Raw genomic sequence first — 114,408 nt, forward strand, 5'->3', positions numbered from 1 at the left:
TCAGCGACGGTAGGTCGCGGCCTGCTTGATGCGGTTGGTGATCTCGGTGACCTGGTTGTAGATGGTTCGCCGCTCGGCCATGAGCTGGCGGATCTTCTTGTTGGCGTGCATCACCGTGGTGTGGTCGCGGCCGCCGAAGAGGCGTCCGATGGCGGGCAGGCTCGAGTCGGTGAGCTCCCGGCACAGGTACATCGCGATCTGGCGTGCCGTGACCAGCACGTGCGTGCGGGCGGGGCCGCACAGCTCCTCCACCGTGACGTTGTAGTAGCTGGCCGTCTCGCTCATGATGAGCTGCGGGGTGATCTGGGTCTCGACGCCGGCGGGGATGAGATCCTTCAGCACCTCCTCGGCCAGGTGCAGGTCGACCGCCTGGTGGTTGAGGCTCGCGAACGCCGTCACGCGGATCAACGCGCCCTCGAGCTCGCGGATGTTGGTGGCGATCTTGCCGGCGATGAACTCCAGCACCTCGGGGGAGGCCATCAGGTGCTCGGCGATGGCCTTCTTGCGGAGGATCGCGATGCGCGTCTCGAGGTCGGGCGGCTGGATGTCGGTGAGCAGCCCCCATTCGAACCGGCTGCGCAGCCGGGGTTCCAGCGCCTCCAGGGCCTTCGGGGGCCGGTCGGACGTCAGCACGATCTGCTTCTGGGCGTTGTGGAGGGTGTTGAAGGTGTGGAAGAACTCCTCCTGTGTTTGGATCTTGCTCTCCAGGAACTGGATGTCGTCGATCAGCAGGACGTCGATCTCGCGGTAGTTGCGGCGGAACTCCGCCGTCCGGTTCTCCGAGATGGCGTTGATGAAGTCGTTCGTCAGCTCCTCGGTCGAGACGTACTTCACCCGCAGGTGCGGGGTGTACTGCCGCACGTAGTGACCGATGCCGTGGAGCAGGTGGGTCTTCCCGAGCCCCGACTCCCCGTAGATCATCAGCGGGTTGTACGACTTGCCGGGTGTCTCCGCCACTGCGACGGCCGCCGCGTGCGCGAAGCGGTTCGAGGAGCCGATCACGAAGTTGTCGAAGGTGTACTTCGGGTTCAGCCGATCCCCGTTCGCGCCATTCACCAGCGGCGCTCCGGCTCCGGACGCCGCGGCCGGGCCCCGGCCCCCGTTCACCGCGCCGGCGGACGGCGAACCACCGCTGGTGGGTTCCCGCAGCGGCAGCTCGGGGGCGAGGACGGTCGGGTCGTCCTCCAGGTTGGGCTCCAGGGAGGGGTCGACGCTCACAGCGAGGTGGATCGGGCGACCGTGGTGGGCGGAGAGCTGCTGCTCGATCGCGCCGCGACTCCGGGTCTCGATGCGCTCGCGGGCCGTCTCGTTGGGCACGGCGAGCAGGTAGCTCGACTCGTGGAGGGCCAGGGGGCGGGCGTTGGCGAGGCGGGCCCGGGTGGGGGTGTCGGCCTGGGCCAACACGGACTCCCACGCCGCTGTCAGGGCGTTCGAGGTGGCGTCCGCGGCCATCGGTCTCCCCTCGTCAGGTGGGCGTCCACAATGTTGTCCACACCATGTGGAAATGTCCAACGACCGCGAGCCGCAGCGCCCGCGGGGTGCGACGAGGGTGGCCGTTGGGCCGCTACGCTAGCCCGTGCCGGGGTCACCCGCAAATGCCTGGCGCACATTCGTTCCTCCCACCGGCGTGTCGGCTCGACGGCACCGGTGGACACCCTTCGGTTTGCCCGGGCTGGCCCGTGCCGCGTAGAGTTGGACAGTCGCCCGCACGGCGACGCCTGTGTCCGCGTGGGCACAGTTCGTCCGACGAAATCGAATGGTGGGAGCTCACGTGAGCAAGCGCACTTTCCAGCCGAGCAACCGGCGCCGCAGCCGCACCCACGGCTTCCGTCTCCGCATGCGGACCCGCGCGGGTCGCTCCATCCTGGCGGCTCGCCGCCGCAAGGGTCGCGAGCGCCTCGCCGGCTGACGGCGGCCCTCCGGTGCTGCCTGTCGCCGCGCGCCTCCGCACGGCCGACGACTTCCGGGTCGTCGCACGGCGGGGCGTGAGGGTGGCGCGGGAGACGCTCGTCGTCCATGCCCTCGCCAAGCCCGGCCCGCCGTCGCGGGCCGGTTTTGTCGTGTCCAAGGCGGTCGGCAATGCCGTGACCCGCAACCGCGTCAAGCGGCAGTTGCGTCACCTCGTGGCCGCCGAGCTGGGCGGCGGCGTCCGCCCCGTGGCTTCGTCGGTGGACGTCGTGGTGCGCGCCCTGCCGAGCGCCGCGTCCGGACGCCTGCGTGAGGACTTCGCGTCCGCGTGGGCCGGGGCGATGCGCAAGCTGGCCGCGGCATGAGACACGTCCTGGCGCTGGTGCTGCGGGCGTACCGCGCCGTGATCAGCCCGCTGTACGGCGACGTCTGCAAGTTCCACCCCACGTGCTCGGCCTACGCGCTGGACGCCGTGCTCACCCACGGCTCGATCCGTGGGACGTGGCTCACCGTGAAGCGCCTCGCGCGCTGCCATCCCTGGTCCCTGGGCGGCTACGACCCCGTGCCGACCGTGAACGCAAAGGTTCAACGTGTTTGAAGCCATCGGCGGGTTCTTCAACCTGCTCATGCAGCCCATCTACTGGGCGATCTCCGGCATCATCGTCGGGTTCCACAACCTCTACAGCATGGTGCTGGACGCGAACTCGGGTTGGACCTGGGTGCTGTCGATCGTCTCGCTGACGATCGTGATCCGGTCGCTGATGATCCCGTTGTTCGTGCGCCAGATCAACAGCTCGCGCAAGATGCAGCTCGTCGCCCCCAAGGCCCGCGCCCTGCAGGAGAAGTACGGCCAGGACCGGGAGCGCTATGGCCAGGAGGTCATGAAGCTCTACCAGGAGGAGGGCGTCAACCCCGCCGCGTCCTGCCTGCCGCTGCTGCTGCAGATGCCGATCTTCATCGGCCTGTTCTGGGTGCTGAACGACGCCGCCCGCGGCAGCGCGCGCGGCTACTGGTTCGAGCAGAACTCCCAGCTGGTGGACTCCCTGCAGCACTCCCGGATCTTCGGTGCCGAGATCTCCGGCACGTTCCTGCCCATGGCGGCCGGCTTCGGGCCGACGCAGTGGGTCGCGCTCTTCCTCATCATCACCATGACCGGCACGCTGTTCTGGACGCAGCTGCAGCTGATGCGCAAGAACATGCCGCCGGAGGCCCTCGAGGGCCCGCTGGCCCAGCAGCAGAAGATGATGCTGTACCTCTTCCCGGCCATCTACCTGTTCACCGGCGTGAGCTTCCCCATCGGCGTGATGATCTACTGGCTCGCCTCCAACCTGTGGACGCTCGGGCAGCAGTTCATCCTCATTCGCAACAACCCGACGCCCAACACCCCTGCCTTCGTCGACTGGCAGGATCGCATGCGGGCGAAGGGCAAGGACCCCGACGAGATCATCCGGCAGCGCACGGCCAAGATGCGCCGCGGCGCCCGGCCCACGCCGGCGGCGTCCGACCCCACGAAGGTGACCCGGCAGGGCACGTCGCGGCAGACGTCCGCCCCCGCCGGTGAGAGCGGTGGCGCGACCGCCGTGGACGCCACCCAGCCGCAGGTTGTCCGCCGCCAGCAGCCCACACGACAGACCCGGGCCACGCGCAAGCAGGCACGCCCCCGCCCGTCCGGCGGATCGAAGGAGTGAGAAGGACATGACTGCAGACCAGCAGGAGAACGAGACGATCGACGCCCCCGAGGTGGCCCCCACCACGGACGAGCCGGCTGCGCCCGAGGTGGCGGAGGTGGCCGAGGTGTCCGACGAGGTCGTCGAAGCCCCAGTGGACGCCGAGGACGACGCCGCCGAGGAGTCGGACGACGATGACGATGACGAGAACGACGCCGAGCCCGGTGACGGCGAGACCGAGCCCGATGACGGCGATGCCGGGGGTGATTCCGGTGAGGAGCGGCCCCGGCGCAGCAAGCGCGAGGAGTCGCTGACCAACGAGGGCGAGATCGCTGCGGACTACCTCGAGGAGCTGCTCGACATCGCCGACCTCGACGGCGACATCGACACCTACAACGAGGGCGGCCGGGCGCACGTCTCGATCCTGACCGACTCCGACGTGCTCGTCGGCAAGAAGGGTGAGGTGCTGGACGCGCTGCAGGAGCTCGCCCGGCTGGCCGTCATGACCGAGACCGGGCACCGCAGCCGGCTGATGCTCGACATCGCGGGGCACCGCGACAAGCAGCGGGCCTCGCTGCAGGACATGGCGGCCGACGCCATCGCCGAGGTGAAGTCGACCGGCGAGTCGGTGCGGCTCACCCCGATGAACCCGTACCAGCGCAAGATCGTGCACGACGCGATCGCGGCGGCCGGTCTGGTCAGCGAGTCCGAGGGCGAGGAGCCCCACCGCCGCGTGGTGGTTCTGCCGAAGGGCTGACCCGTGGAGCAGCATCCGGGCGCCGAACAGCTGTTCGGCACCCGTGCCGACCTCGCCGTCCGGTACGCCGACATCCTGGCGACACGGGGCGTCGAGTGGGGCCTGATCGGCCCGCGCGAGATGGACCGGATCTGGGACCGCCACGTGGTGAACAGCCTGGCGGTCGCCGCGGCGATCCCCGGTGGTGGTGCGTCGGCGGGGTCGGCCTCCGTGGTGGATGTGGGCTCCGGTGCCGGCCTGCCGGGCATTCCCCTGGCGCTGGCCCGCCCCGAACTGCGCGTCACCCTGCTGCGGCGAGCGAACTTCCTGTCCGAGGTGGTCGGCGAGCTCGGCCTGGACGACCGGGTGGCCGTCGTCCGCGGCCGGGCCGAGGAGCACCAGGACACCTACGACGTCGTCACCTGCCGCGCCGTGGCCCGGTTGCCGAAGCTGCTCGGCTGGTGTGCCCCCCTGATCGGACGCCGCGGGCGCCTGGTGGCGCTGAAGGGCGCGTCGGCGTCCGAGGAGATCGCGGACGCGGGGCGCGAGCTGAAGCGCTTCCGACTCACGGCGCAGGTCGAGACCGTCGTCGTGGTCGAGGGCGCCGAACCCACCCACCTGGTGGTCTGCACGCGTTGACGGCGCCCCCCGGGCGGCGCGAAGGCGTCCGGGCATGACAAGCTGTCGGGGTGGCAGCGGGAGGTGGACTGGGACGCGCGAGCGCGCTGATGGCGTCCGGGTCGATGGTCTCCCGGGTGCTCGGGATCGTGCGCAACGCCTTGCTGGTCGCCTGCGTCGGGTCGATGGGCGGCACGTCGGACGCCTTCCAGACCGCCAACACGCTCCCCAACACCATCTTCATCCTGCTCTCCGGCGGGGTGCTGAGCGCCGTCCTCATCCCCGAGATCACTCGGGCCATGGCCCGCGAGGACGGCGGCCAGGACATCATCGACCGGCTCCTCACCGCCGCGTTCGGCCTCGTCACGATCGTTGCCGTGGCGGCCACGCTGCTCGCCGCGCCGCTCATCACGCTGTTCCAGCTGCAGGGCCCCGCCCGCGACCTCGGCATCTTCTTCGCCTACCTCTGCCTGCCGCAGATCTTCTTCTACGGGGTCTCGGCGATCCTCGGGCAGGTGCTGAACGCCCACGATCGCTTCGCGGCGGTGATGTGGACGCCGGTGCTCGCGAACGTCGTCCAGATCGCCGGGATGGGGATCTTCCTCAGCCAGTACCTCGGCGCCCAGCCCCCCGAGCGGTGGACGTCGCCGATGATCTGGCTGCTCGCCGGCACGGCGACCCTGGGCGTGGCGGTGCAGGCGGTGGCGCTGATCCCGGCACTGCGGGGGACGGGGTTCCGCTTCACCCCGCGCTGGGGCTGGCGCGGCTACGGGTTCCGGCGGGCGTTCCGGGTCGCGGTCTGGACGATCAGCGCGCTGCTCATCGGCCAGGCCGGCGGCGTGGTCGTGACCATGGTGGCGAATGCGGTCGCGTCCGCGGCCCGCGAGGCCGGGGTCGTCGTGGCCGGCTACATGGTGTACACGCTGGCGTTCCAGATCTTCATGGTGCCGCACGGCATCATCACCACCTCGATCCTCACCGCCCTCTACCCGCGCATGGCCCGCTCTGCCCACGCCGGGGACGTGGCCGGCCTCCGCTCCGACGTGACCCGGGCCCTCACCGTGCCCGCGCTCATCATGGTGCCGATCAGCGCCGCCGCCGTCGCGCTGGCCGCCCCCGGTGTCAAGGTGCTGACGCCCTCGCTCGAGCCGCCCGGCGTGACCAGCCTCGCGTGGGCGTTCTCGCTCATGGCGGTGGGACTGTTCCCCTACGGCGTCGTCGCGCTGCAGCAGCGGTACGCCCTGGCCCGCGGCGACGGCCGGATGAACGTGCGCTTCCAACTGGTGGTCACCGGCGTCCAGCTGCTGTCCTGCGGAGCGGCCCTGCTCGTGCCGCCGGCCTGGGCGGTTGCGGTGATCTGCGCCGGCCAGACCCTCGGCAACGGCCTCGCCGCGCTCGCGTTCGTGGCGGTGGCGCAACGCCAGGTCGGCGGCCTGCCGCTGCGGCGTCTGGGCGTCCTGCTGTTGCGGCTGGTCGTGGTGTCGGTGCCCGCCGCGCTGCTGGCCTGGGGGGCGGTGGCCTGGGTGACCGGTGCTCTCCCCTTCGCGTGGACGACCTCCCTGCTCGCCCTCACCGCCGGCACGGCCGCGTTCCTGGTGGCGTTCGCCCTCGGCACCCGGCTGATCCGCATCCCCGAGCTGGACGCCACCCTCCCCCGCCGCTTCCGCCCCGCCGGGGTCGCCGGGACCGCCGACACGCACACTCCGGGCTCAAACTCCGGTACCGGAGACGGAGTTTGAGCACGTTTCCGGAGTGTGAACCTCGGGCGTGGCCCCTCACCCATGTCCGACCCCTTCCCGAGTGAAACCTCGCACCCCCCGCCGGCCCGACCGTGGAGCCGATCCAGCGACTACGGTGGTCTCGCGCAGGCCCGACCGGGGCACGTGACGCCCACCCCATCCGGCCCGTGCCCAACCAGCGACGTGAAGGGATCCACCGTGTTCGCGATGTCCGACGGAAAGCCCGCCCCCGCCCACCCCGATGCGGTGATCAGCGGAGACACCTGGCGCTTCACGGTGCTCTCCGAACGGCTCATCCGCCTGGAGTGGGACGCCGAGGGCCGTTTCGTCGACGAGCGCACGCAGCTGGTGCTCAACCGGGAGTTCGAGGTGCCGGAGTTCACCGTCACCGAAGTCGGCGACGGCGACGGCGTGGAGATCACCACGAGCCACCTGCGCCTGCGCTACTCCGGGGGGCCGTTCTCCGGGTCGTCGCTCTCGGTGACGCTCGTCCGCGGCGGCACCGACCCGCACTACACCACGTGGCGCTTCGGCGATTCCTACCCCCAGCACCTGCCCCTGCGCGGCAACCTGTTCGGCACAGCCCGCACGCTCGACGAGGTGGACGGCGCCTGCCCGCTCGAGCCGGGCATCCTCGCCACCTACGGTTTCGCCACGCTCGACGATTCCACCTCGGTGATCCTCACCCCGGACGGCTGGGTGGCGCCCCGGCCGAGCCTGGGGGCGTCCGAACCCGCCCGCGACCTCTACCTCTTCGGCCACGGCCGCGACTACGCCGCCGCCCTCGCCGACTACCACCACCTGACCGGCCCGACGCCGCTCGTCCCCCGCTTCGTGCTCGGCAACTGGTGGTCGCGCTACTGGGCCTACTCCGACACCGAGTACCTCGCCCTCATGGACACCTTCGCCGAGCACCGCCTGCCCTTCTCGGTCGCGGTCATCGACATGGACTGGCACCTCGTCGACATCGACCCCGAGATCGGAACGGGGTGGACCGGCTACACCTGGAACCCCGACCTCTTCCCCCATCCCGAGCGTTTCCTCGGTGAGCTCCACCGCCGCGGCCTCGCAGCCACGCTCAACGTCCACCCCGCCGACGGCGTCCGCCGCCACGAGGAGCGGTACCCGGAGATGGCACGCGCCCTCGGCATGGACCCTGCCGATGGCGTCCGTGTTGAATTCGACGTCACCGACCGCGCCTTCGTGGACGCCTACCTCACCCACCTCCATCACCCCCGGGAGGCCGAGGGCGTCGACTTCTGGTGGCTCGACTGGCAGTCCGGCGGCACCACGCGCATCCCCGGTTTGGACCCGCTGTGGATGCTCAACCACATTCACTACACGGACGCCGCGCGCGCGGGCCGGCGTCCGCTCACGTTCTCCCGCTACGCGGGGCCGGGCAGCCACCGTTACCCCGTGGGGTTCTCCGGCGACACGATCACCACGTGGGAGTCCCTCGACTTCCAGCCCTACTTCACCGCCACGGCCGCCAACATCGGCTACCCGTGGTGGAGCCACGACATTGGCGGCCACATGTTCGGCGACCGCGACGTCGAGATGGCCGTCCGGTGGTTCCAGCTCGGCGCGTTCTCGCCGATCAACCGGCTCCATTCGGCGAACAGCCCGTTCGCCACCAAGGAGCCGTGGTCCTACGGCCCGCAGGCGGCCGCCGTCATGGGCGCGTTCCTGCGGCTGCGGCACAAGATGGTGCCCTTCTGGTACACCGCCGCCTGGGCCGCCCACACCGACCACACCGCCCTCGTCCGGCCGGTGTACCACGAGCACCCGATGGTCCGCGACGCCTACCTCGTGCCCAACCAGGCCCTCATCGGCGAGCATCTGCTGCTGGCCCCGATCACTGCCCCCGGCGACGCGCGCACGCACGTCGCGTCCGTCGCCGCGTGGCTGCCGCCCGGCGCGTGGGTCGACCTGTTCACCGGGCTGCGCTACGACGGCGGACGCCGCCTCGTCCTCCACCGCCCCCTCGGCCAGTACCCGGTGTTCGCCCGGGCCGGTGCCGTCCTCCCCCTGCAGGCGGACGCGCTGGCCGACATCGCCGCCAATCCCGACGCCCTCGAGCTGCGCGTGATTCCCGGCGACGGGCGCTCCACCCTTGCTGAGGACGACGTGCCCGGCGTCCCCACCCTGGCCGATCGCCGCCAGACCGTCTTCACCCAGCGCCTCGTGGTGGACGCCGACGACGAGGCCGAGCTCGTGCTCACCGCCGATCCGCCCACCGGACCCGCGTACGGTGCGCCCCGCTCCGTCGTGGTCGACGTGGCCGGTGTCGCGTCGGTGGCGGCGGCCGAGCTCCGGGTGGGCGGCAGTGTGGTCGAGCTGACCCGCGCAGCGCAGGGAAGCCCGCATGGTGATGAATTGTTGGCACCGGCGCTGCGGTGCGAGCTGGGCCACGTGGACCTCGACGCCGGCTTCGAGCTCACCCTGCGTGGCGCGCGCCCGATCGCGCGCGACACCACCGCGGACGCCCACGCGCTGCTCGCCGCCGCGGAGATCGCGTTCGTCGCCAAGGAACAGGCCTGGCAGGCGGTGAAGCACCACGCCGGCCTCGCCCTGGCCGAGGAGCTGGCGACCATCGACCTGCCCGACGACCTCCGCGGTGCGCTGGTCGAGATCGCCTCGGGCGGCGCGGTCTGGTGAGGCCGGCGCAGCCCCAGCGATGGGCCGGTGGTGGCGTCCCCTCACCAGGCGAGGGCGACGGCGAGCAGCACGAGGGCCTGGGTAATCTCGATCAGGGAGCCGAAGGTGTCCCCGGTCAGGCCGCCGAGCCGCCGGAGCAGGTGACGGATCCAGCCGGCCGCCACCAGCCAGGCCAGCAGACTGCCCACGCCGAGCACCACCAGTCCCCGGACGCCCCCCGCCAGCCAACCCGCGCCCCCGGCGACGGCCAGCGCCGCCGCGGCCGTCACCAGGAATGTGACCGGCGCCGTCACCTGCGCGAACAGCTGCCCGAACCCGCCGTCGCGGGCCGGGGCGAACCACCGCGTCGTGCCCAGCAGCGCCGACACCCGGCCCACCAGCGGCGCGGCCACGAGGGCCGCGACCACGCCCGCGGCGTCCAACCGCGGTGACGCCAGCGCCGCGACGTCCAGCAGCAACACGAACACGAGTGTCGCCACACCCATCGGCCCGATGTCGGACTGCCGCATGATGACGAGCGCGTCGGTGGCCGGCTTGCGCGAGCCGAGGGCGTCCGCCGTGTCGGCGACGCCGTCGAGGTGGAGGGCGCCGGTGAGGCCGGCCAGCGCGGCGACCCCCACGGCGGCGGCGAGCAGCGTGCCCGCCCCGGCGGCGAGCACCACCCAGGCCGCGGCACCCGCCAGCGCGCCCAGCAGCAGCCCGACCCACGGCAGCGCCGCGATGGCCCGCCGCGGCGTGTGGGGGCCGACGGTCACGGGCGGCACCGGGAGCCACGTGAAGAAGCTGACGCCGGCGTGCACTCCCTCCGCCACCGCCGCGAAGAGCCCGCGGCTCACGGCTTCAACCTCGTCGGCAGGCCGGCCACCAGCCACCACACCTCGTCGGTCACGGCCGCCACGCGGGCGTTGACGATGCCCATCTGGTCGCGGAACAGGCGGCCGGACGCCGTGGCCGGCACCACGCCCTGGCCCACCTCGTTCGTCACGAGCACCACGTCGCGCCCCGTGCGCTCCAGCGCGGCCACCAGCTCATCGACCCGGTCACCCAGGCAGCGCAGTCCCTCGGCGGCGTCGGCCTCCCAGCAGCCGCACGCGTCCATCACGCGGGTGAGCCACACGGTCAGGCAGTCGATCAGGATGACGGCGCCGGGCTCGGCCGACCCGCCCCCCGGGCCCTCCCCCAGCACGGCCGCCAGGTCGACGGTCTCCACCGTGCGCCACGAGGCCGGCCGCCGCGCGACGTGCGCCGCGATGCGCTCGGCCCACTCCGGGTCATCGACGCGCGGCTCGGAGGTCGCGACGTAGTCGACGGACGCGGCGTCCGCCACGAGCTGTTCGGCGAACCGGGATTTGCCCGACCGCGCCCCGCCGATCACCAGCCGCCGCACGTCAGGCCCCAGGCGCGATGCCGGCGGACGCGAACGTCGCCATCTCGGCCATGAGCGTCGCCGACGCCGCCACCACCGGCAGCGCCGTCACCGCCCCGGAGCCCTCCCCGAGCCGCAACCCCAAACGCAGCACCGGCCGCAACCCCAACGCGGCGAGCGCGGCGGCGCACCCCGGCTCGGCCCCCTCGTGACCGGCGATCCAGAAGTCGGACGCCGCCGGCGCCAGCGCCGCGGCCACCAGCGCGGCCGACAAGACGTTCACGCCGTCGAGCACCACCGGCACCCGCGCCGCCGCCGCCCCCAGCAGCACCCCGACGATGGCCGCGTGCTCCAACCCACCCACGGCCGCCAGCGCCGCGAGCGGATCGGCGGCAGTGGCGCCGTTGACGTCGATCGCCCGCGCCACGAGCGCCTTCTTGCGCGCCAGCCGCTCCCCGGCTGCGCCGGCGCCGGCGCCGGTGCTCTCCGCGGGCGGCAAGCCCGTGAACACCGACACCAACGCCGCGGCCGCCGTCGTGTTGCCGATGCCGACCTCGCCGGGCACCAGGCAGCGGTGGCCGCGGGCCACGGCGTCGGCGGCGACGGTGAGCCCCACCTCGATCGCGGCCGTGCACTGCGCGGGCGTCAGGGCGGGCCCGACCGTCATGTCGGCGGTGCCCGCCGCGATGCGCCGGTCGTGGACGCCGGCGTCCTCGGGCAGGGCCGTGACCATGCCGACGTCGTACACCGCCACGTCCGCCCCCGCGTGCCGGGCCAGGACCGAGACAGCGGCTCCCCCGCCCGCGACCCCGGCCGCCATCTGCGCGGTGACCTCCTGCGGCCAGGGTGAGGGGCCGTGGGTCTGGACGCCGTGGTCGCCGGCGAAGACCGTCACCAGCGCGGGGGCGGGCACCGGCGGCGGGCACGTGCCGGCGATGGCGGCCAGCCTGCACCCCAGCGTCTCGAGCTCGCCGAGCGAACCCGGCGGTTTCAGCATGGCCAGCTGGTGGGCCTCGGCTGCGGCGCGCGCGTCGGCGTCCGCGCCGGTGATGGCGGCCAGCGTGCGGCCGAGCGGGCTGTCGGGATGGGTCATGGGCTTCTCTCCGGTGGGTGTCGTTACGGTGAGGGGGTGAGGTGGATCCTGGTGCGGCACGGGCAGTCGACGTGGAACGTCGAGGGTCGGGTGCAGGGCCAAGCGCCCGGCGTCGGCCTGACCGAGCTGGGCCGGCAGCAGGCGGCGGACGCCGGCGCCGCGGTCGCGGCGGTGCTGGGCCCCGAGGTGGACGGAGCGGTCGTGCGCGTCCTCACCTCCGACCTCGAGCGGGCCGCCGCGACGGCCGCGGTGGTGGCGGACGCGGTCGGCGCGCCGGTGGCGGCCGACCCGGACCTCCGCGAGCAGGACGCCGGCACCCTGACCGGACGCCTCACGCGCGAGCTCACCGCCCTGCCGACGCCTCCCGACAGCCACGTGCACGCGGTGCGGTGGGGCGGCGGGGAGTCGATCGCGGACGTCTGGGAGCGCGTCGCCCGGTTCGTGGGCCGGACGCCACCGTCCGCGGCGGTGGTCGTCGTCTCCCACGGCGCGACCTTGCAGGTGCTGCGCGCGGTGCTGGGGGGACGGTCCGGTGCCGAGGTGAGCTGGCGTGACGTGACCTGGCACGATGCGCTACCCACGGGCGGAGTCCTGGTGGTGGACGTGCCCGAAACCTGAGGACGACGCCTCGACCGCCTCCCGACGGAGGGCCCCGAGCACCCGGGCGAACTGCTGCGAGGTGGCGGCGTCGCGCACCGCGACGCGGATCCACTCCGGGCCGAGCCCCGGGAACGTCTCCCCACGCCGCACCGCGAACCCCCGATCGGCGAGCCGCTCCCGCACGCGCGGCCCGGCGGCGGTGGCGTCCAGCAGCACGAACGGGGCCCCGGGTGTCATCGCGTGGGGCACCGGGAATCCCGCCCCGGCCAGGGCGGACAGCAGGGCGGCGCGGTCGGCGTCCGTCCGGGTGGCGATGGCGGACGCCTCGGCCCTGGCCCGCGGCGTGGCGGACGCGCTCAGGGCGCGCAGCCCCGGAGTCGACACCTCCCACGGCACCTGCTGCGCGGCGAGGAGCGCGATGAGATCGGGGTCGCCCACGACGTAGCCGGCCCGCACACCGGCCAGGCCCCACATCTTCGTGACCGAGCGCACCACCAGCAGGCCGGTGAGGTCCGGCGTCCCGCCACCCACCTCGCGCGGGCCCAGCAGGGAGGCGGACTCGTGGGCGAAGTCCATGAACGCCTCGTCGACGACCAGCACGCGCCCGGGGCGGCGCAGCGCGCGGACCCGTTCGGCCGGGTGCAGCACGCCCGTCGGGTTGGTCGGGTTGCCCAGCACCACCAGGTCGGCATCGGCCGGCACGAGGGCCGCGTCCAGCGTGAACGGCGGCGGCAGCAGGACGCGGCGCACCTGGGCCCCGGCGCGCAGCAGGGCGGCCTCGGGTTCGGTGAACTGGGGGTGCACGACGGTCGGTCTGCGCGCGCGCACACCGCGGGCCACCAGCGTGAACGCGGCCGCCGCGCCCGGGGTGGGCAGCACGCACGCGGCCGGGACGCCGTGCCGGGCGGCCAGGGCTGCCTTGGCCGCGGTGGGGTCGGGGTAGGCCACCCAGTCGGGGGGCGTCCCCAGCGCCGCCGCCAGCCAGGGCGGCGGGCCGGGGCGGAGGTTCACGGCCAGATCCACCAACCCGGGCGAGGCATCGGCGTCGCCGTGGTGGTCGAGATCGAACGAGGGCGCTGTGCTCACGACGCCCTCCCCGCCAGCGCGAGCAGCGCGTCGAGGTCCACGTGGGTCGCCACCGCGTCTGCCAGGCGCTCGATCATGGCCTCGCGCAGGGCCGCATGACCGGGGGCGTCGGCATCGGGCGTCCAGGCCGACCCACTCAGCGCCGCGACCTCCGCCAGGAACGCCACGCGGAACGCGTCGTCCTCCAGCGCCCCGTGCACCAGGGTGCCGAAGGTGGCGCCGACGCGCACCCCGTCGAGAAAGGGCTCGTCCACCTCGCCGATCAGAGCGCAGTGCCCGTGGTGAATTTCATAACCGGCGACGTCACGCCCGCGCCACGGCCACGACGTCCGTGCCGTCACCTTCGCGCCGAAGGTCACCGCCACGGGCAGGATCCCCAGGCCCGGCACCTCACCCACGCCGGACTCGAGCCCGTCGTCGATCGTGGCGGCGAGCATCTCGTACCCGCCGCACACCCCGAGGGTCGGACGTCGGGCCGCGTGCCGCTCCCCCACCACCGCGTCGATCCCCCGGGCGCGCAGCCACGCCAGGTCGGCCACCGTGGCGCGCGTGCCGGGCAGCACGAGCAGGTCGGCGGCCGCGCAGACGGCGGGATCCGCCGTCACGACCACTCGCACGCCGGGAGTGTGGGCGAGCGCGTCCACATCGGTGGCGTTGCTGATCCGCGGGAACCGGACGACGGCCACCACGAGATCGGCCCCGTCAGCGCTCGGTCGCCAAGGACCCACGGTCAGGGCGTCCTCGGAGTCGAGCCACACGTCGTCCAGCCAGGGCAGGACGCCGAGGCACGGCAGACCGGTGCGACGGCTGATCTCGTCCAACCCCGGGGCGAGCACCGACGGGTCGCCGCGGAACTTGTTGATGACATAAGCCGCGAGCAGCGCCCGGTCGTCGTCGTCTACGAGCGCCCACGTGCCGTACAGCGAGGCCAAGACGCCGCCGCGGTCGATGTCGCCCACCAGCACGACCGGGAGGTCGAACCGGCGTGCCAGGCCGAGGTTCACATAGTCGCGGGCCCGCAGATTGATCTCGGCGGGCGATCCCGCGCCCTCCACCACCACCAGGTCGTGTGCGGCGGCCAACCGCTCGTACGCGGCGAAGGCGGCCTCCGCGAGGTGGGCGCGTCCGGTGGCGTACTCCCCCGCCTCGAGCGTGCCGGCGGGGCGTCCGTCGAGCACGACGAACGCCCGCCGGTCCGACCCGGGCTTGAGCAGCACCGGGTTGTGGCTGGCCGAGGGCTCCACCCGCGCCGCTTGCGCCTGGAGGTACTGGGCGCGGCCGATCTCGGCGCCGTCCGCGCACACGGCGGCGTTGTTCGACATGTTCTGCGCCTTGAACGGAGCCACGTCGATCCCCCGACGCACGAACGCGCGGCACAACCCCGTGACCACGAGCGACTTGCCGGCGTCCGAGGAGGTGCCGGCGATGAGTAGGCCGCTCATCGCGGACGGGGCGCGGTCGGGTGCACAGACATGGATCCTCACTGTCGAGATGGCGCGTCTCGAATCGTCGGGACCGACGCCCGTGAGTTCCTGACTGCCACCCTGCGGCGATCCGCAGGATGTCCACAGTGGCGCGACCGTGCCGGCTCTCCCCGGCTTCCTCACGTGGGCAACGGTGGTTCGTGCGTCAGTCTGGCACACGCCGCCGGAGCGCGGGGGCGTCGGCGGGCCTCGGCCGATCGGGTGGGTCGGACGCCGGGCGGCTCGGTAGGCTTGGGCGCATGGCCCAGCAGCACCACAGGCGCCGGTTCCGCGCCGGTGATGCCGATCGCGACGCCATCCTGCAGGTGCTGAACGAGGCCCACGTGGCCGGACGCCTCGGGCTCGCCGACCTGCGCTCCCGGCAGGAATCAGCGCTGCACGCCGTGTACGTCGACGAACTGCCGCCGCTCGTGGACGACCTGCCGGAGGGCTCCGCCTGGGCCAGCGACCACGGCTCCCACGCCCTGGCCGCGTCCCGGGTCGGAGGCTCGGTGGACGTCAGCCCGGCCGGCCAGTCCTGGACCTACACCGTCATGACCGGACGCCGCATCGACGTTGCCCCCGGAGAGACGGTGCGCAACCTCGCGGTGCTGGGCGGCGACTCCATTCACCTCGGCGCGGCGTTGGGCCCCGGGGTCACGCTGATCCTCGAGGTGCCCACCTTCTTGGGCGGGCACACCCTGTTCGTCCCCGCCGGCGTCCGCGTGGTGGAGGAGACCCAGGGCGTGCTCGGCGGCAACACGGTGCGCCGCAAGGCCCAGGGCGACGGCTCGCAGGGCACGTTGGTGCTGCGCGGGCGCCAGATCATGGGCGGGCACACGGTTCGGCTCGAACGGCCCTGACCGTGGGGCCGACGCGGGTCAGCGCTCGGTGAGGTCCCAGGACTCCACGGCGGCCACGGCCACATCGCGCGCGGCGGCCGATCGTCGGGGGTTGCGATGCCCCACCACACCGATGGTCAGGCCTCCGGCGGTGCCGGACGCCGGCGTCCAGGCCGTGCCGCCGGAGGCGTCGTCCCCGCGCACGCAGAAGATGCCCTGTGCCTCCGCCCAGGCGGCCACCCGGGCGTTGACCTGGGGCTCGTCAGTCAGCGCCTGGACGTAGCGCGCCCCCTGAAGATCCTCCATGGTGAATTCCTTCTGCCGCCAGGTGAGGGCCCCGGCGGCGGCCAACTGGGCCAGCTCCGGGGTCACCCGTGGCGCGACCACCACCACGGCGGCGTCATCGGCGAGCAGGCGCGGGACGCGGCGGGAGGCGACGGCGCCGCCGCCCACCACCACGACGCGGCGGCCGGCCAGGGCCAGGCCCACGAGGTGGACCGGGGCACCCGGCGCCCCTCCGAAGCGTGCTGCGCTGCGGTACCGATCGGCCACGATGGCGGCCAGCGCGGTGGGAGTCAGGGGTGGGGCCAGACGAACGTCGACGTCGGTGTGCGCGGCCCGCCAGGAGTCCAGGGCGGCACGCGTCTCGGCGTAGAGCCCGCCGGTGCCCAGGCCGAGGACACCCACCACGATCTCACGAAATCCGAGAGCAACGGCGCTGGTCAGGGCGTCAATCAGGTCGGGGCGTGCCGTCCCCCCGAGGAAGGCGGTCAGCCCCAACCCCCACAGGCCCTGCTCCACGACGAGGCGCGCCGCCCGCGCCTGCGCCGCCCGCCCCTCGGGTGTGCCGACCCCCGGCCCGAGCACCACCGAGGCGACGCGGGACGGGTCGGCCCCGGTGACGGACCGCAGGCGGCTGCCCAGGTCGTCCGACAGCCGGGGGTCCCCCGCCGGTGACGTGGTGTAGGCGACCTCGCCGACCAGGTCATCGGCGACGCCCCGGCGTGCCCTGCCGCGCACCGGGCGGGCCGGTTCCACCCGGGCGATGATCGCGTCGAGGCCGTGGCGGTCACCCTCGGTCAGGAGGGGGACGACCACCATGCTCTTCGCGCTCCCCAGCGCTTCCCGGACTGCGTCGGCGAGGGACGAAACAGAGCCATTGATGAATCCGACCATGACCCTGACGTCGGGGAGCGTCTGGGCGAGGACGCCCTGCAGCGGTTCGACCTCCGCCGCGTGCTCGGGGCCATCGCAGGCGCCCGGAACGGCCAGGACGAGGGCGGGCTTCACCGGTCGGCCCCCCGCCCTCGGCGAACGGGACGCTGCGCGCGGGCTCGGGCGAGCCAGCCCAGGCACACGGCGCTCACCAATCCGGCCGACCACGTGACGGCCGTCACCAAGAAGGCCGCGCGGCCGACGGCGACGGCGTCCGGGCGGGGGTGGCTGGCCGAACCCAGCAGGCCGCGTACCTCCACTCGCTCGCCGTAGACGTTGGCCCCGCCCAGCTGAACTCCGAGCGCACCGGCCCACGCGGCCTCGCACCACCCGCCATTGGGGCTAGGGTGGTCATGGGCATCGCGCAGCACCGTCCGCGCAGTGTTCCACGTGGAACCACCCACCGCCGGCGCCCAGCCACAGGCCAACGCGGCCGTGACCCGGGCGGGAACCCAGTCCAGCACATCGTCGAGGCGTGCGGCCGCCGTGCCGAAGTGCCGATACCGGGGAGTGCGGTGGCCCACCATGGCGTCGAGGGTGTTGGCACCGCGGTGCACCAGGAGGCCGGTCACGCCGCCCACGCTTCCCCAGAACAGCGAGGCGACAGCCGCATCGGCGGTGTTCTCGGCCAGGGACTCCACCGTCGCGCGGCCCAGCTCTCCCCCGTCGAGCCCTGCCGGGTCCCGGCCGCACAGGTGCGGCAGGCGTTGCCGGGCTGCCATCATGTCATCGGACGCCAACGCTGCGGCCAGCAACCGCCCTTCCCGGGAGAGGCTACGGGCTCCGACGCACACCCACGTGGTCAGAGCGGTGGCTGCCATGGCCAGGAGGGGGTGACGACGCGTCCCGGTGTCCACGAGAAGTCCGAGCACCGCGACCGGGGCCAGGCTGAGAGCGGTGTGCGCCACGCCACGCGCGCTGGAGTCGCTGTACAGCCAGCGTTCGACCGTGCTTGACCAGGCGCCGAACCAGGCGACGGGATGGTGGCGTTCGGGATCGCCCCAGGCGGCATCGACAGCAAGGCCGAGCAGCAGTCCCAGACCGCGCGCCGTCAGGAGCGAGCGGCGCCTGGAACGGTGAACACCGCGTCGCTCGGCGTCCATGCCACTCCTCCCCCGATTCCCGCCGCGAGGCCGCAGCTGGCCTTGGTGGTGCGGTCTGCTCACCTTAACAGGGCGTCGATGGGGACACCCGGCAGGTAGGCTATATATCGATAAACCGATATGACAAAGGGGTTTGTCGACACGCAGCGCCAGTGGTGCTGCCCGAGAGTGGGAATGTGCCACTGTTGTCGTTCAGTTGCGGGTCTCACGGCGAGGACAGCTGACCAAGGTCCGCGAGATGGGTAGTGTTCACGCAGTATCGCGGTCGAGGACGGTCACGCGGCTCGGCGTTCCGGGCCGATGGACGCCGTTGCTGAGGGGGAATCCACACATGACAGAAGGTGCAGCGCGTCGCGCCGCCTACGACGAGCCGGAGTTCGGGGCCAACGTGCCCGACGCCCCCGATGACCTGGCTATTGACGTTCCACGTGAAACCCCGACACTCCCCCAGCCCGACGCGCCCCGTGTCATGGTGGTGGCCAATCAGAAGGGCGGGGTCGGCAAGACCACGACCGCGGTCAACATCGCCGCAGGATTGGCCATGGGGGGCCTACGCGTCTTGGTCGTCGACATGGACCCCCAAGGCAACGCCTCAACGGCGCTGGGCGTGGACCACGAGGAAGGCACCACCGGTGCCTACGAGGTGTTGGTGGACGGGCATCCGTTGGTGGATGCTCTCCAGCGGTGCGCCGACATCCCCGGGCTGTGGGTGCTGCCCGCCACCATCGATCTCGCCGGAGCTGAAGTCGGCCTGGTTGCCACGGTTTCACGTGAAACGCGGCTCCGCAGCGCGCTCGACGTGTTCTTTCGCGATTTCTACGTCGATTACGTCATCATCGACTGCCCACCCTCACTGGGCCTCCTTACCCTCAATGCGCTCGTGGCAGCCAAGGAGATCATGATCCCGATTCAGTGCGAGTACTACGCGCTGGAAGGTGTCACGCAACTGCTGCGCACCATCAACCTCGTCAAGGGCCGCTTGAACGACGAACTCACCCTCACCACCGTGGTGCTGACGATGTTCGACGGGCGGACGAACTTGTCGTCCCAAGTCGCCGACGAGGTACGCACGCATTTCGCACGTGAGGTGCTTGATACCGTCATTCCTCGGTCCGTCCGTGTTGCCGAGGCCCCCAGTTACGGCCAGACCGTGCTGACCTATCAACTCGCGTCCGTTGGGGCGCAGGCCTATCACAAGGCTGCCGTCGAGATCGCTGAGCGAGGCGTCGGTGTCCACTGACAGCGCTGGCACGCCCTGCGCCGTCCACCCAGCGAGGCGCACCTGCGCCCAGAAGAGGAGAGAGCACCATGGCAAACAAGCCGCGTAGTGGCCTGGGACGGGGCCTGGGCGACCTGATCCGGCCCACGAGCGCTCCGTCGGAGCCCTCCCAGGCAAGCCCGGGCCGAATCACGGACGCCGCCTCGACCGGACACTCGGATGGCACAGCGGCGGCTGGCCAGGGCCGCGCGACGACGGGGACGAACAGGGGTAACGAGGCTGAGGCCCTCGACCTCGTTCCGGCACCCAGCGGGGCAGCGTTCGCCGAGATCGAGATCGAGCGGGTGACGCCCAACCCGAAGCAGCCACGCCAGGTGTTCGACGAGGACGATCTGGCCGAGCTGAGCGCGTCCATCGCCGAGGTGGGTCTGCTTCAACCCATCGTCGTCCGTCGTGCGGGAGGTGACTACGAGCTGGTGATGGGGGAGCGTCGCCTGCGCGCCAGCAAGCTGGCCGGCCTCGCCACGATCCCAGCCATCATTCGGGACACCGACGAGCACGATCTTCTCCGTGACGCCCTGCTGGAGAACCTGCACCGGGCGCAGCTCAATCCGCTGGAGGAGGCTGCCGCCTACCAGCAGATGTTGGACGACTTCGGGTGCACGCAGGAGGAGCTGGCGGCGCGGATCAAGCGGTCCCGGCCCCAGATCTCCAACACCATCCGCCTCCTGCGTCTCCCGGCGCCCGTGCAGCGTCGCGTCGCAGCCGGGGTGCTCTCCGCCGGGCACGCGCGGGCCCTGCTGAGCCTGGAGGATCCGATGGCGCAGGAGCGGCTCGCGCAGCGGATCGTGGCCGAGGGGCTCAGCGTCCGAGCGGTGGAGGAGCTGGTGGCGCTGGGGGAGCGGGAACGCGTCGGCCGGCGCCCGCGGGCCGTGCGGGCCCCGTCCCCGCGGGCCGAGACCCTGGCGTCCACCCTCACCGACAGTCTCGACACGCGGGTGGCCGTGCAGATCGGCAAGAACAAGGGCAAGATCACCATCGAGTTCGCGGGGGAGGACGACCTGGAGCGCATCCTCACCGTGCTCAGGCAGGGCGTGCCCACAAACTAACAAGTCGATAAATGTACTGAACCGGGAACCCCGGGATAGTGGCCCCGGGGCGAAGGTCACCCGGGACGACCGCTCAGGCGGGGGGAGTCGTCTCGACGGGGCTCTCGACGGCGGCGAGGCGCTGCCGGACATCGCGGGTGGCGTTGTGCTCGGCCCAGAACGAGAGGAACGGCACGGTCCCGGCCGCCGCGATGATCAAAAGCCGTAGCCAGGGCCACTTCACGCGGTGCCCGAGATCGTAGGCCGTGATCAACAAGAGCATGTAGAGCCAACCGTGGGGCATACCGGTCAGGGTCACGACCAGGTCGTTGCCCGCCAGGTACTTCAGGGGCATCCCGACCAGCACGAGCACCGCGAGCAGCACACCGACCACCCAGGCCATCACGCGGTACCGCATGAGGGCGCCGGTGACGCCCGGCACATCCTGGGGCTGCAGCGGGTGGGTGTCCAACGACATGCTCACGGGGTGGGCGTCCTCTCCTGGTCGTTCGGTGGGGTCACGTCCCTCAGCTCGGTGCGGGCGGCCGCCTCGGCGTCCAGTCGATCGCGGCGCCCCATGCCGTGCGCGATGCGCACGCTCATGCCGAGCGCGAAGGCGGCGAACACCCACCACTGGAGAGCGTAGCCACTGTTCCGCGCGGCGCCCTCACCCTCGGGCAGGGCGACCGGAGCCACGGCCAAACCCTGGTCGGCCGATTCGTCGGCCGTCAGCGTGATGAAGCCGGCGGCGAGTTGCTGGGGCCACACCTGGGCGAGCGCCGGCATGCGCACGGAGGCGATCGTGCCGGGCGGGGTGCCGTCGACGTCCCCCTCACCGGGGAGGAGCAGGCCGGTCTCGGTCTGGGGCCCGGTGGGCGGCTCCGGCACCGCCCCGCCGTCCGCCACGAGGCCCCGCACCACCGGCAGGACGCGGCCGTCGGGCAGTTCCAGGGCGGTCAGGACGCGAAACTGCCCGTCGGTGGGCAGCAGCAGCTCCTGGCCCGGCAGATACGTACCGGACGCGATCACCTGCTTGCCGTACACGTCACCGGTGACCTCACCATCGGTCATGTTGTCCGCGAGCTGCACCGGTGGCTGGGCGGCCCGGTCGGCGATGCCGCGGTTGCCGGAATCCACGAAGACCTGCATCTGCCACAGCCCGAGCAGCACCATGACGAACGCCACCACCGCACCGGCGGTCACGAGCAAGATCTGCTTCAGGCGGGTGCTCATGCCGAGGCGCTCTCATCCCGGCCCCGCGCGGCGGCCACGAGCGAGGAGCAGATCTCCTCGAACGACACCCCGCTCGCCTCGATGGCGAGGGGGAGCAGGCTGGTGTCGGTCATGCCGGGGGCAACGTTCACCTCGAGGAAGTACGGGGTGTCGTCGCGGATGATGAGGTCGGTGCGGGAGACGTCCCGCAGCCCGAGGATCCGGTGCGCCTGCACGGCCAGGTCGGCGCAGGCGTCCGCGACGGCCGCGGGCAGGTCGGCCGGGGCGCTGAACCGGGTCTGCCCGGCGGTGTAGCGGGCCGCGTAGTCATAGGGCCCGCTGACGGGCTCGATCTCGACCGCCGGCAGGGCGGTGGGTCCGTCGCCCAGATCCACGACGGAGACGGCCACCTCGCGGCCCTCGATGAACTCCTCGACGATGGCGACCTCGCCGTAGCCGAACGCCGTCACGATGGCGGCGGGCAGGGCGTCCGCGCTCTCGACCCGGGTGCAGCCCAGCGAGGATCCGCTCTGCGCGGGCTTGACCATCATCGGGAACCCGATGCCGGACGCCAGCGCCTCGACCAGGGCGTGGGCCCCGAGCTCGCGGAACATGTCCTGGGGGAGCGCGGCCTGCCGCGGCGTGGCGAAACCGGCGGCGGCCACCAGCGGCGTCGCGACCGCCTTGTCGAACGCGATGTGCGAGGCCCGGCCGGTGGAGCCGATGTAGGACACGCCCAGCACGTCGAGCACCTCGCGCAGGGCCCCGTCCTCCCCGGCCCCGCCGTGCAGCACCGGAAAGACCAGCGGGTCATCCGCGTCCGCCAACACCGACAGCAACTGACCGTTCACGTCCGCCTCGAGGACGGTGTGGCCCGTCTCGCGGAGCGCCGTGGCAACCCGCCGACCTGAGCGCAGCGACACCTCGCGTTCGTGGGAGAGCCCTCCGGCGAGGACGACGACGGTTCCAGTGGGATCGGCCACGGTGTGCTCCTTGGCTGGTGGTGAGGGGGTCAACTCAGGTCGGGCGCCGGGCCGAGGCCGGGCCGGTGCAGCGGTGTCTCCGCGCCCAGCCCGAAGGTGGCGCGCATCTCGAGCTCGGCGGCGATGACGCGGCCGAGTCGCCGCGTGCCCTCGTAGATGCGCTCGGCGGTCGGGAAGCAGTAGGACGCCCGCAGGTTGCGGCCGCCGAAACCGTCGGCGTAGAACGCCGAGCCGGGCACGTAGGCCACCCGCTCGTTGACGGCGCGGGCGAGCAGCGCCTGGGAGTCCAGACCCTCCGGCAAGGTGACCCACACGAAGAAGCCACCCGTCGGACGCGTCCACGTGGTGCCGGCCGGCATGTGGTCCTCCAGACCGCGGAGCATGGCGTCGCGCCGCTCGCGGTACATGTCCCGGAACGCCACGATCTGGCCGCGCCAGTCGAACCGGTCGAGGTAGGCCGCGATCGCGAACTGGCTGAACACCGGCGGGGACAGCACGGCCGCCTCCTGGGCGATGACCAGGCGTTCACGCACGGCGTGCGGCGCGAGCACCCATCCGATGCGGAACCCCGGCGCGAAGGTCTTCGAGAACGACCCGAGGTAGATCACCTGGTCGTCCATCGCCCGCAGCGCCGGCACCGGGTCGCCGTCGAACGTCAACAGGCCGTACGGGTTGTCCTCCACCACCAGTAGATCGACCTCGTGGGCCACGTCGAGCAGGGCCCGGCGCCGCTCCAGCGTCTGGGTGATGCCGGTGGGGTTGTTGTAGTTGGGGATGGTGTAGAGGAACTTCACGCGCGCCCCCTCGGCGCGCAGGGCCAGCACGGCGGTGCGCAGCGCGTCCGGGAGCAGCCCGTGCTCGTCCATCGCGACATGGTGGATCCGCGCCTGCGAGGCGTTGAACGTCCCCAACGCCCCGACGTAGCTCGGCGCCTCACACAAGATGACGTCGCCCGGGTCGATGAAGATGCGCGTGACCAGGTCGAGCGCCTGCTGGCTGCCGCAGGTGACGACGACGTCGTCGGGGTTGGCGTGGATCTGCTCCTCCGCCATCACCTCCACGATCTTCTCGCGCATGAACAGCTCGCCCTGCCCGGAGCCGTACTGCATGGCCTGGACGCCGGCACTGCGCACGAGGTCGTTGAACGCGTCCCCGATCGTGCCCAGCGGTAGGTCGGTGATGTTCGGCATGCCGCCGGCCAGGGAGACCACCTCGGGGCGGTTGGCGACGGCGAAGAGAGCTCGGACCGCGGAGACCGTCATGGACGACGTCCGTTCTGCATACTGGTCGACGTAGGGGTCCAGCCGCGTGCTGCGGCGGGGCATCTCAAGCGAGCTCACCGGTCCATCCTCCCACTCGGGCCGGTGTCGGCCAAAGGAGGTGCGGCGGTGCGATCGCTCGTTCGGCTCGACAGTGTCGATCTGCGCGCCCTCGCCTGCCCATGGTGCGGGCGGACGCCGCGGGGCGCCCTGTTCGGGTGGAAGGCGGTGCGGGACGGTGCCGTCGTGGGCGCCGTGGCCTGCGCCCCCGCGTCGCAGGTGGGCGACGTCCACCCGCCCGGTTCGGTGGTGATCGTGCAGATGTGGGTGCGTCAACCCGATCTCGGCGAGCTGATCGGAACGCAACTGATCCAACGGCTGGCGGCGGCGGAGGGGGCGCGCCGCGTCCGACGCATCATCGCCCCGGGCACGCTCGGAACGCCCGACTGCGCGCACCTCCCCGGCGTGTGGTTGGAGGGCCGTGGGTTCGTGGAGTGCGTCCGCGGCAAGCAGTGGAAGCTCGATCTGCGCAGCACCGTGCGGGTGCAGGACGCCGTGCGCGGCGTGGTGGACGCCTTCGTGCGGGCCACGCGCGCCGAACGCCCGGCGTCCGCACGAGGGACGCCGAGCGTTCGGGAGGAGTTATCCACAGGGTTGTCCCCAACTGTGCACAGAATCACACGGTTGTAAGTCGACCTGGCGGACGAGGGGTTCAGCGCTCCGCAACCGCCGCGCCGAGGGGGCTCACCTCGGGATAGTGGTTGTCGTAGCGGTAGAGGAAGGCGGCCATCGCGTCGCGGTTGATCGGCGTGGTCGGACGGAACTCGTTGCCGTTGGCCGTTGGCCAGCCGGTGGTGATGCCCGTCGTGGCCAGCCAGTCGATCTCCGTGTGGAACGGCATGCTGGGCGGGACGTCCACGAAGCGCTGGCCGAACGGCACGTGCCGCGGCGAACCGGCGAAACGGTAGAGGAAGGCCGCCATGGCGTCGCGGTTGATGGCCGTCGTGGGCCGGAACTCGCGGCCCGCGTCGGTCTCCCAGCCGGTGGTGATGCCCTGGGACGCCAACCATTCGATCTCGGTGTAGAACTGGTTGTCCTCACCCACGTCGACGAACGTCTGGCCATCCGGCGTGAAGTCCGGCGAACCCGCGAAGCGGTAGAGGAAGGCCGCCATGGCGTCACGGTTGATCGGGGTGGTCGGGCGGAACGTGCCGTCCGGATAGCCTGTCGTGATCCGCTCCCCGGCGAGCCACATGATCTCGTCGTGGAACTGCAGCCCCTCCGGGACGTCGGAGAAGGTCGGCACGAGGTTGCGGTCGGCCGGGATGTCGGCGTACCCGCCGAGGCCCACATCGCCGTAGTCACGGTCCACCATCGCGGTGGTGCCCGAGATGATCAGCCGCACCGTCGGCCCGAGCGTCCCGCCGCGGCGGAAGTTGTCCGTCGTCCCGATCGTGTCGATGAACGACTGCACCAGGCCATTCGGCATCACGTAGTGCGAGTACGCCTGGAAGGCACCCGGGTGCTGGTTGAAATCGGGGTCGAACGGGTTGCCCTGCAGGTAGTTGAGGTTCGTCGGGTTGCCCAGGGCGAGACCGGAGCCCCGGTTGAGCGGCTGGAAGTCGCTGCGGATGCCGTCGCCGACGAAGCCGTAGACGCCCTCGGGCCCGTCCATCCCCCACGCGAAGGTGGAGCGGTGGCTGATCGTGAACAGGTAGTACTTCCCGTCCTTGATGTAGATCTGCGGGCGCTCGGTCTGGTCGGTGACACAGTTGGCCGACAGGATCGGCGGCAGGAAGCGCCACGCGGTCAGGTCGTCGTTCTCGGCGACGGCCAGGCCGACGTTGGCCATCTGGTACACCGCGCCGTTGTCCATGACCTCGGTGAGATCCTCCGCATGCGGGTCGTCCGCGGCGTAGCCCAGGTCCTCCACCGTGCAGGAGCGCGAGCCGCGCTCGACGGCGCTGTTGCCCTCGAACACCATGAAGGTCTCACCCGGGTGCGCCGGATCCTCGAACGTGAACGGGTCGCGGAAGTTGAAGTACGGGTTCTGGTCCCCGTCCTGGTACCACCGGCCGTCGGCCTGGAGCAGGTCGGTGACCGCATCGAAGCCGGTGAAGGACACCCCGTCGTCGTCGGCGTGGATCGTGCCGATGCTCAACGCGATGCGCGGGTCGTAGGGCTTGATGTCGGCGCCGGAGGCGTCCCGGTAGAACGCCACGTCGGTGAAGAACAGCTTGACCGTGCCGTCGGGGAAGACGCGAGCCGAACCGGACCACTCCGTCTGGTGGCTGAAGCTCTGGTCGTCGAAGATGACGCCGGTCACGCCGTCCTCGAACAGCAGGCCACCGTAGGTCCAGCCACCGTTCTCGGGACGCTCGTCAGCCGGGATGCCCGCCTCGCGGTAGAAGTAGCCGATCCGGGCGAACTGGTGCCGCTCGTCGAAGCCGAGGCTCCGGTCGGCCACCAGGGAGAAGACGACCTCCCAGCCGAGCACGCTGTACTGGTGGGAGCGCTCGTCGGTGAGCGGCCAGGTGTCCCACACCCACACCTGGTCGTTGCTCATGTCCGGGAAGTCCTGCGACACCGTGGGCATCGTGTACTCCGTGGGCATCGAGTTCTCACGCGAGCCGGCGGTCGGGTCGGACATGGCCTGGAGCTGCATCGCATCCGCACGCGTCCAGCGCGCGGTGAAGTCGGAGTTGATGGGGTGATGCGCCTCCTGGGTGTGCACCGTGGGGGCGGCGAAGCCCGGCACGGCATCGGGAACGGCGGCACGGGCGGTGGGGAGACCCACCAAGGAGGAGAGCATCGCGGCCACGAGCACCATGGCTGCGAGGACACGGTTGACTGGTCTGGTTTTCACGTCGGGCACCTCTTGTCGTGTGGTGATGGTGATGTCCCGCGTGGTACCCGTTGCTACCCTGTGAAGAGCCCCCCACCATGGATCGAACCAGACACCGATTGCCGGTGTCAACGGGCTTCGGCGTTGATGTGACAAGTTGAGGACGCCTTTGTGGGGGATTTCTGTGAACGCACTCCCCGGGGCTCGTCGCAGGCTTAGACTGATGCCGATCTGACCGGCCGGTACCTGTTCCCCCCAACGGACCACCCCCCGCCAAGGAAGGATCACGATGCACCGACGTGTCTCGCGCCGCGGGACGTGGAGTGTGAAGGCCGCCACCGGGGTGGTGGCCTTCACACTCGCCACTCTCGGCCTCAGCGCGTGCGCGCCCAGGCCCACCCCGAGCCCGTCGCCCACAGCGGTGGCGCCGACCCCGACGGCCGTCACGCCCAGCCCGCAGCCCGGGCGTCCGGCGCTGCACATCACCCCGCCCGACCGCTGGATCAACGATCCACAACGACCGTTCTTCCGGGACGGTCAGTGGCACCTCTACCACCTCTACAACGCCGACTACCCCGACGGGAACGGCACCTCCTGGTACCACCTCACCTCGACCGATCTCGTGCACTGGCGCGACGAGGGCGTCGCGATCGAGAAGTATCGCAACGGTCTCGGTGACATCTGGACCGGGAGCGCCGTCGTCGACACCGAGAACACCGCCGGTTACGGTGCCGGGGCCGTCCTCGCGCTGGCGACCCAGCAGCATGACGGCGTCCAGGTGCAGTCACTGTTCCACTCCGCCGACGGCGGGTTCACGTTCGCCTCGGCCGACGGCAACCCCGTGATGCCCAACCCGGGCGTGCCGGATTTCCGGGACCCCAAGGTGTTCTGGGACGCCGCGCACTCCCGCTGGGTCATGGCCCTGGCCGAGGGGGACGCGATCGGCTTCTACACCTCACCGGACCTGCGGGCCTGGACCTACCGCTCCCGGTTCACCACCACCGGCCTCGGCGTCCTGGAGTGCCCCGACCTGTTCCCGCTCGCCGTGGACGACGATCCGGGCGAGGTCGTCTGGGTGCTGATGACCGGCGCCAACGGCGCGGCCGAGGGCTTCACCACCGGGACGGCTGCCTGGCTGGGGGAGTGGGACGGCGAGGCCTTCACGAGCGACGGTGACCACCAGTGGGTGGACGCCGGCCCGGACTTCTACGCCGCCACCACGTGGGAGGACCCCCGGGTGTCGGACGCCGAGCAGCTCCAGAGCCGCTACCTGATCGGCTGGATGAACAACTGGAACTACGCCACCGACCTGCCCGCCCCCGACTGGGCCGGGGGCACTCTCTCCCTCGTGCGCGAGCTGGCCCTGCGCACGGTGGACGGCCAGCCGCGCCTGGTGGTCCAGCCCCTGGGCGGGCTGGACGCGCTCGCCCCGGCGGACGAGGGGCCGGGCGCGGACGTCACCGTGACCGAGAGCTGGGAGGCGTCCGACCCGCTGCCCGACGGGGCCTACCGGCTGCGTGTGACCGTGGCCCGCGACGACGCCCACCCGGCCCGGGAGACCCGCCTGTTGCTGGATGCGGGCGACGGGTCCTTCATCACGGTGGGGTACGACTTCGCCGGCCAGCGGGTGTTCGTGGCGCGCGACACCGACGCCATCGCCGCAACCATGCCGGAGGACTACCGTGCGATCCGCTCGGCCCCGCTCGCGCCCGACGACGGGGCGGTCGACCTCGACATCATCGTGGACGACACCACGGTCGAGGTGTTCGCCGGTGGGGGAGAGGCGACGTTGAGCTCCGTCGTGCACACCGCACCCGGCGCGCGCGGGTGGGGTGCGACGTCCGTGGCCGGCGTCACTCGGCTGCTGGACCTGCGGGTGGAGCCGCTGGCGGCCGCCCCCGTCCAACAACCGTGACGCGAGCCGGGCCGGCGGGCTGGGTCAGCGCCGGTCCATCGGCACGTAGGCGCGCTCGGTCTCACCGACGTAGATCTGCCGCGGACGGCCGATCTTGTTGGTCGGGTCGTTGACCATCTCGCGCCACTGGGCGATCCAGCCCGGGAGCCGGCCGAGCGCGAACAGGACGGTGAACATGTCCACCGGGAACCCCATGGCCTGGTAGATCAGGCCGGTGTAGAAGTCCACGTTCGGGTAGAGCTTGCGCTCGACGAAGTAGTCGTCGTTCAGCGCGGCCTCTTCGAGCTCCAGCGCGATGTCGAGCAGCTGGTCGGAGCCCTCGCGCTTGCCGAGGATCGAATCGGCGTGCTTCTTGATGATCGCGGCGCGCGGATCGTAGTTCTTGTAGATCCGGTGACCGAAGCCCATGAGCTTCGTGGTGTCCTTCTTGTCCTTCACCCGGCCCATGTAGTCCGCCACCGAGATGCCGTCGTCGCGAATGGACGCCAGCATCTCCAGCACGGCCTGGTTGGCGCCGCCGTGGAGCGGGCCCGACAGGGCGTGGACGCCGGCGCTCACCGAGGCGTACAGGTTGGCCTGCGACGAGCCGACCAGGCGGACGGTCGACGTCGAGCAGTTCTGCTCGTGGTCGGCGTGGAGGATCAGCAGGACGTCGAGCGCTCGCGTCACCTCGTCGTCGAACTCGTACTGCTCCGTCACGGTGCCGAACGACATGCGCAGGAAGTTCTCGATGTAGCTCAACGAGTAGTCCGGCCACAACGTCGGGCTGCCGAGGGAGTTCTTGAACGAGTAGGCCGCCAGGGTGGGCAGCTTGGCCATGAGGCGGTGCGTCGCGGCGTCCACCCGCTCGGCGTCGAAGCCGATCGTGTCGGTGGAGAACGTGCTCAGCGCGGTGATGGCTGCGGACAGCACGGGCATGGGGTGCGAGCGGCGCGGGAAGATGCGGAACAGCTCGCGCAGCCGCTCGTCGATCACCATGTGCCGGCTGATCTTCTGGGTGAACTCGTCGAGCTCGGTCTGGGTGGGCAGCTCACCGTAGAGCACCAGGTAGGACGTTTCGAGAAACGTCGACTTCTCGGCGAGCTGCTCGATCGGGTAACCGCGATACTGCAGGACGCCGGCATCCCCGTCGATGTAAGTGATGGCCGACTTGCAGACCGCCGTGTTGGCGAAGCCGTTGTCGTAGGTCGTGTCCCCCGTCGTGGCCAGCAGCTTGCCGATGTCGTAGCCGTTGTTGCCCTGGGTCGCCCCCACGAAGGGCAGTTCGAGCTCGTGCTCGCCAGCGGTGAAGGTGGCCGGGTTCGTCATCGAACATCTCCTTGGGTGTGCAGACAGGTGAACGGGAGCAGCCTAGCGTGCTGGTCCGGCAGAGCTGCCAACCGATGAGGACGATAGTTGATATTTCAACCACACGGTGCTAGGGTGGTGCCCACAACCGAGAACGACAGCTCCACCGAACAGAAGAGGAACCATCATGACGCAGCTCACCGAACTCCAGGGCACCTACACGCTCGACCCGGCGCACAGCGAGGTCGGCTTCGTGACCCGCCATGCCATGGTCACCAAGGTGCGTGGCCGCTTCAACGACTACTCCGGCACCGCGACGATCGACGGCGCCAACCCCAGCAACTCCTCGCTCGAGGTGACGGTGCAGGCCGCCAGCCTCGACACGAACAACGCCGACCGTGACACCCACGTCCGCAGCGCCGACTTCTTCGACGTCGAGCAGTACCCGACGATCACGTTCCGTAGCACCGACTTCGCGGTCTCCAGCGACACCGTCGACGTGACCGGCGACCTCACCATCAAGGACGTCACGAAGTCCGTCACGATCCCGTTCGACTTCAACGGCGCCGCCACCGATCCCTTCGGCAACGAGCGCATCGGCTTCGAGGGCAAGGTTGACGTCTCCCGCGCCGACTACGGCCTCACCTGGAACGCCGCCCTCGAGACCGGTGGCTTCCTCGTGGCCGACAAGGTGACCCTCGAGTTCGAGGTGTCCGCCGTCAAGCAGGCCTGAGCCCGCTCCGCACGGGCCGCCGGCGCGGGGGGATCAGCCGATCCCCGCGGCGTCGGCGGCTTCGGCACAGGCGGCTTCGGCACAGGCGGCGGTGACGCCGTCGATGATCTCGTCCACCTGCTCGGCCGTGACGACCAGCGGCGGGGAGAGCCGGATCGTGGTGCCGTGGGTGTCCTTGGCCAGCAGGCCACGCCGGAGCAGGCGCTCACAGATCTGCTTGCCGGTGCCGAGGTCGGGGTGGACGTCGAGCCCCAGCCACAACCCCACCTGACGCAGGTCGGTGAGCCAGCCGCGCTCCACCAGCGGCGCGAGCCCGGCCCGCAGCTGGGCACCCCGGGCGCGGGCGGCGTCCTGCATCTCGCCCGTGCCCAGGAGTTCGACGACCTCGCGCCCGATCGCGCAGGCGAGCGGGTTGCCGCCGAACGTCGAGCCGTGGCTGCCCGGGGTGAACACGCCGAGCACCGCCCGGTCGGCCACCACGGCCGAGACCGGCATGATGCCGCCGCCCAGCGCCTTGCCGAGCACGTAGACGTCCGGCACCACGCCCTCGAGGTCGCAGGCGAACGTGGTGCCCGTGCGGCCGAGGCCCGACTGGATTTCGTCGGCCACCATCAGCACGTCGTGCGCGGTGCAGAGCTCCCGGACGGCGCGCAGGTAGCCTGCCGGCGGGATGATGACGCCGGCCTCGCCCTGGACGGGCTCCACCAGCACGGCGACCGTGCGGTCGTCGATGGCGGACGCCAGCGCGTCGGCGTCCCCGAACGGCACCTGGACGAACCCGCCCATGTAGGGCGCGTACTCGGCGCGCGCCTCGGTGTCGTTGCTGAACGAGATGATCGTGGACGTCCGGCCGTGGAAGTTGCCCGTCATCACGATGATGCGTGCCTCGCCCTCCGGCACCCCCTTGACGCGGTAACCCCACTTGCGGGCCGTCTTGATCGCGGTCTCGACCGCCTCAGCGCCGCTGTTCATGGGCAGCACGACCTCCTTGCCGCACAGCCGCGCAAGGGCCTCGACGAACGGGCCGTACGGCTCGGCGTGGAAGGCGCGCGAGACCAGCGTCACCCGGTTCAACTGCGCCGTGGCGGCGGCGACCAGGCGCGGGTGGCCGTGGCCGAAGTTGACCGCGGAGTAGCCGGCCAGGCAGTCGAGGTAGCGGTGGCCGTCGATGTCGTGGACGACCGCTCCCTCGCCACGGGCCAGCACGACGGGGAGCGGGGCGTAGGTGTGGGCACCCCAGGCGTCCGCCTGGTCGATGGCGGCCTGCTGGCGGGGGGATGGGGCATCGAGAGCCATGGCGCCTCCTGACGTGGGGCCGGCGGGCGCCGGTCGCGGACGTCCCGATTCTATCGGTTGCGGCCAAAGCGCAGCTAGGCCGCAGGATTCGTCGCCTTGGAGCGCGTTGCCCGAACAATGTCCTTCCAACTCAGCCGTTGGTCGTAGGCGATCGACCCCTCGCGGAACAACCGCACGCCGAGGGAGAGGGCGAGCACCGCGCAGAGCACGATCACGGCCAGCACCAGACCGGCTTGCCACAGCTCGATGGAGCCCACCGCATTGCGCGTGAGCATGGTGACCGGGGCGGTGAGGGGAAAGTAGGTCAGCACGCGGGAGAACACCGACTCGGGCGTCTGCAGCACCAGCGGCAGCGCGTAGAGCGGCAGGAACATCGCGATGATCACGGAGCCGAAGGCGGAGCCGGCGTCCTTGGCCGACGGCATCACGGCACCGATGGCCACCAGGATGCCGGCGAACAGCACGAAGCTCGCCAGGAACAGGGCGGCGCCCATGAGCACCCGCGGGAGGTCGACGGCCGCCTGACCGGCGGCGGCGGCGTCCGCCATCTCGGCCGCCGGGGCACCCACCAGCGAGGTCAGGCCGGGCACCAGTGCCATCGCCAGGAGCGGCACCAGCAGCACGAGCCCCTGGACGATGCCGACGAGCACGACGCCGATGACCTTGCCGATGATGAGCGTGCTCGGGTGCACGGTGGTCAGGATCATCTCGGTGACCCGGTTCTCCTTCTCCTCCACCGTGATGTTCAACATCTGCTGGCCCAGCATGACGACCGCCATGAAGAGCAGGACGAGGAAGAGCGCCGGTGCGATCGCCGCCCCCCAGCCGGGCGCCGGTGCGCCCCCCGCCCAGAGCTCGCTGGTGACGGTGAACCCGTCGAGCACGGACGTCAACCGGGGCTCGTCGATGCGGGCGACGGCCGACTGGGTGAGCAGGGCGCGCGCCACGGACGTCCAGCGCCCCGATTCCATCAGGCCCAGGTCCTCGCCCACGACGTGGACGCCCTCGGCAACCGGATCGGCGGGGATGTCGATGTGCAGCGCCGAGCGACCCTCCCGGACGGCGGCCGCGGCCGCCTCGGGATCCGCTGCCGCGGTGCCGCCCAGCCCGGCGGCGACGCTCGGGTCGACGATGCCGGAGGCGTCGGTGTAGGTGAACGTGACGGGCTCGGCGTCGCTCTCGAGGCTGGACTGGGCGGCGGAGGCGCCGCTGAAGAAGCTCAACCCGAACAGGAGTGCCATCAGCAGGGGCACCGAGAGCGTGGCGATCCAGAACGACGGCTTGGCGAGCGTGCGGCGCACCTCGAACGCGATGACCGTGCCGATGTTGTGGGCGTTCATGCGGAAACCTCCTCCTGCGCGGCGTGGCCGTAGACCTTGAGGAACACCTGCTCCATCGACAGCCGCGACGCGTCGAAGGAGCGGACGTCGACGCCGGCGTCCACGAGCTCGCGCAGCACGTCGCGGGGCTCGACGCCGGCGTCCAGCTCGAGCTCGGCGTAGCTGCGCTCGGTGGTGATCGGACGCCACCGGGGCGAGGTGGGCAGGGGGCCGCCGTGGTGGAGCCGGACGGTGCGTCCGCCGTAGGCGTCCTGCACCTCGGGCACCGTGCCGTACGCCTCGGCGCGGCCGTCCTTCAACAGGAGCACGCGGTCACAGAGCCGTTCGACCTCATCCATCTGGTGGGTGATGATGACGACGGTCGCGCCGCCGCGGCGCTGGTCCTCCACGATGTCCAGCAACAGCCGCCGGTTGACGGGGTCGAAGCCCTTGGTGGGCTCGTCCAGCACCAGGATCGTCGGGTTGTCCATGATCGTGACGCCGAGCTGCACCTTTTGCTGCTGGCCGCCGGAGAGCTTGTCGAGCCGCGTGGTGGCGTGGGACGCGAGGCCCACCCGTTCGAGGTAGTACGTCGACCAGAGCGCCGCCTCCGCGCGCGGCATGCCCTTGAGCTGCCCGAAGTAGGTCATCACGTCGATGACCTTCTCCTTCTTGTACAGGCCCCGCTCCTCGGGCAGGTAGCCGAGCGAGGAGTTGTGGGCGGGGTCGAACGGCCGACCCTCGACGTGCAGCGTGCCGGCGGTGGGGGTGTAGATGCCGAGCAGGGCGCGGATCGTGGTGGTCTTGCCCGAACCGTTCGCCCCCAGCAGGCCGAACGTCTCACCGGGGCGCACGTCGAAGCTGAGGTGGTCGACCGCGGTGCGCGCGCCGAAGCGCATGGTGAAGTCGGTGACCTCGATGGCAGGGGTGCTCATGGGCTCCATGCAAGCACAGCGCCGGGGGCGGGACGACCACCCTCGGTCGGTGCCGAGGTCGAGGTGGCATCAGGCAGGTACCGTGGGCCCATGCCCGAGATCGTCAAGAACACCGAAGCGAAGCGGTTCGAGTACCGCACCGACGGCCAGGTCGTCGGATACGTCGACTACACCGTGGACGCCGGCGTCGTGATCCTGCCCCACACCTTCGTCGAGCCGGCCCACCGGGGTGGCTCGATCGCGAGTGACGTGGTGCGCTACGCGCTGGACGACATCCGCGCCGAGGGCTACCGGGTGGACCCGGCCTGCCCCTACGTGGCCACCTGGATCGAACGGCACCCCGACTACGCCGATCTGGCGGTGACCCGCGAGGGTCAGGACACCGATCAGGTGGTTGACGACGCCGCCCGCGTCACCGGCGTCGACCTGGACGCCGACCCGCGCGTCTGACGGTTGCGTCCCCGCGTGGGCGGGGGCGTCCGGGCTACTTGAGGCCCGACCGCGCGACGCCCTCGACGAGCCAGCGCTGCAGGAACGCGAAGACGATGAGCGCCGGCACCACCGCGATGAGCGCGCCGGTGAACATCTCGGGGTAGCGGACGCCCTGGGCGGTCATGAACTGGCTGAGGACGACCTGCACGGTGCGCATCGCCGGATCCTGGGCGATGAGCAGGGGCCAGAGGAAGGCGTTCCAGGCGCCGATGAACGTGATGGTGCCCACCGCGGCGATGGTGCCGCGGGTGTTGGGCACCACGATGCGCCAGAACGTCGTCCAGGTGTTGGCGCCGTCGAGGGCGGCGGACTCCTCCAGCTCGCGCGGGAAGTCGAGGAACGCCTGGCGGAACAGGAACGTCGCGAACGCCGAGAACACCACCGGCACGATGAGGCCCCGGTACGAGCTGATCCACCCCAGCGTGCTGACCATGACGAAGGTGGGCACGAACGTCACCATGGCGGGCACCATCAGGGTGAAGACGGTGAGCCCGAGGACGAGCCTGGACGCCGGCGTCCGCCACCGCGCCAGCGCGTACCCGGCCATGAGTGAGATGACCACGGTGGCGAGCGTCTGCACCACCGAGACCACCAGGGAGTTCACCAGCGCCTGCACCACCCCGAGCCGCGGGTTGCCGAGCACGGCGGTGAGCGTGGTGAGGTCGAGCTGGTCGGGCCACCAGTGCCACTGCGGGCTCACGATGCCCTGCTGGGTGGAGAACGCGTTGCGCCAGATCACGTAGAACGGCAGCAGGAACAGCACGGCCAGCACCGACGCCGCGAGATGGGCCAGCACACTGCCGGCGCGGGACGGCTTCACTGCCCGCCCCCGCCCAGGGCGAGCACCCGGTTCTGGATCAGGCTGAACACCAGGATCACGAGCGTCAGGATCATGGTGCCGGCCGAGCCGATGCCCAGATCCTGTGCGCCGCCGCCGAAGGAGATCAGGTAGAGGTAGACGAGCGGCGGCCGCGCGAACGGTGGGTAGCCGCCGGCGGTGATGAGGGTGTTGTAGAACTCGTCGAAGGCCTGGAAGGCGTTGAACAGCAGCAGCATCGCGACGGCGACGGACGTGGGCCGCAGCAGCGGGAACGTCACGTACCGGAAGCGACGCCAGCCGTTCGCGCCGTCGAGGGCGGCGGCCTCGAACAGCTGCGGATCGATCTGGTTGAGGCCCGCGATGAACAAGATCATGTAGAAGCCGACCTGCAGCCACAGGCGCAGGCTGACCAGCACCAGCCAGTACCAGTTGTTCTCGCCACCGAGCCAGTTCACGGGCTGCTGACCGAGGTCGGTCAGCAGCGTGTTGGCCAGCCCGAAGCGCGCGCCGTTGAAGAACGACATGCGCCACACCATCGCCGCGATGACGTAGCTGACCGCGGTGGGGATGAAGAACACCGAGCGGAAGAACCCCCGGAACACGGTGACCCGCTGCAGCAGGAGCGCCAGCCCAAGCGAGCACGCGAACGTCAGCGGGACGATGAACGCCGCGAACGCGACGAACGTCACCATCGAGTCGACGAACAACCGGTCGTTGAGCAACGCGACGTAGTTCGCGAGGCCCACGAAATCGGTGGGGGTCACCGTGTTGCGGGCATCGTAGAAGCTGAGCCACAGGCTCCACAGCAGCGGGACGTAGACGAACACCAACAGCCCGGCGAGGAACGGCGTGACGAAGGCCCAGAACCAGACCGGCCGGTTCAGCAGGGGGGCCGGGGTCCTTCTCGCCACGGGTGCGCCCGGTCTCAGTCGTTCACGCGGGCCAGCTCGGCGTCCACCGTCTGCGCGGCGGCACCGAACTCGGCGGCGGGGTCCGCGCCGTTGAGCACGCAGTTGCTGAGCGCCGTCGAGTAGGCCTGGCCCGAGGCGGCGGTCCAGAACAGCGCGTTGGAGCGGCCGTGGTCGGTGACGAACGCTGCGGCGTCCGCCCCCGGGCCGGAGGCCACCTGGGAGGCGCGGCTGAACAGGCTGGGCTTGGCGGGGATGTGGGTGCCGAAGCCGTCGCTGAACTCGACCTGCTTGTCGTCGGAGTCGACCCACAACCAGCGCACGTAGTCCTGCGCCACGTCGACGTGGTCACTCGCCGCCGACACACAAGCGCTGAACGCGCCGAACGGCACCACCGGGTCGCCGCCGGACGCGGGGAACGGCAGCACGCCGACGTCGTCGCCGAACGCCTCGGTGACGTTCGGAAGATCCCACAGCCCGCCCCACTGCAGCGCGCACTCGCCGTTGATGAACGGCGAGGCGTCCGACCAGTCGGCCGAGGCGGCCTTGACCATGCCGGGGGAGTCGAACAGGGCCTTGTACTGGGCCACCGTGGCGTAGAGCGCGGGGGTGTTGAACGCGGCCTGGGTGCGGGCCTCGTTGAACTCATCCAGCCCGGACGCCCACATCAACAGCAGACCCAGGACGCCGATGCCGCCGTCCTGGCCGGCGTAGAAACCGCCGCGCTCGGGCGTGGCCACCGCCTGGGCGACCTCGGTGAGCTCGGCCAGGGTGGTGGGGGGCTGGACGCCGGCCTCGGCCAGCACGGAGGGGCGGTAGTAGAGCAGCTGCATGTCGACGGTCTGGGGAATGGCCCAGACCTTGTTGTCGTAGGTCATGCGAGCCAGCACGGACGGGGTGAACTCGGCGCCGGCGTCGCCCAGCATCTCGGTGAGGTCGGCGACCTGGCCGGCCTTGATCATGTCGAGCGTCGGGCCGTTGGCGTACTCGAAAATGTCCGGCGCCGTCGGGGTGAGCAGGGCCGCGGCGAGGGCGTCCTCGTAGTTGGACAGCACCCAGTTGACATCGATCTGGGCGTCGGTGAACTCCGCGGCCCACGCACGCACGGCCTCCTCCACCCCGTCCTCACCGTACTGGTGGTACCACTGCGCCAGCTGGGGGCCGGACGCCGTCGCGCCCGCGGAGGCGGTGGCGGCGGGGCTCGTGCGCCCCGTGTTGGTGCCGCAGGCGGCGAGGGTTGCGGTGGCGGCGAGACCGCCGCCCACGGTGAACAGCGTCCGACGAGTGAGAGCCATGGGGGGAGCATAAACCCCCACTCCGACAGTCCGGCACCGTGACCGCCGGCGATGCGTGCGCCGCGCTGCGGCGTCCGGAGGAACGCTAGGGTTGGCGGGTCGAAAGGTGACGACCATGACCCTCTTCAGCGCCGTCCAACCCGCCCCGCCGGACGCGATCCTCGGGCTCACCGAGCAGTTTCGGGCCGACCCGAACCCGCGCAAGGTGAATCTCGGTGTGGGCGTCTACCAGAACGAGCAGGGTGTGCTGCCGCTGCTGCGCAGTGTGGCGGCCGCCGAGCGGAAGCTCGCCGCGCAACCCCAGGCCAAGGGGTACCTGGCCATCGACGGGCTGCCGACCTACGACGCGGACGTCAAGGAGCTCGTGTTCGGCGCCGGTTCGCCCCTGCTGGCGGACGGGCGCGTCGTCACGGTGCAGGCGCTGGGCGGCACCGGAGCCCTGAAGATCGGCGCCGACTTCCTGCGCCAGGTGTCCCCGGACGCGCGCGTGCTTATCTCGAACCCGAGCTGGGAGAACCACCAGGCGCTGTTCACGCGCGCCGGCTTCACCGTGGCGAAGTACCGCTACTACGACGCCGAGGCCAAGGGTGTCGACGTGGCCGGGATGCTCGCCGATCTGGACGCCGCCGCCCCCGGCACGATCGTGGTGCTGCACGCCTGCTGCCACAACCCGACCGGCTATGACCTCACGCCCGAGCAGTGGCAGCGCGTCATCGACGTGGTGGTGGAGCGGGACCTCACCGCGTTCCTCGACATGGCCTACCAGGGCTTCAGCGCCGGCATCGAAGAGGATGGGGCCGTCGTCCGCGCCTTCGCCGAGCGGGTGCCAAGCTTCTTCGTGTCGACGTCGTTCAGCAAGAGTTTCTCGCTCTATGGCGAGCGCGTCGGCGGGTTGTCGATCGTGTGCGCGGACGCCGACGAGGCGGCCCGCGTCCTCTCGCAGGTGAAGATCGTCATCCGCACCAACTACTCCAACCCGCCCACCCACGGCGCGGCGCTGGTGGAGACCGTGCTCGCCGATCCCGAGCTGCGGGCGGACTGGGTGACCGAGCTGGGCGAGATGCGTGACCGCATCAAGGCCATGCGTTCCGCCCTGGTGGCGGGGCTCGCGGACGCGGGCGTCACGCGGGACATGAGCTACATCACCGACCAGGTGGGCATGTTCAGCTTCTCGGGCCTGACGAAGGAGCAGATGGTGCGCCTGCGCACCGAGTTCGGCGTCTACGGCACCGACACCGGCCGGATCTGCGTCGCGGCGTTGAACGAGGGCAACGTCGGCTACGTCAGCGCGTCCATCGCGGCGGTGCTGGACGACTGAGCCGGGCACGGCCGCAATCCGGGCTGTCAGCCGGGCGGCTGCGGCAGGGCCGGAACGGCCCGCACCGGGGGACTCGCGCGCGTCTCGAAGCGCGTGCTGGCGAGCCGACGCTCGGCCACTGTGACGAGGTCGAGGACGTCAGGGGCCCGATAGTGTCGGACGCCTCCCGTTTCGTGTGCGTGCAGGACGCCGGCGAGGACGAGTTCTGTGAGGGCACGGTCGGCCGCAACATGGGAGAACCCGTGGATGCGCTGTGCGGTGGCGCTGGTGAGCACGGGGGTGGCGGGCAGGTCTCGCAGGATGAGGGCCGTTGCCGAATCAGCGCGTGGTGGGCGCTGGCGTCCTTGGGCCGAGCGCGCTTCCTGCAGGCGTTCGGTCCACTCGGCACGCAGTGCGGCGAGGTCCGCTGCCAGGCGGCTGGCTTGCTCAGTCGCCGTGAGCACCGCCTCAGCGAAGATGTGCAGCCAGGCGGACCGGGCGGCATGGGCACCGTCCGACCCGGCTGGCCCCGGGTGGCGGTACTCGGTGAGGCCGTGGAGATAGTCGCGTCGGAGGGTCGACAGCACGAGGCTGATCGGCAGGACAGCCTCGGTGGTGAGGCCCCGCCGCATCAGCACGGTGTGGATCAGTGCGCGGCCGACGCGTCCGTTCCCGTCGGTGAACGGGTGAATGGTCTCGAACTGGGCGTGGACCACCGCGGCCTGGACGATGGGGGAGTGGCCACCTCCGTTGAGGTAACCGACGAGATCCTCCATCAGCGCAGGCACGTGATCCGGCGCAGGCGGGACGAATTCCGCATCGAGCGGGTGGAAGTGCGAGCCGCCGATCCAGTTCTGAACCGCTCGCAAGCCGTGGTGATGGGCCTCCTCCGGGAGGAGCGCGCGGTGCAACGCGAGTATGTGTGCGGTCGTGACTTCTGGCGCCGCGGCAAGCACCGTACGTGCATCGTGCAGAACCGTCATGTTGTTGGCCACCAGACGGGCCTGGGCGGACACCCGAGCCGGGGCCTCGCCGGCGTCGAGCTCGGCGAGTGCGACCTGTTGCGCCGAGGGGGCGATCCCTTCGATCCGCGAGGAGGCGATCGCTTCGGAGCGCAGCAGGAACCTGGCGATGCCGGCAAGATCGCAAACATTGCCCGAGAGTTGCCGGACGGCCCGCTCTGTCCGGCCCAGCAACTGGTCGACCTCCGGGCTGATGAGGAGCGCCGAGCCGAGGAGAGGGTCGGGCAGGTACCAACGATACGTGCCAGAACGGCGGTCGTGACGTGGCAGGCCGGACTCGATCGAGGACATCCAGGTGCCCTGTTCCCACTCGGCCACGGTTCCTCGCTTTCCTTACACGACGGCGGGGTTGCCGTAACTATAGGACCATAAGGTTACGTCTGGAGGCGTCTGGAGGCGTCTGGAGGCGTCAGGAGGCGTCAGGCCCCTCACTCAGCCACTTCGCTCCCCGGCCGTAGCGGGGCTCTTCGTCCAAGCAGGGCACAGCTGCGGCCGGGGAGCGAAGTGCCTGAGCTGGGAGAGCACGGCTACGGCAAGGGAGCGTCGCATGGTCCGGGGAGCGAAGTGGCCCGCCAGACCGGGCCGTCAGCCGACACGCCCCCTTTCCGGGCGGGCCGTGGCACCGACTCGCCGTCGCCGTAGCCACCACCCGATACCGCGGCGTCCAACCCGGCGGGGCGTCCCGATCAGGCGGGGTAGTTCTCCGCCAGCCAGGCTGTGGTGACGTCCCAGGCCGCGGCGGAGGCGTCCGGGTCATGGAAGGGCAGGCGGGGGTTGTCGAACGCGTGGTCGGAGCCCGGCCACAGCTGGAAGCTCGCGCCGTACGAGGTGACCACTGACTCGATGTGGGCGACGTCGTCGCGGGAGATGAAGGCGTCGGCGCTGCCGAAGTGGTGCAGGCTCGGCACGCCCACGGGATCGCCGTCGACCAGTCCTGGGAGCGCCGAGCCGTAGTAGCTGACGAGGGCGTCCGCGATCACGTCCCAGTCGGCACCCTGGATCGCCGCGTAGGCGAGACCGCCGCCGAAGCAGAAACCCATCAGCGCCACGCGCGTCCGGGTGGCTTCGTCGGCGCGCAGGTGGGCGATGGCGGCGCGGACGTCCTGAACCGCCAGATCCCAGTCGACGCGACCGGAGACCCCCACCGCGGTCTCCAGAGCGTTCTCTGACGTCTCGTCGATCACGTCCACCCCCAAGCGCCAGTAGATCTGGGGCAGCAGCACGCTGTAGCCCAGCGCCGCGAGGTCGTCCGCGCGCTGCCGCATGTAAGGGCTGCGCCCGAAGATCTCCTGGATGAGCACAACGCCGGGCCCCCGACCCGACTCCGGGCGGACGAGGGTGGCCGGCATGGTGGTGGCACCGTCCGGGCCCGGGGTGGGCACTGGCACGGTGATGTCGAGCGGCGTGGGCATCGTGGATCCTCTGAGCGCTGAACGGGCAGTGCGCGCATCTTAACGCGAGGGTCGAGAGATCCACCCGCGTTGGTGCGTCATCCCAGATTCCCCTTTGATGATTTGCACTTCAACGCGGTCACGCATCGGTATTTCATCAGCAAGGTGCATCTTCTCCTTAGATCACGCCCAGAACTTTCCTCACGGCGACTGCGAGAAGAATCGGCGGAAGCGCCTGGTGAAAGCAGATGTGGCGGCGCCAGGGAAATGTACTTCCTGTGCGGGACCCAGCTGCCCCGCAGAAAGTCGCCCGATCCTGAGAATAGGCCGAGAGAAGGCCTAGCCTGAGCGGCGCTCCCGGCACCATACTGGCTCATCACAATCCACGGTGTAGCTGGGGTCTGAATCCGCCTGTTTCGAGTAGCGATCTGGCGATGTAGTGGGTGAGGTTGCGGAAGCCGAGGGCGCTGCCGCGGAGGTGTTCGAGTCGGCCGTTGAGGGCCTCGGTGGGCCCGTTCGACGTGCCGGGCCGGTCGAAGTAGGCGAGGACGTCGGCGGCCCGGTTCTTCAGGGTGCGGCCGAGGGTGATGATCTCTGTCAAGGCGCGGGGGACTCCGCTGCTGATGGCGTCGATGAGGGCCTGCATGAGCGTGCGCCCCTTCGCGCGGTCGGGTTCTCGGTAGGCGGTGATCATCTTCTGGTAGATGGCCCAGGTGGCTTCGACCTCGACGTGTTCATCGCCGGCGAACAAGGCCTCCAGGCGGGTCTTCTGCCTGGGGGTGAGGAGGTCCAGGCCGGTGTGCAGCATCCGACGGGCGCGGTAGAGCGGATCACCAGCACGACCCCGGTGGCCATGAAGGTTTTGTTGGACCCGCCTGCGGCAGCGGTCGAGGGCGTCGCCGGCCAGACGGACGACGTGGAACGGATCCAACACCGGCGTGGCGTCGGGGAGTTCTTCGGTGGTGGCGGTCTTGAAGCCAGTGAACCCATCCATCGCTACGACCTCCACCCCGGCCCGCCACGTCTGGGGGCGGGCGGCGAGCCACGTTTTGAAGGCTTGTTTGGAGCGGCCCTCGACCATGTCCAACAAGCGGGCCGGTCCGGTGTCATCCCTGACCGGAGTGAGGTCGATGATGACCGTCACGTACTTGTCGCCCTTGCGGGTGTGCCGCCAGACGTGTTCGTCGACGCCGACCACGCTCACGCCGTTGAACCGCTCGGGATCATCGATCAGGGCGCGTTGGCCCTCGGCGAGGACGGCGTCGTTGGCGGTGTTCCACGACACCGCGAGGGCTTCGGCGATCCGGGCGACGGTCAAGTGTGCGACCACGAGGCCTTCCAGCGCCCACCGCAACGCGCGGCGGGACAGCTTGGAGCGTGGTTCGGCAGCCTTGCCCATGTCCTGGCGCCACACGTGTCCACACTCACCACAGCGGTAACGGCGCAGCGTCACCACCAAGACGGTCGGTCGCCAGCCGAACGGCTCGTGGGCCAACCGGCGGGTGACCGTGTCGCGCGGGGTCCCCTCGCACCCGCACCGGCGGCACCACCGGTCATCATCAACGACCCGGCACGCCAGCACGGCCCGCTCACGTTCCACGTGTTGACCAACGGCTTCCAGGCCGAGCTCGTCGAGGCGGGTGAACGTAGTCAGGTCGGGACGAACGAAGGTAGCGTTGAACACGTCGAGGTCTTTCGGATGGAAGGCGTAGGAACCTCCATCATCGGAAGACCTCGACCCTCACCACGGCACCGACGCGCCGTCCGCCCTCACCTCGCCGCTACACCCTCAACTGTGATGAGCCACCATACTGTGGCGCGTGGCCCGCCGGGCGGGCCACTCCGTGCAGGGCCTGCACGGGCTTTTCCGGGGGGAAAGGGGCCGCGTCAGCGGCGCCGCATCGATCACCGCGTGGCACGGCCGCCGCGTGAGCGCCGCAGCCCCTCGGCACCGCTGGTCGACCCCTCGTGAAAGGAACTCGAATGGGGCCTAGGCAATCCGGTGCTGTCCGGGGACTTGGACAATCGTTCCGCGTCCTGCTGGCACTCACCATGGTCGCGAGCCTGGCGTTCGTGACCGCCCCCACGGCTCGCGCTGAGGCGCGTCCATGGATGGACACCTCCCTCGACGCCGACGCTCGCGCCGACCTCTTGGCTGCCGCGATGACGTTCGACCAGAAGGTCGGCCTGTTCGCCAACCCCGGCATCCCGATCCCGGAGCTGGGCGTCCCTTCGCGGCGCGAGAAGGACGGCGCCAACGGGTTGGCGTCCAACGCCCACGAGTCCACCGCCTTCCCTTCCGGCGTCGCGATGGCGTCCACGTGGGACACCGAGATGCCCTATGCCTTCGGTGCCCAAGGTGCGCAGGAGGCGTGGGAGGTCGGCTACTCCGGTTGGGCCGCTCCAGCCGCCGACATGACCCGCTCGCCCTACCACGGCCGGCAATGGTCGTCCTACGGTGAGGATCCCCTGCTCGGCGGACGCCTCCCGGCGGCCGTCGTCGAGGGCGTGAAGAGCATCGACGGCGTCTACGCGCTGCCGAAGCACACCGTGGCCAACACCCAGGAGAGCCAGCGCCTCACGCTCAACAACGTGATGGATCTGCGCACGCTGCGGGAGGTGTACGTCCGCCAGTGGGAGCCGATCATCGCGGCGGCGCCGGGGGCGCTCATGTGCGCGTTCCCGCGGTTGATGGGCGACTACTCCTGCGACCACGACCTCCTGAACAACCAGATCATCAAGGGCGACCTCGGCTTCGAGGGGTGGATCAGCTCCGACTACAGCGCCTGCGAGTCCGTGCAGGCCTACAACCTTGGGACGGACTTCTGCGGACCCGAGGGAGTCAACGGTGAGGCGCTCGGCCAGGCCGTGCTCGACGGCGTCATCCCGATGGAGCGGTTCGACGACATGGTGCACCGGGTGCTACGGACGTTCTTCGAGGACGGCCTGATGGACCACCTGCCCCCCGGAGCGCTCGAGTCGGTGCAGCCCCAGCTGGCGGTCTCCGAGGCGACGCTGGCCCGTGGCCGCGAGATCGCGTACCGCGCCGGTGTCGAGGGATCGGTCCTGCTGAAGAACGACGACATCCTGCCGCTGGACGCCAACGCGATCGATTCGATCGCCCTGATCGGTGAGAACACCGACCGCTTCCTGCAGGGCTTTGGCGCCGACAGCATCCCGCTGCCGGCCCACGTCACGACGATCCAGGAGGGCATTGAGGCGCGCGTCGGCGACGGCGTCACGATGACCAAGGTCGACGGCACGGATCCGCTGCGCGTGGCCGACGGGTCGTTGCCCGGCCCGGCACCCATCCCGTCGTCGGTGCTCTCGGCCGGAGGCAGTTCCGGCCTGCAGGCTCAGTGGTTCACGAACCCGACTTGGTCGGGCAACCCGCTGGTCGCCCGCATCGAGGACCAGGTGAACTGGGGCAACGGCCTGCCGATGGTCTTCGCGACCTTCGGTTCGGAGACCTCCCCGGCCCCCGACGTCCCCCCGGCCTTCTTCGCCAACCCCCAGCCGTCGATTCGTTGGAGCGGTCAGCTGACGCCGGTGGCGTCCGGCACCTACGACCTTGGGCTCAGCCTGCTCGGTTCGGCGCGCCTGTGGGTGGACGGCGAGGAAGTCCTGTCCGTGGACGCCGACCGCATCGACACGCAGACGGTCAGCCTCGACCTCGTCGCCGGTCAGTCCTATGACGTGCGCATCGACTACGTCGCGGACGCCCCCAACCAGTGCTGTGGCGTTGCGGGCAACCGCATCGGACCGGCCATCCGGCTGTTGTGGACGCCGCCGGTGGACGACTACTCCCCGCAGATCCAGGAAGCCGTCGAGGCCGCCCGGAACGCCGACGTCGCTGTGGTCGTGGCCTCGGAGTACCTGGGCGAGGCCATTGACCGTGGTTCGATCACCCTCCCGCAGGGGCAGGACGCGCTGATCCGCGCCGTGGCGGCCGTCAACCCGAACACCGTTGTCGTGTTGGCAACCGGTGGCGCGGTGGCCGTGCCGTGGCTCGACGACGTGGCCGGTCTGTTCGAGGTCTGGTACCCGGGTCAGGAGCAGGGCCGCATCGTGGCCTCGCTGCTGTTCGGTGACGAGGACTTCTCCGGACGCCTGCCGCAGAGCTGGCCCGTCTCCGATGACCAGGTCGTCAACGGTCTGGGTCTGACCAACCCGGTGTACGACATCAACAACCTCAACGTGCAGCTTCAGCATGACGAGGGCGTCTACGTCGGTTACAAGCGCTATGACCAGCTGGGCCTCGAACCGCAGTTCGCGTTCGGTTACGGCTTGACGTACAGCACGGTCGAGTACCGGCGCCTGCAGGTGCAGGAACGGGGTGGCAATCAGCCCGCCCACATCCGCGTGCAGGTGCGCAACAGGGGTTCGGTGGAGGTCACCGAGACGGTTCAGATCTACCACGGTGCCCTGCCCACCTCGGTCGACACCCCCAGCCGCCAGCTGCTGGGGTGGGACAAGGTGACCCTGGCTCCTGGTCAGCAGCGGTGGGTCGACATCCCGATCGAGCTCGACACCCCGGAGCGGCTGCTCAGCTACTTCGACGCCGGCCGCAATGAATGGGTCCGGCCGAAGGGCACGGTGCAGATCTACGCCGGAGCGTCCGAGCGCGACGTCCGGCTGACCGGGAGTCTGCGGGTGCGGTAGTCACGAACGGCGTTCACACCACGGGGCCCCGGCAGCGATGCTGCCGGGGCCCCGTTCGTGGCGGGAACCTCCGCGATCGCGACGAAAAGGCGACGGTGAGTGCGCGCTCATTCCCGAGCTGAGCGTGGCTGCGGGGTCGTTCGCGAATCGAGTGTCGCCTTTTCGTCAGATTCCGTCGCGGCTGGTTGGGGCAGCCATGATGTCAGCGGCGGGCCGGCCGGAGCGCAGGAGGCGTCCCATGTGCTCCATGGCCGGGGTGACGTGGCTGTAGAAGCGGTAGTACCCGGCGCACAAGTAGTTCAGGCCGCCCTCGCCATCGCGGGTCGTGGCGAAGCGATCCTTGGGGCAGCCGCCGTGGCAGGCCCATCGCACCGGGCACTCCACGCACTGGCGGGGCAGGGCGGTGCGCTTGGAGCGGCCGAACTCCCGCTGGAAGTCGCTGCCCACCATCGCACGGAAATCGTCGATAGCCACGTTGCCGAGACGGTAGCCGGGCTCGACGTAGTGGTCACAGGAGTAGACGTCACCGTTGTGCTCCATGGCCAGCGCGCCGCCGCATTCCGGGGCGTGGACGCACAGGCTGTACTGGCCGAACAGAGCCGCGAGGGTGACGTCGAAGTCCTGGACATAAACGCTGCCCACGTCGCGCGAGACCCACTCGTCGAAGAGGGTGATGAGGAAGGTGCCGTACTGCTCGGGCGCGACGGTGCGGCTGGTGACCCCGGTGCCGGTCTGCTCGTACAGCACGAAGGTGCCGTCATCGCGGCGCCATCCCGACTCGGCCACCGACTCCTGACCGGCGTCCACCCGTTCCACGATGGGAATGAACTGCAGGAAGTTCGCGCCCAGGTCGTCACGGAAGTGGCGATACACCGCGAGGGGGTGCTCGGCGTTGATCGCGTTCACCGTGCACAGGATGTTGGTGTCGACCCGGTGCGCCTGCAGGATGCGCAGCCCGCGGACGACCTGGGCGTACGTGCCGCGTCCGGCCTTGTTCACGCGGTAGCGGTCGTGGAGCTCGCGCGGCCCGTCGATGCTCACGCCGACGAGGAACTGTTCCTCGGCCAGGAACTCACCCCACGCGTCGTCCAACAGCGTTGCGTTGGTCTGGATGGCGTGCTGCACCTGCTGCCGCGGCCGCTTGACCTCGTTCGCGATTCGGACGGCGTCGCGAAAGAAGTCCAGACCGCGCAGGGTCGGTTCACCGCCCTGCCAGCCGACCGTGACCGGGCCGTCGGGTTGGGCGTTCAGATAGTTGACGAGCCAGGCCCGCAGCACGTCCTCGGTCATGGCCTGGGCCTTGCTCTCCCACAGCACCTCCTTGGACAGGAAGAAGCAGTACGAGCAGTCCAGGTTGCACGCCGCGCCCGTGGGCTTGGCGATGAGCGAGAACGGACGCCTCAGGCCTCGCCCCCGACTCACGGTGTCGGTCATGGCTTCGAACCTACTCCGGCTCGGGGAACCCGCACGTCGACCGCCGTCCGATGCGTGTTCAGCTGGACTCGTTGATCTGGGCGACGTACGCCTCGATGCGTGCCATGAGCTCGTGGTCGTACGGCCCCCACTCGGGGTGCGGCGTGGTCTCGCCGCGATACGGCTCGTCCCGGTACTGCTTCTGCAGCTCGTGCAAACGGGCCTCGAGACCAGCGCGGATCGCAGCATAGGCGGGGTCGTCGTAGACATTGGTGAGTTCGGCCGGATCGGCCCGTCGGTCGTACAGTTCCCACTCGCCGGGGTAGATCTTCTCGGACGCCCCCGGGACGCCGAGGCCGGCGCCGTAGTAGTGGATGAGTTTGTACTCACTCGTCACGACGCCGTAGTGGCCGGGCGCGTGGTGGATGGGGTCGTCGTGCTCCCAGTACCGGTAGTAGGCGGCGTCCGGCCAGTCGTCAGGTGATTCGCCGCGCAGGAGGGGGCGGAAGCTGCGGCCCTGTTGGGTGGGGAGCACCTCGGTGGCGTCCAGGCCGCACACGTCGAGGAAGGTGGCGGCGAAGTCGACGTTGGTGATGATGGCCTCACACGTGCTCTGGGGGGCAATCTCGGCGGGCCAGCGCATCAGCATGGGCATCTGCAGCGACTCGTCGAACATCAGTCGCTTGTCGAACCAGCCGTGGTCGCCGAGGAAGAAGCCTTGGTCGGAGGTGTACACGACCAGTGTGTTCTCGGCCAGATGGGTGGCATCGAGGTGGTCGAGGAGGCGTCCGATGTTGTCGTCAATGGACTGCACGGTCTGCAGGTAGTCGCGCATGTAGATCTGGTATTTCCAGCTGACCCGGGCGGCGCGGTTCTCCGGCCCGCGAAGGTGTCCAGGTACCTCCTGCTTGAGGTCTTCGGAACCCATGTCGTCAGCGAGCGTCATGTGGACGCCCTTGATCGCGTCGCTGCGGGTGGCGTGATCGTCGAAGAGCGTGGCCGGCTCGGGAATGTCTCCGTCGGCGTACAGATCGGCGTGCTTCGGGTCCGGGATCCACGGCCGGTGGGGTGCCTTGTGGTGCACCATCATCATGAACGGGCGCTCAGGGTCGCGGCGGTCGATGAAGTCGATCGCCAGGTCGGTGATGATGTCGGTGGCGTAACCCTCGACCACGCGACGGCCGTTCTCGTCGATCATTTCCGGGTCGATGTAGTCCCCCTGCCCGGGCAGGACGACCCACTCGTCGAAGTTCCGCGGCTCGCTTGCCTTGTCCTCACCGAGGTGCCACTTGCCGAAGATTGCCGTCTGGTAGTCGGTGTGCTCGGCCAAGACGTCCACGAAGGTGGGTACCCGGTAGTCGATCTCGGTCCAGATGCTGCTGACGCCGTTGACGTGGCTGTAGGTGCCGGTCAGGATCGTCGCGCGCGACGGGCTGCACACGGAATTGGTGCAGTACACGGCGTCGAGCCGCATGCCCTCGGCGGCGATCCGGTCCATCTGCGGGGTGTGATTGATCTTGCTGCCGTACGCACCGATCGCGTGCGCTGCGTGGTCGTCGGACATGATGAAGATCAAATTGGTGCGTGGCCCCATGGCCTCTCCTCTCTGTCTGGGCCGCTGTGTCGCGACGGTGCAGGGCGTGTTGCCTCAGACGGGGAAGTGCAGGCGGTAGGTGGTCACGATGAGATCTGCTGCCTGCTCAGGAGTGAACGAGGCGGTGTTGACGACCAGGTCGAACCGATCGTTCTCGCGCGGATCCCAGCGGTAGAGGCGCCGACAGAAGTCGGTGCGGACGCGGTCCTCACGCGCCTGACGGTGCCGGGCCCGCTCGGGAGTGATGCCTGCCTCGGTGGCCGCGCGGGTGATACGGGTCGACAGGGGAGCAATGAGCTTAACGTGCAGGGTCGCAGGGCGGTCCGCCAGCACATGCGCACCGGCCCGGCCGTGGATGACGGCGCCGTCCTGGGCCAGGTCGGCCAAGTAGCGGTTGTTCTGATCGGCCACCTCGTGGTCGGCGTGGGCTTCCAGGGCCCAGGCGATGTTGGCGTCGTGACTCGGGATCGGCGTGAAGGAACGCAGGAATCGCTCGACGAAGCCCCCCTCGTCCGCGTCGCCGGCGATCTCGTCGATCGTTTCGGACTTCATGGCCCGCCCCACGTACTCCACGCCGAGCGAGGCGGCGACGCGCTCACCGATCTCGCGGGCGCCGCATCCGTACTCCTCGTGGAGCGTCACGACCGGTGGCATCTGTTCGCTGGCCATGCCCCATTGTCGCGCCATCCCGGGCTTGGCGCTCGCGTTTGAACCGCGGGGCTGGCGAAGTCGCCCCGGGACGCGCGGCCCTCGGGGCGACCTGACGTCGGCTTCGTCAGCCCAGCACGATCCGCCCGGACGCCGGCGGGGTCACGGGTGACGTCGTGGCCAGGTGTTCGGCGAAGGCGTCGATGTCGACCCCGCCGAAGTAGCGATCGGTGCCGGAGCTGAACACCGGGAACCCGTCCCCGCCGTCGGCGAGGAAGTTGTTGGTCACGATCCGGTACGACGCTGACCGGTCGATGGGCGTCCCGTTCAGCGTGACGCTGCCCTCAATCGCTCCGGTGGCACCGAGGGTGTAGGTGAAGCCCTCCGAGACCTGCAGGATCTTGGTGTAGCCACCGCTGGCCGGGCTGTTTGCCCCGGTCACCTGCTGCGCGAGCAGGGTGTAGATCTGGTCACCGGTCAGCGTCAGGGACACGAGGTAGTTGCTGAACGGCTGGACGGCGAACGCCTCACCGTAGGTGACCTCGCCGGCGTCCAGATCTGCGCGGATGCCGCCGGGGTTCATGAACGCGATCACTGGTTCTCCGAACGTTCCCACCACCGTCGGGTCCGCGAGCTGGCCGTCCGCGATGAGGTTGCCCAAGGGCGAGTCGCCAAAGCCGGGCGCCGGCGTCCGGTCTGCAGGGGCGGTGAGAGTCCCGATCACACGATTGGCGATCGGCTGCACCAGCGCGGCGTACCGATCAACGTGGCGCTGCAGCCTCGGGTCGGGAGCGACATCCCGGGTCACGAGGTGGTTCGTGGCGTGCGCGCTGGCGCGGACGACGTCCTTCGTCCGCGGGTCGTACTGCAGGTTGTGTTCGGTGATGATGCGGCCGGACGACATCGCCTGGGTGACGAGCCGGGGCTGGCCGGCGGGGTCGTCGATCGAGCACACCCACGCCTGGTGGGAGTGCCCGGTCATGACCAGGTCGACCGCGGGGGCGATGTCCTCGGCGATCTCGATGACCGGGCCGCTGACGGTGGTGCCGTCCGCGCAGTCTGCGGTGTAGGCCGTCGTGTCGGGACGTGCGCCTTCGTGGACGAGCACGAACTGGGTGTTGACGCCCCGGGCGGTGAGTTCGGCGGAGGCCCGGTTGATGGCGGTGACCTCGTCGGTGAACTCGAGTGGGTGTGTGACCGTCTGATCGCTACGGGCGTCGGTGCCAGTCCTGGTGTCGTTGCTGGCCCTCCCAGGCGATGACCGCTCCGCAGGTGAGGCAGTAGGGCTGGCGGTCGCCGATGCCGCTGCGTTTGAAGCCGGGGAGCAGTGGGGGTGATGTGAGGCCCAGCCATGTGGCCGAGCTCCTGAGCATGCCCATGCTGTGAGGCTATCTGCTGGTTGGCGGACGCGGACGGCGGGCGAGCCGCGACGGCGGCGTCCACCGGCTGTTCACCTCCTGACCACGAGACGTTGCCCGCAGGACACTTGTTGCGACTAGGTTGCAACAAGTCACCCACCCTGGGACGAAGGAGTGACCGTGCACGTACCCGACGGGTTTCTGAACCTGCCCACTTCCGCCGTGACCGGCGCGGCAGCGGTCGCCGGCGTGGCCCTGGCCCTGCGCGGCGCGCGACGCGAACTGGACGAGCGCACCGCGCCCTTGGCCGGGCTCACCGCCACGTTCGTCTTCGCCGCGCAGATGGTGAACTTTCCTGTCGGCGCAGGCACGTCGGGGCACCTCATCGGTGGGGCGCTGGCCGCGATCCTCGTCGGGCCCTGGACGGCGACGCTCTGCCTCACGGTCGTCACCGTCGTCCAGGCCTTGCTGTTCGCCGACGGTGGCCTGACCGCCCTCGGCACCAACGTCCTTCTGCTCGCGATCGTGTCGGTGTGGGTCGGCTGGGGTGTGGCGCGGCTGGTCCTGCGGCTGCTGCCCGACGGACGCCGCGCCGTCGCCTGGGCCGGCGCGGCCGGAGCGCTGGTCAGCGTCCCCGCCGCCGCGCTGGTGTTCTGCGGCCTGTACGCGGTGGGCGGCGCGGTCGCGGTGCCGCTGGGGCTGCTCGTCCCCACCATGCTCGGCGTCCACAGCGTCATCGGGCTGGGCGAGGCGGCGATCACGTTCGGCGTCCTCACCGCCGTCGCCGCCAGCCGCCCCGACCTGATCCACGCCCTCCGGCCAGCGCCTGAGCCCGAACTCGAGGAGGTGCCCGCATGAGCACACCTGCCCGACCCTCCGAGACCGGATCGGCCACCCCCGGACGCGCCACCACCCAGCCGGCGCCGCGCGGCGTCCGAGGGCCGTTCGCCGCCGTGGCGCTCGGCGTCATCGTGCTCGTGGCCGTGGGGCTCAGCTTCTTCGCCTCGGCCTCACCCGACGGCCTGGAGTGGACCGCCGAGCACCTCGGTTTCGCCGACGCCGCCGCGGACTCCGCCGTCGCCGGCGGGCCGCTCGCCGACTATGGGCTGGCGGGGTGGGACGCGTTCTGGTCGAATGCCGTCGCCGGCCTCGTCGGCGTCCTGGTCGTGCTCGCCGTCACGTTCGGCCTCACCCGCCTGCTCGGACGCCGTGCCTGACGACGCGGCGTCTGCGGGGCGCGTGCCGGCCCACGTCCGCATCCTCGGCGTGGTGAGTTTCGCGGTCGCTGTGGTGGCCCTGCCCCGCGAGGCGACGTGGCCCTACGCGGCGCTGCTCGCGGTCGTGCTGCTGCGGCTCGCCCACGCGGGTGTGACGGCGCGCTGGGTCGCCCCGCGCCTGGCCGTCGAGATCCCGTTCGTGGTCTTCGCGCTCGCCATGCCGCTGGTCGCGGCCGGCCCCCGCGTGACCGTCGGGCCGCTGGCGCTCTCCGTGGAGGGCCTGTGGGCCGGCTGGTCGCTGCTCGCCAAGGGCACGATCTGCGTGCTGGCCGCGCTCACGCTCGCGGCCACGACGCGCCCCGAGCAGCTCCTCGCCGGCCTGCACCGCCTCCGCGTCCCCGACCCCCTGGTGCAGATCGGCACGTTCTTTCTCCGCTATCTCGGCGTCACCACCGAGCGCTGGACGGCCCTCACGCGCGCTCAGGCGGCCCGCGGCCTGGTGACCCGGACGCCGGCCGCCTGGCCCGCGCTCACCCGCGGCCTGGGCGTCCTGTTCGTGCGCTCCTACGAGCAGGGCGAGCGGGTGCACCGCGCGATGCTGGCCCGCGGTTACACCGGCACGCTGCCCGCGGCCGCCGCCACCCCGGCGAGCGCAGCGGCCTGGGTGGCGGGCCTCTGGCCCACCGCCGTCGCCCTGACCGTGCTCGGGGCCTGGTGGCTCGCATGATCGAGATCACCGGGCTCACCCACACCTACCCCGACGGACGCGAGGCCCTCGCCGGCGTCGACCTCAGCGTCGCTGCCGGGGAGAAGGTGGCCGTGCTCGGCCCGAACGGGGCGGGCAAGACGACGCTGATGCTCCACCTCAACGGGCTCCTCCTACCCACCTCGGGCACCGTCACGATCGCCGGGACCGCGCTCCGACGGCGCACCGGCGCTGCCCACCTCGCCGCGGTGCGTCGCCGCGTGGGGGTGCTGTTCCAGGACCCCGACGACCAGCTTTTCTGCGGCACGGTGCGCGACGACGTGGCCTTCGGCCCGGCCAACCAAGGGCTGCGCGGCGCCGAGCTGGACGCGCGCGTGGCCGCGGCGCTGGCGTCCGTCGATGCCACCGCACTGGCCGACCGCGCCCCCCACCACCTCTCCTACGGCCAGAAGCAGCGCGTGGCGCTCGCGGGCGTGCTCGCCCTCGAACCGGAGGTGGTGGTGCTCGACGAGCCCACCTCGATGCTCGACCCGGCGACGCGGCGCGAGCTGGTCGCGGTGCTCGCCGGTATCGGGGCGACGCTGCTCGTCGTCACCCATGACCTGCCCCTGGCTCTGCAGTTGTGCCCCCGCGCGGTCATTCTGGACGCGGGCCGCGTCGTCGCCGACGGGTCGACCGCGTCCCTCCTCGCCGACGAGGCGCTGCTGGCCGCGCACCGGCTGGAGCTGCCCTGGGGGTTCGATCGCGCGCTGCTGTCCCCCGGCGCGATTACCCCAGGCTCGATCACCCCCGGCTCGATCACCCCCGGCTCGATCACCCAGGGCCGCTGAGCGGGCGCCGGTCAGCCCGACGCCGCCTCGCCCTGCTGGCACGCGGCGCAGGTGCCCGACAGCGCCACGTGCGTCGGATCGAGGCGAAAGCCGTGCTCGGACGCCAGCGCCGCGGCCGCGGCATCGAGGACGGCCGCCGAGACGTCCACCAACCGGCCGCAGTTGCGGCACTGCGCGTGGAGGTGGGCGGACTCGGCCAGGTGGTAGACGGTGGTGCCGTGGCCGAGGTGGACGTGCTGCACGACGCCAAGCTCCGACAGGGTTTCCAGGGTGCGGTAGACGCTGGAGCGGTGCACACCCGCCTCACGTGACGTACCACCGTCCTCGCCCGGATCGGCGACGAACGCGGCGATCTCCTCGGCACTCCAGTGGCCGGGATGGCTCGCGAGGGCGGTCAGCACCGCTCGGCGCGGCGTCGTCATGCGGTCACCGCGGGCGCGCAGCAAGGTGGCCGTGCGGTCGAGCACCGTATCGACGTCCACGTCGCCTCCTCACACCCCGGCACTCACGCCAGGCCCAGGTACTCCTCGAGCGTGAGCGAGCTGTTCGGCCCGAACGCGGCCGCGATCTCGGGCCCCACCCAGCGTAGATGCCAGGACTCCCACGCGTACCCCGTCACGTCGGTGCGGCCCTCGGGGTAGCGCACGATCAGCCCGTAGCGGTGGGCGTTCGCCGCCACCCAGGCGGCCTCGGGCGTCCGGGCGAAGGTCGAGCCGCGGTTCACCCCGTCCCACACGTCGAAGGCCAGGCCGGTCTGGTGCTCGGACTTGCCGGCCTCCGCGAAGTAGCGCCGCGCCGTCGCCTCGTCGTAGGTCTGCAGGGCCCGGGCGAAGCTCGCCGCCTGGGTGGCGTGGTCGCGGTACCCGCTGCGGAGGGCGAGCGTCAGCCCCTCGGCCCGGGCGTCCGCCGCCATCTGCTGGAAGGCGGCGTAGGCGTCCGGGCTGATCCCGTGCGGTTCGCGCGTCCACGGCGGCACGTAGGCGGCCGACACCGGGTGGTCCTTGCTGACCACCACGACCCCATCGACCGTGAACGGCTGGTCGAGCTCGGCGCCCGTGCGGGTGTCCGCGGGCACCGGGCGGGGCCAGGTCGGCGTCGCGGCCGGGTTGTACGGCACCGGAGGGTGGGACGCGACCGCGGTGGCGGACGCCCCCGGCGCGGGGCTCACCCCGGTCGCCGTGGGGGCGGGGCCGCCGCCGTCGGCGTCCGGGGCGGGGGTGCAGCCGGACGCCAGGCAGACGACGAGCGCGCCCGCCACGGCTCGGGCCGCGACCCGCACGGCAGCGCCGGGAGCAGCAGGGGTGGGGTGGGGCACGCACCAACTTTAGGCCGGCTCCCGGATGCCCCATCTCCTACGGATCGTCGTAGTAGCCTCGTCGCATGACCCACCCGCACACCGCCACCGGCCACCCGGGCGCCCACCCCGGGGGGCATCCGGGCGGTCACCCCCACGCCGCCGCGGCGCGCCGCAACCTTGACTTCGACTCCGCGCCGTTCATCGCGATCTGGGAGACCACCCAGGCCTGCGACCTCGCCTGCCAGCACTGCCGCGCGATGGCCCAACCGCTGCGTAACCCGCTGGAGCTGACCACCGACGAGGCCAAGGCCATGATGAAGCGGCTGCGTGAGTTCGGCCCGATCGTGTTCGTGTTCTCCGGGGGCGACTGCTTCAAGCGGCCCGACATCGTCGAGTTGGTCCGCTATGGCGCGGAGCTGGGCATGCGGATGGGCATCACGCCCGCCACGACCTCGCTCGCCACCAAGGACCTGCTGCAGCAGCTCAAGGACGTCGGCCTGACGCGCCTGGCGATCTCGCTGGACGGCTCCAACGCGCAGATCCACGACGAGTTCCGCCGCGTGCAGGGCAGCTTCGACCACGGCCTGCGCATCCTGCGCGAGGCCCAGGAGGTCGGCCTCTCCACGCAGGTCAACACGGTCATCCGCAAGGCGAACATTGACGACATGGACGCCATGACCGCCCTGATGACCACCCTCGGCGTCGTGTTCTGGGAGGTGTTCTTCCTGGTGCCGATGGGCCGCGCGAAGGCCGACGACGTGGCGTCCGCCGACGAGTTCGAGCAGGTGTTCCACCAGCTGTACGACCTCTCCAAGACGGCCCCGTTCGACATCAAGGCCACCGCCGCACCGCAGTACTCCCGCGTCGTCATGCAGCGCAAGCGCGAGGAGGTGCGGGCGGGGGCCGACGAGGACGTCCGGGACGTCATGACCCGCGGCATGCACTACAGCCAGCGCGACGGCATCGGCCGCGCCCGCAACGTCAACGACGGCGACGGCTTCATCTTCGTGAGCCACACCGGCGACGTGTACCCCTCCGGATTCCTGCCCGTGAAGGCCGGCAACATCCGCGACGACGACATCATCGACATCTACCGCCACGCCCAGGTGTTCACCGATCTGCGGGACCGGTCGCTGCTCAAGGGCAAGTGCGGTGTGTGCGGGCATCGGGACGCCTGCGGCGGCAGTCGCGCCCGGGCGTACGCGATGACGGGCGACTACCTCGCCGAGGAGCCGTTCTGCGCCCACGAACCGGCGCGCGTCAGCGCTCGGGTGGGATCCTGATTTCGTCGGTGGACGCCTCGAACGGGAAGGGTGCGTCCGCGGGGAAGCGACGCCGGGCGTCCTGGAGGTAGGCGACCAGCTCGGGGTGCGCGTCCAAGGTGGCGGACAGCTCGGCCCAGCGGCGTCGCTCCAGCCCGAGGGTGGTGACGCCGACGACGGCGACGAGGAGGCCCGCGCCGAGCAGCCCGGCCCCGAAGGGCAGCAGGGCGGCGCCGTTGCTGAGGACGCCCGCGCCGAGGAGCAGCCCCCCGAACAGCACCAGCGCGATCGCGGCTCCGAACACCGGCCCGGGGGTGGGGTGACGCTGCGGGATGGGCTCGAAGCCGAAGTCGAGGGGGTTCTCGCGGTGCTCGCGCCGCAGCTGCGCGGCGGGCCTGAGCACGACGACGCCGCCGACGACCAGCACGGCCCCGATGATGACGCCCGCCGGGTGGAAACCGGTCGCCACCGCGAGGCCGACGCCGGCCACGAGCAGGGCGGCGCCGGCCGTTCCCATCATGCGCTCCAGCATTCGGCCGATGGCGGTGCGGGTGGCGATGTTCTCGACGTAGCTGCGAGCGACCATGGCCGCCACCGTAGTGCCTCCCCGACCTTCGCCGTCATCGGGGTTGCGCGCTGCCCGGCGCGTGCGGTGCGGCGTCCGACGAGGGATGGACACGTCCCTGCCGCCCGACGTGGCCGCCGCGATAGCCTGACCCGGTTCCGGCGAAGAGGGGTGTCGATGTTCCGCAAGATCCTGGTGGCCAACCGCGGTGAGATCGCCGTCCGCGCATTCCGCGCGGCGACCGAGCTCGGGGTGAAGACGGTCGCCGTCTTTCCGTACGAGGACCGCCTGGCCGAGTACCGCCTGAAGGCCGACGAGAGCTACGAGATCGGCGAGCGCGGGCATCCGGTGCGCGCGTACCTCGACATCGAGGGGATCATCGCTGCCGCCCGACAGGCGCAGGCGGACGCCATCTACCCCGGTTACGGATTCCTCAGCGAGAACGCCGAGCTGGCCCAGCGGTGTGCCGACGAGGGCATCACCTTCATCGGCCCGAGCGCCGATGTGCTGCGGCTCACCGGCAACAAGGCCTCTGCCATCGCGGCGGCGCGCGAGGCGGGCCTGCCGGTCCTGCGGGGCGCGGATCCGTCCGAGGACGTCGACACCCTCGTCCAAGCGGCGGAGGGCATCGGGTTCCCCGTGTTCGTCAAGGCCGTCGCGGGTGGCGGCGGGCGGGGTATGCGCCGCGTGGACGAGCCGGGTGCGCTGCGGTCCGCGCTGGCCGAGGCCATGCGCGAGGCGGACGCCGCCTTTGGCGACGCCCGCGTCTACCTGGAGGAGGCCGTCGACCGGCCGCGTCACATCGAGGTGCAGATCTTGGCCGACGCCGGCGGCGAGGTCATCCACCTCTACGAGCGCGACTGCTCAGTGCAGCGCCGTCACCAGAAGGTCGTCGAGCTCGCCCCCGCGCCGAACCTCGATCCGGAGCTGCGCGACCGCATCTGCGCGGACGCCGTCCGCTTCGCCCGGCACATCGGCTACACCAACGCGGGCACCGTGGAGTTCCTGTTGGCCGCGGGAGAGGCCCCTGGGTCCGATGGTGGACGGCGGCATACTGCACCCGACGATGGGGGGCGGTTGGGGGGCGAAGCCTCCGATGGTGGCCGGCGGCAGACTGCACCCGACGATGGGGGGCGGTGGGGGGGCGGAGCCCCCCAACGGTACGTTTTTATTGAGATGAACCCCCGCATCCAGGTCGAGCACACGGTGACCGAGGAGGTCACCGACGTCGACCTGGTCTCCAGCCAGATGCGCATCGCCGCGGGCGAGACGCTGGCCGATCTGGGGTTGTCCCAGGACTCGATCGCGGTGCGGGGCGCGGCGCTACAGTGCCGTGTGACGACGGAGGACCCGGCCAACGGCTTCCGGCCCGACACCGGCGTCATCGGGGTGTACCGGACGCCGGGCGGCGCGGGCGTCCGCCTGGACGGGGGCACGGTGTTCGCCGGAGCCGAGATCGGCGCCCACTTCGACTCGATGCTGGTCAAGCTGACGTGTCGCGGGCGGGACTTCCCGGCGGCTGCGGCGCGCGCGGCCCGGGCCCTGGCCGAGTTCCGGATCCGCGGGGTGAGCACGAACATCGGCTTCCTGCGCGGCGTCCTGGCCGACCCTGATTTCCAGGCCGGACGCGCGACGACGTCCTTCATCGAGGAGCGGCCGCACCTGCTGCGCCCGCACGAGTCGGCCGACCGGGGCACGAAGCTGCTGCAGTTCCTGGCCGAGCGGACCGTCAACAAGCCGTTCGGGGACCCCCGGACGCCGTTGGTGGCGCGCACCAAGCTGCCCGCGGTGGATCTGGACGCCGCGCCGCCCGCCGGTTCGCGCCAGCAGCTGCTCGAGCTCGGCCCCGCGGGGTTCGCCCGCGCGCTGCGCGAGCAGGCCGCGGTCGGCGTGACCGACACCACGTTCCGCGACGCCCACCAGTCGCTGCTGGCGACCCGCGTCCGGACGCGGGACCTCAGCAATGTCGCTCCCTACGTTGCCCGCCTGCTGCCGGAGCTGTTCTCGGTGGAGGCCTGGGGCGGTGCCACCTACGACGTGGCGCTGCGCTTCCTCAACGAGGACCCGTGGGAGCGCCTCGCGACCCTGCACGAGCTGCTGCCGAACCTGCCCATCCAGATGCTGCTGCGCGGCCGCAACACGGTGGGCTACACGCCCTACCCACTGGCGGTGACGAACGCGTTCGTGGCCGAGGCCGCCGCGACCGGCGTCGACATCTTCCGCATCTTCGACGCGCTCAACAACGTCGACCAGATCCGCCCGGCCATCGAGGCCGTCCTGGAGACCGACCACGGCGTCGCCGAGGCGGCACTCTGCTACACGGGCAACATGACCAGCCCGGGGGAGAAGCTCTACACCCTCGACTACTACCTCCGCCTGGCAGAGGAGTTCGTCGCGGCCGGCGCGCACATGCTCGCCATCAAGGACATGGCGGGGCTGCTGCGGGCGCCCGCGGCGGCAAAGCTGGTCACGGCGCTGCGGGAGAACTTCGACCTGCCTGTGCACCTGCACACCCATGACACCGCGGGCGGCCAGCTCGGCACGTTGCTGGCCGCCATCGATGCGGGCGTGGACGCCGTCGACGTGGCGTCCGCGGCCTGGGCCGGGACGACCTCGCAGGTGTCGATGTCGGCGCTCATCGCCGCCACCGACGACACCGAGCGCGCGACCGGCCTGTCGCTGGCCGCGGCGCAGGACCTGGAGCCGTACTTCGAGGCGGTCCGGGTGCTGTACGGGCCGTTCGAGTCCGGGCTGCCCGGCCCGACGGGCCGCGTCTACCGCCACGAGATCCCGGGCGGGCAGCTGTCGAACCTGCGTCAGCAGGCGATGTCGCTGGGGCTGGGGGAGCGGTTCGAGGCGGTCGAGGACATGTACGCCGCGGCGAACGCCATGCTGGGCAACATCGTGAAGGTGACGCCGAGCTCCAAGGTGGTGGGTGATCTCGCGCTCGCCCTGGTGGGGCAGAACATCGACCCGGCGGAGTTCGAGGCCGATCCGCAGCGCTTCGACATCCCCGATTCGGTGATCGGCTTTCTCAACGGCGACCTGGGCGACCCGCCCGGGGGCTGGCCGGAGCCGTTCCGCTCCAAGGCCCTCGAGGGACGCCGGACCAAGCCGCCCGAGACGGAGCTGGGCGAGGACGACGCCGCGGCGCTGGCGTCCGACCCGCGGGGAACTCTGAACCGGCTGCTGTTCCCCGGCCCGACGAAGGACTACCTGGCGGCGACCGAGGAGTACTCGGACCTGTCCGTGCTGACGACGCGGCAGTTCCTGCACGGTCTGGAGCCGGGGCTCGAGCACGACGTGCCGATCGAGCGCGGCAAGACGCTGCTCATGAGCCTGACCGCCATCGGCGACGCCGACGAGCGCGGGCTCCGGCCAGTGCTGGCGACGATCAACGGCCAGCTCCGGCAGGTGCTCGTGCGCGACGCGTCCGTGAGCTCGGACGCCGTGGCCGCCGAGCGCGCCAACCCGGCCAACGCCGGCGAGGTGCCAGCCCCGTTCTCCGGGGTCGTCACCCTGACCGTCGAGGTGGGCGACGAGGTGGCCGCCGGCGACCAGGTCGCCTCCATCGAGGCCATGAAAATGGAAGCAGCGATCACCGCGCCGGTGGCGGGGAAGGTCGAGCGGGTGGCTCTGCAGCACAGCCAGGCGGTCGAGGGCGGCGACCTGCTGTTGGTGATCTCCTGACCGGGAGCTGCTCGCGGGGGCGATCAGAAGTCCCAGTCCTCGTCCTCGGTGTCGACGGTCCGCATCAGGAGCAACGGCGCGGTACAACTTGCTGTGATGTGCGCCGGCAGGGTTGGATGGGAGGGCCGCGGTGAACGGGAATCCGGTGTGAATCCGGAGCTGTCCTCGCAACTGTGACCGGGAAGTCGCACCCCACCGACGCCACTGGGCCCTCGCCCGGGAAGGCGGGGCGCCGCATTCGACCCGGGAGCCAGGAGACCGGCCGCTGCCCGGAGCGAGCCCCCCACGATGGATGGGAGGACCAAGGAGTTGGATTGTGCCTGTCTTCATGTGGTTGGCCGAGCACCCTGAAGTGCTGCTGTTCACTCTCGTCGGAGCGGGCATGGCGATCGGCCACGTCTCGGTCAGGAAGATCTCGTTGGGAGCAGCCGCCGTGCTGTTCCTGGCCATCGCTGTCTCGGCGTGGGCGTCCGCGTGGGGGGTGACCCTGGAGATCCCGGTCGAGGTGTCACACCTGGGGTTGGCCCTGTTCACTTTCTGCGTCGGCATCTCCTCGGGGGCCTCGTTCTTTAACAACCTGCGCACGTCGTCGGTGGCCATGCTGGGCGTGGCAGCCGCCATCGCCCTCGGCGGTGGGGTCGACTTTTTCGTGGGTCCGCTGCTGGGGCTCACCGCGGAGGAGGCGGCCGGTACGTTCGCGGGCGCCCTCACCAACACTCCTTCGCTGGCGGCGGCTGGCAACACGCCCGCGGCCACCGTCGGGTACTCGGTGGCGTACCTCTTCGGCGTCGTCGGCATGCTGGGCCTCCAGCAGTTGGCGCTGCGCAACGCGGCGCAGGACGCCGATCAGCCCGCCGTGCTCGCACAGGCCGACGTGCGCATCGACCGGATCGCGCCGGGCACGACGGTGCGCGACCTCGAACTCGCCCACGACGACGCGATCGAGCTGACGCGCGTCCGGCGCACCGAGGACGGCCCCATCGAGCTGGCCCGCGACACGTGGCCGCTCGAGGTCAACGATGTCGTGACCGTGGTGGGCGCCGAGGACGCCGTCGCCGTGGTCGTCAAGGAACTCGGCCACCCCTCCAGCCACCACTTGGCCCAGGACCGACGATCGCTCGACTTCCGGCGCGTCACTGTGTCGGACCCCAAGATCTCGGGGCGCAAGATCCGCGATCTGGGCCTGGAGGACGCCTACGGGGCCGCGATTTCCCGGGTGCGCCGGGCCGACGTCGACATGGTGGCGCGCCCCGATCTGGTGCTCCAGATGGGAGATCGCGTCCGGATCGTCGCGCCGCGGACTCGCATCGCGGAGGTCTCCACGTTCTTCGGTGACTCGTCGCGTGGGCTGACCATCATCAACCCGATCGCGCTGGGGCTCGGCATGGCCCTCGGCTTCGGCCTCGGTTCGACCCCGCTGCCGCTGCCGGGCGGCGGCACCTTCTCCCTCGGCGCCGCGCTCGGATGCCTGCTGGTCGGTCTGGTGCTGGGCCGCATCGGACGCGTCGGGCCGTTCGTGACCACGTTGCCGTTCACCGCGACCGCCGTGCCGTCCGAACTCGGGCTGCTGTTGTTCCTCGCGCAGGCCGGGTCACGGGCCGGAGGGCAGATCCTGAACGCGTTCGGGTCCGGACAATGGGTCGCCATTCTCGCGCTGGGGGCGCTCATCACGCTGGTGACCGGGCTGAGCGTGTGGCTGTTCCAGAGCCGGGTGATGGGCATGGGCGGCACGACGCTGGCCGGCTTCCTCGCGGGAACGCAGACCCAGCCGGCGCTGCTGGCGTACGCCAACGGCCGTACCCACTATGACTTCCGGGTCTCGACCGGTTACACGACCGCCTACCCGATGGCGATGATCGCCAAGATCCTGGTGGCCAGCCTGCTGGGTCTGGCGGCCTGAGCGCGAGGAGCCCGTTTCCCACGGGCCGGCACGGGCTGGGTGAGGCTGCAGCCCTGTGGTTTGATGTGGGACGCCGCAGTGTTCGGGAACCCGGTGCGAAACCGGGGCTGTCCTCGCAACTGTGACTGGGGAGACGGCGCTCCCACATGCCACGGGGCCTCACCGCCCGGGAAGGCGGAGCGTCGGTGTTTGACCCAGGAGCCAGGAGACCGGCTGTGGCGTTGACCAACGAGCCTCCACGATGGATGGAGGGAGAGGAACACGCATGCCCATCTCCGGCAACCTTGGCTTTCCCCGCATCGGCCGCGACCGCGAGCTGAAGTGGGAGGTCGAGCGCTACTGGCAGGGCGTTTCGGACGCCACCCGCCTGGCCGACCTCGCCGCCACCCTGCGCGCCACCCACTGGCGGCTCCAGGCCGACCGAGGCTTCGAGCGCATCCCGTCGAATGACTTCTCGCTGTACGACCAGGTGCTCGACACTTCCGTCACGCTCGGTGCCGTCCCCCCACGCTTCGGTGACCGCTTCGACCTGGCCACGTGGGACGCCGACGCCCTCGACGGCTACTTCGCGATGGCCCGCGGCGCCCATGACGTTCCGGCGCTCGAAATGACCAAGTGGTTCGACACCAACTACCACTACCTGGTGCCCGAGCTCGCACCCGACCAGGAGTTCGCCTACAGCTCTCGGCAGGATGCCGCGATGGTGCGCGAGGCGTCCGCGCTGGGTGTCGCGACCCGGCCCGTCGTGATCGGCCCCATCACCTTCCTGCGGTTGGCCAAGCGCACCGACGAGGGTGACACCATCGAGCTGCTGGACGCCGTGCTCCCGGCCTACGAGGCTTGGCTCTCCGACTTGGTGACGGCCGGTGCCACGGCGATCCAACTGGACGAGCCCGCCCTCGTCCTCGACCTCTCCGAGGCCGAGAAGGCCGCCTACCCCCGCGCCTACGAGCGCCTGCGTGCCGCAGCCAGGGGTGCCGAGGTCATGCTCGCGACCTACTTCGGCGGGCTTCGCGACAACCTCTCCCTCGCGGTGGGGCTGCCCGTCGACGTGCTGCACGTCGACCTGGTGCGCGACCCCGAGCAACTCGACGCCGTCGTGGCGGCGGCACCCGAGGGCCTCGCGCTCAGTCTGGGCGTGGTCGATGGCCGCAACATCTGGCGCGCCGACCTGACGGCGCTCCACCGGCGCCTCGCCCCGGCGGTCGCACACCTGGGCGCCGACCGCGTCCAGATCGCACCGTCGTGCTCGCTGCTGCACGTGCCGGTGGACGTCACCCGCGACACCGGCCTGGACGCCGAACTGGCCACCTGGTTGTCGTTCGCGGTGCAACGCCTCGACGAGGTGTCGGTGTTGACGCGCGCCCTGAACGGTGACGCGGACGCCCAAGCTGCTCTGGCGGACAGCGCCATGGCCGTGGCCGCCCACCACGCGTCGCCGCGGGTGCTCCGGCCCGAGGTTCAGGACAGGCTGGCGCACGTCACCGCCGAGTGGGGCAGCCGTGGCCTTCCTTACGCCGAGCGTGCCCCGCTGCAGCACGAGCGCCTCGGCCTGCCGCTGTTGCCGACCACGACCATCGGCTCGTTCCCGCAGACCGCGGACGTGCGCAGGCACCGCGCCTCGTTCCGTAGGGGAGAGGTCGACGCTGCGGAGTACCGGGCCGGCCTGCAGGCTGCGACGCGAGCCTGCGTCCGCAAGCAGGAGGAACTCGGCCTCGACGTGCTCGCCCACGGCGAGTTCGAGCGCACCGACATGGTGGAGTTCTTCGGCGAGAAGCTCGACGGCTTCACCACCACGAGCCACGGCTGGGTGCAGAGCTACGGATCACGCTGCGTGAAGCCCCCGGTCATCTTCGGCGACATCGTCCGCCGCGAGCCGATGACGATCGACTGGGCGAGCTACGCCGCTGGGCTGACCGACCGGCCCCTGAAGGGCATGCTGACCGGGCCGGTGACCATCCTGCAGTGGTCGTTCGTCCGCTCCGACCAGCCTGAGTCGGTCACGACCCGCCAGATCGCCCTCGCGTTGCGTGACGAGGTGACCGATCTGGAGGCCGCGGGCCTGCCGATCGTGCAGGTGGACGAGCCAGCGCTGCGTGAGGGTCTGCCGCTGCGGCGTGCCGACTGGGACGCCTACCTCGCCTGGGCCACCGACGCGTTCCGGATCGCCGTCAGCGGCGTCCGGCCCGACACCCAGATCCACACCCACATGTGCTACGCCGAGTTCGGTGACGTCATGGACGCCATCATCGCCCTGGACGCCGACGTGATCTCGATGGAGGCGTCGCGCTCGGGCATGCAGCTGCTGGACGAGTTGTCGGCAGCCCAGTACCCGAACGAAGTCGGGCCCGGCGTCTGGGACATCCACTCACCACGGGTTCCCACCGCCGAGGAGGTCGACCGCCTCCTGGGGGCGGCGATCGCGGCGCTCGGCGCGGCCAAGCTGTGGGTCAACCCCGACTGCGGCCTGAAGACACGCGGCTGGCCGGAGGTCGAGGCGTCCATCGAAACCATGGTCGCTGCCGCCGAACGGGCACGCGACGCTCGCGCTGGCTGAGACCGGCCTTGGGATGCCGGCCCCTCTCCCGAGTGGGGGTGAGGGGCCGGCGGCCCAACCATCGGTGGCGCAACGGCACGGCCCACGGGCCCCGAGCGTCACGGGTGGCGAGGTTTGATCCAGCGAAGGCCGTCGAAGCGAGCGAAATCGCTGTCGAAGGAGCAGATGGCCGTGCCATGTTCCAGCGCCAACGCCGCCAGGTGGGCGTCCGTGACGAGGTTGCCGCGGAGGTCGCCTGCGGTGAGCAGCCGGCCGAGGATGTCGCGATGCCGCACGCCGGGGGTGGGTACCCACGTCTGGTCGGCATCGAGCCAGTCGGTCACGTACCCCCACGCCGCCGCCGGGCTCAAAGGGCGCAGTGTCGCGCGTGGATGCGTGATGATGCGTTGGAAGGCCATGAGCGATGCCCAGGGGAGGCCGACTCGTTCCACGTCGTTCAGGGCCTTGTCCATCCAGGTTCGGGCGATGTCATGGAAAGGAGCCTGCTCATCGACCGCGTAGAGCAACACGTTGGCGTCAACGATCACCGCTCGTCCTCAGCGTCGTAGTGATCGAGCAGTTCCAGCGTTTCAGCGATGTTGGTGACCTCGAGGCGGAGCCCGACGCTGGCGGTGCGCTGCCGGAACTGGATGGGCCTGACCTCGTGCTCGCGGGCCAGACCTGCGCGGGCAAGTTCGTTGACCGCTTCGCCGAGGCCGATGTTCCGCTCCCGGCGCAGTTGCTCGGCCGCCGCGTGGACCTCGGGGTCGAGCCGTACCGTCGTCCGCATGGCCCAAGGCTAGCATCGCTGGTGAGGATGGAGCGCATCAGTGATGCGAGCTGCTGGACGCGTAGGCGACTCGTGCAGCTGATTGCCAGGTCGTCGCGCCGAACGCCTTGAGGACCGTGGGCCAAGGCAGACTCAGCCTTGGCCCACTGTCGTGACATGAGGCCGTGCGGACTGTCACGCCTCCGGTGGACACACGAGGCTCAATCGTCGGCGCCTGGCCATCACGCGGACGTGACGGCCTTCGCCCCCTCTCCGAGTGCCACGAGCTTGGCCCAGGCGATGTCGGCGTGCACGCGTCCGCCCAGGCCGCAGTCGGTGGAGGCGATCACCCGGTCGGGCCCGACGGCATCCACGAACCGGCGGATGCGCTGGGCGACGAGTTCCGAATGTTCCACGACATTGGTGGCGTGGCTGACCACGCCGGGGACGAGGACGAGGTCGTCCGGCACCGCGACATCGCGCCACACCGTCCACTCGTGCTCATGGCGCACGTTGGCCGCCTCGAAGGACAACTGCCCCACGTTTGCCTGCAGCACCACGGGCAGGATGTCAGTGATGCCGATGTCGGTGGTGTGGGGGCCGTGCCACGAGCCCCAGCACAGGTGCAGGCGCACCAGGTCCCTGGGCAGGCCCGCGATGGCGTGGTTGAGGGCGTCGATGCGGATCTGCGTGAAGGCCCGGTAGTCGGCGACGCTGGGCTCGGGCGTGATCTGGTCCCAGTTCTCGGCCAGCGATGGGTCGTCGATCTGGACCACGAGACCCGCATCGGTGATCGCCCGGTACTCCTCGCGCAGCGCGTCGGCCCACGCCCAAATGTGCTCCTCCTCGGTGGTGTAGTGCTGGTTCCACACGCGTGCGGCGCTGCCGGGTGAGATCGCGGTGAGGAACCCCTGCTCCCCGGGCTCGAGGGCGGCGTCCAGGTTGGCGATGTCGGTGGCGACCGCGTCCTGTCCGGTGTAAGTGATCGGGCCGGTGGTGGTGGGGAATCGGTGGCCACCCGTCCGGTGTGGACGCCTCCTTCATCGACCGGGTCCGAATAGACACGCGGGAAGCGCTGACGGTCCCGCCGGTCGCCGAACGACGTCAGGACGACGTTCCCCGGGGACGACGTCGCCGCCGGCTGGTTGAACAGGTTCAACTCGGTCAGGGCAAGCCCAGCCACCCGTTGGAACGAGTAGGACCACCAAGCGCCGTAGTCGACGGGGTTCGACATGGCCTTGCCGAACTCCCCGTCACCCAGCAGTGTGATGCCGGCGGCGCGCTGGCGATCGACCACGTCCGCGACGGCCTGGGTGACAAGCCGGTCGAACTCGGGCGTGCGCAGCAGCGTGTAGCCGTCGTCGGCCACGTGGCGGGCGGCGTTGGCGGCGATGAGGGCGTCCGTGCGCGGCAGGCTGCCGGACGTCGTGGTGCGAATCGGCATGTCAGAAGTCCCAGTCCTCGTCCTCGGTGTTGACGGCCTTGCCCATCACGTACGAGGAGCCCGACCCGGAGAAGAAGTCGTGGTTCTCGTCGGCATTCGGTGACAGTGCCGCCAGGATGGCCGGCGAGACCGCCACGGCGTCCTTGGGGAAGAGTGCCTCGTAGCCGAGGTTCATCAGGGCCTTGTTGGCGTTGTAGCGCAGGAACATCTTGACGTCCTCGGTCAGCCCGAGCGGATCGTAGAGGTCCTCGGTGTAGGACTCCTCGTTGTCGTAGAGCTCATACAGCAACTCGAAGGTGTAGTCCTTGAGTTCATCGCGACGTGACTGGTCGGCTTCGGCGAGGGCCCGCTGCAACTTGTAGCCGATGTAGTAGCCGTGCACGGCCTCGTCGCGGATGATCAGGCGGATCAGGTCGGCGGTGTTCGTCAGCTTCGCCCGGCTCGACCAGTACATCGGCGCGTAGAAGCCGGAGTAGAACAGGAACGACTCCAGCATCGTGGAGGCCACCTTGCGCTTCTCGGGGTCGTCGCCGTAGTAGAAGTCGAGGATGATCTGTGCCTTGCGCTGGAGGTACTCGTTCTCCTCGCTCCACCGGAAGGCGTCATCGATCTCCGTGGTGGAGATCAGCGTGGAGAAGATCGAGCTGTAGCTCTTGGCGTGCACCGACTCCATGAACGCGATGTTCGTGTAGACGGCCTCCTCGTGCGGCGTCCGGGCGTCCGGGATGAGCGACACGGCCCCCACGGTGCCCTGGATGGTGTCGAGCATGGTCAGGCCGGTGAACACGCGCGTGGTCATCAGTTGTTCGTGGGGCTTGAGCGTGCGCCAGGACGGCACGTCGTTGGAGAGCGGCACCTTCTCCGGCAGCCAGAAGTTCGAGGTCAGCCGGTCCCACACGTCGGAGTCGACCTGGTCGGTGATGCGGTTCCAGTTGATGGCCTGGACGCCGCGCAGCAGGGTGAGATTGTTCGTCATTCGTCTTGTTCCTCGTGTCGTGTCAGAGCATGCAGCTGACGCAGCCGTCGACCTCGGTGCCGGCGAGCGCCAGCTGTCGCAGTCGGATGTAGTAGAGCGTCTTGATCCCCTTGCGCCAGGCATAGATCTGCGCCTTGTTGATGTCACGCGTGGTCGCCGTGTCGGGGAAGAACAGCGTCAGCGACAACCCCTGGTCGACGTGCTTGGTCGCCTCGGCGTAGGTGTCGATGATCTTCTCCGGGCCGATCTCATAGGCGTCGGCGTAGTACTCCAAGTTGTCGTTTGTCATGTACGGAGCTGGGTAGTAGACGCGCCCGATCTTGCCCTCCTTACGGATCTCGATCTTCGCCACGATCGGGTGGATCGAGCTGGTGGCGTGGTTGATGTAGCTGATCGACCCCGTCGGCGGCACGGCCTGCAGGTTCTGGTTGTAGAGCCCGTGCTCGGCCACCTCGGCCGCGAGCGCACGCCAGTCGTCCGGCGTGGGGAGGTGGATGCCGGCGTCGGCGAACAGGGCCGCCACCCGGGGCGTCCGGGGCGTCCAGTCACCGTCGGTGTACTTGGCGAAGTAGGCCCCGGTGGCGTACGCGCTGCTCTCGAAACCGTCGAAGCGGACGCCGCGCTCGCGGGCGATCCGGCAGGACGCGGCGATGGCGTGGAACGTCACGGCGTAGAAGTACATGTTGGTGAAGTCCAGGCCCTCGTCCGACCCGTAGTGGATCGACTCGCGCGCCAGGTAGCCGTGCAGGTTCATCTGGCCGAGGCCGATGGCGTGGCTCATGGCGTTGCCGCGCTCGATGCTGGGGGCGCACGCGATGTTGGACTGGTTGGAGACGGCCGTCAGGGCGCGCACCGCCGTCTCGATGGTCCGCCCGAAGTGGGGCGAGTCCATCGCCTTCGCGATGTTCAGCGAACCCAGGTTGCAGGAGATGTCCTTGCCCACCTCATCGAAGGTCAGATCCTCGCCATAGGTTGAGGGCGTCGACACCTGCAGGATCTCCGAGCACAGGTTCGACATCGTCACCCTGCCGTCGATCGGGTTGGCGGCGTTCACGGTGTCCTCGAACATCAGGTAGGGGTAGCCCGACTCGAACTGGATCTCGGCGAGGGTCTGGAAGAACTTGCGGGCATTGATCTTCCTCTTGGTGATCCGCTTGTCCTCGACCATTTCCCGGTACTTCTCGGTCACCGAGATCTCGCTGAACGCGACCCCGTACACGCGCTCGATGTCGTAGGGGCTGAACAGGTACATGTCCTCGTTGTTGCGCGCCAGCTCAAAGGTGATGTCGGGAATGACGACACCCAGGCTCAGGGTCTTGATCCGGATCTTCTCGTCGGCGTTCTCCCGCTTCGTGTCGAGGAAGGCGAGGATGTCCGGGTGGTGGGCGTTCAGGTACACCGCGCCGGCCCCCTGGCGGGCACCGAGCTGGTTGGCGTAGGAGAACGAATCCTCCAGCAGCTTCATGACGGGGATCACACCGGAGGACTGGTTCTGCATCTTCTTGATCGGCGCACCGGCCTCCCGGATGTTGGTCAGCGACAGCGCGACGCCGCCGCCCCGCTTGGAGAGCTGCAGCGAGGCATTGATCGCGCGGGCGATCGACTCCATGTTGTCCTCGATCCGCAGCAGGAAGCAGGACACCAGCTCCCCCCGCGACGCCTTCCCGGCGTTGAGGAACGTCGGGGTGGCGGGCTGGAAGCGCCCCGCCATCACCTCGTCGACGATGTGCTCGGCGAGCGGGCGGTCGCCCGCGGCCAGGGTGAGCGCCACGAGGCAGACGCGATCCTCGAAGCGCTCCAGGTAGCGGCGTCCGTCGAACGTCTTCAGCGTGTAGGACGTGTAGTACTTGAACGCCCCCATGAACGTGGGGAACCGGAACTTCACCGCGTAGGCGCGTTTGAACAGGCTCTTGATGAACTCGAAGTCGTAGCGCTGGAGAACCCCGGGCTCGTAGTAGCCCTCCTCGACCAGGTAGTCGAGCTTCTCCTTCAGCGAGTGGAAGAACACCGTGTTCTGGTTCACGTGCTGCAGGAAGTACTCCCGCGCGGCGCGCCGGTCGGCGTCGAACTGGATGTTCCCGTCCGCGTCGTAGAGGTTCAGCAGCGCGTTGAGCGCGTGGTAGTCGTGGTCGCCGGTGACGACCTCGGCGCCGGTGTCGGTGAGGGTCGTGGTCATGGGTGGGAGAGCCTTTCACGGACACGTTCGACATCGTCGGGGGTGCCCAGGAGTTCGAAGCGATCGAGGAGGGGAACGTGGCACTTGGCGGCCACGATGTCGCCGGCCAAGCAGTAGGCCTCGCCGAAGTTGGTGTTGCCCGCGGAGATCACCCCGCGGATCAGGGAGCGGTTGTCCGGGTCGTTGAGGAACCGGATCACCTGCTTGGGAACCGCGCCGCCGGTGCTGCCGCCCCCGTACGTGGGAACCACGAGAACATACGGCTGGCTGACGGCCAGCGGCTCCTCGCTGGGGTGCAGCGGGATCCGGTCTGCATCCACGCCGAGCTTCTGGATGAAACGGTGGGTGTTCTCCGAGGCCGACGAGAAGTAGACGACGCGCACGGCCGCCGCGTTCAGGCGACGTGGACGCGCTGCGCCGCAGCCTTGATGCGGTCGGGGCGGAACCCGCCCCAGTGCTCCTCGCCGTCGACGACGACGGGAACCTGCTGGTAGCCCATCGCCATCACCGCCAGCAGCGCCGCCTCGTCCTCGGCGAGGTCGATCACCTCGTACTCCAGGCCCAGCTTGTCCATGGCCCGGTAGGTGGCGGTGCACTGCACGCACGCGGGCTTGCTGTAGACGGTGATCGTGTTCGCCATGCTCTCTCCTCGAAGCAGGGGGTCGCGAGGGAGGGAGCACGAGTGCGCCCGGTCTTCCCGCGAGACCGTGTGGTCGGACGAACCGGGTGGCCGCGACGCGACCCCCCGGCGCTGGCAGGTATTCGGACTCGAGGGCGGACGCCGTGGGGCGTTGGTCCTACTGGGCAACGCTTCCCAGCCTTTCGGCCAGTGCTTGGTGTCGCCGGTCGTTCCCTCTCACCGCTGCGGGGCAGTCCCGGATTCACACCGGGTTCCCTGTTGTCTCGCCCCCCAACCCCTACACCTAGGGGTTGGGTGGACGAACCAGCACTACGGATAGTAATCACATCGGTGTAACCCTGTAAAGCCAGCATGCCGCCTCGACGGCGCACACGAGGCCGCCCGCTCGACCAGGGTCCACGTCGCGCGTGGTCTCGGCGTGACAGGGCGTGATCGAGGGATGAGACGGCCCCGGCGGTGCGTTGACGCCGACCGGCCCAAGCGGGTTAGGCTCCCCTAACCACATTACGCAACCATGGTGTTCCCAATATGGCGGGACCCGGCTGGAGGACCTCTCGTGACCGTCTCGACCGGCATGCCGGATGCCCTCGCCTGCGACGACCGCAGCCGTCTGCTCGCCGTCCGCATGCTCCAGGGCTCTGCGGCCGCCACCCTTTTCGCCTACCGCCTGGGTGAGACGCTCGACCCTGTCGTGCACGGGGTGGCTGCGGACGGCGCTCTCGCGGTGGTGGCTCTGCCACGCGGTCGGTGGGCCGAGGAGCAGCCGGGGCGGGTCGTCGACGTGCGGCTGGATCTGGTGAAGAACTCCCTGGATCCTCGCGTGTCCACCGTGGTGGCGTCCGCCCATGCCTTGGGCGGTCTGGTGTGGGCCGAGGACGATGAGACGGACGCGCGTCTGGTGGACGGCTCGCTACCGGAGGCGCTGCGCCAGAGCCTGACGGTTCCCGGGGCTCGCCTGGGTTGGCTGCTGCTGGATCGCCTGGTGGTGCACGACCTGTCCGGCGCGGTGGTGGTGCCGCACGCGGAGCTGCCCCTTGCGCCGCCCGCGCTGGACGGTGGTTTGACCGGTCTCTCGCTGGTGACCGCATGCAGCGACGCTGCCCTGAAGGATGTGTGCTGGTCGGTGATGGTGGGGCGGACGCCGGGAACGGTGACGCGCAAGCCGCACGCCGGCCATGCGTGCCCCCACACGTTGGACCAAATTTTCTGTGCAGACGTCGACGCGCTCGGCGTCACCTTATTGTTGGTGACGGCTCAAGATCTGGTGGTCGTGCACGGTGAGTTCGAGCAACTCGCCGATTCCGCCGACGCACTGAACTGCCTGGTCCATCAGTTGGTGGCCCAGGCAGCCCCCTCGTGCGACGCCGAGCGGTGAGGAAAGAGCGAGCGGCCCCCCGTCCGGGGGCCGCTCGCTCAGCGCTGTGCTCAGCGGACCTCGTACTGCGCGCAGTTTGCATCGGCGCTGACGCCGATGCTGTCTGCGGTGCACATGAGATCGGCGTTGTGAACGCACTCGAGGCGCTGGCAGGCGCCCACGTGGGCGTCCGCGGTCCCGAGACCGCCTCGGGCGTCGAGGGTCACGAAGGTGACGCAGCTGGCGTCCTTCTGGCCGCCCACCGTGATGGCGTAGGCGGTGCAGCCGTCGGAGTTGAATGCACACTCCATCATGGCGCAGGACTTGATGGCAGTGACGGTGCTCATGGTCGTTTCCTCTCGGCTGGTCATCGGTGGAACATTCACCACGGTAGCCCTGAAATGACAATGACGACAGCTAGGTGAGGCTGCCCTAACCCATGCGAAAATGGTGTCATCTGCATTTTGTAAATGGTGGGGTTTCGCAAGTCTGCCGCGTTTCGAGCCCCGGAGCAGGCCAGAGGCCGGACACAGGCCGTGTGCACGTTAGGTTAGGCTAACCTAAGCTGGCCTGTAGGTGGGGGCGTGACGGGTTGGCGGGTGCCACCCGCGAAGGAGGAGACGGTGAAGGTCCAGGTGTCCCGGCGCGTCGGGATCAAGATGTTCGCGGCAGGGATCGCGGTGACGTTGGCGGGCTGCGGCACCGCGTCGACGCCCACGTCGACGGGGGGTGAATCGGCCACTGAGGCCACCACCAGCGCCGCGGCGGACGCCAGCTTGCTGCCAGCGGCCGAGGGAGTGACCCGATACCCCCTGGAACTGACCACGCAGTGGGGTACGACGACGCTGACCGAGCGTCCAGCCCGCATCGCAGCGGTCACCGGATCCCAGGATGACGCGCAGGCGCTCGCCGCGATCGGCGTCACCCCGGCCCTGGCGAGTGAGTACACCACCGACGTGTGGCTCGAACAAGCGCTCGGTGAGCCCATACCCGACAGGTTCGTCATGAACGACGGCACCCTGCCCTTCGAGCAGATCGCGGCGGCCGATCCCGATCTCATCATTGCCCTCGGCGACCTGACCGACACCTATGACCGGCTCAGCTCGATCGCGCCAGTGCTCGATTCGGGCGAGTCTGCCTCCGAGCAGACGCGCGCCACGGACTGGCCGGATCTCCTGGCTCGCCTCGGCCAGACCCTCGACCTGTCCCAGGCGGCCCAGACGGCGCTCGATGCCGAGGAGGAGTTCTTCGCCACCTTCCGTTCCGATCATCCCGAGCTGCAGGGCCGCACCCTCAGCTACGTCGTCTACTACGGCGAGGAAGGCGGCCTGCAGTACCACTCGTCGCAGGGAAGCGCGGTGGCCCGCGTCTTCGAGCAGATGGGCTTCGCCGTACCGGCCGGTGCCTCCGGGCTGCAGTACCGCCAGGAGATCAGCCAAGAGCTCATCAGCGCCATCGACGCCGATGTGATTCTGTTCTCGGACAATTCCGACGGCCATGCCGCGACTGTCACGGATCAGCCGCTGTTCCAGGCGCTGCCGGCGGTTCAGGACGGCCGGCTCGTCCACATCGTGAACAACGCCACCTCGGACGGCCGGCAGAGCTTCACCATCGACGGCCAGGAGTACGAGGGCAACGTGCCGTGGGCGCTGGCCCGCAGCGGACCGCTGTCGGGGGTGTGGGCGGCCGAACAGCTGGCCCCCCATATCGTCAGCGCAGCGCAGGGGTGACGTGACCGTGCTGGCGAGCGCGGCGGTGCGTCCGGACGAGCGCGGGAGCCACGGCTCGGACGGCGGCCGGCGCCTGCGCATGCGCCGGATAGTGGGTGTCCTCACCGCCCTCGCGGCGCTCGTGCTCGCCGTCGCCGCGAGCGTGGCGTTCGGCGCCAACCCGCTGCCGCTCGACGAGGTCTGGCAGGGCTTGGTGCGGCCGGATGCCAGCGAGGCCTCCATCATCGTGTGGACTCAGCGCCTGCCCCGCACGCTGCTCGGCGTCCTCGTCGGATCCGCGCTGGGCGTCTCGGGGGCCCTCATCCAGGCCCTCACGCGCAACCCGCTGGCCGATCCTGGGATTCTGGGGGTCAACGCGGGCGCCGGCTTCGCCGTCACGGTTGGTGTCGGGGTGTTCGGCCTCACCGGCATCCGCGGTTACATCTGGTGGGCGTTCCTGGGGGCCGTGGCCGCCACCGTCGTGGTGTACCTCATCGGTGCAGCCAGCCGCAGTGCGTCGCCGGTGACGCTGGTCCTCGCCGGGGTGGCCCTGGGGGCCGTCCTCAACGGGGTGTCGACGTTCCTCACGCTGATCGACGAGGACACCTTTCGCCAGGTGCGGAACTGGGGGCTCGGGTCGATCGCCCGGACGGGGCTGGACGACACGCTCACGGTGGCGCCGTTCCTGCTCGCGGGTCTGCTGGTCGCGGTGCTGCTCTCCGGATCCCTGAACGCCGTCGCGCTGGGTGACGATCTCGCCGCCGCGCTGGGCACCAGCGTCGTCCGGACGCGCGTCCTCGGGCTGCTGGCCGTCACCCTGCTCGCCGGAGGCGCGACCGCCCTCACCGGCGGCATCGGCTTCGTCGGGCTCATGGTGCCGCACGTCGTGCGGTGGTTCGTGGGGCCCGACCAGCGCTGGATCATCGCGATGACCGCCCTGGCGGCCCCCGTGCTGTTGCTCGGCGCCGACGTCCTCGGGCGCATCCTGGCCCGCCCGGGTGAGATGGAGGTCGGCATCGTCACCGCCGTCGTCGGCGCACCCGTCCTGATCGCGCTGGTGCGGCGTCGGAAGGTCAGTGGACTGTGAGCGCCCCTGTGAGCACGCCCGTGACCCCCCTCGACTTCGGCCGCCGCACCTGGACCCTGCGCACCGGCCTGTTCTCGCGCCGCGTGGAGGCCCGCGTGGTGGTCTGCGCGACGCTGTTGCTGCTTGTCGCCGTCGCGGCCGCGTTCGCCGCCGTGTTCCTCGGGGACTACCCGCTGACCGTCGGCGAGGTGGCCCGGGCGCTGACCGGGCGCGCCGACGACTTCACCGCCATGGTCGTGCTGGAGTGGCGCATGCCGATCGTTGTCGCGGCCGTCGCCTTCGGCGCCATGCTCGGCGTGGGGGGTGCCATCTTTCAGTCGCTGACGCGCAACCCGCTCGGGTCCCCCGACATCATCGGCTTCGACGCCGGCTCCTACACCGCGGTCGTGGTGACCATGCTGGTGCTGGGCGTCCGCGACTACTGGACGATCGCGGCCGTCGCGATCGGGGGCGGCCTCGTCACCGCGATCGTGGTGTACCTGTTGGCGCGCCGCGGCGGCGTGCAGGGTTTCCGTCTCATCGTCGTCGGCATCGCGGTGTCGGCCATGCTCGGCTCGGTGAACAGCTATCTGATCACGCGCGCCGACGTGCGCGAGGCCATGGTCGTCGGCTTCTGGAGCGCCGGCTCCATCAGCCGGGTGAGCTGGTCGAGCCTCGTCCCCTCGCTCGTGGTCATGGCGCTCATCGTCGCGGCCTGCACCGCCCTGGCACCCCAGCTCCGCACGCTCGAACTGGGCGACGACACGGCGGCCACCCAGGGCGTCCGGGTCGGCGGGGTGCGCCTGGGCCTCATGGTCGTGGGCGTGGCCACGACGGCGTTGGTCACCGCTGCGGCCGGGCCCATCGGGTTCATCTCGCTGGTCGCCCCCCAACTGGCCCGGCGGTTGACGGGCACCGCCGGGGTGAACCTCGTGGCCTCGGCGGCCATGGGCGCCGCCCTGCTGGCCGCGGCCCAGCTGGTGTCGCTGGTACTGGCCCACGCCAACCGCCCGGTCCCGGTCGGCCTGGTCACCGTGTGCGTCGGCGGCCTCTACCTCATCGGCCTGCTCATCCGGGAATCGCGCAGGCAGGCAGGAGTGGTCCGGTGAACGACGCGACGCGTCCGCCCCGTCTCGAGACGCGGGGCACCTCGATCGGTTATGACGGGCGGCTGGTCTGCGAGGACCTGTCCGTGGCCATCCCCGACGGCTCGTTCACGGCGATCATCGGCCCGAACGGGTGTGGCAAGTCGACGCTGCTGCGCGCCCTCGCGCGCGTCCTGCGACCCTCGCTCGGCAAGGTGCTGCTCGACGGCACGGCGATCCACACCCAGCCGTCGAAGGAGGTGGCCCGCCGGATCGGACTGCTGCCGCAGACCTCGCTGGCGCCGGACGGCATCCGGGTCGCCGACCTCGTAGCCCGGGGCCGCTCGCCGTACCAGTCGCTGTTCCATCAGTGGCGGGCCTCGGACGAGGCCGCCGTGAGAGCCGCGCTGGACGTGACCCGCGTGGGCGACCTCTCCGGCCGGCTCGTCGACGAGCTCTCCGGGGGGCAACGCCAGCGCGTCTGGATCGCCATGCTGTTGGCCCAGGAGACGCCGATCATGCTGCTGGACGAGCCGACGTCCTTCCTCGACATCGCCCACCAGTACGACCTGCTCGAGCTGCTCCGCAGCTTCAACGACGACGGCAAGACCGTCGTGACCGTGCTGCACGACCTCAACCAGGCTGCGCGGTACGCGTCCCACCTCATCGTGATGCACGACGGACAGGTCGTGTGCAGCGGCCCCCCCGCCGACATCGTCACCGCCGAGCTCGTCGAGTCCGTTTTCGGCCTGCGCGCCCTCGTCGTCCCCGATCCCGTCACCACCACGCCGTCCGTCGTTCCGCTCGATCCCCGCGGTGGCGGGCGCGTCGGCTCCCTCGCCAGCCCCTCCATCAGAAAGGACTGAACCCATGTCCTCATCCCGCCCCTACGAGGCGTTCGCCATCACGACGCGAGCCCTGGAGGTGCTCCGCATCGCCGACGTGACCAGCGGCATGCGCCGCGTGACGCTTGGCGGCCCGGCCCTCGCGGCCCACACCGCGCCCAACGGGATGCCCGTCGCCGCCTTCCGGTCCGACGGCTTCGATGATGAGTTCAAGATCATCCTCAAGCACCCGGACGCCGCCGAGCCGGTCGTCCCGACGCAGGCGGACGGGCACCTCGACTGGCCGCGTGGCGACCCGCATCTGGTCATGCGGACCTACACGGTGCGTCGCTGGGATGCGGAGGCCGGCGAGATCGATGTCGACTTCGTGCAGCACGGGGTCGGCCCGGCCACCACCTGGGCCCGCCGCGTCCGGCCCGGGGAGACCGTGCACATCGCCGGGCCCAAGTCGTCCTCGCCCCACCCCGAGGGGGTGGACTGGGTGCTGATCGCCGGCGACGAGACGGCGCTGCCCGCCATCGGGCGGTGGCTGGAGGAGTGGCCGACCGGTGCCCGGGCTCAGGTGTTCATCGAAATCGCCGAGGATGAGCACCGCCAGGAGCTGCCCGTCCCCGACGGGGTGGAGGTGACGTGGCTGAGCCGCGGGGGTGCTGAGGCCGGCTCCACCACGCTGCTGCTCGACGCTGTGGCGCGGGCGCCGTGGTGGGAGGGGCGCGTGTTCGCCTGGGTCGCCGGCGAGGCGCTGACGCTCACCCCGATCCGCCGGTGGTTGCGCACCGAGCGCGGGCTCGACCGATCGCAAGTGGAGGTGACCGGCTACTGGCGCCGGCAGGAGACGGCCGGGCCGGACGCCGACCCGGGGAGGCCCGAGCCCGAGGAGGCGTCACCGGCGAACCGCTTCCACGAGCTGATCGATCTCATGCCGGCGGTGGCCCTCCGGGTCGCGGCGTCGCTGCGTGTGGGCACCACCCTCGGCGCGGGCAGCCGGACCGTCGCGGAGCTGGCGGACGCGTGCGGCGCCAGCGAGGTCGGCCTCGGCAAGCTGCTGCGCTACCTGGCTGCCCTCGACGTCGTCCGGGCGGACGCCGGACGCTGGAGCCTGACCGACCTGGGCCGCGAGCTGGACGACGAGGAAACCGAGGAGGACCTGGCGCTGACCGGCCCCGCGGCGCGGGACCTCGCGGCCGCCGTCTCTCTCCTGCCCGCCGTGCTGGGCCGGCCCGACCGGTGGGACGACGCCGCCGCGCGCCGCCTGTTCGGCGCGGATGCGGCCGCCCGGGCCACCGAGCTCGAGATCGACGCCGACACCGCGCGGTACGTGGCGTCGCCGATCGGCACCGCCGAGGCCTTGCGCGACGCGGCCTGTGTCGAGATCAGCGGGCGGGGTGCCGGCAGTTTCGCCGAAGCGATCGTGCGGGCGCGCGAGGGCGTCGAGGTCACCGTCGTCGCCGCGGCGTCCGACGTGCCCACCCTGGAACGCATCCACGGCGGTCACCCGCGCGTCCGCTTCGCCCCCGGGGCCGTCAGCGAGGCGGGCCCGTCCGTCGACGCCGTGCTGCTCGTGGACGTGCTGGGCGAGCTGCCGGACGCCGACGCGGCGCACACCTTGGCCAGGGCGGCGGAACGGCTGTCGCCCGGCGGCGTCCTGCTGCTGCTCTGCGACCCCCTCGACGAGGACCGGGCCGACGACCACGACCTGGAGCAGGACCTCGTCGGCTTCGCGCTCCACGGCGCAGGCGCGCGAACCCACGACGAGATCCTCGCCTTGTTCGGCGCGGCCGGGCTGCCCGAGCCGCAACGCACGACCGTCGGCTGGGGGGACGCCCTCTACGTCGCCCGTCCGTGACGGCGTCCTCACCGCAGTTCCACCACCCTTCCTGAAAGGCTTGTCATGTCCCTCCTGAACACCCGCGGGCGCGTTCGCCCGACCCGCATCCTCGCCGCGCTGGCGACCACCCTGGTGACCGCTCTGGTCGCCTCCGGGTGCGCGTCGGGTGACGCCGACCCCGCCGCGCCGACACCCCAGCAATCTCAATCGGACGCCCCACGCGCGTCGTCCGGGGGCGTGGCGCTCCCGGCGGGGGAGGGGACGACGTCCTACCCCCTCACGCTCGCCTCGCCCTTCGGGGAGACCGCGGTGGCGCAGCGGCCCGAGCGGGTGGCCGTGATCTCCGCCGCGACCGTCGACACCGACGCCCTGCTGGCGCTGGGGGTCGTCCCGGTGCTGGCGCCGTCCACGATCGAGCGGAACCCGTGGCTCGACGAGACGCTCACGGCGGGCATCGAGGAGCGGTGGTCCTCCTCGGCGGCCGACGAGGTCTCGGCCGAGCAGGTCGCCGCGGTCGATCCGGATCTCATCGTCGCGATGGACGCCTACGACATGACGCCGCAGCGGTTCGAGCAGCTCTCGGCCATCGCACCGGTGCTGTATGCGGAGAGCGAGGCGCTGACGTGGCAGGAGATGACGCGCGAGGTCGGCGAGGTGCTCGACCTGTCCGAGGCGGCCGACGGTGTCGTCGACGACGCCGAGCAGCGGATCAGCGCGGCCGCCGCGGCCCACCCCGAGTTCGCCGGCCACAGCGCCGCCCACGTGGTCGTCTACGAGGAGCAGTACGGCGCCGCCTACGACTCCACCCCCGGCAGCGACTCGGCGGCGCTGCTCGAGGCGCTCGGGTTCACCCTGCCGGACGCCGCCGCGCAGTTCGGCGAGGACGACGTGGTCAGCCAAGAACTCGTCGGTTCCATCGAGGCCGATTTTCTGCTCGTAAGCCTTGTCGGCACCGAGGACCACGCCTACTTCATCGAGTCGCCGCTGCTGCGGAGCGTGCCCGCGTTCGCCGAGGGCCGGGCCGTGGTCAACGAGGCGGGCGAGGACGGCACGAATTCGTTCGCCTGGGGCCTGCGGCAGCAGAGCGCGCTGAGCGCGCCGTGGCTGGTGGAGACCCTCGCCGATTTCGGTTCCCAGGCCGTCGACCAGTGAGTCCCGCGCGCCCGGCGCGGCCCGCCCGTGGTCGGCCCGGTGTTGACGGGCCGGGTGTTGACGGACCGGGTGCTGACGGGCCGGGTGTTGACGGACGGGGTGCTGACCGCCCAGGTGCGGATCGGCCGGGTGCGGATCGGCCGGGTGCCGATCGGCCGGTGACGGCGTGGCGTGACCGCTTCGGCACCGTGCACGCGGAGGGGCGTCCTGCCGGCGCGCGCGACGAGCGCACCGCGGAGCGGGTGGTGGGTTGGCTGGAGCGGGCGTGGGCGTCCGCCACGGAGGCCGAGCGCGCAGCGTTGGCCGAGGAGGCGCTCGGGTCGGCCAACCCGGTGATCGTCCGGGAGCCGGCCGACCCGGGGTGGGCGCGGTGGACGTGGCTGGTCGTCGCGCCCGATGCGCACGCGGTGCTGCTGTGGACCAATCCGGTGTTCGACCACGCCGATGTGTCCCGGGCCGAGCTGACGCGGTTGGCCGGCTCCGACCTGTGGACCCTCTGCCTGCGCCTGCCGTCGGCGCTGCGCACGTCCTACCGGATCGCCGTCCACACCGAGGCGTCGCCGCCCCCGTGGCGGCTCGCGCAGGGAAGGCGTCCGGTGATCCTCGCAGCAATGACCGTGGCGCGCCCGGACGAGCGCTGCCCGGACGCGGTGGTCGGCTCGCGCGACACCCCGTCGTCGGTGGCGGCGGGTCCGTACGCGCCGCCCCTGTGGCCCGCGCCCGTGCGGCCCGCGCCGCCCGCTCCCTTGCGTCCCGTTGCCGCGGGCGGACGGCGGAAGGGGGCGGCAGGAGCGGGTGATGCCTCACCGCTCGTCGAACTGGACGTGCCGGGCGACTCGGGAGTGGACCGGCTGTGGGTGCTGGCACCGCGCTCGGCCACGCGGACGCCCCTGCTCGTGTTGTTCGACGGCGACGTCTGGCGGCACACAGTGCCAGACCTGATCGGCCGCGCGGTGGCGGCCGGCGTCATCGCGCCCCTGCACGTGGTGATGGTGGACTCCGGTGACGTGGACGCGCGGTGGGGCCGGCTCGGCGTCCCCGGCGGGCTCGTGGACGCGGTGCTGGAGCGCGTGTTGCCCCGCGTGCGGGCCGAGTTCGACGTGGATCCTGCCGGCGACGCGACCGTCGTCGCCGGCCAGAGCCTGGGCGGGATCGCCGCCCTCTGGGCCCTCTCGCTGGGCGAGGGCCAGGTGCGGCACGCGATCGCGCAGTCCCCGTCACTGTGGCGTTTCGGGATGGCCGAGCCGCTCCTGGCGGCGCCCGGCTGGCGCTCGATCGCGCTGCAGGCGGGCACCTACGAGGGCGACATGCTCGACCATGCGCGGGGAATGCACCGCGCGCTGCACGACGACGACCGCCGGGCGGGCCGCAGGGTGTCGTTGACGCCGTTCGAGGGCGGACACGACTGGGCCTGTTGGCGGGCGGGCCTGGTCGGGCCGCTGGCCGAGGCGCTGCGTCCCTCCTGAGGGCCGCCGCCCGCGGCGTCCGGGGTGATTCAGAGGAACGAGCGCAGCGTCCGGGCGTCGCGGACGGCGTTGCCGTCACCGTCGTTGTTGAAGTAGGCGTACACATCGCGGCCCTGGGCCTCCCATTCGCGGATCCGGTCGGCCCACCAGCGGAGGTCGTCGTCGGTGTACGAACCGCCGTAGAGCCAGTGATCGTCGGGGCCGTGGAGGCGGACGTACACCGCCTGGCCCGTGGCGCGCAGCACACACGGCAGCCCGGCGCCGGACATCACGACGTAGCTCGCGCGGCGCCGTTCCAGCAGGGCGAACACGTCGTGGCACACCCAGGACGGGTGCCGGAACTCCACGGCGGCCGGCACCCACCACGGCAGGAGGCCGAGGAAGTGGTCGAGGCGGGCGTCATCCCGCTCGAGATCGGGCGGCAGCTGCACGAGCAGCATGCCGCGCTTGTCGTACAGCCGATCCCACGCCGCGGTGATGCGGCCCGCCCAGTACTCGGGTTCGTGCAGCCGGCGCGCGTGGGTGAGGGCGCGTGGGGCCTTGACCGTCAGCCGAAACCCCGCAGGCAGCCGGCGCTGCCAGGAGGTGAAGGTGGCATCGCGGGGCCAGCGGTAGAAGCTGGCATTGAGCTCGACGGTGTCGAACGCCTCGACGTACCGGGCGAGCCGGGCGCCCGGGGAGCAGCCGTGGTACAGCACCTCGTTCCAGTGGTCGTACGACCAACCCGACGTGCCGATCCACGTGCCCATGCGACGACGGTACGCCTCTCGGCGCGGGGGTTCACGCCCGGGGAGCGCGGGGTTAGCATCAGCGGGTGACCCCACGGCACAGCCCCGCGCTCGAGGCGTCCGCCCTGGGCGCGGTTCTGGCGCTGGCGCGGGAGCGGGCCACCGAGGGCATCACCGTCGCCGACCTGGCCGATGCCGCCGGGTACAGCCCGTTCCACTTCTCCCGGCTGTTCTCCGCCGTGCTTCCGATGTCGCCCGGCCAGTACCTGACGGTGCTGCGCATGGACGCGGCCAAGCGGCTGCTGCTGGCGGGCACCGATCCGGTGATCGACGTGGCCACCGCGGTCGGGTTCGACTCGCTGTCGAGCTTCGCGCGGCGGTTCCGGGCCACGGTCGGGGTGCCGCCGGCCCAGATGCGTCAGCTCGCCGCCCGGTTGGCGGACGCCCCGCTGCGTCCGTTCCGCCTCGGTGACCCCGGACAGCCAGGCGTCCGGGTGCGCATGGTGGTGCCGGACGCCGTGCGCCCATCCCGGGACGTCCAGATCTGGGCCGGCTGGTTCGCCCAACCGGCGCCGCTCGGCGTCCCGCGCGGAGGGGTGCTGCTGGACGCGGCCGTCGACGTCGAGATCCCGCTGTGCCCGGGGTACCCGTGGTTGCTGGCGAACGTGCTGCCCGCCGGCGCGGATCCGGCGGAGCAGATCGCGCCCAGCCGGTTGATCGTGGCGGTGCACCCCCAGCCGATTGTGGCGCCGTGCGCGGTGACGCTGCGCTTCTCCCCGGCGAACTCGACCGTGCCGATCCTGACCGCGTTGCCGAGCCTGTGGCGTCCGGAGTGAATGGCCCTCGGGGCGTCCGGAGTGGCGCGTCGGACGCACGTGGCGCGCTTCGGTCTCACGTGGCGCACTTGGTGCTCACGCGGCGGACTTGAGGCGCACGTGGCGCAGTGGAGCTCACGTGGAGGGCCCTACACGGCACGCCAAGTGAGCTGCGCTGCGCCACGTGGTAATGGGGTACGCCAAGTGACGTTGGGGTGCGCCACGTGGGGTCGAAAGGAGCGCAGGATCGGACAAACCTGGCGGCCGGCGGCTCCGTAGCGTTGGGCGTGCCAGACCAGCAAGCTCAGACCGACAAGCAAGGAGAGAACGTCATGACGACACTTGGCCAGCCCGTGTGGGTGGATTTCGGGTCCACGAATTTCGCGGCCAGCAAGGCCTACTACGAGCAGCTCTTTGGCTGGGAGCTGACCGACAGCGGTGAGGAGATGGGTCACTACCACATGATCACCGCGGACGGTGACCTCGTGGCCGGCGGCATGGACGTGACGGGTATGACGTGCCCCGCGGGTGATCCGATCCCCAGCAGTTGGAGCGTGTTCCTGGGCACGGACGACATCGACGCCACCTTCGCCCGAGCGCTCGGGGCCGGGGCGACGGAGGTGATGGCACCGACGGATGCCGGGGGCGCCGGGCGCCACGCGGTGCTGCTCGATCCGACGGGTGCGGCCTTCGGCCTGTGGCAGGGGGCTGAGATCGAGGGGTTCGTCTTCTCCGGAAAGCCCGGGACGCCCGCCTGGTTCGAGCTGATGACCAGCGACTACGACGTGGCGCTGGAGTTCTACAGCACGGTGTTCGAGGTGACGATGGTGCCGATGGGCATGGACGCCGCCGAGTACGCGACCGCCGGCCCCGCCGAGGAGGCCAGCTTCGGCATCGGCGGCGGCGCCGGTGGGAACGGCCCCGAGGCGGGGTGGCGCGCGTACTTCGTCGTGGAGCAGTGTGACGCGACGCTCGACCGGGTGCGCGAACTCGGCGGCACGGTGCTGGGCGGCCCGGACGACTCCCCGTTCGGACGCCTCGCCGCCGTCGCTGACCCCGCCGGGGCGAGCTTCATGGTGATCTCACCGAGCGAGGCGGCCGGCGCCTGATCGCACGGGTGATCGGGCATTTGGACCCGAGGTTGTGGCGCCATGGCGCCACAGCCTCGGGTCCAAATGTCACGTCCAGGGGCCCCGGAGACCCCCAGGCCTGGACCCAACCGGGGCTGGGATAACGAAACCGTAACGGTCTGCTCAAACGATTTACCAGCGAGCGGCGCTCGGCGTAGCGTTCTCATCACCCCCCGAGGCGGATGCCCCGGTTCCCCGAGCAATGACCAGCTCCCAGGAGGAACGCCGATGAACAGACGCACGATCGGAGTCGTCGCGATGGCCGCCACGCTCGCTGTCGTGGGCAGCGCATGCAGCAGCCAGGACCGTGACGGGTGGGACGGCACCGGCCCCGTCCCCATCTCCTTGTGGACCCATTCCGCCGGCAACGAGGGCGAGATGGAGGTGATTTCGCAGATCATCGACGACTACAACGCCTCCACGGACGCCTACGAGGTCGTCCGCCAGGACTTCCCGCAGGACGCCTACAACACCTCGGTGCAGGGGGCGGCGGCGTCCAACGACCTGCCCTGCATTCTCGACGTGGACGGCCCGATCATGCCCAACTGGGCGTGGAACGGCTGGCTCGTCCCCTCCGGGCTGACGGAGAGCGACGTCGCCAACTTCCTCCCCTCCACCGTCGGCCGCTACAACGACGAGATCTACACGGTGGGTTACTGGGACGCCACGACGGTCATGTTCTCGCGCCGCTCGGTGCTCGAGGGCCTCGACATCCGCATCCCCACGGTGGAGCAGCCGTGGACGGCGAGCGAGTTCGACGACGCGCTGCGCCGCATCCAGGATTCCGGGCAGTTCGATCACGCTGTTGACTGGGGGCCCAGCGACCAGTCCGAGTGGTACACCTACGCGTTCTCCCCATTGCTGCAGAGCTTCGGCGGGGACCTCGTCGACCGGAACACCTACGCCAGCGCCGACGGCGTGCTCAACAGCCCGGAGTCGCTCGCCTTCGCGGATTGGTTCCAGAACCAGTTCGACTCCGGCCTGGCCCCGCGCTCGAACGCGCAGGACCGCACCGAGTTCCGCAACGGACGCGTCGCGATCCAGTACAGCGGCAACTGGGGTTACCTCCAGAACTACACCGAGTTCGGCGACGACCTGCTCGTCCTGCCCCCGCCCGATTTCGGCGACGGACCCAAGGTCGGCGTCGGCTCATGGCAGTACGGCCTGACGCGAACCTGCACCGACCGGCAGCGCGAGGGCGCCCTGGAGTACCTGCGCTTCTCGATGCAGGACCGCTACATCGCCCAGTTCTCCGACGTCACCTCGCTGATCCCCGCCACCACCACCGCGGCGGAGCTCACGACGTCCGGCTACTACGGGCCCGGAGAGCCCCTGGAGTTCCTGACACCCATGTCGGAGCAGTTCGGCCTCGTCCGACCCGTGACGCCGGCCTACCCCGTCATCAGCCAGGTGTTCCAGCAGCAGTTCCAGAACCTCGTCGCCGGGGAGGACCCCGAGCAGGTGCTCGACCAGTCCGTCCGCGAGATCGACGCCGACATCAACGCCGCCCGGTACAACCGGTGACCGAGAGGAGCCCCGCCATGTCATCCACCGTCCACCCTTCCCGCGCCGCTGGCGCCGCACCGGCCCGCGGTACCGCAGCGACCCCCGGGCGCGGCGCGTCGTCCATCAACGCCCAGGAGCGCCGCGCGGCCTACCTGTTCCTCGCCCCGGCCGTGGTGTTGCTGACCGTCTTCCTCATCGTCCCCGTCATCATGAGCTTTGCCCTGGGCTTCACCAACGCCCGGCTGGGCGCCGACTTCGCCCCCGAGTTCGTCGGGCTCGCGCAGTTCGTGCGTGCCCTCACCGCCGACCCGACGTTCTGGGCCGGCCTGCGCAACATCGCCGTGTTCGTCCTGGTGGTCGTGCCCGTGCAGGGTGGGCTCGGCCTGGCACTGGCCCTGCTCGTCAACCAGAAGCTGCGCGGGATCACGGCCTTCCGGGTGATGTTCTTCATGCCCGTGGTGACGTCGATGGTGGTCGTGGCGATGCTGTGGCGGTTCATGTACCAGCAGGACGGGCTCATCAACGCCATCTTCGGGTTCAACGTCGACTGGCTCAACGACCCGACCACGGCGCTGCCGGCGGTCATCGTCATGTCGATCTGGCAGGGGGTCGGCTTCCACATGATCCTGTGGCTCTCGGGCCTGCAGACGATCAACCACGATCTCTACGAGGCGGCCTCGCTGGACGGCGCGAGCCGGTGGCAGCAGTTCTGGAACGTCACCATCCCCGGGCTGCGGCCGACGTTCGTGTTCATCTTCATCACGATCACGATCGCGGCGTTCTCCCTGTTCACCCAGATCGACGTCATGACCAGCGGCGGCCCCGCCAACGCCACCACGACGCTCGTCTACCACATCATCCAGATGGGTTCGGGACGCGGCGATGTCGGCTACGGCTCGGCGCTGAGCCTCATCTTCTTCATCATCGTCCTGGCCGTCACGCTGCTGCAGCGGGCCCTCACCAAGGAGGACTGAGCCATGAGTTCCAACGCTCCCACCCCGGCGACCACCGCAGCCGCAGCCGCCAAGCCGCCCACGCGGCCGCTGCGATCCTCGGGCACCGACAAGGGCAATCCCTGGACGTACGTCCCGCTCGTGCTGCTCGCGGTCACATTCGTGCTGCCGCTGTTGTTCATGATCAGCTCGAGCTTCAAGCCGCGTGACCAGATCCTGGCGGACCTCACGAGCTGGCGGGCGTTCCTGCCCGTCGGTGACCTGTCGCTCGACAACTACGCCGGCGTCTTCGACCGCGTGCCCGTGGGGCAGTTCTTCTGGGTCTCGACGGTGGTCACCGTCTCGATCGTGGTGCTCGGGCTCATCGTCAACTCAATGGCCGGGTTCGCCCTGGCGCGCCTGAACTTCCGCGGACGCGGCGTCCTGCTGGGCATCATCATCGCCACGCTGATCGTCCCCTTCGAGACGTTCGCGATCCCGATGGTGTACCTCGTGTCCAATCTGCCGCGGGTGGTGCTTCACTCCGACGGCTTCGCGCTGCGCATGGGCTGGGCGAACAGCTACGAGGTGCTGATCATCCCGTTCATCGCCAACGCGTTCTCCATCTTCTTGTTCACGCAGTACTACCGCTCGATTCCCAAGGAACTTGACGAGGCGGCGCGCGTCGACGGGGCCGGCTGGTTCCGCATCTACCGCTCGGTGATCTCGCCGCTGGCGGGGCCGGCGTTCGCGACGTCGGCGATCCTGACGTTCCTGCCCCAGTGGAACTCCTACCTGTGGCCGCTGCTGGTCATCCAGCAGGAGAACATGCGGCCCGTCCAGGTCGGCATGCGCTACTTCTTCGCGTCCGCCACGGCCGAGGGGACGCCGTGGGGCCAGATCATGGCCTACACGTCGCTGATCACCATTCCCGTCATCCTGGTGTTCCTCATGTTCCAGCGCGCCTTCATCTCCTCGATCGCGAGCTCGGGGGTGAAGGGGTGAGCCTGCGTCTGGAGGACCGTTGGGTCTGGGACTCCTGGCCGTTCACCGATGACGAGGGCCGCCACCACCTGTTCTACCTGCAGGCGTACCGGTCACTCGGCGATGCGCACGCCCGCCACATGAATCCCTCGATCGGCCACGCGGTGAGTGACGACTGGCGCACGTGGCAGGTGCTCCCGGACGCCCTCGCCCCCCGCACCTCGCCGGGCTGGGACGACGGCACCACGTGGACGGGATCGGTGGTGCAGGGCCCGTCCGGGCGGTACCACCTGTTCTACACGGGGGCCTCGCGGGCCGAGGATTGCCTGGTGCAGCGCATCGGGCGCGCCGACTCCGACGACCTCATCCACTGGGAGCGCTTCGGCGACGCCCCGCTGGTCGAGGCCGACGCGGCCTGGTACGAGAAGTTGGGTGGCCCGTGGCACGACGAGGCGTGGCGCGACCCCTGGGTGGTGGCCGACCCGGACGGCGACGGCTGGCACATGCTCATCACGGCCCGCGCCAACCACGGTGGGCCGTTCTCCCGCGGCGTGGTGGGGCACGCCTGGTCGGCCGACCTGGATGCGTGGGAGGTGCGTCCGCCCTTGTCGGAGCCCGGAAAGTTCGGGCAAATGGAGGTCTTCTCCTACACCGAGTTCGACGGACGCCCCCACCTCGTCTTCTGCACCGGGACGCCCGAACTCAACCCCGCGTTGCACCCGCCGGGCCAATTGGGCGGGATGTGGCTGCTGGACGGGCCCGGCCTGCTCGGGCCGTGGGAGGTCAACCGGGCCCGCCGCGTCGACCACGCGTCGCTGTATGCGGCGCGGCTCATCACCGACCTGGACGGCGAACCCAAGCTGCTCGGCTTCAGCGACATGGTGGATGAGGCCTTCGTCGGTGAACTGCTCGACCCGGTGCCGGTCACGTTCGAGAGTTGAGCCTCGAGGGCGTGGCACCATGGCGTCCGGTTCCCCACGTGGGGGGCGTCAGGGTAGAAAGAGGTGGGTGTGGCACGGGTCCGGCTGAAGGACGTCGCGGCGGCCTGCGGGGTGTCACCGGCGACGGTGTCGCTGGTGTTGAACGAGGCCAGTGACCGTATCCCGGCCACGACCATCGCCCGCGTTCGGGCGGCGGCCGACGAGCTCGGTTACACGCCGAACACGGTGGCCCGCAGCCTGCGGACCCGGCGCACCCACACGATCGGCGCCGTGACCGACACGCTGATCACCACGGCCAGCTCGGCCCCCATGGTGCAGGGGGCGCTTGACGTCGCCTGGCGGCACGACCATCTGGTGCTCTGGCTCGGCACGGAGGACCAACCGGATCACCTCCGGCAGGCCATCGCGTCATTGGTGGCGCGGCAGGTCGACGGGTTCCTGGTGGGTGCGATGTACCACCGGCGCCTCCCTTTCGCGTCCCTCACCCAGGGCATCCCCACCGTGGGGCTGAATGCGGTGTCCGACGACCCGGCGGCGCCCTGTTTCGTCCCCGATGACTTCGGGGCCGCGCACGCGGCCGTCCGCCTGTTGCTCGACCACGGGCACCGCCGCATCGCGCACATCAGCGAGCCGCACGGCGACGGCTTGGCGCGTCAGTTGCGCGTGGACGGCTTCCGGGCCGCGCTCAGTGAGGCGGGTCTGGGGGAGGGGCGGGTGCTCGTGCCCCCGCACTGGCACGAGGGCTCGGGCTTCGCCGAGGAACTCGCCCTCCGAGCCCTCGACGCACCCGATCGGCCCACCGCGATCTTCGCGTTCAACGACATCGCGGCCATCGGCGTCTACCACGCCGCGCGCCGGCTCGGCCTGTCGATTCCCGACGACCTCTCGGTGGTGGGCTTCGACGACTACGTCAACGTGGCCAGCGAGCTGTACCCCAAGCTGACCACGATGGCGCTGCCCCACCGCCGCATGGGCCAGCTGGCCACCGAGGCGCTCCTGGCGCGGCTCGGCGTCCTCGACGGTGAGGCGCCCGAGGGGGTCACCCGCGTGGCCTGCCCGCCGGTGGTGCGCGACTCCATCGCCCCCCCGCCCCGCGATCGGTGATTTGGACCCGAGGAAATGGCGCCATGGCGCCGTTCCCTCGGGTCCAAATGCCCGTGAGTTCGTGGTGGAACCCGCGCCAGGACGCCTCAGCTCAGCCCAGGACGCCAGCGCCGGCCTCGCGCTCCACCCGGCGGGGAACCGCCATCGTCGGGTCGACGCGGAGGCGGTACTGCGGAGTCCAGCCCGCGTCGCTCCCGATGGGGGCCGACGGGTTGGCCGCGTTGTAGGCGTCCACCACCGACACCCGGCGCCGGTTCACCCGGGTGCCGATCTCGGTCATCGCCGTGCCCCCGAAGACGCGCACCACAGAGGCCGCATCGGTGCCCGGGGCGAGCTCGATGTAGTTGTTCTCGGCGTAGAGCTGGGATTCACGGCCCAGACCCCAGAAGTACGCGTACCAGTCCTGCCCGGTGGTCTGCACGTAGTGGTTGTTGTAGACGTCCACCTGGCCGTAGCGGACGCGGGGCGCGCGCTGCCCGATGTCGGTCCACCGGTTGTGGTGGATGGTGACGCGCAGGGTGCCGCGATCGGCCGTCCGGCTGTCGGAGGAGCCGATCAGCATGGTCTTGTCGTGGGCCTCGAAGCGGTTGTAGGAGACCGTCACCAGGTCGGAGCTGTGGGTGATGTCGAGCAGGCCGTCGTGCACCTCGTACGGCCGCCCGTACACGGTGCCCAGCGCGTCCGGGGGCATGGTGCCCGAGTCGAGCGTGGTGTGGTCGACCCACACGTGCGTCGACGTCCACACCGAGATGTTGTCGTAGCGGCTGTTCCAGTTGCCGGTCTGGCCGTCACCCGGATCCCACTCCGGGAAGCAGTCGGTGGAGTCCGAGACCGTCAGGTTGCGCACGATGACGTTGTCGGCATCGCGAATGCGCAGGTTGGCGCCGACGATCCGCGCGTCGTCACCGACGCCGATGATCGTCTTGTTCGACCCGATGTGCTGCTGGGTCTGGAGGGCCTGGGCGTTGGCGGCGGCGGCCTGCAGGGTGACGAGCTCGCCTGCGGGGTCGGTCCAGCCCCAGGGGCCGGCGGGGTCGAACGCCTCGATGTAGGCCGCCTGGCTGAACCCGGTGGCGTCCTCGAACGTCGAGCAGGTGGCGAGGGTGCCGTCGGCGGTCTCGTAGGCGTTCAGCTCGCCGTGGACGTAGATGATGCGCGCCTCGGTGTTGGTGCGGCCGGCATTGCCGGGGCCGCCGAGCGCCGCCTGGAACTCGGGCCACGTCGACACGTGGTAGACGTTCTCGGCAGGCGCAGCGGCGCCGCCGGTCGTGCCGCCCTCGGCGGACGCCCAGCCATCGTTGGCGGCCAGCACCTGCCGGCCGAGATCGCTGCGGGGTTGGCCGACGCCCCTCTGCTCGGCGGTGGCCACGGTGGGCGTCAGGCCCACGAGTGTCAGCGCCAGGCCGGCAATCACGGTCTTCTTCGTCAAGGACATGGGGGAACTCCTTCGTCCGGAAGTGGGGCGGTGGCGGCATCGGCGCCGCCGGGGTCCACTCTGGTGCAGGTGGTGGGAAAGCGCAATCCCTAGTTCGGGAGGAGCTCGATGGCCCCCGACGTCCCGTCGATGCGGATCCGCTGACCCGTCACCAGCTTGGTCGTGGCTCCGTCCACCGCGACCACCGCCGGAATGCCGTACTCGCGGGCCACGACCGAGCCGTGTGTCATCAGGCCACCGACCTCGGTGATCAACCCGGCGGCGGGCAGGAAGAGCGGCGTCCACGCCGGATCGGTGCCCCGGCACACCAGGATCTCCCCGGGCACCAGCTGTTCGGTGCGCGGGTCGTGCACGACGTGCACCGGCCCTTCGGCCACGCCCGGCGAGACCCCGACGCCGCCGAACTCACCCTCGCCCGACAGGCCGTCGAAGAACGCCCGGCCGTCCGAGACCAGCACCCGCGGCACCTGCCCGCGGCGCTTCTCGGCGTCCCGCACGGCCCGCCGCTCCGCCACCACGGCGTGCCAGTCGGTGTCGAAGGCGCGGCGCAGCTCGTCGAGGTGCAGCAGGTACACGTCGGACGCCGCCGCGATCCGCCCGGCGGCCACCAGCTCGGTCGCCGAGGCGTCGAGCGCGTCGCGGATGAGCCCGAACGCCCGGATCAGCGTGAACTTCGGGGTTTCCCGAGCCCCGAACAGCCCGCGCAGCACGGTGGCCTCGTTGCGGATCGCCGCGGCCCGGCGCGGCGTCGAGGCGTCCATCAGCGCGCGGAGCGAGCGGCCGGCGTCCCGCTGGCCCGCCGTGTACTCCTCCCGTGGCGTCAGGCCGGAATCCGGCCGGGCCAGGTGCGCCTTGAGCGCCTGCACCACGGAGGTCGGGTCGTCGCGCCACCGCAGCGTGCCGAGATCGATCTCGGCGACGCCGCGCATGCCGTAGTCGGCCAGGAACGCCGCGATCGCCGCCTGGGCTCCCTGCGGCAGGGTGCCCCGCAGGTACTGCTCGGCGAGGTCGGACGCCGGCGTCTCGGCCACCCAGCCCCAGGCGGTGGCGTCCCGCCGGATCGTCTCGGCCGTCTCGGCCAGCCGGACGTCCATCGCGGTGGTGACGTTGCCCGGCAGACCGCGCAGGGCGGCGAGGGCGAGCGCTTCGGCGTCCGGCAGCCCGGTGTGGCAGGCCAACCGGCGCAGCTGCCCCAGCGCCCGGAGCGAGGGCACCATGATCGGCGCGAAGTGGGGCAGGATCGTCGGCAGCAGCAGGGGGGCGGCGTCCTCCACCGCGGCCACGCGGGCGGCGAGCCGCGCCTGCGGGGTGGGGGCCGTGGCGGCGCGTTCCAGCGCCTGCGCCACCTGGGCGAGCGCGTCGGCGCAGGCCCGCTCGGCCCGGCGGCGGGCGTGGACGGGATGGCTGCGGGCGGCCCGGACGCGCGGCGCCAGCCGGGCCGCGAAGCGCAGCACCCCGGCCACGAGGGCTGGCTGCGGCCCGGCCGCGGTGGGGGCGAAGGCGGGCTCGGCCGCGAGACGCGCGACGATCGCGGCGATTCCCGGGTCGGCGACGGGCAACATGCGGGCGGCCAGCCGGGCGGTGAGCCGGGTGCGCAGGGCGGCGTCCACGCGGAGCCACAGCCGCTCCCCGGCCACGGCGAGGTAGGGCGCCGTCCGCCACGGCACCCGGCGTCCGAGGGCGCGGGGCGCGCCGCAGAGCACGACGCGCAGCACGTCCTGCCCGAGCGGGGTGATCGGTTCCAGCATTCCCTGCACCGAGCCGAAGCTCACCCAGGCTTGCGGGGGGCCGTCCGGGGCCGGCGGCACCGGGTAGAGGCTGGTCACCGGCCGGGCCTGCAGAATGCTCAGCTCGTTGCCCACGCGGGCCCACTCGACGTCCATGGGTTCGCCGTAGAGGTCGGCGATCCGGCGGCCGAGCGCGGTGAGCGCGCCCACGTGCGCGGTGGTGAGGGTGGGTGTGGGGCCGGTGATGTCGCGGGAGCGCAAGGTTCCGGTGGCGGTCTCGACGGTGAAGGTGTCCGGGGTCACCTGGCCCGACACCAGGGCCTCGCCGAGCCCGAACGTCGCGTCGATGACGGTCTCGTCACGCAGGCCGGTGCGCGGGTTGGCCGTGAACAGGACGCCGGACGCGTCGGCGTCCACCATGGCCTGGACGACCACGGCGAGGGCGACCGCGTGGTGACCGATGTCGTTGCGCTCGCGGTAGGTGATGGCCCGCTCCGTCCACAGCGACGACCAGCAGGCGACGATCTGGTGCAGGATCGCGTCCACCCCGGTCACGTCGAGGAACGTGTCCTGTTGGCCGGCGAAGCTGAAGCCAGGCAGGTCCTCGGCGGTGGCGGACGACCGCACGGCCACCGGGCCGCCGGCCAACGGGGCGATGAGGTCGACCAGGCGGGCCCGCAGGTCATCCGGCAGCGGGGCGGCGGCGAAGGCCGTCCGGATCGTCTCGGAGGCCTGCGCGGCGTCCGCGGTGAGGGCGTCGGCGATCACCGCGTCGAGCCCGGCGGCGGCGACGAACGCGGCGTAGGCGTCGGTCTCGGCGATCACGAAGGGCGGCACGGGTAGGCCGGCGGCGGCCAGCCGCACCAGGTTGGCGCCCTTGCCGCCCTGGCGTGCGAGATCCGGGGTGGTGCTCATGGGGTCAGTATTCCACCGGCCCCCCGCTGGGCATTTGGACCCGAGAAATGGGTGCCATGGCGCCATTGCCTCGGGTCCAAATGCGGACGCGCCGCCGGACGCCGACGCCGCCGGACGCCGCCGCCGTAGGCCGGGAACACGCGCAGGCAACCTGTCGACCGGCTCGTGCGTCCTTGCTGAGGGGGGACGCGACCCTCAGACGGTGCGGAGGGGGCCATCATGGAGCACGAGACGGAGCAACGCCGGGCGGAGATCAACCGGCTCAAGGGCATCGTGGCCATCGCGGCGGTGAGTCTGCTGGCGTTCAGCGCCGTGTTCGGCGCCGGGCTGGTGGGCGGGGCGTCCGGTAGCTCCGCGCCGAAGCGAACTCCGGTCGTCACCGCCACGCCCTCCCCGTGAGCGTCGAGCGGATCGTAGGGTGGGATCGTGGACATCTCCGGAATGCGCAGGAGCTACGAACGCGACGAGTTGGACGAGGAGGGCGCGGCGGACGCCCCCACCGCACTGTTCGAGCGGTGGTTCGACGACGTCGCCCACCTCGGCCACGTCGAGGCCAACGCCATGACGCTCGCGACGGTGGACGCCGCGGGTCGCCCATCGGCCCGCATCGTGCTCATGAAGGGCTTCGACGCCAACGGCATCGTCTGGTACACCAACTACACCTCGCGCAAGGGTCATGATCTGGACGCCAATCCGCACGCCGCCGTGCTGTTCCACTGGCAGGAGTTGGAGCGGCAGGTGCGCATCGAGGGTGTGGTCGAGAAGGTCAGCGAGGCCGAGTCGGACGCCTACTTCGCCGTCCGCCCCTTGGACTCGCGGATCGGGGCGTGGGCGTCACCGCAGTCGGAGGTCATCGCGAACCGCGCCGTGCTCGTCGCCAATGCCGCCAAGGCGACCGCCGAGCACGGGCTCAAGCCGCCGCGTCCGCCGTGGTGGGGTGGCTACCGCCTGGTGCCGGCCGCCTGGGAGTTCTGGCAGGGGCGGAAATCCCGCCTCCACGATCGGCTGCGCTACACGCTGACCGATGGCCGGTGGGTGCGGGAGCGCCTGGCGCCGTAGGGCGTTCAGGAGTGGCGTGAGTACGCGGTCGCCTCGGCGACGAGCGCGTCGTCGGGTCGCACACCGGTGTAGAGAACGAACTGCTCCAGGGCCTGGAGGCTCATCACCTCCGCGCCGGTGATCGTCACCGTGCCACGCGCCTCACCGGCGCGTACCAGCGGCGTCCGGGCCGGCCTCGGCACCACATCAAACACGACGCCTGCCGCGTCCACGGCCGCGAGCGACACCGGCAGGGCATCGGCGTCCGGGCCGCCCTCCATGCCGACCGGGGTGCAGTTGATCAGCGTGTGCGGACGCCGCGCGCCCAGCTCGGCGGCCCACTCGAACCCGTACTGGTCGGCCAGCGCGCGCCCGGTGGTCTCGTTGCGGGCGACGACCATGCCGGTGTAGCCGTTGTTCGCGCAGGCCGCGACGGTCGCCTTCGCCATGCCGCCGGACCCGAGCACGGCCACCTCGCCCTGGGTGGGCACGTCGTACTGGGCCAGCAGGTGCTCGATCGCGAGATAGTCGGTGTTGTACGCCACCAGGTGGCCATCGGTGTTGACGATGGTGTTCACGCTGTCGATGGCCGCGGCGGAGGGCTCCATCTCGTCGATGAGGGCGATGACGTCGGACTTCCAGGGCATCGACACCGCGCAGCCACGGATCCCCAGGCCGCGGACGCCGGCGATCGCGGCCGTGATGTCGGTGGTGGTGAACGCCTTGTAGACGAAGTCGAGGCCGAGGGCGTCGTAGAGGAAGTTGTGGAAGCGCGTGCCGGTGTTGCCCGGGCGGGCGGCGAGAGAGATGCAGAGCTGGGTGTCCTTGGTCAGGTCGCCGGCGATGGTCCTCATGCCCGCAGCGTAGGCCGGGGCGCGTCAGCGATCGAGCAGTTCGCGGAGAGCGGCCAGAAAGCTCTTGTCAGGGGGAGCCGACGAAAATCGAGCACTCGATTTTGGGCGAGTTCAGTGGGACTGCCCTTTTCGGAACGCAGACGCGATCGAGTGGCGAGTTTTCGTCGCGAACCTCGGCACACCCCTGGTCAGCTTGCAACCGGCGGGGTGCCGGGTGCCTCGCGGGAGGGTTCACCCGGACCATTTCGGTGCGACGTGGCGCATTCCGGCCTCACGTGGCGCACCTGCACCCCACGTGGCGCAGCGCACGTCACCTTGCGGCCCCTGCAAGGGCCGCCGGGTGAGCTCCACTGCGCCACGTGACTCGGAGGTGCGCCGCGTGGGCCCACGCTGCGCCGCGTGCGTCCGGAGGGCGCCACGTCAGCCCACGCTGCGCCACGTGCGTCCGGAGGGCGCCACGTCAGCCCCAGGTGAGCCGTCGGCAGCCCGGCCGCCCCGGCGGCCACAGCAACCAACCCGCCTCAGGCGGTCGGCAGGCGTCCGGTCTTCACCGCCTTGACGAGCTGGGCGTGGTCCGCCTCGGTCTGGTCGGCGTAGTCGCGGGCGAACGCGGCGAAGGCGTCGGCGGGGGCGTCCGACTTGCCCAGATAGCCCGAGATCACCGACGCCCCCGAGGTGCGCGCGTGACCCTTGGCCAACAGGTGACCGACGATGCCGGCGTAGTCGACCAAGGCGGTGGCGCTCATTGCGTCCAGGGGGACGCCGCCCTTCATGTTGCGGAACTGGCGCACGTAGTACTGGTGCTCGCCCACCGTCGTCCAGCCCAGCAGGGGGTCGGAGACCGTCTGGAGCTGCTGCTGGTACTCCACGACGCGCTGCCCCTGGTGGGCGTGGCGGGCGGTGTCGCCGTGCACGAACGGTGCCAGCACGGAGCGGCGGGCCTCCTTCAACTGCAGGAACAACACGTCGTCCGGACGCGAGCCCACCAGCAGCGCCACCCAGGCCCGCAACCCCACCGACCCGACGCCGACCACCTTGTGCGCGATGTCGTGCAGCGTGTAGCCGCCGACGATCCGGCGCCACTGGGGCGTCAACGTCGCGAGGTAGGCGTCCAGCCCCTCCGCGAGCGCCTCGAACTCCTCCTCGGACGGGTGGGTGACGACCGGGGGGTCCTCGGCGATGCGCGTCGAGGCGGCGTCGCCGGTCAGCTTGGGCAGGTGCCGGTCCGATGTCCGCTTGCGGGCCGCCTTCGCGGCGCGCTCGATCTCGTCGCGCAGGGAGGTCTCGGTCACGGTGTCGCCGAGCGATTCGACGTCGAGGTGGTTGTACGCCCGCCACAACAGCGGCTGCTTGGAGAGGAAGCTCACCTCGTCGCGGTAGGCGCGCACGCAGGCGTGGACCGCCTCGTCGCACTCGCCCTCCGATGCCCCGTTGTCGCGGCCCAGCACCCAGATGGACGCCACGAGCCGCCGCAGATCCCACTCCCAGGCACCGGTGTGGGCCTCGTCGAAGTCGTTGAGGTCGATCACGAGCGCGCCCTCGGGTGAGCGGTAGAACCCGATGTTGCCGATGTGCGCGTCGCCGCACGCCGTGGTCTGGACGCCGGTGCTCGGCAGGTGTGCCACGTCCCACGCCATGAGGTTCGCCGTCCCCCGCAGCAGCCCGAACGGCGAGGCCGCCATGCGGGCGGTGCGGACGCCGAGCAGCCACTCCAGGCGTCCCTCATGGGTGCGCTCGATGATGTCGACGACACCCGGGCGGTCGGGGGTGGGCTGCCAGCGGCCCAGCAACGTGTGCGGCGTCACCGCACGCAGCTTCTTGCCGTGAACCACCCGTTCGCCTCGGTCGGACGCCGGGATGCGGAACGACGTGAAGGCGTCCGCCAGGTGCAGGCTTGGGTCAGCGGTGCGGGTCTCGGGCATGGCACCTCCTCACCCGCATCGTAGGACGCCCCAGTCTCGGCGCCGGCCGGTAGGGTGTGCGCCGTGGCAGTCGTGACGCTTGAGCCCCTGTTGTCCCACAAGGTCTTCCGGTGGGCGTCCGGCGTCAGCGCGTTGGTGGCGCTCGCCATGCTGGGCCTCGGCGTCGCGGTGTGGCTGGGCCAGCCGACTCTGCTGGGTTCGCACCAGGCGACCGGCTACGTGTTCATGGTGACGACGCTCATCGCCGCGTTGTCGTCCCTGAGCTACGGGCGCCAGGCACGCAAGAAGGGCCTGGTCATGCACGGGTTCAGCGTGTTCGGGTTGGCCGTGGTGCAGTTCGCGATCGGGGAGCTCCACTGGCGGCCGCCCCACATCATCCTCGGCATTCTCGTCTGCATCGCCGCCGTCGCGCTGTTCACGCTCTCCCTGCGCCGGCCGCCCTCGGTGGTGACGGCGGCCACGGCGCCCCGCCCCCAGGCGGACTGACGCCAATCCTTCGTCCGGACCCGGCCGGGACCCGGCTCAGTCGAGCTGACGCCGCGCGGCACCCTTGTCGGCGCTGAGCGCGAGGGAGGCGTAGATCTTCAGCGCGTTGCTGACCACTCGCTCGCGGTGCGCCGGACGCCAGCCCGCGGCGTCCTGCTCCCCGCGGCGGCGCGCCAACTCCTCGTCGGACACCTCCACGTTGATCGAGCGCTCCGGGATGGAGATCGAGATCACGTCGCCGTCGCGGATCAGCCCGATCGCACCACCGGCGGCCGCCTCGGGGCTGATGTGGCCGAGCGACAGCCCCGACGAGCCGCCCGAGAAGCGCCCGTCGGTGATGAGCGCGCACTTCGGGCCGAGCCCCACGCCCTTGAGGTAGGACGTGGGGTAGAGCATCTCCTGCATGCCCGGGCCGCCCTTCGGGCCCTCGTAGCGGACGACGACGACATCGCCCTCGACGATCCTGCCGCCGAGGATCATCTCGACGGCCTCCTCCTGGGATTCGGCGACCTTGGCCGGCCCGGAGAACGTCCACTGGTGCTCGGGGACGCCGGCGCTCTTGACGATCGCCCCGTCCGGAGCGATGTTGCCGGTGAGGACGCCAAGCCCCCCGTCGGTGGTGTAGGCGTGCTCGACCGAGCGGATGCAGCCGTCGGCGGCGTCGGTGTCGAGATCGGCCCAGCGGTTGGTGGAGCTGAACGCCTCGGTGGTGCGGACGCCACCCGGCGCCGCGTGCCACAGCTCGAACGACTCCGGCGTGGCCTTGCCGCCGCGGATGTCCCAGTCGTCGAGCCACTGCGCCAGGGAGTCCGCGTGCACCGCGTGCACCGACTCGTCCAGCAGCCCGCCGCGGCGCAGTTCGCCGAGGATCGCCGGCATGCCACCGGCCCGGTGCACGTCCTCCATGTAGTACTTCGTCGTGTTCGGCGCGACCTTGCTCAGGCACGGGGTGACGCGGCTGAGCGCGTCAATGTCAGCCATGGTGAAATCGACGCCGGCCTCCTGGGCTGCGGCGAGGATGTGGAGCACCGTGTTGGTGGAGCCGCCCATCGCGATGTCGAGCCGCATGGCGTTGGCGAAAGCCGCCTTGGTGGCGATCGAGCGGGGCAGCACCGAGGCGTCGTCCTCGTCGTAGAACCGCTGGGCCAGCTGGACGGACAGGCGTCCGGCCTGCAGGAACAGCTCGCGGCGGGCGGACGCCGTTGCCAGCGTGGAGCCGTTGCCCGGCAGGGACAGCCCGAGCGCCTCGGTGAGGCAGTTCATCGAGTTGGCGGTGAACATGCCCGAGCAGGAGCCACACGTGGGGCAGGCGTTGGCCTCGATCGCGGCGATCTGCTCGTCGGAGACCGACTCGTCGACGGCCTTGACCATGGCGTCGATGAGGTCGAGGCGCTCGTTGCCGCCCTCATCGGGCGCCCCCGAGATGACCTTGTCTCCCAGCAGGCGGCCGGCCTCCATCGGCCCACCGGAGACGAACACGGTCGGGATGTTCAGCCGCAGCGCGGCCAGCAGCATGCCGGGGGTGATCTTGTCGCAGTTCGAGATGCACACGAGGGCGTCGGCGCAGTGGGCGTTCACCATGAACTCCACGGCGTCGGCGATCACCTCGCGGCTCGGCAGCGAGTAGAGCATGCCGCCGTGGCCCATGGCGATGCCGTCGTCGACCGCAATGGTGTTGAATTCGCGTCCGACGCCGCCCGCCTCGCGCACGGCTCCGGCGACGAGCTGGCCCATGTCCTTCAAGTGCACATGGCCGGGCACGAACTGGGTGAAGCTGTTCGCGATCGCCACGATCGGCTTGCCGAAGTCGGATTCGCCCATGCCCGTCGCGCGCCACAGCGCGCGGGCGCCGGCCATGTTGCGGCCGTGGGTGGACGTGCGGGAACGGAGCTGGCCCATCGATCCTCCTCGCGAAGACGGACCCGCCCAGCGTAGTCGCCCCGCCGCTGGGCCGGCCGAGCCGGTCCCGAACGCGGACGCCCTCCCTCGGCTCGCGCGCCGATGGCTCCTGCGCTCAGCGCCGCGGCGTCACCCAGATGGTGATGTTGCAGTGGACGGATTCGACGCCGGCGGCGTCCACCAGACTGACGGGCACGACGACGTCGACGCCGGACGTGATCGCCGCGAAGTCGGGCAGGGGGTCGAGGGACGCCGTGGCCGTCAGCCCACCGCGGGTCTTGGCCTGGTACTGCGCGGTCATGGCCTTGGGGATCCAGCGGTGCGTGGGCGGCACGGTCGCCTCGGCGAGCATCCCCATCGCCACCTCGGCGAGGTTGCACGCGGCGATGGCGTGGAACGTGCCGATGTGGTTGCGGACGCCCCACCACACCGGTGCGGTGACGACGCACCGGCCCGGCTCCAGCACGCGCACGTGGGGCAGCACCGTCCGGAAGTAGGGCGCCTTCAGCGCCACCGCCGCCGAGAACAGCCGCGTGCCCACGCCGGGGGGTAGGCGCTGCGTGCGCTGCCACAGCCCCCACGTGTTCGTCAGCGAGGTGCGGCCCGGTGGCGCGGATCGGGTTCCCATGGATGGGCAGCCTAGGCTGGGGAGCATGATCTGGGCCACCACCCTCGCCATCGCGACCGTGGTCGTCGCCGTGCTGCGCATCGTGATCGCGTTCCGCAGCAAGGATGCCCCCGGCAACGAGACCGTCGCGGTGGCCTTCGCGCCGCCCCGCGCGCTCTCACCCGGGCTGTCGGCGCAGTTGCGCCGCGACGTCAAGGGCAGCGCCGTCGTCCCTGCCGAGATCCTTGATCTCGCGCTCAAGGGGGTGTGGCAGGTCGGCGTCCGTGATGACGCGGACGCCGCCCCCGCCGACCCGTACGCCCGAACGCCGCAGCGCTCCGCACGCGGGGCCAAGACGTGGTTCGTGCAGCGGAACTCGCTCGACGAGCCTGCCCTGGAGCCTGTGCCGCTGCAGATCTACCGGGGCCTCTTCCCGCCCGGCTCGATGGAGCTGAGCGCCGACCTGGTCGCCGACCGCGAGGCGCGGCTCGGGTTCTCCACCGCGCTGCACGAGGCCTGGTACGAGGTCAACCGGCGCGGCTGGGTGGAGCGCACGGCGTCCGCCGGCCACGCGCTGGTGCGGGCGGGCGGCTGGCTCATCCCGATGCTGGCGTTGGTGGCGTTCCTCGGCCTCAGCAACGCGGCGGCCGCCCCGGTTCTCGCCTTCGCGTTCCTTGGCGGCCTGGCCACGAACCTCATCAAGGTCCGCCCGTGGCGGCTCACCGGGGAGGGCCGCCGCCTCAACGACGAGCTCGACGGGCTCAAGCACTACATGACCCTCGCCGAGGCGGACCGCCTGAAGGCCCTCCAGGCCCCCGACACCGCCACGCGGCTGCCGGCCGTGCAGGGCCGTGGCGAGATCGCGAAGCTCCACGAGCGGCTGCTGCCCTACGCGGTGCTGTTCGGCATCCTGCCCCAGTGGTCGGAGGTCGTGGCACACGATCTGGAGGAGGCCGACCTGGCGCCGGTCTGGTTCGTCCTGCCGGCCTACGACGCGTTCACCCTCATGACGTGGGCGGCGTTCGCGGACGCCGGCGGCCTGGGTGCGCTGGGCGACATGGGCAATTTTGACGCCGACGTCGGCGCGGACACCGGCATGGACGCCCTCGACGGCGGCGGGCTGGGCGAAGGTGGCATGGCTGACGGTGGCGACGGTGGCGGTGGTCTGTTCGGCGGCGACGGCGGCGATGGTGGCGGCTTCTTCGGAGGTGGGGGCGACGGCGGGGGCGTCGACTTCGGCGGGTTCGACTTCTGAGGCGCGTGACAGGGTCGCGTCCGTGTCAGGGCGTGCCCGTGACAGGATCGTGCCCGTGACTGATCGCCTCACACTCGCCGCCACGCTCACGGGGCCCGACCGGCCCGGCATCACCGCCGCGCTGATGGGGGCCATCGCCGGGCTCGGCACGGAGGTGCTGGACCTGGAGCAGGTGCTGGTCCGCGGGCAGGTGACGATCGCGGTGCTGCTCGGATCGCTGCCGGAGGATCTCGACACCCTCGAGGACCGCCTCGCCGGCACCTGCGCCCGCCTCGGCTACCGGCTCAGCATCGACGAGGGCGTCGGCGACAACCCACCCCGCGCCCGCCGGGTCGTGGTGTCGTTGCTCGGACGCCCCCTGCGCGCCACCCACCTCGCGGAGGCCGGACGCGTCATCGCCGAGCACGGCGGCACCATCGACCGTATTCGCCGGCTCTCCCGCACCCCCATGACGACGCTGGAGTTCATCGTCTCCGGCACCGACGTCGACCGGCTCCGGCCGGCACTCGCCGCCACCGCAGCGGAGACGGGCTTCGACGTGTCGGTGTCGCCGGCCGGCCTGTCGCGCCAGGGGCGACGCCTGGTGGTGATGGACGTCGACTCCACCCTGATCCAGGACGAGGTGATCGAACTGCTGGCCGCCCACGCCGGGCGGGAGGCCGAGGTGGCGGCCGTCACGGGGGCAGCGATGCGCGGCGAGCTTGATTTCGCCGCCAGCCTGCACCACCGCGTCGCCGCGCTGGCCGGGCTGCCCGAGTCGATTCTCGCCGACGTCCGCGCCGCCGTCCGGCTCACGCCCGGCGCCCGCACGCTCGTCGCCACATTGCGCGACCTCGGCTTCGCGGTCGGGGTGGTGTCGGGGGGCTTCCTCGAGGTGGTGGCCCCGCTGGCGGCCGAGCTGGGCATCACACACGTCCACGCGAACTCCCTCGAGGTGGCCGACGGGGTGCTCACCGGACGCGTCGCGGGCCCGGTCGTCGACCGCGCGGCCAAGGCCGAGACGCTTCGGCGCTTCGCGGCGGCCGAGGGGCTGCCGCTGTCGCGGACCGTGGCGATCGGCGACGGCGCCAACGACCTCGACATGCTGGCCGCCGCCGGCCTCGGGATCGCCTTCAACGCCAAGCCCGCGGTTCGCGCGTCCGCCGACACCGCGCTCAGCCTGCCCCACCTGGACGCCGTGCTCTACCTGTTGGGGTTCAGCCGCGAGGAGGTCGAGGACGCCGCGGCCGCGCGGGCGGCGTCCGTCGGCTGAGGCGGCTCAAGCGGGCGTGCGGCGTCCGATGACGACCCACGGGATGATCGCGAGCAGCAGCACCGCGCCGGTGACCATGAACGCCCAGCCGAACCCCAGCACCTCGGCGATGATGCCGGCGACCAGCGTGCCGCCGATCGAGCCAAGGTCGCCGGCCATCGAATAGGTGGAGAGGGCGGAGCCGCCGTTGCGGTCGGCGCCGACGAGGTCGGCCATCTGGGCCTGCATGGCGGGCATGATCATGGACGCCCCAAGCCCGGCCACCGCGGAGAGGCCCAGATAGAACAGCGGGGTCGTCGACCAGCCGAACACCAGGTTCGCCAGCCCGGAGACGGTGAGGCCGACCATGAGGACGGGGCGGCGCCCGACGGCGTCCACGAACCGGCCGGTGAATTGTTGGGCGATGGCGTTGGCGAGGGCGTACACGGTGAGCGCCATGCCGGACATGGCGACGCCGAGGGTGGGCACCGCGGCGGCCATGAGGGGGATGAGGGAGATGCGGACGCCGAAGTTGGTCCAGCCGTTGGCGAACCCCGTGACCAACAGCGAGCGGTAGATGGGGTCGCGCACCACGTCGGCGAGCAGGACGCGGGGGCGGACGTCATCGGCAGCCTCGCGTCCGCCGGCGCCGCGGAGGAAGACCGCGACGAACGTGGTGGCGATCAGCAGCATGACCCCGTAGATGAGGAACGGGACGCGGAAGCCGAAGCCAGCCAGCAGCGAGCCGAGGATCGGGCCGCAGATGTTGCCGAGCAGGAACGCCGAGCCGTACAGCCCCGACGTCCGGCCGCGGGCCTCCGGCGGGGCGAGCCGCACCATGAGGCCCATGGACGCCACCGTGAACGTCACCGAGCCCAAGCCGCCGAGGGCGCGCCAGATGATGAGATCCCAATAGCCTTGCGCGAAGGCGCACCCGAACGAGCTGAGGGCGACGACGAACAGGCCGGCCACGTAGGTCCAGCGTTCGCCGAAGCGGGCCATGAGCGGGCCGGTGGCGGGGGCGAAGGCGAGGCGGGTGACGGCGAAGACCGTGACGATCGCGGACGCCGCCGCCACGCCGACGTTGAACGACTGGGCGTACTGGGGGAGCACCGGGGCCACGAGGCCGAAGCCGAGCGCGATCAGCAGTGCCGAGACGACGAGGATCCAGATCTCTCGCGGGATGGGCGTCTTCGTGGGGGTGCGGCTGTCGTCCGACCTCATGCGTCCACGCCCCTCGTCCCCGACACCACCTGCTGAGCCTACGCCGCGCGAAGTCGTGGCGCCGCATCGTGTCCTGCGTTGTCGCGAGCGGGTTCGTCGGGGGTTCTCTGATGGGGCCGGGATGGTCGCGACGAGTGGGGGGTGAGGCTGGGCTAGGGTGAGGCCGTGGCCACCATGGTGTTGACGGTGATCGGTGAGGATCGCCCCGGGCTCGTCCAGACGCTGGCGGATGTCGTGACCGCCCACGGCGGCAACTGGGAACGCAGCCGCATGACCGAACTCGCCGGCCTATTCGCCGGCATCGTCGTGATCGAGGCGCCGGACGACCGCGGCGAGGCGTTCCGCGGTGCCCTGCACGAGCTGGGCGGGGTGCTGCACGTCGGCGTCCACCATGCGCCGGGCCGCTCGGACGCCCCCACCGGGCAGGTCATCACGCTCGAACTGCTCGGCAACGACCGCGCGGGCATCGTCAAGGAGGTCGCCGCGGTGTTCAGCCGCCATGGCGTCAGCATCGACGAGCTCACCACCGACACCCGGGAGGCCCCCATGGCCGGCGGCGTCCTGTTCGAGGCACGCCTGGTCGCGCCCCTCTCGGACGCCACGGATCTGGACGCCCTCCGCGCCGACCTCGAGCGGCTCGCCGACGAACTGATGGTGGACATCACCCTGGCGGCGTCGTAGGTCGAGGTTTCCCGGCCGACGGGTCACTTCGCTCCCCGCGCATCGCGGGGCTCTTCCTGCACGAAGGGCGCCGCTAGGGCCGGGGAGCGAAGTCATTTCGGACGGGGAGCAGCGCTACGCCCGAGGAGCACTGCCACGCCCGGGGAGCGAGGTGGCCCGGTCGCGGCCCACCCTGGGACGGCCCACCCGACAGCGGCCCGCACCACGAGGGCCCTGCCGGTTCCCTATGCTCGCGTCATGCCTCTCGCCACCGCCGCCGACGTCGTGGCCGCCCGGCGGATCTTGGTCTACGGCGTCAGCGGTGCGGGCAAATCGACCCTTGCCAAGCAGCTCGGCGAGGCGCTGGCCCTACCCGTCCACCTCGTCGATGACGAGATCGGCTGGCTCCCCGGCTGGGTGGAACGGCCGGTCGGCGAGCAGCGGGCGATCGCGTCCGTCTTGGCGGCGGAGGACGCCTGGGTCCTCGACTCCGCCTATGGGAAGTGGATCGACATGGTCTGGGAGCGCACCGAAGTGGTCGTCGCCCTCGACTACCCCCGCTGGCTCAGCCTGGGACGCCTCCTGCTCAGGTCGGTCGCAAGGGCCAGCGACCGCCGGCCCATCTGCAACGGCAACACCGAGAGCTTCCGGCAGCTGTTCAGCCGCGACTCGCTGATCCTGTGGCATTTCCGATCGTTCCCACGGAAACGGGCCCGCATGCGGGCGTGGGCGGCGGCGTCCGCCGGGCCGAAGGTATTTCTGGCCCACCGGCCTCGCGACGTCGAACACTTGCTGGACTCCGCCCGCTGAGCCCCAGCTTGAACCAAGCAGACCGAGCCAAGCAGCCCGAAGTGGGGCCCATCACCAGGGACAGATCAGCGCAGCAGCGTCGACAGGAACGCGGCGTCGGCGGTGTAGTTGTCCGCGTCGTCGACCAGGGCGTCGTCCTTACGGGCGAGCCCGATGGAGTGGGTGAGCGCCGCGAGGTCTTCGAGGCGGGCCACCATCGTGCCCAGCAGCTCGGGCACGCTGGCGTCGGAGCCGTAGGCGTCCATCAGGGTCTGCAACCGGGCGGCCAGGTCGATCTTGAACGCCGGTGCCGCCGGATTCTCCTCGCGCATCAGGGGCACGAGGCGGTAGGCGAGGTACGCCAGATCCCACAGCCGTGGGCCGGGGGCGGCGAAGTCCCAGTCGATGACGCCCACCAGCTCGGAGTTCTTGAACACCATGTTGTAGGGCGCGAAGTCGTTGTGGCAGATCACCTCGGCCGGTTTGCGGCCCGCGACGCGCCAGCGGGCCTCGGGGTCGGTGTAGTCGGCCGTGGCATCGTGCAGCTCGCGCAACCACTGGCCGGCGCGCACCAGCGTCTCCTCCGAATACACCCAGTCGGGCATCGGGTAGGTCGGCACCTTGCCCTTGAGGTAGGCCAGCGCCTCGCGGCCGTCCTTCGTCCAGCCGAGCGGCTCGGGGGCCCACTCGACACCCTGCTCGCGAATGTGCGCCAGCAGGCGCTGGACGGTGGGCGTCCACGGCCCGGCCTCGCGCAACACCTGGTCGCCGCGGCGGGAGACGGGCGTCATGTTGCCGCCCTCGAGTGGCTTCTCCGGCTTCGCCATGCCCCCGAGCCTACCGGCCGGACGCCTCCCGCACCGCCACTCCTCAGCAGGGGCTTGCGTACCATGGCCCCATGCGCGAAGGGGATGTGGTCGGGGACCGCTACCGCCTCGGCGCGCCCCTGGGCCGCGGCGCGATGGGCCAGGTGTTCCGCGCCCACGACGACCGGCTCGACCGCGACGTCGCCGTCAAGGTCGTCGACCTCAGCGCCGCGACGGATCCCGATGTCGCCGATCGGTTCCACCGCGAGGCCATCGCTACCGCCCGCCTCAACCACCCCAACATCGTCACGATCTTCGACGCCGACACCGAGGGTCAGACCGCCTTCCTCGTCATGGAGCTGCTGCCAGGGCGTCCGCTGTCGCAGGTGATCCGCGAGAACGGCCCCCTACCGCTCGCGGACGCCATCCGCATCGCCGGCGAGGTCGCGCGGGCGCTCGTCGCCACCCACCGCATCGGCGTGGTCCACCGCGACATCAAGCCCGCCAACATCATGATGGACGCCCGGTCGGTCAAACTGCTCGACTTCGGCATCGCCCAGATCTCCCTGGACGCCAGCGCCGCGCTCACGCGCCCGGCCACCACGCTGGGCACCGCGGCGTACATGTCGCCGGAGCAGGCCCGCGGGGAGCGGGCGACGGCGGCGTCCGACGTGTACGCCCTCGGTGGGGTGTTGATGGCGATGCTGACCGGCCAGCCGGCCTTCCCCGGCGACCACGCCGTCGCCGTGCTCCACCGCCAGATCAACGATCCGGTGCCGTGGGTGCGGCAGCGGCGTCCCGACGTGCCCGCGACCGTGGACGACCTCGTCCACCGCATGCTCGCCAAGAACCCCGAGGCCCGGCCCCACACCACCGAGGTCGTCACCGCCCTGCAACACCTGGCGCGCAACCTGCCGGACCCCCGCCGTCCGGCCCCGCCCGCCCCGCCGACCGCGGTCGCGTCCCGGCCCATCGACGCACCCGGGGTGACCGCCGTCATGCCGGCGGACGCCGCCGCGCGGGCGAGTGCCCCGCCGCCGCCCTGGCAGGCGCCGCCGCCGAGCCAGCCCTCGATGCAGCAGGCGAGCCGCGCCGGCGGGGGACAGTCAATGGCCCCCCTGCCCGGTCAGCGAAGCCCTGCGCGGCGCAGCCCCTTGGGGCGGGCGGCCGTGTGGTTGGTGGTCATCATCGTGGCGTTGCTGGTGCTCGCTGTGGTGTGGGCGCTGGGAACCTCCGTGTTCGGCGTCGCCACCCCGGCCAACCCCCCGTCCCCCACGCCAGCCGCGTCCTCGACCACCGAGCCGATGCCGGCAAGTCCCACCACCAGCGCGCCGGCGCCGACGTCAGTGCCCACCCTCATTCCGGTACCCCTGCCGTCGATCTCCCTGCCCTCGGTGACGCTGCCCTCGGTCAACGAGGCCGCGCTCTCCGCTGCCCTCCAGGGTGTCGACGCGGCGCTGACCAGCATCGACGCCTCCCGCTCGGACGGGGCGCGCGACGCCCAAGCCGATCTGCGGGAGCAGTGGGCGGACGTCACGGCGAACAGCGACGATCACGCTGCCACCGTCGCGGCGGTCAGCGACTTCCGTGAGTCCTTGGGCGAGTACACCGAGGAGGGTGACGTCACCGCGGTCGAGTCCCAGCTGATTGGCGTCGCCGTGGGCCTGGTGGAGGCCGCACTCGGGTGAGAGCCCTGCCCCGGGCCGGCGAGCTCTGACTCGGGTCGGTGCGTGCGGGTCGTGACCAGGCCGGCGGCGTCCGGATCGCCGTCACGACTACGGTGGGGCCATGACGCTTGACGCCGCGCACCCACTCGCCGAACGCTCGGTGCTGCCCTACCAGTTGCCTGACTTTGCCCGGCTGACCGCCGAGCACTACCGCACCGCCATCGAGGCCGGCATGGCCGAGCAGCTCGAAGCGCTGGCCGAGCTGGCCGGCAACGCCGAGCCCGCCACGGTCGAGAACGTGCTGCACGCCTGGGAGCGCTCCGGGGAGTTGCTCGAACGGGCGCTGCTGCCCCTCGGCGCGGTGAAGGCGGCCAACACCGACGACGCGCTGGACGCGGTCTACTCCGACGCCGCCCCGCGGCTGGCCGAGCACCGCGACGCGATCTTCCTGGACGCGGCGCTGCACGGCCGTCTCACCGAGCTGGTGACCCGGGCCGAGGCCGGCGAGGTGACCCTTGATGCCGAGGACGCCTGGGCGCTCGGGGAGCTGCTGCGCGCGTTCGACCGGAGTGGCGTCGCGCTCGACCCGGACGCCCAACAGCGGCTGCGGGAACTCAACACCCGGCTCGCCCAGCTGGGGGCCCGGTTCGAGGACGCGAACCGCCGCGCCCGGGTCGCCGGGGCCGTCGTCGTCACCGACCGCGCCGAGCTTGATGGGCTCAGCGACGACGAGATCGACGGCCTCGCCACCGAGGACGGCACGTGGCGCATCGAGCTCGTCAACACCACCCAGCAACCCCTCCTGGCGCGCCTGCACCAACGCGGGCTGCGGCAGCGCATCTTCGAGGCGTCGGCGTCCCGCGGGCTCGACGGGCCGCACGACACTCGCCAGATCATCGTCGACATCGCCCGGGCCCGCGCCGAGAAGGCGCAGCTGCTCGGGTACGAGCACTTCGCGGCGCTGGTGGCGGAGGCCAACTGCGCCAAGACCTCGGACGCGGTCAACGCCCTGATGGGGCCGCTCGGGCCGGCCGCCAAGGCACAGGCGGAGGCGGACGCCGCGACGCTGGCGTCCCGCCTGGCCGAGATCGACCCCGATCCGACGCTCGCGCCGTGGGACTGGGCGTACCTGGCCGAACTCGTCCGCCGCGAGACCACGGCGTTCGACGAGGCCGACGTCCGCCAGTTCCTCCGGGTGGACGCCGTTCTCGAGGCCACATACGCCGCGGCGCACGACCTCTACGGCATCACGTTCACCCGGCGGGACGACCTTGTCGGCCACACGCCGCAGGCCGAGGTGTACGAGATCCACGATGCCGACGGCACACCGGTCGGGTTGTTCGTCATAGATTTCTGGGCGCGTCCGAACAAGGAGGGCGGCGCCTGGATGAACTCGTTGGTGAACCAGAACCACCTCACCCGGCAGCTGCCCGTCGTCACCAACAACTGCAACTACACCCCGTCCTCGACGACCATCACGTGGGACGGCGTCATCACGATGTTCCACGAGTTCGGCCACGCCCTGCACGGGCTGTTCGCCGACAGCCGGTACGCGAGCCATTCCGGCACGTCGACGCCGCGCGACTTCGTGGAGTTCCCCTCCCAGGTCAACGAGCACTGGGCGTGGCAGCCCGGCCGGGTGTTGCCCGCGGAGTGGCTGGCGAAGCTGACCGAGGCGAAGGCGTTCAACCAGGGGTTCGGCACGCTGGAGCTCATGGCGGCCACGCTGCTCGACCAGTCCTGGCACCAGACCCCGCTGGACGCGCTGCCCACCTCCGCCGACGAGGTCGAGGCCTTCGAGCGTCGCGCGCTGGAACGCTGGGGCGTCGACCACGCCCTGGTGCCGCCGCGCTACCGGTCGACGTACTTCAGCCACATCTGGGGCTCGGGGTACGCGGCGGGTTACTACGGCTACAAGTGGTCCGAGGTGATGGACGCCGACGCCGTGGCCTGGTTCGAGGAGAACGGTGGCGGCACCCGCGAGAACGGCGACCACTTCCGCCGCACGCTGCTCGCGCCCGGTGGTTCGGTGGACGCTCTGGAGACCTATCGGACCTTCCGGGGCCGTGACCCGGAGGTCGAGCCGCTGCTGACCCGGCTGGGCATCACCCTCTGAGGGTCACCGGTCTGTCAGCGGGGAGCAACCCCCGCCGCGCTGCGCGTCAGGATCCGGAGCGCCGGGTGAGGAGCAGGAACACCCACGTGGTGAGGATGAACGGCCAGGTGTAGACCGGGATCGGCGTCAGGGCGAGCCCGACCGAGACCACCCACGTCACCGCCGCCCCGGCGGCGGCCCAGCCCCAGGCCCGCGCGCCGGGGGTGAGGAACACGGCACCGAGAGCGATGGCCGTCAGGACGGGGGAGAACCCCGCCAGCCCGGCGGCGACCACCGCCGGCGGCGTCCCGGTGAGCAGCGCCAGGCCGAGGCCGATGGCTGAACCCACCGCGGCGGCGGCTCCGACCCGCCAGCCGGCCAGGCAGAGCCCGACCAGCATGACGAGGCCGGCCCAGGCGTTCTCGACGAGGACGACCTGGGAGATGCCGGAGAGCCAGCCGGTGCCGATCTCGAGCAGGCCGCCGCCGGTCGCGGCGTCGTAGGAGGTGGCCGGCACGAACGTGCGCACGACCAGGAGCGTCAGCCCCGCAACCACGCAGAACGGGGCGGTGAGCACGGGCAGGCCGAGCGGGGCCAGCGCCCGGGCCAGCCAGGCGCCCACGGCCGGGCAGGCGGCTGCACCCAGCACCGTCGCGAGCGCGGCCGGCCAGAGCGCCCCGTCGAACGTCACCCACGCGGCGCAGCCCACGAGCGCGCCGTTGTACCCGTCGAGGCCCTGGTGGCGGTCGTCGGCGGAGAGCCCGAGTGCGGCGGCGCTGACGGTTTGGACGGCCGTGCCGAGCAGCGCGAGCAGCGCCATCAGCGGGCTGGCGAGCGCGACGCCGAGCAGGATCAGCGCACCGGTGAGCAGGTTCGGCTGCAGATAGATCTGACCCACGCCGCGGCCGAGCACGGTGACGGGGCGGGGCAGTCGGTCGGCGAGATCGTTCACGGCGGTTCTCCTGGGGGGACGGGATCGGGACGCGCTGGGTCAGGATGGGCGGCGGCAAGCCGAGGGAATCAGTACTTGCGGAGCGTCGGCGGCGTGCCGCGCAGCAGGGTCAGCACCGCGGTGAGCCATCTCGTCACGGTGTCGGTGTCGCGCCCGAGCAGGCGGACGCTCAGGCCCGGGCAACCCAGGCGCGAGACCCCCCACCGGACGCCGTCGGCGTCGGCGAGCAGGGCGGCGACGGCGTCCACGCGGGCCTGGTCGAGGCTGGGGGCCACGGCGAGCAGCGTGCCGACGTGGCTGAAGCCCTCCAGCGCGCCGATGACCCCGTCGTGCGGGGCGAGCACGAGGTTGTCGAGCGCGGTCAATCGCCCGGCCACCACCACCTCGGTGCGGCTGCGGACGTGCTCGTAGCGGAACGGCCGGCCGTCGGGGGACCAGCCGGGTGTCACCACCTCGGTGGCGACGAACGTGGCGTCGGCGGTCATCTCCACGCGGCAGCTCTGGTCGTAGCGGGCGTCGGCGTAGGCGATGACCTGGTCGGGCACGAGTTCGAGGCGGGCGCCGGCGTCCAGCACCACCTCGGTGTGCTGGGTGGCGCCGACGTGGGGCGTCCGATAGATCCGCGTGGCCGACTGGGTCGTGACCAGGGCGGACGCCCCCGCGCCCACCTCGAAGCGCTGTTCGTAGGCGTCGCCACCGAGATACCCGCCGCCGGGGTTCACCACCACGGCCGTGACCTGACCCTCAGGTTCGAGGTAGAGCGGCCGCAGCACGCGCAGCGACCCGTCGTGGCGCTGGCCGGTCACCACGGTCCGGTCACCCCGCCTCTCGGCGCGCAGGCTGATCTGGCCGGTCAGGGTCGGCGGAGGGAGGACGGGCGCCGCCGTCATGCGAGATCGAGCAGCAGCACGTCGTGGCGCAGCCAGGTCAGGACGCCGTCGAGCCCCTCGTCGGTGCGTAGGTTGGTGAAACAGAACGGACGCGCGCCGCGAAAGACCTTCGAATCGGCCTCCATCACCGCAAGGTCGGCGCCCACATGGGGGGCGAGGTCGGTCTTGTTGATGACGAACAGGTCGGAGCGGATCATGCCCTGCCCCGCCTTGCGCGGGATCTTCTCGCCCTGCGCGACGTCGATGATGTAGATGGAGAAATCGACGAGCTCGGGGGAGAAGGTGGCCGACAGGTTGTCGCCGCCGGATTCGACGAACACCAGCTCGAGGTCGGGGTGGCGGGCCACGAGGTCGGCGATGGCGGTCTCGTTCATCGAGGTGTCCTCGCGGATCGCCGTGTGGGGGCAGCCGCCCGTCTCGAGGCCGACGATGCGGTCGACCGGCAGCACGCCCGTGGCGGCGAGGATCTTGGCGTCCTCGATCGTGTAGATGTCGTTGGTGACCGCGGCCATCGAGATCTCGTCGGCCATCGCGGCGGCGATCCGCTCGATGAGGGCGGTCTTGCCGGCGCCGACGGGGCCGCCGACGCCGACGCGCACGGGTCCTCGGGAGGTGGGCATCTGGCTCTTCCTTTCAGCTCATGAACATGCGGGCGCGTTGGCGTTCGTGCCGCATCTGGGCGATCTCCAGGCCGGGCGCGACCGCGCCGAGCGCCTCGATCGGCAGCGTGGCGGCGGTGGCGACGGCCTCCGCGATTCGGGGTTGGACGTGGGCGAGGATGCGCTGGCCGGCGTCCGCGCCCAGCGGGATCGCACGGACGGCGTTCTGCGTCAGCGACGTGACCGCCGCGTGCAGCACCAGGGCCACGACGGTGGACGCCGGCGCTCCCAACCCGCGGCCGACCAGCGCGGTCGCGACGGCCGGATGGCCGGCGGCCAGGCCGGCCTCGATGCGCTCGGCGTAGGCGCACAACCAGGGGGACGGGTGGTTGGCGGCGGCGATCGCGACGGTGCGGCGTCCGAGGTGGGCGGACGCCTCGCGCACCTGCCGGGGGAGCGCCTGGGCGCGGAGCAGATCGTCGACGCGCCAAATGGTGGTGAGGTCCGGCGCCGTCATCACCAGGTGGGCGGCCAGGGCGTCGGTGGGCGTCAACTGCTCGCGGACGTAGGCGTCGAGCCAGGCGGCGCAGGTGTCGGTGTCGGTCACGACGCCCTCGCTGACGTAGGTCTCCAGGCCGAAGGAGTGGCTGAAGGCGCCGGTCGGGAGCGCGGAATCGGCGAATTGCAGCAGGGGCAGCAGGTACGCGGGGAGTGCGTCGCTGGGCGCGTGGGACGCGTCAGTGGGTGTGCTCTGCATGTCGGAACGGCACCTCCATCACGCGCTCGACGCGGGCATACGGCGTCCCGGCGTGGTCGCAGAACGCAGCGACCGTGTGGTCGTCGGCCACCACCATGACTCCTTGTGCGGTGTCGAGGCCCTCGACGCTCAGGTGGGTGAAGAATTGCGCGGGCAGGTGGCGATTGCCGAGGCCGTGAGCCACGCGCAGCGCCTCGACGACGTCGCGGGGGGCGATGACGATGACCTGCTGGGAGGCCACGGCGACGGTGACGACGTTGTGCTCTTCCCGCAGCAGGATGTCCCCGTCGCGGAGGTCGGTGGCGGCGTCCAGACGCAGGCCCAGCTCGCGGCCGTGATCGGTGCGGACGCGCTGGATGCGCTTGGTGAGATCGGCCGAGGCGAGCTCCACGTGTTCCACGTGAAGCATCGCCCGCTCGGCCTCGGACAGGTCGGCGAGATTGCCGACGATCTCGGTGACGATCACGGCGTCCTCAGAAGAGGAAGTAGCGCTGGGCGAGCGCGAGTTCCTGGGCCGGGACGGACTCGATGAGCTCGCCGTCCACGCGCACCTGGTAGGTCTGGGGGTCAACCTCGATGGTGGGCGTGGCGTCGTTGTGCACCATGGCAGCCTTGGTGAGGGTGCGGACGCCCGAGACGGCGTGGATCCGCTTGTGGAGGCCGAGTTGCTCAGGGACGCCGGCGTCCGCCGCTGCTTGACTGACGAACGTGAACGAGCTGTCGTGCACGGCCGAGCCGTACGCCCCGAACATGTCGCGCATGAGCGTCGGCTCCGGCGTGGGGATGGAGGCGTTGGCGTCCCCCATGACGGCGTGGGCGATCTGGCCGCCCTTGAGGATCACGCTGGGCTTCACGCCGAAGA

The 114,408-nt window shown here is 71.0% G+C and carries 104 protein-coding genes and 3 riboswitches (1 of these 107 only partly in view); of the genes, 51 read left to right on the forward strand and 53 right to left on the reverse strand.

The genetic code is table 11. The annotated features are described in order from the left end of the window. The gene (gene dnaA / locus PCC79_RS00005) at window positions 1-1,452 is read right to left on the reverse strand and encodes a chromosomal replication initiator protein DnaA (protein ID WP_232549231.1); all 1,452 of its coding nucleotides are present in this window, start codon (window positions 1,450-1,452) and stop codon (window positions 1-3) included. A 319-nt stretch (window positions 1,453-1,771) separates the two neighbouring features. On the opposite strand from dnaA, the gene rpmH reads away from it, so the two are divergent. The 8 genes from rpmH (at window position 1,772) to PCC79_RS00045 (ending at window position 9,326) form a co-directional block, all read left to right on the forward strand. Then, complete coding sequence (gene rpmH, locus PCC79_RS00010) at window positions 1,772-1,909, forward strand: 50S ribosomal protein L34 (RefSeq protein WP_232549232.1); 138 nt, start codon at window positions 1,772-1,774, stop codon at window positions 1,907-1,909. Window positions 1,910-1,922: 13 nt separating this feature from the next. Further along, window positions 1,923-2,273 (forward strand): ribonuclease P protein component, encoded by a 351-nt coding sequence (gene rnpA / locus PCC79_RS00015; protein ID WP_232549233.1) that lies wholly within the window; start codon window positions 1,923-1,925, stop codon window positions 2,271-2,273. After that, window positions 2,270-2,506 (forward strand): membrane protein insertion efficiency factor YidD, encoded by a 237-nt coding sequence (gene yidD / locus PCC79_RS00020; protein ID WP_232549234.1) that lies wholly within the window; start codon window positions 2,270-2,272, stop codon window positions 2,504-2,506. The genes rnpA and yidD overlap by 4 nt, the downstream gene beginning before the upstream one ends. Then, window positions 2,499-3,596 carry a membrane protein insertase YidC gene (gene yidC, locus PCC79_RS00025; RefSeq protein ID WP_342372624.1) on the forward strand — a complete coding sequence of 366 codons (1,098 nt, stop codon included), beginning with the start codon at window positions 2,499-2,501 and terminating at the stop codon, window positions 3,594-3,596. Before yidD ends, yidC begins: the two co-directional genes overlap by 8 nt. 97 nt (window positions 3,597-3,693) lie before the next feature. Then, a complete protein-coding gene (locus tag PCC79_RS00030) occupies window positions 3,694-4,332 on the forward strand; it encodes a protein jag (protein WP_342373645.1) in 639 nt (212 codons plus the stop codon). Between the two features lie 3 nt (window positions 4,333-4,335). Next, entirely contained in the window at window positions 4,336-4,950 is a 615-nt protein-coding gene (rsmG, locus tag PCC79_RS00035; protein ID WP_342372625.1) for a 16S rRNA (guanine(527)-N(7))-methyltransferase RsmG, read from the forward strand. A gap of 50 nt (window positions 4,951-5,000) precedes the next feature. Continuing rightward, window positions 5,001-6,668, forward strand: a complete 1,668-nt coding sequence (gene murJ / locus PCC79_RS00040) for a murein biosynthesis integral membrane protein MurJ (protein ID WP_342372626.1) — start codon at window positions 5,001-5,003, stop codon at window positions 6,666-6,668. Window positions 6,669-6,851: 183 nt separating this feature from the next. After that, window positions 6,852-9,326: a TIM-barrel domain-containing protein gene (locus tag PCC79_RS00045; protein ID WP_342372627.1), complete on the forward strand. Its 2,475-nt coding sequence runs from the start codon at window positions 6,852-6,854 to the stop codon at window positions 9,324-9,326. Between the two features lie 41 nt (window positions 9,327-9,367). Here PCC79_RS00045 and cobS read toward each other — a convergent pair whose 3' ends face one another. The 3 genes from cobS to cobT are packed head-to-tail and all read right to left on the reverse strand — an operon-like array spanning window position 9,368 to window position 11,785. Then, the gene (gene cobS / locus PCC79_RS00050) at window positions 9,368-10,162 is read right to left on the reverse strand and encodes an adenosylcobinamide-GDP ribazoletransferase (RefSeq protein WP_342372628.1); all 795 of its coding nucleotides are present in this window, start codon (window positions 10,160-10,162) and stop codon (window positions 9,368-9,370) included. Beyond that, window positions 10,159-10,713 (reverse strand): bifunctional adenosylcobinamide kinase/adenosylcobinamide-phosphate guanylyltransferase, encoded by a 555-nt coding sequence (gene cobU, locus PCC79_RS00055; protein WP_342372629.1) that lies wholly within the window; start codon window positions 10,711-10,713, stop codon window positions 10,159-10,161. The genes cobS and cobU overlap by 4 nt, the downstream gene beginning before the upstream one ends. A gap of 1 nt (window position 10,714) precedes the next feature. After that, on the reverse strand, window positions 10,715-11,785 hold the full coding sequence (cobT, locus tag PCC79_RS00060) for a nicotinate-nucleotide--dimethylbenzimidazole phosphoribosyltransferase (protein ID WP_232549240.1): 1,071 nt from the start codon (window positions 11,783-11,785) through the stop codon (window positions 10,715-10,717). A gap of 36 nt (window positions 11,786-11,821) precedes the next feature. On the opposite strand from cobT, the gene PCC79_RS00065 reads away from it, so the two are divergent. Next, complete coding sequence (locus PCC79_RS00065; RefSeq protein ID WP_342372630.1) at window positions 11,822-12,403, forward strand: histidine phosphatase family protein; 582 nt, start codon at window positions 11,822-11,824, stop codon at window positions 12,401-12,403. On the opposite strand, the gene cobC is transcribed toward PCC79_RS00065, so the two are convergent. Continuing rightward, complete coding sequence (cobC, locus tag PCC79_RS00070) at window positions 12,359-13,471, reverse strand: Rv2231c family pyridoxal phosphate-dependent protein CobC (protein WP_342372631.1); 1,113 nt, start codon at window positions 13,469-13,471, stop codon at window positions 12,359-12,361. The two genes, PCC79_RS00065 and cobC, sit on opposite strands and share 45 nt — an antisense overlap. Continuing rightward, on the reverse strand, window positions 13,468-14,913 hold the full coding sequence (locus PCC79_RS00075; protein ID WP_342372632.1) for a cobyric acid synthase: 1,446 nt from the start codon (window positions 14,911-14,913) through the stop codon (window positions 13,468-13,470). The genes cobC and PCC79_RS00075 overlap by 4 nt, the downstream gene beginning before the upstream one ends. A gap of 281 nt (window positions 14,914-15,194) precedes the next feature. Here PCC79_RS00075 and PCC79_RS00080 point away from each other — a divergent pair, with 281 nt between their 5' ends. Then, window positions 15,195-15,797: a DUF1707 domain-containing protein gene (locus tag PCC79_RS00080; protein WP_342372633.1), complete on the forward strand. Its 603-nt coding sequence runs from the start codon at window positions 15,195-15,197 to the stop codon at window positions 15,795-15,797. A gap of 18 nt (window positions 15,798-15,815) precedes the next feature. Here the strand turns inward: PCC79_RS00080 and PCC79_RS00085 are convergent, their stop codons facing one another. Continuing rightward, window positions 15,816-17,066 (reverse strand): NAD(P)-dependent oxidoreductase, encoded by a 1,251-nt coding sequence (locus PCC79_RS00085; protein ID WP_342372634.1) that lies wholly within the window; start codon window positions 17,064-17,066, stop codon window positions 15,816-15,818. After that, the gene (cbiB, locus tag PCC79_RS00090; protein WP_342372635.1) at window positions 17,063-18,094 is read right to left on the reverse strand and encodes an adenosylcobinamide-phosphate synthase CbiB; all 1,032 of its coding nucleotides are present in this window, start codon (window positions 18,092-18,094) and stop codon (window positions 17,063-17,065) included. The genes PCC79_RS00085 and cbiB overlap by 4 nt, the downstream gene beginning before the upstream one ends. Before the next feature lie 331 nt (window positions 18,095-18,425). On the opposite strand from cbiB, the gene PCC79_RS00095 reads away from it, so the two are divergent. Continuing rightward, window positions 18,426-19,334, forward strand: a complete 909-nt coding sequence (locus PCC79_RS00095; RefSeq protein WP_342372636.1) for a ParA family protein — start codon at window positions 18,426-18,428, stop codon at window positions 19,332-19,334. Between the two features lie 68 nt (window positions 19,335-19,402). After that, window positions 19,403-20,422: a ParB/RepB/Spo0J family partition protein gene (locus PCC79_RS00100; protein ID WP_342372637.1), complete on the forward strand. Its 1,020-nt coding sequence runs from the start codon at window positions 19,403-19,405 to the stop codon at window positions 20,420-20,422. Between the two features lie 73 nt (window positions 20,423-20,495). On the opposite strand, the gene PCC79_RS00105 is transcribed toward PCC79_RS00100, so the two are convergent. From PCC79_RS00105 to PCC79_RS00120, 4 genes are read right to left on the reverse strand one after another with little or no spacing between them, the layout of a single operon-like run. Further along, window positions 20,496-20,879, reverse strand: a complete 384-nt coding sequence (locus tag PCC79_RS00105) for a DUF3817 domain-containing protein (RefSeq protein ID WP_232549365.1) — start codon at window positions 20,877-20,879, stop codon at window positions 20,496-20,498. Between the two features lie 2 nt (window positions 20,880-20,881). Beyond that, window positions 20,882-21,634, reverse strand: a complete 753-nt coding sequence (locus PCC79_RS00110) for an SURF1 family protein (protein ID WP_232549248.1) — start codon at window positions 21,632-21,634, stop codon at window positions 20,882-20,884. Beyond that, on the reverse strand, window positions 21,631-22,596 hold the full coding sequence (locus PCC79_RS00115) for a D-alanine--D-alanine ligase (RefSeq protein ID WP_342372638.1): 966 nt from the start codon (window positions 22,594-22,596) through the stop codon (window positions 21,631-21,633). The genes PCC79_RS00110 and PCC79_RS00115 overlap by 4 nt, the downstream gene beginning before the upstream one ends. Window positions 22,597-22,625: 29 nt before the next feature. Next, window positions 22,626-23,921 (reverse strand): PLP-dependent aminotransferase family protein, encoded by a 1,296-nt coding sequence (locus tag PCC79_RS00120; protein WP_342373646.1) that lies wholly within the window; start codon window positions 23,919-23,921, stop codon window positions 22,626-22,628. Between the two features lie 63 nt (window positions 23,922-23,984). Here PCC79_RS00120 and PCC79_RS00125 point away from each other — a divergent pair, with 63 nt between their 5' ends. After that, window positions 23,985-24,545: a hypothetical protein gene (locus PCC79_RS00125; RefSeq protein ID WP_342372639.1), complete on the forward strand. Its 561-nt coding sequence runs from the start codon at window positions 23,985-23,987 to the stop codon at window positions 24,543-24,545. A gap of 22 nt (window positions 24,546-24,567) precedes the next feature. Here PCC79_RS00125 and PCC79_RS00130 read toward each other — a convergent pair whose 3' ends face one another. Then, window positions 24,568-26,721 (reverse strand): glycoside hydrolase family 68 protein, encoded by a 2,154-nt coding sequence (locus PCC79_RS00130; protein ID WP_342372640.1) that lies wholly within the window; start codon window positions 26,719-26,721, stop codon window positions 24,568-24,570. A gap of 268 nt (window positions 26,722-26,989) precedes the next feature. Between PCC79_RS00130 and PCC79_RS00135 the strand changes: the two genes are divergently transcribed. Further along, window positions 26,990-28,615 carry a glycoside hydrolase family 32 protein gene (locus PCC79_RS00135; protein WP_342372641.1) on the forward strand — a complete coding sequence of 542 codons (1,626 nt, stop codon included), beginning with the start codon at window positions 26,990-26,992 and terminating at the stop codon, window positions 28,613-28,615. Between the two features lie 24 nt (window positions 28,616-28,639). On the opposite strand, the gene PCC79_RS00140 is transcribed toward PCC79_RS00135, so the two are convergent. Beyond that, window positions 28,640-29,923: a citrate synthase gene (locus tag PCC79_RS00140; RefSeq protein ID WP_342372642.1), complete on the reverse strand. Its 1,284-nt coding sequence runs from the start codon at window positions 29,921-29,923 to the stop codon at window positions 28,640-28,642. Between the two features lie 166 nt (window positions 29,924-30,089). On the opposite strand from PCC79_RS00140, the gene PCC79_RS00145 reads away from it, so the two are divergent. Continuing rightward, window positions 30,090-30,635 (forward strand): YceI family protein, encoded by a 546-nt coding sequence (locus tag PCC79_RS00145; RefSeq protein WP_342372643.1) that lies wholly within the window; start codon window positions 30,090-30,092, stop codon window positions 30,633-30,635. A 33-nt stretch (window positions 30,636-30,668) separates the two neighbouring features. On the opposite strand, the gene rocD is transcribed toward PCC79_RS00145, so the two are convergent. From rocD to PCC79_RS00160, 3 genes are all read right to left on the reverse strand, one after another. Then, window positions 30,669-31,931 carry an ornithine--oxo-acid transaminase gene (gene rocD, locus PCC79_RS00150; RefSeq protein WP_342372644.1) on the reverse strand — a complete coding sequence of 421 codons (1,263 nt, stop codon included), beginning with the start codon at window positions 31,929-31,931 and terminating at the stop codon, window positions 30,669-30,671. 74 nt (window positions 31,932-32,005) lie between these two features. Then, window positions 32,006-33,271 carry an ABC transporter permease gene (locus PCC79_RS00155; protein WP_342372645.1) on the reverse strand — a complete coding sequence of 422 codons (1,266 nt, stop codon included), beginning with the start codon at window positions 33,269-33,271 and terminating at the stop codon, window positions 32,006-32,008. Beyond that, window positions 33,268-34,185, reverse strand: a complete 918-nt coding sequence (locus tag PCC79_RS00160; protein ID WP_342372647.1) for an ATP-binding cassette domain-containing protein — start codon at window positions 34,183-34,185, stop codon at window positions 33,268-33,270. Before PCC79_RS00160 ends, PCC79_RS00155 begins: the two co-directional genes overlap by 4 nt. A gap of 90 nt (window positions 34,186-34,275) precedes the next feature. On the opposite strand from PCC79_RS00160, the gene PCC79_RS00165 reads away from it, so the two are divergent. Beyond that, window positions 34,276-34,635 carry a GNAT family N-acetyltransferase gene (locus tag PCC79_RS00165; RefSeq protein WP_342372648.1) on the forward strand — a complete coding sequence of 120 codons (360 nt, stop codon included), beginning with the start codon at window positions 34,276-34,278 and terminating at the stop codon, window positions 34,633-34,635. Between the two features lie 34 nt (window positions 34,636-34,669). On the opposite strand, the gene PCC79_RS00170 is transcribed toward PCC79_RS00165, so the two are convergent. Genes PCC79_RS00170 through PCC79_RS00180 form a run of 3 tightly spaced genes read right to left on the reverse strand, consistent with a single transcriptional unit; the run spans window position 34,670 to window position 37,700 of the window. Next, the gene (locus PCC79_RS00170; protein ID WP_232549259.1) at window positions 34,670-35,497 is read right to left on the reverse strand and encodes a carbohydrate ABC transporter permease; all 828 of its coding nucleotides are present in this window, start codon (window positions 35,495-35,497) and stop codon (window positions 34,670-34,672) included. Continuing rightward, the gene (locus tag PCC79_RS00175; RefSeq protein ID WP_342372649.1) at window positions 35,494-36,408 is read right to left on the reverse strand and encodes a sugar ABC transporter permease; all 915 of its coding nucleotides are present in this window, start codon (window positions 36,406-36,408) and stop codon (window positions 35,494-35,496) included. The genes PCC79_RS00170 and PCC79_RS00175 overlap by 4 nt, the downstream gene beginning before the upstream one ends. A 14-nt stretch (window positions 36,409-36,422) precedes the next feature. Further along, entirely contained in the window at window positions 36,423-37,700 is a 1,278-nt protein-coding gene (locus PCC79_RS00180; RefSeq protein WP_342372650.1) for an ABC transporter substrate-binding protein, read from the reverse strand. A gap of 115 nt (window positions 37,701-37,815) precedes the next feature. On the opposite strand from PCC79_RS00180, the gene PCC79_RS00185 reads away from it, so the two are divergent. Then, window positions 37,816-39,018, forward strand: a complete 1,203-nt coding sequence (locus tag PCC79_RS00185) for an amino acid aminotransferase (RefSeq protein ID WP_342372651.1) — start codon at window positions 37,816-37,818, stop codon at window positions 39,016-39,018. 26 nt (window positions 39,019-39,044) lie between these two features. On the opposite strand, the gene PCC79_RS00190 is transcribed toward PCC79_RS00185, so the two are convergent. The 3 genes from PCC79_RS00190 to PCC79_RS00200 form a co-directional block, all read right to left on the reverse strand. Beyond that, entirely contained in the window at window positions 39,045-40,337 is a 1,293-nt protein-coding gene (locus tag PCC79_RS00190) for a Fic family protein (RefSeq protein ID WP_342372652.1), read from the reverse strand. 368 nt (window positions 40,338-40,705) lie between these two features. Continuing rightward, a complete protein-coding gene (locus PCC79_RS00195; protein WP_342372653.1) occupies window positions 40,706-41,431 on the reverse strand; it encodes a dienelactone hydrolase family protein in 726 nt (241 codons plus the stop codon). A gap of 355 nt (window positions 41,432-41,786) precedes the next feature. After that, entirely contained in the window at window positions 41,787-43,094 is a 1,308-nt protein-coding gene (locus tag PCC79_RS00200; RefSeq protein WP_342371612.1) for an ISL3 family transposase, read from the reverse strand. Window positions 43,095-43,522: 428 nt separating this feature from the next. On the opposite strand from PCC79_RS00200, the gene PCC79_RS00205 reads away from it, so the two are divergent. After that, window positions 43,523-46,072, forward strand: coding sequence for a glycoside hydrolase family 3 protein (locus PCC79_RS00205; protein WP_232549268.1), 2,550 nt, complete (start codon window positions 43,523-43,525; stop codon window positions 46,070-46,072). Between the two features lie 165 nt (window positions 46,073-46,237). Here the strand turns inward: PCC79_RS00205 and PCC79_RS00210 are convergent, their stop codons facing one another. The 4 genes from PCC79_RS00210 to PCC79_RS00225 form a co-directional block, all read right to left on the reverse strand. Further along, the gene (locus PCC79_RS00210; protein WP_342372654.1) at window positions 46,238-47,506 is read right to left on the reverse strand and encodes an anaerobic sulfatase maturase; all 1,269 of its coding nucleotides are present in this window, start codon (window positions 47,504-47,506) and stop codon (window positions 46,238-46,240) included. A 58-nt stretch (window positions 47,507-47,564) separates the two neighbouring features. Continuing rightward, window positions 47,565-49,079, reverse strand: a complete 1,515-nt coding sequence (locus PCC79_RS00215; protein WP_232549270.1) for a sulfatase family protein — start codon at window positions 49,077-49,079, stop codon at window positions 47,565-47,567. Between the two features lie 54 nt (window positions 49,080-49,133). Beyond that, a complete protein-coding gene (locus PCC79_RS00220; protein ID WP_232549271.1) occupies window positions 49,134-49,748 on the reverse strand; it encodes an AAA family ATPase in 615 nt (204 codons plus the stop codon). 106 nt (window positions 49,749-49,854) lie between these two features. Continuing rightward, window positions 49,855-50,835, reverse strand: coding sequence for a bifunctional metallophosphatase/5'-nucleotidase (locus PCC79_RS00225; protein ID WP_342372655.1), 981 nt, complete (start codon window positions 50,833-50,835; stop codon window positions 49,855-49,857). Window positions 50,836-51,265: 430 nt separating this feature from the next. On the opposite strand from PCC79_RS00225, the gene PCC79_RS00230 reads away from it, so the two are divergent. From PCC79_RS00230 to PCC79_RS00245, 4 genes are read left to right on the forward strand one after another with little or no spacing between them, the layout of a single operon-like run. Then, the gene (locus PCC79_RS00230) at window positions 51,266-51,943 is read left to right on the forward strand and encodes an energy-coupling factor ABC transporter permease (RefSeq protein ID WP_342372656.1); all 678 of its coding nucleotides are present in this window, start codon (window positions 51,266-51,268) and stop codon (window positions 51,941-51,943) included. Then, window positions 51,940-52,302: a PDGLE domain-containing protein gene (locus PCC79_RS00235; RefSeq protein ID WP_342372657.1), complete on the forward strand. Its 363-nt coding sequence runs from the start codon at window positions 51,940-51,942 to the stop codon at window positions 52,300-52,302. Before PCC79_RS00230 ends, PCC79_RS00235 begins: the two co-directional genes overlap by 4 nt. Next, window positions 52,295-53,029 carry an energy-coupling factor transporter transmembrane component T gene (locus tag PCC79_RS00240; RefSeq protein WP_342372658.1) on the forward strand — a complete coding sequence of 245 codons (735 nt, stop codon included), beginning with the start codon at window positions 52,295-52,297 and terminating at the stop codon, window positions 53,027-53,029. The genes PCC79_RS00235 and PCC79_RS00240 overlap by 8 nt, the downstream gene beginning before the upstream one ends. After that, the gene (locus tag PCC79_RS00245; RefSeq protein WP_342372659.1) at window positions 53,026-53,838 is read left to right on the forward strand and encodes an ABC transporter ATP-binding protein; all 813 of its coding nucleotides are present in this window, start codon (window positions 53,026-53,028) and stop codon (window positions 53,836-53,838) included. Before PCC79_RS00240 ends, PCC79_RS00245 begins: the two co-directional genes overlap by 4 nt. A gap of 11 nt (window positions 53,839-53,849) precedes the next feature. On the opposite strand, the gene PCC79_RS00250 is transcribed toward PCC79_RS00245, so the two are convergent. Together PCC79_RS00250 and PCC79_RS00255 are read right to left on the reverse strand one after the other, a co-directional pair. Further along, window positions 53,850-54,320: a Fur family transcriptional regulator gene (locus tag PCC79_RS00250; protein ID WP_342372660.1), complete on the reverse strand. Its 471-nt coding sequence runs from the start codon at window positions 54,318-54,320 to the stop codon at window positions 53,850-53,852. A gap of 23 nt (window positions 54,321-54,343) precedes the next feature. After that, window positions 54,344-55,153 (reverse strand): M15 family metallopeptidase, encoded by an 810-nt coding sequence (locus PCC79_RS00255; protein WP_232549280.1) that lies wholly within the window; start codon window positions 55,151-55,153, stop codon window positions 54,344-54,346. Between the two features lie 65 nt (window positions 55,154-55,218). Between PCC79_RS00255 and PCC79_RS00260 the strand changes: the two genes are divergently transcribed. Further along, window positions 55,219-56,418, forward strand: coding sequence for a TIGR04053 family radical SAM/SPASM domain-containing protein (locus PCC79_RS00260; protein ID WP_232549281.1), 1,200 nt, complete (start codon window positions 55,219-55,221; stop codon window positions 56,416-56,418). Here the strand turns inward: PCC79_RS00260 and PCC79_RS00265 are convergent. Further along, the gene (locus tag PCC79_RS00265; RefSeq protein WP_342372661.1) at window positions 56,396-56,983 is read right to left on the reverse strand and encodes a hypothetical protein; all 588 of its coding nucleotides are present in this window, start codon (window positions 56,981-56,983) and stop codon (window positions 56,396-56,398) included. The two genes, PCC79_RS00260 and PCC79_RS00265, sit on opposite strands and share 23 nt — an antisense overlap. A 156-nt stretch (window positions 56,984-57,139) precedes the next feature. On the opposite strand from PCC79_RS00265, the gene PCC79_RS00270 reads away from it, so the two are divergent. The 3 genes from PCC79_RS00270 (at window position 57,140) to metE (ending at window position 65,109) form a co-directional block, all read left to right on the forward strand. Then, entirely contained in the window at window positions 57,140-60,652 is a 3,513-nt protein-coding gene (locus tag PCC79_RS00270) for a pyruvate carboxylase (RefSeq protein ID WP_342372662.1), read from the forward strand. A 111-nt stretch (window positions 60,653-60,763) separates the two neighbouring features. Further along, window positions 60,764-60,933: riboswitch (cobalamin riboswitch) on the forward strand. A 35-nt stretch (window positions 60,934-60,968) separates the two neighbouring features. Then, the gene (locus PCC79_RS00275) at window positions 60,969-62,552 is read left to right on the forward strand and encodes an aspartate:alanine exchanger family transporter (RefSeq protein ID WP_342372663.1); all 1,584 of its coding nucleotides are present in this window, start codon (window positions 60,969-60,971) and stop codon (window positions 62,550-62,552) included. Between the two features lie 59 nt (window positions 62,553-62,611). Beyond that, window positions 62,612-62,784, forward strand: a riboswitch (cobalamin riboswitch). Window positions 62,785-62,817: 33 nt separating this feature from the next. Further along, a complete protein-coding gene (gene metE / locus PCC79_RS00280) occupies window positions 62,818-65,109 on the forward strand; it encodes a 5-methyltetrahydropteroyltriglutamate--homocysteine S-methyltransferase (RefSeq protein ID WP_342372664.1) in 2,292 nt (763 codons plus the stop codon). 98 nt (window positions 65,110-65,207) lie between these two features. On the opposite strand, the gene PCC79_RS00285 is transcribed toward metE, so the two are convergent. The 7 genes from PCC79_RS00285 to nrdH form a co-directional block, all read right to left on the reverse strand. Continuing rightward, complete coding sequence (locus PCC79_RS00285) at window positions 65,208-65,636, reverse strand: type II toxin-antitoxin system VapC family toxin (protein ID WP_342372665.1); 429 nt, start codon at window positions 65,634-65,636, stop codon at window positions 65,208-65,210. Then, complete coding sequence (locus PCC79_RS00290; protein WP_342372666.1) at window positions 65,633-65,878, reverse strand: CopG family transcriptional regulator; 246 nt, start codon at window positions 65,876-65,878, stop codon at window positions 65,633-65,635. The genes PCC79_RS00285 and PCC79_RS00290 overlap by 4 nt, the downstream gene beginning before the upstream one ends. A 221-nt stretch (window positions 65,879-66,099) precedes the next feature. After that, the gene (locus tag PCC79_RS00295) at window positions 66,100-66,729 is read right to left on the reverse strand and encodes a hypothetical protein (RefSeq protein ID WP_342372667.1); all 630 of its coding nucleotides are present in this window, start codon (window positions 66,727-66,729) and stop codon (window positions 66,100-66,102) included. Between the two features lie 573 nt (window positions 66,730-67,302). Next, window positions 67,303-68,277: a class 1b ribonucleoside-diphosphate reductase subunit beta gene (nrdF, locus tag PCC79_RS00300; RefSeq protein ID WP_232549289.1), complete on the reverse strand. Its 975-nt coding sequence runs from the start codon at window positions 68,275-68,277 to the stop codon at window positions 67,303-67,305. A gap of 22 nt (window positions 68,278-68,299) precedes the next feature. After that, the gene (gene nrdE, locus PCC79_RS00305) at window positions 68,300-70,453 is read right to left on the reverse strand and encodes a class 1b ribonucleoside-diphosphate reductase subunit alpha (protein WP_342372668.1); all 2,154 of its coding nucleotides are present in this window, start codon (window positions 70,451-70,453) and stop codon (window positions 68,300-68,302) included. Next, window positions 70,450-70,836 carry a class Ib ribonucleoside-diphosphate reductase assembly flavoprotein NrdI gene (nrdI, locus tag PCC79_RS00310; RefSeq protein WP_232549291.1) on the reverse strand — a complete coding sequence of 129 codons (387 nt, stop codon included), beginning with the start codon at window positions 70,834-70,836 and terminating at the stop codon, window positions 70,450-70,452. The genes nrdE and nrdI overlap by 4 nt, the downstream gene beginning before the upstream one ends. Window positions 70,837-70,847: 11 nt before the next feature. After that, window positions 70,848-71,093, reverse strand: a complete 246-nt coding sequence (gene nrdH / locus PCC79_RS00315; protein ID WP_232549292.1) for a glutaredoxin-like protein NrdH — start codon at window positions 71,091-71,093, stop codon at window positions 70,848-70,850. A gap of 96 nt (window positions 71,094-71,189) precedes the next feature. Further along, window positions 71,190-71,416: riboswitch (cobalamin riboswitch) on the reverse strand. 233 nt (window positions 71,417-71,649) lie between these two features. Between nrdH and PCC79_RS00320 the strand changes: the two genes are divergently transcribed. After that, the gene (locus tag PCC79_RS00320; RefSeq protein ID WP_232549293.1) at window positions 71,650-72,468 is read left to right on the forward strand and encodes a hypothetical protein; all 819 of its coding nucleotides are present in this window, start codon (window positions 71,650-71,652) and stop codon (window positions 72,466-72,468) included. 50 nt (window positions 72,469-72,518) lie between these two features. On the opposite strand, the gene PCC79_RS00325 is transcribed toward PCC79_RS00320, so the two are convergent. Further along, on the reverse strand, window positions 72,519-72,794 hold the full coding sequence (locus PCC79_RS00325) for a DUF1540 domain-containing protein (protein WP_342372669.1): 276 nt from the start codon (window positions 72,792-72,794) through the stop codon (window positions 72,519-72,521). A gap of 276 nt (window positions 72,795-73,070) precedes the next feature. Between PCC79_RS00325 and PCC79_RS00330 the strand changes: the two genes are divergently transcribed. From PCC79_RS00330 to PCC79_RS00365, 8 genes are read left to right on the forward strand one after another with little or no spacing between them, the layout of a single operon-like run. Next, window positions 73,071-74,177, forward strand: a complete 1,107-nt coding sequence (locus tag PCC79_RS00330) for an ABC transporter substrate-binding protein (RefSeq protein ID WP_232549295.1) — start codon at window positions 73,071-73,073, stop codon at window positions 74,175-74,177. 1 nt (window position 74,178) lies between these two features. Next, the gene (locus tag PCC79_RS00335) at window positions 74,179-75,243 is read left to right on the forward strand and encodes a FecCD family ABC transporter permease (RefSeq protein WP_232549296.1); all 1,065 of its coding nucleotides are present in this window, start codon (window positions 74,179-74,181) and stop codon (window positions 75,241-75,243) included. A 20-nt stretch (window positions 75,244-75,263) separates the two neighbouring features. Further along, a complete protein-coding gene (locus PCC79_RS00340; protein WP_342372670.1) occupies window positions 75,264-76,331 on the forward strand; it encodes a FecCD family ABC transporter permease in 1,068 nt (355 codons plus the stop codon). Then, complete coding sequence (locus PCC79_RS00345) at window positions 76,328-77,173, forward strand: ABC transporter ATP-binding protein (protein WP_232549298.1); 846 nt, start codon at window positions 76,328-76,330, stop codon at window positions 77,171-77,173. The genes PCC79_RS00340 and PCC79_RS00345 overlap by 4 nt, the downstream gene beginning before the upstream one ends. Before the next feature lie 4 nt (window positions 77,174-77,177). Next, complete coding sequence (locus PCC79_RS00350; RefSeq protein WP_232549299.1) at window positions 77,178-78,998, forward strand: siderophore-interacting protein; 1,821 nt, start codon at window positions 77,178-77,180, stop codon at window positions 78,996-78,998. A 45-nt stretch (window positions 78,999-79,043) separates the two neighbouring features. After that, window positions 79,044-80,132, forward strand: coding sequence for an ABC transporter substrate-binding protein (locus PCC79_RS00355; RefSeq protein ID WP_342372671.1), 1,089 nt, complete (start codon window positions 79,044-79,046; stop codon window positions 80,130-80,132). Between the two features lie 39 nt (window positions 80,133-80,171). Further along, on the forward strand, window positions 80,172-80,294 hold the full coding sequence (locus PCC79_RS00360) for a hypothetical protein (protein WP_342372672.1): 123 nt from the start codon (window positions 80,172-80,174) through the stop codon (window positions 80,292-80,294). Continuing rightward, a complete protein-coding gene (locus PCC79_RS00365) occupies window positions 80,291-81,598 on the forward strand; it encodes an alpha/beta hydrolase-fold protein (protein WP_342372673.1) in 1,308 nt (435 codons plus the stop codon). The genes PCC79_RS00360 and PCC79_RS00365 overlap by 4 nt, the downstream gene beginning before the upstream one ends. Before the next feature lie 29 nt (window positions 81,599-81,627). Here the strand turns inward: PCC79_RS00365 and PCC79_RS00370 are convergent, their stop codons facing one another. Continuing rightward, window positions 81,628-82,347, reverse strand: a complete 720-nt coding sequence (locus tag PCC79_RS00370; RefSeq protein WP_342372674.1) for a DUF72 domain-containing protein — start codon at window positions 82,345-82,347, stop codon at window positions 81,628-81,630. A 65-nt stretch (window positions 82,348-82,412) separates the two neighbouring features. On the opposite strand from PCC79_RS00370, the gene PCC79_RS00375 reads away from it, so the two are divergent. The 7 genes from PCC79_RS00375 to PCC79_RS00405 all read left to right on the forward strand — a co-directional run bounded on the left by PCC79_RS00375 (window position 82,413) and on the right by PCC79_RS00405 (window position 89,738). After that, the gene (locus PCC79_RS00375) at window positions 82,413-83,162 is read left to right on the forward strand and encodes a helix-turn-helix transcriptional regulator (RefSeq protein WP_342372675.1); all 750 of its coding nucleotides are present in this window, start codon (window positions 82,413-82,415) and stop codon (window positions 83,160-83,162) included. Window positions 83,163-83,473: 311 nt separating this feature from the next. Beyond that, the gene (locus tag PCC79_RS00380) at window positions 83,474-84,250 is read left to right on the forward strand and encodes a VOC family protein (protein WP_342372677.1); all 777 of its coding nucleotides are present in this window, start codon (window positions 83,474-83,476) and stop codon (window positions 84,248-84,250) included. 249 nt (window positions 84,251-84,499) lie between these two features. Next, window positions 84,500-85,795, forward strand: coding sequence for a sugar ABC transporter substrate-binding protein (locus PCC79_RS00385; RefSeq protein ID WP_342372678.1), 1,296 nt, complete (start codon window positions 84,500-84,502; stop codon window positions 85,793-85,795). A 17-nt stretch (window positions 85,796-85,812) separates the two neighbouring features. Beyond that, entirely contained in the window at window positions 85,813-86,751 is a 939-nt protein-coding gene (locus PCC79_RS00390) for a carbohydrate ABC transporter permease (RefSeq protein WP_232549306.1), read from the forward strand. Between the two features lie 3 nt (window positions 86,752-86,754). Then, a complete protein-coding gene (locus tag PCC79_RS00395; RefSeq protein WP_342372679.1) occupies window positions 86,755-87,714 on the forward strand; it encodes a carbohydrate ABC transporter permease in 960 nt (319 codons plus the stop codon). Continuing rightward, entirely contained in the window at window positions 87,711-88,634 is a 924-nt protein-coding gene (locus PCC79_RS00400) for a hypothetical protein (protein ID WP_342372680.1), read from the forward strand. Before PCC79_RS00395 ends, PCC79_RS00400 begins: the two co-directional genes overlap by 4 nt. 69 nt (window positions 88,635-88,703) lie before the next feature. After that, the gene (locus PCC79_RS00405; RefSeq protein ID WP_342372681.1) at window positions 88,704-89,738 is read left to right on the forward strand and encodes a LacI family DNA-binding transcriptional regulator; all 1,035 of its coding nucleotides are present in this window, start codon (window positions 88,704-88,706) and stop codon (window positions 89,736-89,738) included. Between the two features lie 91 nt (window positions 89,739-89,829). Here PCC79_RS00405 and PCC79_RS00410 read toward each other — a convergent pair whose 3' ends face one another. Continuing rightward, window positions 89,830-91,173, reverse strand: a complete 1,344-nt coding sequence (locus PCC79_RS00410; RefSeq protein ID WP_342372682.1) for a hypothetical protein — start codon at window positions 91,171-91,173, stop codon at window positions 89,830-89,832. An 89-nt stretch (window positions 91,174-91,262) separates the two neighbouring features. Then, window positions 91,263-93,815, reverse strand: a complete 2,553-nt coding sequence (locus tag PCC79_RS00415) for a PEP/pyruvate-binding domain-containing protein (RefSeq protein WP_342372683.1) — start codon at window positions 93,813-93,815, stop codon at window positions 91,263-91,265. A 219-nt stretch (window positions 93,816-94,034) separates the two neighbouring features. Between PCC79_RS00415 and PCC79_RS00420 the strand changes: the two genes are divergently transcribed. Together PCC79_RS00420 and pdxH are read left to right on the forward strand one after the other, a co-directional pair. Next, window positions 94,035-94,214: a hypothetical protein gene (locus PCC79_RS00420; protein WP_342372684.1), complete on the forward strand. Its 180-nt coding sequence runs from the start codon at window positions 94,035-94,037 to the stop codon at window positions 94,212-94,214. Between the two features lie 27 nt (window positions 94,215-94,241). Next, entirely contained in the window at window positions 94,242-94,874 is a 633-nt protein-coding gene (gene pdxH / locus PCC79_RS00425; RefSeq protein WP_232549313.1) for a pyridoxamine 5'-phosphate oxidase, read from the forward strand. A gap of 5 nt (window positions 94,875-94,879) precedes the next feature. Here pdxH and PCC79_RS00430 read toward each other — a convergent pair whose 3' ends face one another. Together PCC79_RS00430 and PCC79_RS00435 are read right to left on the reverse strand one after the other, a co-directional pair. Then, on the reverse strand, window positions 94,880-95,707 hold the full coding sequence (locus tag PCC79_RS00430) for a shikimate 5-dehydrogenase (RefSeq protein WP_232549314.1): 828 nt from the start codon (window positions 95,705-95,707) through the stop codon (window positions 94,880-94,882). 521 nt (window positions 95,708-96,228) lie between these two features. Then, entirely contained in the window at window positions 96,229-97,629 is a 1,401-nt protein-coding gene (locus PCC79_RS00435; protein ID WP_342372685.1) for a DUF2252 domain-containing protein, read from the reverse strand. 63 nt (window positions 97,630-97,692) lie between these two features. On the opposite strand from PCC79_RS00435, the gene PCC79_RS00440 reads away from it, so the two are divergent. After that, window positions 97,693-98,115: a hypothetical protein gene (locus tag PCC79_RS00440; RefSeq protein WP_342372686.1), complete on the forward strand. Its 423-nt coding sequence runs from the start codon at window positions 97,693-97,695 to the stop codon at window positions 98,113-98,115. Between the two features lie 36 nt (window positions 98,116-98,151). Here the strand turns inward: PCC79_RS00440 and ilvD are convergent, their stop codons facing one another. Beyond that, window positions 98,152-100,014, reverse strand: a complete 1,863-nt coding sequence (gene ilvD / locus PCC79_RS00445; protein ID WP_342372687.1) for a dihydroxy-acid dehydratase — start codon at window positions 100,012-100,014, stop codon at window positions 98,152-98,154. Window positions 100,015-100,129: 115 nt separating this feature from the next. Continuing rightward, complete coding sequence (locus PCC79_RS00450) at window positions 100,130-100,642, reverse strand: hotdog fold domain-containing protein (protein ID WP_232549318.1); 513 nt, start codon at window positions 100,640-100,642, stop codon at window positions 100,130-100,132. A gap of 25 nt (window positions 100,643-100,667) precedes the next feature. Between PCC79_RS00450 and PCC79_RS00455 the strand changes: the two genes are divergently transcribed. Then, window positions 100,668-101,876, forward strand: coding sequence for a DUF2207 family protein (locus PCC79_RS00455; protein ID WP_342372688.1), 1,209 nt, complete (start codon window positions 100,668-100,670; stop codon window positions 101,874-101,876). Between the two features lie 55 nt (window positions 101,877-101,931). Further along, window positions 101,932-103,128 carry a phosphoserine phosphatase SerB gene (serB, locus tag PCC79_RS00460; RefSeq protein WP_342372689.1) on the forward strand — a complete coding sequence of 399 codons (1,197 nt, stop codon included), beginning with the start codon at window positions 101,932-101,934 and terminating at the stop codon, window positions 103,126-103,128. Between the two features lie 6 nt (window positions 103,129-103,134). On the opposite strand, the gene PCC79_RS00465 is transcribed toward serB, so the two are convergent. Next, window positions 103,135-104,331, reverse strand: coding sequence for an MFS transporter (locus PCC79_RS00465; RefSeq protein ID WP_342372690.1), 1,197 nt, complete (start codon window positions 104,329-104,331; stop codon window positions 103,135-103,137). 174 nt (window positions 104,332-104,505) lie between these two features. Here PCC79_RS00465 and PCC79_RS00470 point away from each other — a divergent pair, with 174 nt between their 5' ends. Both PCC79_RS00470 and PCC79_RS00475 read left to right on the forward strand, forming a co-directional pair. Next, window positions 104,506-105,012 (forward strand): glycine cleavage system protein R, encoded by a 507-nt coding sequence (locus PCC79_RS00470; protein WP_232549367.1) that lies wholly within the window; start codon window positions 104,506-104,508, stop codon window positions 105,010-105,012. 237 nt (window positions 105,013-105,249) lie between these two features. After that, window positions 105,250-105,801 carry an adenylate kinase gene (locus PCC79_RS00475; protein ID WP_232549322.1) on the forward strand — a complete coding sequence of 184 codons (552 nt, stop codon included), beginning with the start codon at window positions 105,250-105,252 and terminating at the stop codon, window positions 105,799-105,801. A 65-nt stretch (window positions 105,802-105,866) separates the two neighbouring features. Here PCC79_RS00475 and PCC79_RS00480 read toward each other — a convergent pair whose 3' ends face one another. Continuing rightward, window positions 105,867-106,607, reverse strand: a complete 741-nt coding sequence (locus PCC79_RS00480; RefSeq protein WP_232549323.1) for a phosphotransferase enzyme family protein — start codon at window positions 106,605-106,607, stop codon at window positions 105,867-105,869. Window positions 106,608-106,678: 71 nt separating this feature from the next. Between PCC79_RS00480 and PCC79_RS00485 the strand changes: the two genes are divergently transcribed. Together PCC79_RS00485 and PCC79_RS00490 are read left to right on the forward strand one after the other, a co-directional pair. Then, the gene (locus PCC79_RS00485; RefSeq protein ID WP_342372691.1) at window positions 106,679-108,274 is read left to right on the forward strand and encodes a serine/threonine-protein kinase; all 1,596 of its coding nucleotides are present in this window, start codon (window positions 106,679-106,681) and stop codon (window positions 108,272-108,274) included. Between the two features lie 100 nt (window positions 108,275-108,374). After that, a complete protein-coding gene (locus PCC79_RS00490) occupies window positions 108,375-110,369 on the forward strand; it encodes a M3 family metallopeptidase (protein WP_342372692.1) in 1,995 nt (664 codons plus the stop codon). A gap of 46 nt (window positions 110,370-110,415) precedes the next feature. On the opposite strand, the gene PCC79_RS00495 is transcribed toward PCC79_RS00490, so the two are convergent. The 6 genes from PCC79_RS00495 to ureC all read right to left on the reverse strand — a co-directional run. Then, window positions 110,416-111,300: an urea transporter gene (locus tag PCC79_RS00495; protein WP_232549326.1), complete on the reverse strand. Its 885-nt coding sequence runs from the start codon at window positions 111,298-111,300 to the stop codon at window positions 110,416-110,418. Between the two features lie 68 nt (window positions 111,301-111,368). After that, window positions 111,369-112,190, reverse strand: coding sequence for an urease accessory protein UreD (locus PCC79_RS00500; protein ID WP_342372693.1), 822 nt, complete (start codon window positions 112,188-112,190; stop codon window positions 111,369-111,371). Then, window positions 112,187-112,810, reverse strand: a complete 624-nt coding sequence (gene ureG, locus PCC79_RS00505; RefSeq protein ID WP_232549328.1) for an urease accessory protein UreG — start codon at window positions 112,808-112,810, stop codon at window positions 112,187-112,189. Before ureG ends, PCC79_RS00500 begins: the two co-directional genes overlap by 4 nt. A 13-nt stretch (window positions 112,811-112,823) precedes the next feature. Then, complete coding sequence (locus PCC79_RS00510; RefSeq protein ID WP_232549329.1) at window positions 112,824-113,546, reverse strand: urease accessory protein UreF; 723 nt, start codon at window positions 113,544-113,546, stop codon at window positions 112,824-112,826. Beyond that, a complete protein-coding gene (locus PCC79_RS00515) occupies window positions 113,527-114,012 on the reverse strand; it encodes an urease accessory protein UreE (RefSeq protein WP_232549330.1) in 486 nt (161 codons plus the stop codon). Before PCC79_RS00515 ends, PCC79_RS00510 begins: the two co-directional genes overlap by 20 nt. A gap of 7 nt (window positions 114,013-114,019) precedes the next feature. Beyond that, on the reverse strand, window positions 114,020-114,408 hold the final stretch of the coding sequence (ureC, locus tag PCC79_RS00520; protein WP_232549331.1) for an urease subunit alpha. Its footprint extends 1,324 nt past the window's final position; 389 of the gene's 1,713 nt are visible here — the last part of the coding sequence; its start codon lies off the right edge, out of view; the stop codon is at window positions 114,020-114,022.

Source organism: Propioniciclava soli (genome assembly GCF_038502305.1).
Classification (GTDB): Bacteria; Actinomycetota; Actinomycetes; order Propionibacteriales; family Propionibacteriaceae; genus Propioniciclava; species Propioniciclava soli.

Coding starts and splice junctions, on each gene's coding strand:
- dnaA (WP_232549231.1), bottom strand. CDS start 1,452: ATGGCCGCGGACGCCACCTCGAACGCCCTGACAGCGGCGTGGGAGTCC.
- yidD (WP_232549234.1), top strand. CDS start 2,270: ATGAGACACGTCCTGGCGCTGGTGCTGCGGGCGTACCGCGCCGTGATC.
- cobT (WP_232549240.1), bottom strand. CDS start 11,785: ATGACCCATCCCGACAGCCCGCTCGGCCGCACGCTGGCCGCCATCACC.
- PCC79_RS00075 (WP_342372632.1), bottom strand. CDS start 14,913: ATGAGCGGCCTACTCATCGCCGGCACCTCCTCGGACGCCGGCAAGTCG.
- PCC79_RS00080 (WP_342372633.1), top strand. CDS start 15,195: ATGGCCCAGCAGCACCACAGGCGCCGGTTCCGCGCCGGTGATGCCGAT.
- cbiB (WP_342372635.1), bottom strand. CDS start 18,094: ATGGACGCCGAGCGACGCGGTGTTCACCGTTCCAGGCGCCGCTCGCTC.
- PCC79_RS00095 (WP_342372636.1), top strand. CDS start 18,426: ATGACAGAAGGTGCAGCGCGTCGCGCCGCCTACGACGAGCCGGAGTTC.
- PCC79_RS00100 (WP_342372637.1), top strand. CDS start 19,403: ATGGCAAACAAGCCGCGTAGTGGCCTGGGACGGGGCCTGGGCGACCTG.
- PCC79_RS00105 (WP_232549365.1), bottom strand. CDS start 20,879: ATGTCGTTGGACACCCACCCGCTGCAGCCCCAGGATGTGCCGGGCGTC.
- PCC79_RS00110 (WP_232549248.1), bottom strand. CDS start 21,634: ATGAGCACCCGCCTGAAGCAGATCTTGCTCGTGACCGCCGGTGCGGTG.
- PCC79_RS00120 (WP_342373646.1), bottom strand. CDS start 23,921: ATGCCCCGCCGCAGCACGCGGCTGGACCCCTACGTCGACCAGTATGCA.
- PCC79_RS00135 (WP_342372641.1), top strand. CDS start 26,990: ATGCACCGACGTGTCTCGCGCCGCGGGACGTGGAGTGTGAAGGCCGCC.
- PCC79_RS00140 (WP_342372642.1), bottom strand. CDS start 29,923: ATGACGAACCCGGCCACCTTCACCGCTGGCGAGCACGAGCTCGAACTG.
- PCC79_RS00145 (WP_342372643.1), top strand. CDS start 30,090: ATGACGCAGCTCACCGAACTCCAGGGCACCTACACGCTCGACCCGGCG.
- rocD (WP_342372644.1), bottom strand. CDS start 31,931: ATGGCTCTCGATGCCCCATCCCCCCGCCAGCAGGCCGCCATCGACCAG.
- PCC79_RS00155 (WP_342372645.1), bottom strand. CDS start 33,271: ATGAACGCCCACAACATCGGCACGGTCATCGCGTTCGAGGTGCGCCGC.
- PCC79_RS00160 (WP_342372647.1), bottom strand. CDS start 34,185: ATGAGCACCCCTGCCATCGAGGTCACCGACTTCACCATGCGCTTCGGC.
- PCC79_RS00165 (WP_342372648.1), top strand. CDS start 34,276: ATGCCCGAGATCGTCAAGAACACCGAAGCGAAGCGGTTCGAGTACCGC.
- PCC79_RS00180 (WP_342372650.1), bottom strand. CDS start 37,700: ATGGCTCTCACTCGTCGGACGCTGTTCACCGTGGGCGGCGGTCTCGCC.
- PCC79_RS00185 (WP_342372651.1), top strand. CDS start 37,816: ATGACCCTCTTCAGCGCCGTCCAACCCGCCCCGCCGGACGCGATCCTC.
- PCC79_RS00195 (WP_342372653.1), bottom strand. CDS start 41,431: ATGCCCACGCCGCTCGACATCACCGTGCCAGTGCCCACCCCGGGCCCG.
- PCC79_RS00205 (WP_232549268.1), top strand. CDS start 43,523: ATGGACACCTCCCTCGACGCCGACGCTCGCGCCGACCTCTTGGCTGCC.
- PCC79_RS00210 (WP_342372654.1), bottom strand. CDS start 47,506: ATGACCGACACCGTGAGTCGGGGGCGAGGCCTGAGGCGTCCGTTCTCG.
- PCC79_RS00215 (WP_232549270.1), bottom strand. CDS start 49,079: ATGGGGCCACGCACCAATTTGATCTTCATCATGTCCGACGACCACGCA.
- PCC79_RS00220 (WP_232549271.1), bottom strand. CDS start 49,748: ATGGCCAGCGAACAGATGCCACCGGTCGTGACGCTCCACGAGGAGTAC.
- PCC79_RS00235 (WP_342372657.1), top strand. CDS start 51,940: ATGAGCACACCTGCCCGACCCTCCGAGACCGGATCGGCCACCCCCGGA.
- PCC79_RS00245 (WP_342372659.1), top strand. CDS start 53,026: ATGATCGAGATCACCGGGCTCACCCACACCTACCCCGACGGACGCGAG.
- PCC79_RS00260 (WP_232549281.1), top strand. CDS start 55,219: ATGACCCACCCGCACACCGCCACCGGCCACCCGGGCGCCCACCCCGGG.
- PCC79_RS00265 (WP_342372661.1), bottom strand. CDS start 56,983: ATGGTCGCTCGCAGCTACGTCGAGAACATCGCCACCCGCACCGCCATC.
- PCC79_RS00270 (WP_342372662.1), top strand. CDS start 57,140: ATGTTCCGCAAGATCCTGGTGGCCAACCGCGGTGAGATCGCCGTCCGC.
- metE (WP_342372664.1), top strand. CDS start 62,818: ATGCCCATCTCCGGCAACCTTGGCTTTCCCCGCATCGGCCGCGACCGC.
- PCC79_RS00290 (WP_342372666.1), bottom strand. CDS start 65,878: ATGCGGACGACGGTACGGCTCGACCCCGAGGTCCACGCGGCGGCCGAG.
- nrdF (WP_232549289.1), bottom strand. CDS start 68,277: ATGACGAACAATCTCACCCTGCTGCGCGGCGTCCAGGCCATCAACTGG.
- nrdE (WP_342372668.1), bottom strand. CDS start 70,453: ATGACCACGACCCTCACCGACACCGGCGCCGAGGTCGTCACCGGCGAC.
- nrdH (WP_232549292.1), bottom strand. CDS start 71,093: ATGGCGAACACGATCACCGTCTACAGCAAGCCCGCGTGCGTGCAGTGC.
- PCC79_RS00325 (WP_342372669.1), bottom strand. CDS start 72,794: ATGAGCACCGTCACTGCCATCAAGTCCTGCGCCATGATGGAGTGTGCA.
- PCC79_RS00350 (WP_232549299.1), top strand. CDS start 77,178: ATGTCCTCATCCCGCCCCTACGAGGCGTTCGCCATCACGACGCGAGCC.
- PCC79_RS00355 (WP_342372671.1), top strand. CDS start 79,044: ATGTCCCTCCTGAACACCCGCGGGCGCGTTCGCCCGACCCGCATCCTC.
- PCC79_RS00370 (WP_342372674.1), bottom strand. CDS start 82,347: ATGGGCACGTGGATCGGCACGTCGGGTTGGTCGTACGACCACTGGAAC.
- PCC79_RS00380 (WP_342372677.1), top strand. CDS start 83,474: ATGACGACACTTGGCCAGCCCGTGTGGGTGGATTTCGGGTCCACGAAT.
- PCC79_RS00385 (WP_342372678.1), top strand. CDS start 84,500: ATGAACAGACGCACGATCGGAGTCGTCGCGATGGCCGCCACGCTCGCT.
- PCC79_RS00390 (WP_232549306.1), top strand. CDS start 85,813: ATGTCATCCACCGTCCACCCTTCCCGCGCCGCTGGCGCCGCACCGGCC.
- PCC79_RS00395 (WP_342372679.1), top strand. CDS start 86,755: ATGAGTTCCAACGCTCCCACCCCGGCGACCACCGCAGCCGCAGCCGCC.
- PCC79_RS00410 (WP_342372682.1), bottom strand. CDS start 91,173: ATGTCCTTGACGAAGAAGACCGTGATTGCCGGCCTGGCGCTGACACTC.
- PCC79_RS00415 (WP_342372683.1), bottom strand. CDS start 93,815: ATGAGCACCACCCCGGATCTCGCACGCCAGGGCGGCAAGGGCGCCAAC.
- PCC79_RS00420 (WP_342372684.1), top strand. CDS start 94,035: ATGGAGCACGAGACGGAGCAACGCCGGGCGGAGATCAACCGGCTCAAG.
- PCC79_RS00430 (WP_232549314.1), bottom strand. CDS start 95,707: ATGAGGACCATCGCCGGCGACCTGACCAAGGACACCCAGCTCTGCATC.
- PCC79_RS00435 (WP_342372685.1), bottom strand. CDS start 97,629: ATGCCCGAGACCCGCACCGCTGACCCAAGCCTGCACCTGGCGGACGCC.
- ilvD (WP_342372687.1), bottom strand. CDS start 100,014: ATGGGCCAGCTCCGTTCCCGCACGTCCACCCACGGCCGCAACATGGCC.
- PCC79_RS00450 (WP_232549318.1), bottom strand. CDS start 100,642: ATGGGAACCCGATCCGCGCCACCGGGCCGCACCTCGCTGACGAACACG.
- PCC79_RS00455 (WP_342372688.1), top strand. CDS start 100,668: ATGATCTGGGCCACCACCCTCGCCATCGCGACCGTGGTCGTCGCCGTG.
- PCC79_RS00465 (WP_342372690.1), bottom strand. CDS start 104,331: ATGAGGTCGGACGACAGCCGCACCCCCACGAAGACGCCCATCCCGCGA.
- PCC79_RS00470 (WP_232549367.1), top strand. CDS start 104,506: ATGGTGTTGACGGTGATCGGTGAGGATCGCCCCGGGCTCGTCCAGACG.
- PCC79_RS00475 (WP_232549322.1), top strand. CDS start 105,250: ATGCCTCTCGCCACCGCCGCCGACGTCGTGGCCGCCCGGCGGATCTTG.
- PCC79_RS00480 (WP_232549323.1), bottom strand. CDS start 106,607: ATGGCGAAGCCGGAGAAGCCACTCGAGGGCGGCAACATGACGCCCGTC.
- PCC79_RS00485 (WP_342372691.1), top strand. CDS start 106,679: ATGCGCGAAGGGGATGTGGTCGGGGACCGCTACCGCCTCGGCGCGCCC.
- PCC79_RS00490 (WP_342372692.1), top strand. CDS start 108,375: ATGACGCTTGACGCCGCGCACCCACTCGCCGAACGCTCGGTGCTGCCC.
- PCC79_RS00500 (WP_342372693.1), bottom strand. CDS start 112,190: ATGACGGCGGCGCCCGTCCTCCCTCCGCCGACCCTGACCGGCCAGATC.
- ureG (WP_232549328.1), bottom strand. CDS start 112,810: ATGCCCACCTCCCGAGGACCCGTGCGCGTCGGCGTCGGCGGCCCCGTC.
- PCC79_RS00510 (WP_232549329.1), bottom strand. CDS start 113,546: ATGCAGAGCACACCCACTGACGCGTCCCACGCGCCCAGCGACGCACTC.